Origin of the sequence: Leisingera methylohalidivorans DSM 14336 (assembly GCF_000511355.1) — a bacterium.
GTDB lineage: Bacteria > Pseudomonadota > Alphaproteobacteria > Rhodobacterales > Rhodobacteraceae > Leisingera > Leisingera methylohalidivorans.
In genome coordinates this window covers 3043545-3155967 of record NC_023135.1, presented here as the reverse complement: position 1 = coordinate 3155967, position 112423 = coordinate 3043545, and the positions used below count along the sequence as shown (strand labels likewise).

The 112423-nt window shown below is 62.3% G+C and carries 112 protein-coding genes, 1 tRNA gene and 3 pseudogenes (1 of these 116 running past the window's edge); 80 read left to right on the top strand and 36 right to left on the bottom strand.

Translation table 11 applies throughout. From position 1 onward, the window contains the following. Positions 1 to 45 precede the first annotated feature (45 nt). The 4 genes and pseudogenes from METH_RS15500 to METH_RS24500 all read right to left on the bottom strand — a co-directional run bounded on the left by METH_RS15500 (position 46) and on the right by METH_RS24500 (position 4183). The gene (locus tag METH_RS15500) at positions 46 to 1347 is read right to left on the bottom strand and encodes an ABC transporter substrate-binding protein (protein ID WP_024091428.1); all 1302 of its coding nucleotides are present in this window, start codon (positions 1345 to 1347) and stop codon (positions 46 to 48) included. Between the two features lie 113 nt (positions 1348 to 1460). Next, positions 1461 to 2492, bottom strand: coding sequence for a LacI family DNA-binding transcriptional regulator (locus METH_RS15495; protein ID WP_024091427.1), 1032 nt, complete (start codon positions 2490 to 2492; stop codon positions 1461 to 1463). A 533-nt stretch (positions 2493 to 3025) separates the two neighbouring features. Then, positions 3026 to 3976: pseudogene (locus METH_RS15490) on the bottom strand (transposase). Then, positions 3977 to 4183 carry a hypothetical protein gene (locus METH_RS24500; RefSeq protein ID WP_197538844.1) on the bottom strand — a complete coding sequence of 69 codons (207 nt, stop codon included), beginning with the start codon at positions 4181 to 4183 and terminating at the stop codon, positions 3977 to 3979. A 352-nt stretch (positions 4184 to 4535) separates the two neighbouring features. Here METH_RS24500 and METH_RS25185 point away from each other — a divergent pair, with 352 nt between their 5' ends. Together METH_RS25185 and METH_RS25385 are read left to right on the top strand one after the other, a co-directional pair. Further along, positions 4536 to 4877: a Hint domain-containing protein gene (locus tag METH_RS25185; RefSeq protein ID WP_052348721.1), complete on the top strand. Its 342-nt coding sequence runs from the start codon at positions 4536 to 4538 to the stop codon at positions 4875 to 4877. After that, positions 4870 to 5073 carry a hypothetical protein gene (locus tag METH_RS25385; protein ID WP_425412306.1) on the top strand — a complete coding sequence of 68 codons (204 nt, stop codon included), beginning with the start codon at positions 4870 to 4872 and terminating at the stop codon, positions 5071 to 5073. The genes METH_RS25185 and METH_RS25385 overlap by 8 nt, the downstream gene beginning before the upstream one ends. Before the next feature lie 206 nt (positions 5074 to 5279). Here METH_RS25385 and METH_RS15480 read toward each other — a convergent pair whose 3' ends face one another. Continuing rightward, on the bottom strand, positions 5280 to 5963 hold the full coding sequence (locus METH_RS15480; protein ID WP_052348720.1) for a histidine utilization transcriptional repressor HutC: 684 nt from the start codon (positions 5961 to 5963) through the stop codon (positions 5280 to 5282). 612 nt (positions 5964 to 6575) lie between these two features. Here METH_RS15480 and rpsA point away from each other — a divergent pair. Continuing rightward, a complete protein-coding gene (gene rpsA, locus METH_RS15475) occupies positions 6576 to 8255 on the top strand; it encodes a 30S ribosomal protein S1 (RefSeq protein ID WP_044008453.1) in 1680 nt (559 codons plus the stop codon). 420 nt (positions 8256 to 8675) lie between these two features. Here the strand turns inward: rpsA and METH_RS15470 are convergent, their stop codons facing one another. The 4 genes from METH_RS15470 to METH_RS24010 form a co-directional block, all read right to left on the bottom strand. Then, on the bottom strand, positions 8676 to 10172 hold the full coding sequence (locus METH_RS15470) for a calcium-binding protein (RefSeq protein WP_044008452.1): 1497 nt from the start codon (positions 10170 to 10172) through the stop codon (positions 8676 to 8678). A gap of 389 nt (positions 10173 to 10561) precedes the next feature. Beyond that, complete coding sequence (locus METH_RS15465; RefSeq protein ID WP_024091419.1) at positions 10562 to 10759, bottom strand: hypothetical protein; 198 nt, start codon at positions 10757 to 10759, stop codon at positions 10562 to 10564. 112 nt (positions 10760 to 10871) lie between these two features. Further along, positions 10872 to 12233, bottom strand: a complete 1362-nt coding sequence (locus tag METH_RS15460) for an ammonium transporter family protein (protein ID WP_245602902.1) — start codon at positions 12231 to 12233, stop codon at positions 10872 to 10874. 14 nt (positions 12234 to 12247) lie between these two features. Further along, positions 12248 to 12457 (bottom strand): hypothetical protein, encoded by a 210-nt coding sequence (locus METH_RS24010; RefSeq protein WP_156927502.1) that lies wholly within the window; start codon positions 12455 to 12457, stop codon positions 12248 to 12250. Between the two features lie 412 nt (positions 12458 to 12869). On the opposite strand from METH_RS24010, the gene ihfB reads away from it, so the two are divergent. The 4 genes from ihfB (at position 12870) to trpB (ending at position 15926) form a co-directional block, all read left to right on the top strand. Beyond that, complete coding sequence (gene ihfB, locus METH_RS15450; protein ID WP_024091416.1) at positions 12870 to 13154, top strand: integration host factor subunit beta; 285 nt, start codon at positions 12870 to 12872, stop codon at positions 13152 to 13154. Further along, entirely contained in the window at positions 13154 to 13504 is a 351-nt protein-coding gene (locus METH_RS15445; RefSeq protein ID WP_024091415.1) for a LapA family protein, read from the top strand. Before ihfB ends, METH_RS15445 begins: the two co-directional genes overlap by 1 nt. Positions 13505 to 13511: 7 nt before the next feature. Continuing rightward, positions 13512 to 14165 (top strand): phosphoribosylanthranilate isomerase, encoded by a 654-nt coding sequence (locus METH_RS15440; RefSeq protein WP_024091414.1) that lies wholly within the window; start codon positions 13512 to 13514, stop codon positions 14163 to 14165. 501 nt (positions 14166 to 14666) lie between these two features. Then, a complete protein-coding gene (gene trpB, locus METH_RS15435) occupies positions 14667 to 15926 on the top strand; it encodes a tryptophan synthase subunit beta (protein ID WP_024091413.1) in 1260 nt (419 codons plus the stop codon). A 73-nt stretch (positions 15927 to 15999) separates the two neighbouring features. On the opposite strand, the gene METH_RS15430 is transcribed toward trpB, so the two are convergent. Together METH_RS15430 and ychF are read right to left on the bottom strand one after the other, a co-directional pair. After that, on the bottom strand, positions 16000 to 16377 hold the full coding sequence (locus METH_RS15430) for a DUF2237 family protein (protein WP_024091412.1): 378 nt from the start codon (positions 16375 to 16377) through the stop codon (positions 16000 to 16002). Between the two features lie 174 nt (positions 16378 to 16551). Continuing rightward, positions 16552 to 17649, bottom strand: coding sequence for a redox-regulated ATPase YchF (gene ychF, locus METH_RS15425; RefSeq protein ID WP_024091411.1), 1098 nt, complete (start codon positions 17647 to 17649; stop codon positions 16552 to 16554). A gap of 204 nt (positions 17650 to 17853) precedes the next feature. On the opposite strand from ychF, the gene METH_RS15420 reads away from it, so the two are divergent. From METH_RS15420 to METH_RS15390, 7 genes are all read left to right on the top strand, one after another. Then, on the top strand, positions 17854 to 18351 hold the full coding sequence (locus tag METH_RS15420) for an acyloxyacyl hydrolase (RefSeq protein WP_024091410.1): 498 nt from the start codon (positions 17854 to 17856) through the stop codon (positions 18349 to 18351). A gap of 94 nt (positions 18352 to 18445) precedes the next feature. Beyond that, the gene (trpA, locus tag METH_RS15415; RefSeq protein ID WP_024091409.1) at positions 18446 to 19237 is read left to right on the top strand and encodes a tryptophan synthase subunit alpha; all 792 of its coding nucleotides are present in this window, start codon (positions 18446 to 18448) and stop codon (positions 19235 to 19237) included. A gap of 224 nt (positions 19238 to 19461) precedes the next feature. Beyond that, complete coding sequence (locus tag METH_RS15410) at positions 19462 to 20628, top strand: alpha-hydroxy acid oxidase (protein WP_024091408.1); 1167 nt, start codon at positions 19462 to 19464, stop codon at positions 20626 to 20628. 126 nt (positions 20629 to 20754) lie between these two features. After that, entirely contained in the window at positions 20755 to 21396 is a 642-nt protein-coding gene (locus METH_RS15405) for a 50S ribosomal protein L25/general stress protein Ctc (RefSeq protein ID WP_024091407.1), read from the top strand. Between the two features lie 134 nt (positions 21397 to 21530). Next, complete coding sequence (locus METH_RS15400) at positions 21531 to 22772, top strand: NAD(P)/FAD-dependent oxidoreductase (RefSeq protein WP_024091406.1); 1242 nt, start codon at positions 21531 to 21533, stop codon at positions 22770 to 22772. A gap of 75 nt (positions 22773 to 22847) precedes the next feature. Continuing rightward, positions 22848 to 23525 (top strand): aminoacyl-tRNA hydrolase, encoded by a 678-nt coding sequence (gene pth / locus METH_RS15395; RefSeq protein WP_024091405.1) that lies wholly within the window; start codon positions 22848 to 22850, stop codon positions 23523 to 23525. A gap of 16 nt (positions 23526 to 23541) precedes the next feature. Then, positions 23542 to 24462: a nucleoside hydrolase gene (locus METH_RS15390; RefSeq protein WP_024091404.1), complete on the top strand. Its 921-nt coding sequence runs from the start codon at positions 23542 to 23544 to the stop codon at positions 24460 to 24462. A gap of 23 nt (positions 24463 to 24485) precedes the next feature. On the opposite strand, the gene METH_RS15385 is transcribed toward METH_RS15390, so the two are convergent. Next, entirely contained in the window at positions 24486 to 25346 is an 861-nt protein-coding gene (locus METH_RS15385; protein ID WP_024091403.1) for a DMT family transporter, read from the bottom strand. Between the two features lie 118 nt (positions 25347 to 25464). On the opposite strand from METH_RS15385, the gene METH_RS15380 reads away from it, so the two are divergent. The 3 genes from METH_RS15380 (at position 25465) to METH_RS15375 (ending at position 27219) form a co-directional block, all read left to right on the top strand. Next, positions 25465 to 26883: an aminotransferase-like domain-containing protein gene (locus METH_RS15380; RefSeq protein ID WP_024091402.1), complete on the top strand. Its 1419-nt coding sequence runs from the start codon at positions 25465 to 25467 to the stop codon at positions 26881 to 26883. 27 nt (positions 26884 to 26910) lie between these two features. Beyond that, on the top strand, positions 26911 to 27168 hold the full coding sequence (locus METH_RS23220) for a hypothetical protein (protein ID WP_084013806.1): 258 nt from the start codon (positions 26911 to 26913) through the stop codon (positions 27166 to 27168). Beyond that, a tRNA-Ser gene (locus METH_RS15375) sits at positions 27130 to 27219 on the top strand. The genes METH_RS23220 and METH_RS15375 overlap by 39 nt, the downstream gene beginning before the upstream one ends. A 279-nt stretch (positions 27220 to 27498) precedes the next feature. On the opposite strand, the gene METH_RS15370 is transcribed toward METH_RS15375, so the two are convergent. The 10 genes from METH_RS15370 to METH_RS15325 all read right to left on the bottom strand — a co-directional run bounded on the left by METH_RS15370 (position 27499) and on the right by METH_RS15325 (position 38914). Next, positions 27499 to 30924 (bottom strand): type I restriction endonuclease subunit R, encoded by a 3426-nt coding sequence (locus tag METH_RS15370; RefSeq protein WP_024091400.1) that lies wholly within the window; start codon positions 30922 to 30924, stop codon positions 27499 to 27501. Positions 30925 to 30942: 18 nt separating this feature from the next. Beyond that, positions 30943 to 31737 (bottom strand): hypothetical protein, encoded by a 795-nt coding sequence (locus METH_RS15365; RefSeq protein ID WP_024091399.1) that lies wholly within the window; start codon positions 31735 to 31737, stop codon positions 30943 to 30945. Then, on the bottom strand, positions 31734 to 32945 hold the full coding sequence (locus METH_RS15360) for a restriction endonuclease subunit S (protein WP_084013805.1): 1212 nt from the start codon (positions 32943 to 32945) through the stop codon (positions 31734 to 31736). Before METH_RS15360 ends, METH_RS15365 begins: the two co-directional genes overlap by 4 nt. Beyond that, the gene (locus METH_RS15355; protein WP_024091396.1) at positions 32942 to 35056 is read right to left on the bottom strand and encodes a class I SAM-dependent DNA methyltransferase; all 2115 of its coding nucleotides are present in this window, start codon (positions 35054 to 35056) and stop codon (positions 32942 to 32944) included. The genes METH_RS15360 and METH_RS15355 overlap by 4 nt, the downstream gene beginning before the upstream one ends. Continuing rightward, on the bottom strand, positions 35053 to 35256 hold the full coding sequence (locus tag METH_RS15350; RefSeq protein WP_024091395.1) for a type II toxin-antitoxin system Phd/YefM family antitoxin: 204 nt from the start codon (positions 35254 to 35256) through the stop codon (positions 35053 to 35055). The genes METH_RS15355 and METH_RS15350 overlap by 4 nt, the downstream gene beginning before the upstream one ends. Before the next feature lie 203 nt (positions 35257 to 35459). Further along, on the bottom strand, positions 35460 to 36224 hold the full coding sequence (locus METH_RS15345) for a hypothetical protein (RefSeq protein WP_245602901.1): 765 nt from the start codon (positions 36222 to 36224) through the stop codon (positions 35460 to 35462). Continuing rightward, a complete protein-coding gene (locus tag METH_RS23215; protein ID WP_084013804.1) occupies positions 36163 to 36678 on the bottom strand; it encodes a DUF488 domain-containing protein in 516 nt (171 codons plus the stop codon). Before METH_RS23215 ends, METH_RS15345 begins: the two co-directional genes overlap by 62 nt. 72 nt (positions 36679 to 36750) lie before the next feature. After that, complete coding sequence (locus METH_RS15335) at positions 36751 to 37158, bottom strand: hypothetical protein (protein WP_024091392.1); 408 nt, start codon at positions 37156 to 37158, stop codon at positions 36751 to 36753. Next, positions 37155 to 38465 carry a recombinase family protein gene (locus METH_RS15330; RefSeq protein ID WP_024091391.1) on the bottom strand — a complete coding sequence of 437 codons (1311 nt, stop codon included), beginning with the start codon at positions 38463 to 38465 and terminating at the stop codon, positions 37155 to 37157. The genes METH_RS15335 and METH_RS15330 overlap by 4 nt, the downstream gene beginning before the upstream one ends. Then, positions 38462 to 38914, bottom strand: a complete 453-nt coding sequence (locus tag METH_RS15325) for a DUF2924 domain-containing protein (protein WP_024091390.1) — start codon at positions 38912 to 38914, stop codon at positions 38462 to 38464. Before METH_RS15325 ends, METH_RS15330 begins: the two co-directional genes overlap by 4 nt. Before the next feature lie 338 nt (positions 38915 to 39252). On the opposite strand from METH_RS15325, the gene METH_RS15320 reads away from it, so the two are divergent. The 17 genes from METH_RS15320 (at position 39253) to METH_RS15245 (ending at position 54720) form a co-directional block, all read left to right on the top strand. Beyond that, on the top strand, positions 39253 to 40494 hold the full coding sequence (locus METH_RS15320; RefSeq protein ID WP_024091389.1) for a hypothetical protein: 1242 nt from the start codon (positions 39253 to 39255) through the stop codon (positions 40492 to 40494). Beyond that, positions 40454 to 41404, top strand: coding sequence for a hypothetical protein (locus METH_RS15315; protein WP_024091388.1), 951 nt, complete (start codon positions 40454 to 40456; stop codon positions 41402 to 41404). Before METH_RS15320 ends, METH_RS15315 begins: the two co-directional genes overlap by 41 nt. A gap of 131 nt (positions 41405 to 41535) precedes the next feature. Continuing rightward, on the top strand, positions 41536 to 43191 hold the full coding sequence (locus METH_RS15310) for a DUF262 domain-containing protein (RefSeq protein WP_024091387.1): 1656 nt from the start codon (positions 41536 to 41538) through the stop codon (positions 43189 to 43191). Between the two features lie 153 nt (positions 43192 to 43344). Continuing rightward, complete coding sequence (locus METH_RS15305; protein ID WP_024091386.1) at positions 43345 to 43941, top strand: sigma factor; 597 nt, start codon at positions 43345 to 43347, stop codon at positions 43939 to 43941. 28 nt (positions 43942 to 43969) lie between these two features. Continuing rightward, complete coding sequence (locus METH_RS15300; protein WP_052348781.1) at positions 43970 to 44317, top strand: hypothetical protein; 348 nt, start codon at positions 43970 to 43972, stop codon at positions 44315 to 44317. After that, a complete protein-coding gene (locus METH_RS15295) occupies positions 44317 to 44850 on the top strand; it encodes a hypothetical protein (RefSeq protein WP_197538807.1) in 534 nt (177 codons plus the stop codon). The genes METH_RS15300 and METH_RS15295 overlap by 1 nt, the downstream gene beginning before the upstream one ends. Beyond that, positions 44847 to 45722 carry an ATP-binding protein gene (locus tag METH_RS15290; protein WP_024091383.1) on the top strand — a complete coding sequence of 292 codons (876 nt, stop codon included), beginning with the start codon at positions 44847 to 44849 and terminating at the stop codon, positions 45720 to 45722. Before METH_RS15295 ends, METH_RS15290 begins: the two co-directional genes overlap by 4 nt. A 20-nt stretch (positions 45723 to 45742) precedes the next feature. After that, complete coding sequence (locus tag METH_RS15285; RefSeq protein ID WP_024091382.1) at positions 45743 to 46351, top strand: hypothetical protein; 609 nt, start codon at positions 45743 to 45745, stop codon at positions 46349 to 46351. A 12-nt stretch (positions 46352 to 46363) separates the two neighbouring features. After that, positions 46364 to 48046 (top strand): DEAD/DEAH box helicase, encoded by a 1683-nt coding sequence (locus METH_RS15280; RefSeq protein WP_024091381.1) that lies wholly within the window; start codon positions 46364 to 46366, stop codon positions 48044 to 48046. Continuing rightward, positions 48043 to 48261, top strand: coding sequence for a hypothetical protein (locus METH_RS24005; protein WP_156927501.1), 219 nt, complete (start codon positions 48043 to 48045; stop codon positions 48259 to 48261). The genes METH_RS15280 and METH_RS24005 overlap by 4 nt, the downstream gene beginning before the upstream one ends. Further along, on the top strand, positions 48254 to 48460 hold the full coding sequence (locus tag METH_RS15275; protein ID WP_024091380.1) for a DUF6511 domain-containing protein: 207 nt from the start codon (positions 48254 to 48256) through the stop codon (positions 48458 to 48460). The genes METH_RS24005 and METH_RS15275 overlap by 8 nt, the downstream gene beginning before the upstream one ends. Beyond that, on the top strand, positions 48460 to 49218 hold the full coding sequence (locus METH_RS15270; RefSeq protein ID WP_024091379.1) for a hypothetical protein: 759 nt from the start codon (positions 48460 to 48462) through the stop codon (positions 49216 to 49218). Before METH_RS15275 ends, METH_RS15270 begins: the two co-directional genes overlap by 1 nt. Continuing rightward, a complete protein-coding gene (locus METH_RS15265) occupies positions 49215 to 51572 on the top strand; it encodes an AAA family ATPase (protein WP_024091378.1) in 2358 nt (785 codons plus the stop codon). Before METH_RS15270 ends, METH_RS15265 begins: the two co-directional genes overlap by 4 nt. A 322-nt stretch (positions 51573 to 51894) precedes the next feature. Further along, positions 51895 to 52413 (top strand): hypothetical protein, encoded by a 519-nt coding sequence (locus tag METH_RS15260; RefSeq protein WP_052348779.1) that lies wholly within the window; start codon positions 51895 to 51897, stop codon positions 52411 to 52413. Next, complete coding sequence (locus METH_RS15255; protein WP_425412305.1) at positions 52410 to 52613, top strand: hypothetical protein; 204 nt, start codon at positions 52410 to 52412, stop codon at positions 52611 to 52613. The genes METH_RS15260 and METH_RS15255 overlap by 4 nt, the downstream gene beginning before the upstream one ends. Then, the gene (locus METH_RS15250) at positions 52606 to 53052 is read left to right on the top strand and encodes a DUF6362 family protein (RefSeq protein WP_024091375.1); all 447 of its coding nucleotides are present in this window, start codon (positions 52606 to 52608) and stop codon (positions 53050 to 53052) included. The genes METH_RS15255 and METH_RS15250 overlap by 8 nt, the downstream gene beginning before the upstream one ends. A gap of 396 nt (positions 53053 to 53448) precedes the next feature. Beyond that, positions 53449 to 54720 carry a site-specific DNA-methyltransferase gene (locus METH_RS15245; RefSeq protein WP_024091374.1) on the top strand — a complete coding sequence of 424 codons (1272 nt, stop codon included), beginning with the start codon at positions 53449 to 53451 and terminating at the stop codon, positions 54718 to 54720. Between the two features lie 38 nt (positions 54721 to 54758). Here METH_RS15245 and METH_RS15240 read toward each other — a convergent pair whose 3' ends face one another. The 5 genes from METH_RS15240 to METH_RS15225 all read right to left on the bottom strand — a co-directional run bounded on the left by METH_RS15240 (position 54759) and on the right by METH_RS15225 (position 57436). Next, positions 54759 to 55472: a hypothetical protein gene (locus METH_RS15240; protein WP_024091373.1), complete on the bottom strand. Its 714-nt coding sequence runs from the start codon at positions 55470 to 55472 to the stop codon at positions 54759 to 54761. 436 nt (positions 55473 to 55908) lie between these two features. Continuing rightward, complete coding sequence (locus METH_RS24000; RefSeq protein ID WP_156927500.1) at positions 55909 to 56196, bottom strand: hypothetical protein; 288 nt, start codon at positions 56194 to 56196, stop codon at positions 55909 to 55911. A 164-nt stretch (positions 56197 to 56360) separates the two neighbouring features. Continuing rightward, positions 56361 to 56882: a DUF3489 domain-containing protein gene (locus METH_RS15235; RefSeq protein ID WP_024091371.1), complete on the bottom strand. Its 522-nt coding sequence runs from the start codon at positions 56880 to 56882 to the stop codon at positions 56361 to 56363. A gap of 90 nt (positions 56883 to 56972) precedes the next feature. Then, positions 56973 to 57161 carry a hypothetical protein gene (locus tag METH_RS15230; protein WP_024091370.1) on the bottom strand — a complete coding sequence of 63 codons (189 nt, stop codon included), beginning with the start codon at positions 57159 to 57161 and terminating at the stop codon, positions 56973 to 56975. A gap of 5 nt (positions 57162 to 57166) precedes the next feature. Then, positions 57167 to 57436 carry a hypothetical protein gene (locus METH_RS15225; RefSeq protein ID WP_024091369.1) on the bottom strand — a complete coding sequence of 90 codons (270 nt, stop codon included), beginning with the start codon at positions 57434 to 57436 and terminating at the stop codon, positions 57167 to 57169. A gap of 111 nt (positions 57437 to 57547) precedes the next feature. Here METH_RS15225 and METH_RS15220 point away from each other — a divergent pair, with 111 nt between their 5' ends. From METH_RS15220 to METH_RS15180, 9 genes are all read left to right on the top strand, one after another. Then, positions 57548 to 58108, top strand: coding sequence for a hypothetical protein (locus METH_RS15220; RefSeq protein WP_024091368.1), 561 nt, complete (start codon positions 57548 to 57550; stop codon positions 58106 to 58108). Next, on the top strand, positions 58056 to 60059 hold the full coding sequence (locus tag METH_RS15215) for a phage terminase large subunit family protein (protein WP_052348718.1): 2004 nt from the start codon (positions 58056 to 58058) through the stop codon (positions 60057 to 60059). Before METH_RS15220 ends, METH_RS15215 begins: the two co-directional genes overlap by 53 nt. A gap of 2 nt (positions 60060 to 60061) precedes the next feature. Then, entirely contained in the window at positions 60062 to 60271 is a 210-nt protein-coding gene (locus METH_RS15210; RefSeq protein ID WP_024091366.1) for a phage head-tail joining protein, read from the top strand. Beyond that, complete coding sequence (locus METH_RS15205) at positions 60271 to 61833, top strand: phage portal protein (RefSeq protein WP_024091365.1); 1563 nt, start codon at positions 60271 to 60273, stop codon at positions 61831 to 61833. Before METH_RS15210 ends, METH_RS15205 begins: the two co-directional genes overlap by 1 nt. A gap of 14 nt (positions 61834 to 61847) precedes the next feature. Next, on the top strand, positions 61848 to 63911 hold the full coding sequence (locus tag METH_RS15200; RefSeq protein ID WP_024091364.1) for a prohead protease/major capsid protein fusion protein: 2064 nt from the start codon (positions 61848 to 61850) through the stop codon (positions 63909 to 63911). 77 nt (positions 63912 to 63988) lie between these two features. Next, on the top strand, positions 63989 to 64324 hold the full coding sequence (locus METH_RS15195) for a DUF2190 family protein (RefSeq protein WP_024091363.1): 336 nt from the start codon (positions 63989 to 63991) through the stop codon (positions 64322 to 64324). Then, positions 64324 to 64635 (top strand): head-tail joining protein, encoded by a 312-nt coding sequence (locus tag METH_RS15190; protein ID WP_024091362.1) that lies wholly within the window; start codon positions 64324 to 64326, stop codon positions 64633 to 64635. The genes METH_RS15195 and METH_RS15190 overlap by 1 nt, the downstream gene beginning before the upstream one ends. Further along, positions 64632 to 65261, top strand: coding sequence for a DUF6441 family protein (locus tag METH_RS15185; RefSeq protein WP_024091361.1), 630 nt, complete (start codon positions 64632 to 64634; stop codon positions 65259 to 65261). Before METH_RS15190 ends, METH_RS15185 begins: the two co-directional genes overlap by 4 nt. 143 nt (positions 65262 to 65404) lie before the next feature. Further along, positions 65405 to 66106, top strand: a complete 702-nt coding sequence (locus METH_RS15180; protein ID WP_024091360.1) for a hypothetical protein — start codon at positions 65405 to 65407, stop codon at positions 66104 to 66106. Here METH_RS15180 and METH_RS23200 read toward each other — a convergent pair. Continuing rightward, a protein-coding gene (locus tag METH_RS23200) for an IS5 family transposase (protein WP_156927531.1) occupies positions 66094 to 66851 on the bottom strand; the annotation gives its coding sequence in 2 pieces (ribosomal slippage) (positions 66094 to 66527 and positions 66527 to 66851; 759 coding nt in all). The genes METH_RS15180 and METH_RS23200 overlap by 13 nt on opposite strands. Positions 66852 to 66877: 26 nt before the next feature. Between METH_RS23200 and METH_RS15165 the strand changes: the two genes are divergently transcribed. The 14 genes from METH_RS15165 to METH_RS15105 all read left to right on the top strand — a co-directional run bounded on the left by METH_RS15165 (position 66878) and on the right by METH_RS15105 (position 80204). After that, positions 66878 to 67360, top strand: a complete 483-nt coding sequence (locus METH_RS15165; protein WP_342667100.1) for an NYN domain-containing protein — start codon at positions 66878 to 66880, stop codon at positions 67358 to 67360. A gap of 58 nt (positions 67361 to 67418) precedes the next feature. Beyond that, positions 67419 to 67838 (top strand): hypothetical protein, encoded by a 420-nt coding sequence (locus METH_RS15160; RefSeq protein WP_024091358.1) that lies wholly within the window; start codon positions 67419 to 67421, stop codon positions 67836 to 67838. 24 nt (positions 67839 to 67862) lie between these two features. Then, on the top strand, positions 67863 to 68801 hold the full coding sequence (locus tag METH_RS15155) for a phage tail tube protein (protein ID WP_024091357.1): 939 nt from the start codon (positions 67863 to 67865) through the stop codon (positions 68799 to 68801). Then, a complete protein-coding gene (locus tag METH_RS15150; protein WP_024091356.1) occupies positions 68801 to 69238 on the top strand; it encodes a hypothetical protein in 438 nt (145 codons plus the stop codon). The genes METH_RS15155 and METH_RS15150 overlap by 1 nt, the downstream gene beginning before the upstream one ends. 83 nt (positions 69239 to 69321) lie before the next feature. Beyond that, on the top strand, positions 69322 to 69465 hold the full coding sequence (locus METH_RS24865) for a DUF7697 family protein (protein ID WP_156927499.1): 144 nt from the start codon (positions 69322 to 69324) through the stop codon (positions 69463 to 69465). Then, the gene (locus tag METH_RS15145; protein ID WP_024091354.1) at positions 69458 to 71875 is read left to right on the top strand and encodes a phage tail tape measure C-terminal domain-containing protein; all 2418 of its coding nucleotides are present in this window, start codon (positions 69458 to 69460) and stop codon (positions 71873 to 71875) included. Before METH_RS24865 ends, METH_RS15145 begins: the two co-directional genes overlap by 8 nt. Continuing rightward, positions 71875 to 72501, top strand: coding sequence for a DUF2460 domain-containing protein (locus METH_RS15140; RefSeq protein ID WP_024091353.1), 627 nt, complete (start codon positions 71875 to 71877; stop codon positions 72499 to 72501). Before METH_RS15145 ends, METH_RS15140 begins: the two co-directional genes overlap by 1 nt. Then, a complete protein-coding gene (locus METH_RS15135) occupies positions 72498 to 73382 on the top strand; it encodes a DUF2163 domain-containing protein (protein ID WP_024091352.1) in 885 nt (294 codons plus the stop codon). Before METH_RS15140 ends, METH_RS15135 begins: the two co-directional genes overlap by 4 nt. Beyond that, a complete protein-coding gene (locus tag METH_RS15130; protein WP_024091351.1) occupies positions 73379 to 73825 on the top strand; it encodes an NlpC/P60 family protein in 447 nt (148 codons plus the stop codon). The genes METH_RS15135 and METH_RS15130 overlap by 4 nt, the downstream gene beginning before the upstream one ends. A 9-nt stretch (positions 73826 to 73834) precedes the next feature. Beyond that, positions 73835 to 77803, top strand: a complete 3969-nt coding sequence (locus METH_RS15125) for a baseplate multidomain protein megatron (protein ID WP_024091350.1) — start codon at positions 73835 to 73837, stop codon at positions 77801 to 77803. Between the two features lie 10 nt (positions 77804 to 77813). Beyond that, the gene (locus tag METH_RS15120) at positions 77814 to 78890 is read left to right on the top strand and encodes a DUF2793 domain-containing protein (protein ID WP_024091349.1); all 1077 of its coding nucleotides are present in this window, start codon (positions 77814 to 77816) and stop codon (positions 78888 to 78890) included. A 19-nt stretch (positions 78891 to 78909) separates the two neighbouring features. Continuing rightward, the gene (locus METH_RS15115) at positions 78910 to 79200 is read left to right on the top strand and encodes a DUF6127 family protein (RefSeq protein ID WP_024091348.1); all 291 of its coding nucleotides are present in this window, start codon (positions 78910 to 78912) and stop codon (positions 79198 to 79200) included. A gap of 75 nt (positions 79201 to 79275) precedes the next feature. Continuing rightward, positions 79276 to 79950 (top strand): YcbK family protein, encoded by a 675-nt coding sequence (locus METH_RS15110; RefSeq protein WP_024091347.1) that lies wholly within the window; start codon positions 79276 to 79278, stop codon positions 79948 to 79950. Then, positions 79947 to 80204, top strand: coding sequence for a hypothetical protein (locus METH_RS15105; RefSeq protein ID WP_024091346.1), 258 nt, complete (start codon positions 79947 to 79949; stop codon positions 80202 to 80204). Before METH_RS15110 ends, METH_RS15105 begins: the two co-directional genes overlap by 4 nt. 194 nt (positions 80205 to 80398) lie before the next feature. Here the strand turns inward: METH_RS15105 and METH_RS15095 are convergent, their stop codons facing one another. Both METH_RS15095 and METH_RS15090 read right to left on the bottom strand, forming a co-directional pair. Further along, positions 80399 to 81064, bottom strand: coding sequence for a HEPN domain-containing protein (locus METH_RS15095; RefSeq protein WP_024091345.1), 666 nt, complete (start codon positions 81062 to 81064; stop codon positions 80399 to 80401). A gap of 22 nt (positions 81065 to 81086) precedes the next feature. Beyond that, the gene (locus tag METH_RS15090; RefSeq protein ID WP_024091344.1) at positions 81087 to 82070 is read right to left on the bottom strand and encodes a helix-turn-helix transcriptional regulator; all 984 of its coding nucleotides are present in this window, start codon (positions 82068 to 82070) and stop codon (positions 81087 to 81089) included. A gap of 105 nt (positions 82071 to 82175) precedes the next feature. Between METH_RS15090 and METH_RS15085 the strand changes: the two genes are divergently transcribed. The 4 genes from METH_RS15085 to METH_RS15070 all read left to right on the top strand — a co-directional run bounded on the left by METH_RS15085 (position 82176) and on the right by METH_RS15070 (position 90840). Further along, positions 82176 to 85463 (top strand): TM0106 family RecB-like putative nuclease, encoded by a 3288-nt coding sequence (locus METH_RS15085; RefSeq protein ID WP_024091343.1) that lies wholly within the window; start codon positions 82176 to 82178, stop codon positions 85461 to 85463. Beyond that, entirely contained in the window at positions 85460 to 86890 is a 1431-nt protein-coding gene (locus METH_RS15080) for a hypothetical protein (RefSeq protein ID WP_024091342.1), read from the top strand. Before METH_RS15085 ends, METH_RS15080 begins: the two co-directional genes overlap by 4 nt. A 28-nt stretch (positions 86891 to 86918) precedes the next feature. Further along, entirely contained in the window at positions 86919 to 89711 is a 2793-nt protein-coding gene (locus METH_RS15075; RefSeq protein ID WP_052348717.1) for a DEAD/DEAH box helicase, read from the top strand. 313 nt (positions 89712 to 90024) lie between these two features. Beyond that, complete coding sequence (locus METH_RS15070; RefSeq protein WP_024091340.1) at positions 90025 to 90840, top strand: IclR family transcriptional regulator; 816 nt, start codon at positions 90025 to 90027, stop codon at positions 90838 to 90840. Between the two features lie 70 nt (positions 90841 to 90910). Here the strand turns inward: METH_RS15070 and METH_RS15065 are convergent, their stop codons facing one another. After that, positions 90911 to 91852 (bottom strand): cupin domain-containing protein, encoded by a 942-nt coding sequence (locus tag METH_RS15065; RefSeq protein WP_197538806.1) that lies wholly within the window; start codon positions 91850 to 91852, stop codon positions 90911 to 90913. Between the two features lie 105 nt (positions 91853 to 91957). Here METH_RS15065 and METH_RS15060 point away from each other — a divergent pair, with 105 nt between their 5' ends. Further along, on the top strand, positions 91958 to 92746 hold the full coding sequence (locus tag METH_RS15060; protein ID WP_024091338.1) for an IclR family transcriptional regulator: 789 nt from the start codon (positions 91958 to 91960) through the stop codon (positions 92744 to 92746). A gap of 45 nt (positions 92747 to 92791) precedes the next feature. Here the strand turns inward: METH_RS15060 and METH_RS15055 are convergent, their stop codons facing one another. Continuing rightward, positions 92792 to 93928 carry an FAD-dependent monooxygenase gene (locus METH_RS15055; RefSeq protein WP_044008449.1) on the bottom strand — a complete coding sequence of 379 codons (1137 nt, stop codon included), beginning with the start codon at positions 93926 to 93928 and terminating at the stop codon, positions 92792 to 92794. Between the two features lie 275 nt (positions 93929 to 94203). Here METH_RS15055 and METH_RS15050 point away from each other — a divergent pair, with 275 nt between their 5' ends. The 15 genes from METH_RS15050 to METH_RS14980 all read left to right on the top strand — a co-directional run bounded on the left by METH_RS15050 (position 94204) and on the right by METH_RS14980 (position 107819). Continuing rightward, complete coding sequence (locus tag METH_RS15050; RefSeq protein WP_024091336.1) at positions 94204 to 94971, top strand: ABC transporter ATP-binding protein; 768 nt, start codon at positions 94204 to 94206, stop codon at positions 94969 to 94971. Between the two features lie 25 nt (positions 94972 to 94996). After that, entirely contained in the window at positions 94997 to 95971 is a 975-nt protein-coding gene (locus tag METH_RS15045) for an ABC transporter substrate-binding protein (RefSeq protein ID WP_024091335.1), read from the top strand. 68 nt (positions 95972 to 96039) lie between these two features. Next, positions 96040 to 96807 (top strand): ABC transporter permease, encoded by a 768-nt coding sequence (locus tag METH_RS15040; RefSeq protein WP_044008448.1) that lies wholly within the window; start codon positions 96040 to 96042, stop codon positions 96805 to 96807. Then, complete coding sequence (locus METH_RS15035; protein WP_024091333.1) at positions 96807 to 97544, top strand: SDR family oxidoreductase; 738 nt, start codon at positions 96807 to 96809, stop codon at positions 97542 to 97544. The genes METH_RS15040 and METH_RS15035 overlap by 1 nt, the downstream gene beginning before the upstream one ends. Beyond that, complete coding sequence (locus tag METH_RS15030) at positions 97544 to 98383, top strand: alpha/beta fold hydrolase (RefSeq protein ID WP_052348716.1); 840 nt, start codon at positions 97544 to 97546, stop codon at positions 98381 to 98383. Before METH_RS15035 ends, METH_RS15030 begins: the two co-directional genes overlap by 1 nt. Then, on the top strand, positions 98380 to 99306 hold the full coding sequence (locus tag METH_RS15025; protein ID WP_024091331.1) for a VOC family protein: 927 nt from the start codon (positions 98380 to 98382) through the stop codon (positions 99304 to 99306). Before METH_RS15030 ends, METH_RS15025 begins: the two co-directional genes overlap by 4 nt. Continuing rightward, complete coding sequence (locus METH_RS15020) at positions 99306 to 100094, top strand: SDR family oxidoreductase (protein ID WP_024091330.1); 789 nt, start codon at positions 99306 to 99308, stop codon at positions 100092 to 100094. The genes METH_RS15025 and METH_RS15020 overlap by 1 nt, the downstream gene beginning before the upstream one ends. A 16-nt stretch (positions 100095 to 100110) precedes the next feature. Then, on the top strand, positions 100111 to 101778 hold the full coding sequence (locus tag METH_RS15015) for a thiamine pyrophosphate-binding protein (RefSeq protein WP_197538805.1): 1668 nt from the start codon (positions 100111 to 100113) through the stop codon (positions 101776 to 101778). A 4-nt stretch (positions 101779 to 101782) separates the two neighbouring features. Next, complete coding sequence (locus tag METH_RS15010) at positions 101783 to 102607, top strand: aspartate dehydrogenase (RefSeq protein ID WP_052348715.1); 825 nt, start codon at positions 101783 to 101785, stop codon at positions 102605 to 102607. 11 nt (positions 102608 to 102618) lie between these two features. Beyond that, complete coding sequence (locus METH_RS15005; RefSeq protein ID WP_044008447.1) at positions 102619 to 104127, top strand: aldehyde dehydrogenase; 1509 nt, start codon at positions 102619 to 102621, stop codon at positions 104125 to 104127. Next, entirely contained in the window at positions 104124 to 105362 is a 1239-nt protein-coding gene (locus tag METH_RS15000; protein ID WP_044008446.1) for an FAD-dependent oxidoreductase, read from the top strand. Before METH_RS15005 ends, METH_RS15000 begins: the two co-directional genes overlap by 4 nt. Continuing rightward, complete coding sequence (locus tag METH_RS14995) at positions 105362 to 105829, top strand: flavodoxin domain-containing protein (protein WP_024091325.1); 468 nt, start codon at positions 105362 to 105364, stop codon at positions 105827 to 105829. Before METH_RS15000 ends, METH_RS14995 begins: the two co-directional genes overlap by 1 nt. Positions 105830 to 105870: 41 nt before the next feature. Next, positions 105871 to 106134, top strand: coding sequence for a recombinase-like helix-turn-helix domain-containing protein (locus METH_RS14990; protein WP_024091324.1), 264 nt, complete (start codon positions 105871 to 105873; stop codon positions 106132 to 106134). A 12-nt stretch (positions 106135 to 106146) separates the two neighbouring features. Beyond that, positions 106147 to 107199 carry an aromatic ring-hydroxylating oxygenase subunit alpha gene (locus METH_RS14985; protein ID WP_024091323.1) on the top strand — a complete coding sequence of 351 codons (1053 nt, stop codon included), beginning with the start codon at positions 106147 to 106149 and terminating at the stop codon, positions 107197 to 107199. After that, positions 107196 to 107819, top strand: a complete 624-nt coding sequence (locus METH_RS14980) for a pentapeptide repeat-containing protein (RefSeq protein WP_024091322.1) — start codon at positions 107196 to 107198, stop codon at positions 107817 to 107819. Before METH_RS14985 ends, METH_RS14980 begins: the two co-directional genes overlap by 4 nt. Before the next feature lie 236 nt (positions 107820 to 108055). Here the strand turns inward: METH_RS14980 and METH_RS23195 are convergent. The 3 genes and pseudogenes from METH_RS23195 to METH_RS14970 all read right to left on the bottom strand — a co-directional run. Beyond that, positions 108056 to 108474 (bottom strand): annotated as a pseudogene (locus METH_RS23195) (integrase core domain-containing protein); the annotation flags it as partial. Positions 108475 to 108633: 159 nt separating this feature from the next. Beyond that, a complete protein-coding gene (locus METH_RS14975) occupies positions 108634 to 109653 on the bottom strand; it encodes a helix-turn-helix transcriptional regulator (protein WP_024091321.1) in 1020 nt (339 codons plus the stop codon). A gap of 121 nt (positions 109654 to 109774) precedes the next feature. Then, positions 109775 to 110352 (bottom strand): annotated as a pseudogene (locus tag METH_RS14970) (transposase); the annotation flags it as partial. A 42-nt stretch (positions 110353 to 110394) separates the two neighbouring features. On the opposite strand from METH_RS14970, the gene METH_RS14965 reads away from it, so the two are divergent. From METH_RS14965 to METH_RS14955, 3 genes are all read left to right on the top strand, one after another. Then, a complete protein-coding gene (locus tag METH_RS14965; protein WP_197538804.1) occupies positions 110395 to 110781 on the top strand; it encodes a hypothetical protein in 387 nt (128 codons plus the stop codon). A 51-nt stretch (positions 110782 to 110832) separates the two neighbouring features. Further along, positions 110833 to 111174 (top strand): hypothetical protein, encoded by a 342-nt coding sequence (locus tag METH_RS14960; protein ID WP_197538803.1) that lies wholly within the window; start codon positions 110833 to 110835, stop codon positions 111172 to 111174. A gap of 65 nt (positions 111175 to 111239) precedes the next feature. After that, complete coding sequence (locus tag METH_RS14955; protein ID WP_024091318.1) at positions 111240 to 111545, top strand: hypothetical protein; 306 nt, start codon at positions 111240 to 111242, stop codon at positions 111543 to 111545. Between the two features lie 26 nt (positions 111546 to 111571). Here the strand turns inward: METH_RS14955 and METH_RS14950 are convergent, their stop codons facing one another. Beyond that, positions 111572 to 112423 carry the 3' portion of an MFS transporter gene (locus METH_RS14950; RefSeq protein ID WP_024091317.1) on the bottom strand. It continues 327 nt past the right edge of the window, so only the last 852 of its 1179 coding nucleotides appear in the window; the start codon falls outside the window, past its right edge; it ends in the stop codon at positions 111572 to 111574.

Genomic DNA, 112423 nt, shown 5'->3' with positions numbered 1-112423 from the left:
CCAGAGGGCGGCGCGGGTCCGCCCTCCGGGTCGTTGTGCGGGCGATCAGTAGCCTGCGGCTTCCATCTCGTCGGCGGTCAGCGCCTGGGCTTTGGCCAGGGCTTCATCTACGCTCTGCTGTCCGGCCAGCGCGGCTGCGAATTCCTGGCCGACCTGACCGGCAATGCCGGCAAACTCGGGGATCGCGGCAAATTGCACGCCAACATAGGGCACCGGATCGACGGTGGGGTTCGTCGGATCAGCCGACTGGATGCTTTCCAGTGTCATCCGCGCAAAGGGAACTTCCTGATAGTTGGGGTTCTCATAAAGCGAGGTGCGCGCACCCGGCGGCACGTTGGCCCAGCCCTCTTTCTCGGCGACCAGTTCAATGTAGTCCTTGGATGTGGCCCACTGGATGAATTCCTTGGCGACGTCCGCTTTCTGGGTGCCGGCTGGAACCGCCAGAGCCCAAGCCCACAGCCAGTTGCCGCGCTTGCCCTTGCCGGTGTCCGGCGCCAAGGCAAATCCGACCTTGTCCGCGACGGTGGAGTCATCGGGGTTGGTCACGAAGGAGGCCGCCACGGTGGCGTCGATCCACATGCCGCATTTGCCCTGCTGGAACAGCGACAGGTTTTCGTTGAAACCGTTGTTCGACGCGCCCGGAGGGCCGGCATCGTTCAGCAGGTTCACATAGAACTCCAGGGTTTCCTTCCACTCCGGCTGATCGAACTGGGGCTGCCAGTTTTCATCGAACCAGCGCGCGCCAAAGGCATTGGCGGTGGCAGTCAGGAACGCCATGTTCTCGCCCCAGCCGGCTTTGCCACGCAGGCAGATGCCATAGATACCGGCATCTTTGTCGGTCATGGCACGGGCGGCTTCGGCGACGAAATCCCATGCCGGGGCATCGGGCATTTCCAGACCGGCCTGCTCCATCAGGTCGGTCCGGTACATGATCATCGAGCTTTCGCCGTAAAACGGTGCCGCATAAAGCGTACCGTCAACGCTGAGACCGCCGCGCATCGCGGGCAGAATATCTTCAGCGTCGTATTCGGCAGGCAGATCATCCAGCGGCAACAGCCAGCCGTTGCGACCCCAGATCGGGGTTTCGTACATGCCGATGGTCATGATGTCGAACTGGCCACCCTTGGTGGTGATGTCGGTGGTGACACGCTGACGAAGCACATTTTCTTCCAGCGTCACCCATTCGACCTCATGGCCGGTCTTTTCGGTGAAATCGTCGGTCAGACCCTGCATCCGGATCATGTCGCCGTTGTTCACAGTGGCGATGGTGATGGTCTCGGCAGAGGCACTGCCTGCTGCGATCAGTGAAATGGCCGTTGCCGCACCCAAAGCGTACTTAGCAAACATCCTCTACCTCCCTGTTGAGATGTCGCCTCCAAGACTACCGGTGGCGGCGTGCTGGCGTCAATTTATATTTTACGCGCGTAAAGTTTGTAATGCTTGCCCGAAATATCAGCAGCTTAGGCGGACCCCCGCATGACCAGCCGGCCATCAAAAAGGGTTTCCTCCCGCGAATCAGGCGGGCTTTCCGCCTCAATGAGGTTCATCAGGGTCTCGGCACTTTTGCGGGCGATGGCCTCGTAATCCTGCGAGACCGTCGTCAACGTCGGGCAGGTGTAGCGGGAGAACGGGTGGTCATCATGCCCGGCAACCCGCATGGTGCAGTCAGTGCCCAGACCAACCCGTATTCCGGCCTCATAGGCCGCCGACAGGAAGCCGATAGCCAGGCGGTCATTGCTGCACAGGATCGTATCGGTTGGCAGGTTTCTGTCACGGACCACCCGGGTTCCTTCCCGAAAGCCGATTTCTTCAAATTCCCAGCCTTCACCGGAGGCCTGGATCAAATGCGGTGTGTGGTTCAGCCGCTCCATGGCGGCGAGATAGGCGTGGCGCCGTTTATGGGCGTTAGGGTTCGTGGGCTCCTTCATCTCGAAGAATGCAGGCGGTTCGCCTGTCCTGCACAGGTAGTCTACAATAAGATCAATGCTTTGATCGTTGTCTGAACCTACAAACGCCAGACCCGCAGAGTCGACATTGGCGTCAAACAACACCGCCGGAACCTCTTCGCAAAAGGCGGCAATGCGTGCTTGGTCCGATGCCCGCCCCAATGGGGCAAGCAGTACACCAGCCGGTTTGAGAAGCCGCAGATTCTCGAGGTTTTCGATCTCCTGTTCGGTGGTGCCGTGGGAGCCCAGCAGCACCGGCCGGTACCCAGTTCTCAGAATGTGCTCCTCAATATTGCGGGCGATTTCAGCAAAGAAGGGGTCGGCTAGATTGGGGACGACGATGCCGATATTCTTGGTCAACCGACGGTTCTGATTGATTGCATAGAGGTTGGGCCGGTAATCGTAGCGGTCAAGCGCAGCTTCGATGCGCTGCCTGGTCGAAGCCCTCACACTGGACGGGTCGTTGAAGAACTTCGACAGAGTCGGACGTGAAATGCCACTGACCGCCGCGAATTCCTCCATGTTCCTTATCTTTTTATCATTCATGAAGGCGCCCGCTTTGTCTGCACAGGGTATGACAAGGCCAATGCGGCCGTGTCTGAAAGGTTTCTGCCATGATAATTGACGCGCGAAAAATTTCCCACCCTGTTTTGCAGGTTGCATCACTACTTCTGGTATGCACGGGCCGTAACACCGTATGGCCGCGTCTCTCGGCGGCAGGCGGTGCGCAGCAGACCGAAAGTCTGGTTAGAGGAAGCTGCACGGCAGACGACGCTAAGCTTCGGGCGGCAGCTCAGGGTCGTCCCTACCGTGTCTGGCAAGCTGTAACTTGGAAAGGCCGCATAAGGAGATTGACCGGTCTGACGGCAGGAAGTTGGGTTTTGGACATGAGAATTCCCCCGACCTTTCCTTCTTCTCCAGGCGTCGGCATCGTGCTGACTGGCAGATTTTGCCAAAGTACGGAAACCACTGGTCACGAGCCTGATTTCAGCGCGTTGATACTGCACCGCCGCATGGCGGCAGGGAGCCCATTTTGCGATATGCTGTACCAGGCGCGAGCCACATAGCCACTGATCGGGTTAGGTTTTGTTGCACAAATCTGGATGTGTCCATACTTCCCCATTCCCCGGACGGTTTCCCCCTGCGGGCTCGGCAACAGGTATGCCAAGAGCAGCATCGCGATTGAGGACGGCAATGCGGACCTGGATTTCCGCCACTTGGCAGTTGAAGCCCCGCGCCATGAGGCTTTGGCCGAGCAGTTTGATCGAGCAGTTTGATACAGTGCATCCAATCGCCGGAAAAATGAACCCCCGGATCACTTTCAGGCCCTCCTCATATCCCGGCGCGGCTCCGGCGCTGGTTTCCGCTCCATCGTCGCCATAGGGCACGGCCGGGATATCGTGAGGCATTAATTGTCTCGTTCCGGCCGATGGCCCCTGCGCTCGCAGGCTTCCAGGGTTTGGCGTTTTTGCGCGGAGGAATGACGGCATGCGCGCCACGCGCGGCAATCGCATCGCGGCACTTACGGGTGTCGCAGGCACCATTTGCGGTCACTGATCCGATGCCTTGATCGGGTGGAATTTGGTTGAGTAGTCCGGGCTGCATGGGCGCATCAGCGATGTTGCTGGTGGTGGCCTCGACCGTTCGAACCTCCAACGTTTCTGCGCCGATCCCGATGTGTATTTTGCGCCAGATGCGCCGCTTGGGGGCGCCGTGTTTGCGGGCGTTCCACGCACCTTCACCCTCCGCCTTGATGCCGGTGCCGCCCAGTCCAGCCCGGCCAGCCGCAACAAGCATTGCACGACGCCGGTGGTTTGCCGCAAAGGCATGCCAGACAGGACCTTCAGGGTAAGGCAGGTCTGGATTGCCGCATCAGTGAAACTTCGCAGCTGTCCGCGCCTGCCGCTCGGCGGCGGCGTCCAGGCCCTCTCGGGATCAAACCAGATCGGCAGCGATCCGCCTTGCTTCAGTGCTGTGTTGCAAGCCCCGCCAGCGCAGTTGGGATCCGGAGGAATTCGGCTGCGTTTCATTCACAGCAGATTTGAAAGCCGAACGAGTTTATGCTGATACCAGACTGGATCCTTGACCTTGCAGCTTCCGGAACCGGTACGGATGCCGCTGACGACATGGATGGCAGCACCGGCGGCGACACGATCGCAGCCGGCGATGGCGACGGCGTCCTGGATGGGGCCACTGCCGCGGACACCCTGACCGGCGGCGGGGCGGGAAACGACCACGATGCGGTCGATGTCCCATCGGTCACCGCCGGGTGTCGGTTGACGCGGGCGCGGGCGGCACCGGCACTGTCAGCGGCTTCAGCATCGCCGATGATGACAGCGACGTTTTTTCAATCGCCAGCTGGATGTTTCCGATCTGACCGGCGGTGTCGTACCCGGCGGAGCTGGCCGCAACAGCGATGTCTCCGTAACTGACGATGGATCCGGCAATGCGCTGCTCACGTTCCCGGGAGGTGAAAAGTTTGTTCCGCAGGGGGTGGCCCCGTTACAGATCAAAACCACTGCCCAGCTCATATCTGCAGGCATCCCCTGTTTCACACCGGGTGTTCTTTTCGCCACCAGGCGCGGCGCAATGCCCGCTGGCCGGATCCGGGTGGGAGACATGCTGCAAACTGCCGACAACGGGTTTCAGCCGGTGATTTGGGTTTCTAAACGCATTCCGGGCCCGGCAGAGCTGGCACTGCGCCCGCATCTGCGGCCTTATTGCCGCCGTTCTGGCGGCCTGCTGTCTTTGGAGCGGCCGATGCCGCTGTCACCTAAGCACCGCCTGCTGGCCGACCCCAGGGCCTTTGGGCAAGACACGCAGTTCGGTGAAAGGTTTCTCTTGGCAAAATTGCAGGCAGAGGTCTGGCCGGAATTGCACGCAACGGGCCGGGACGGCCAATCCGGCTGCTTATGTGCACCTCATGACTGAGCGGCATGAGGTGATTTTCGCAGAAGGTATCGCAACAGAGACTTTCTGGCCCTGCCCCGAAGCAGTCCGCGGATTGTGCGCTGCAGGCAGGCGGGAGCTGTTCGGCCTCTTTCCCGACCCGGCTTCAGCGCAATGTCACCGCCTGCCGGGCAGGGAAGCCGCCGGCCCGGCCCGGGGTGGGGAAGCTGCGCTATGAAGACCGGCCAATGCGGCCCGCCGTCAGGCAGTCGGCGGGCGAAAGCCGGGGTGAATTCAAGATCCTGTCGGCCTGCATCACCCGTGCGGGTCAAAATGCAGTCTGACGGCCTTAGGCAACAGGCTGCACACGCATCGCCCTTTCAAGCCCGCGCCGGGGACGCCCGGCGCCAGCACCGCAGGCGGCGCGGCGTGCCAACGCTGAACTCACAGATGCGTTGTCATTTTGTATCCGGGAGCGAAAAACAGCTTTGCCAGCGTTACAGGCTTGTTGCGCAGCCAGGTAATCCGTTCCGCGGTGAACACCGGGTCGCCTAAAGGGGCGTCCAGAAACTCGGACACCGTCTGATCGGCCTTTGTTGCCATGAAGCTCAGCTCAAGATTTGTGAAGGGGACTTTTTGCACCAGCCAGTCATTCGGGCCGGATTCAGTGAAATCCGCGTCCAGAACCTCGGGAATGCTCTCAGTTACAACCCAGCGCACTTCGTACTGGAACGGCGCATTGTCGGCATAATGCATGCATCTGAGGTGCAGAACCTCCTGCTTTTGAAGGATATCAAGCCGGGATGACAGCCACGCCGGGGCCGGCATGATACGGCTCTCCACTAGGGAATACCGGTAAGCGGCGCCGGTCTCGGCGATTTCATCCCGCACCAGGGGGATTGAAAACTGGGCTTTGCGGACTGGTGAATTCAAAACCCGTGTCCCGGCTTTCCGCTTGCGTTCCAGATAGCCTTCTTCAGCCAGTTCCCGCAGCGCCCGGTTCACGGTGGTGCGCGTGCTCGAGAACTCAACAGCCAGTTCAGTTTCGCTGGGCAGCAGGCTGTCCGGTGCCCAGATCCTGTTCTGGATCCGGTCCAGAACGACCTGCTTGATATCCCTGTAGCTCATGTTCGCGCGGGGGGCTGGCATCCGGGTTCCCAACTCAATTAAAGAATTTTAATGGCTATATATATACACATAACGCCAGAGCGGGAAAGCGCTATAACCCGCTTTGCAGCCGGTACGGCCGGATCCGCTGCCTGTTGCGATGGCGGGTGCACATACCGATGCGGGGGGGGCGCCGGACTTCTTCCGCCAATGGCCGCTGTGCGGCGGCACGGCCGACCGTTCAAATCGCCAACCCGCCATGCTCAGCGCGCACAGGCTGGACATATCACCGCTCAGTATTAATCCGGTGGCTCACGCCTTAGGGCGGAGAGCCCTGAGCCTGGGCATCCCCGGCGGCCCGCCCGGTTTTGGCTGACGGCCTAATGCAGACCGCCGCCATGCTCCGCAGGCCTTCCCCCTTGCACGCAACCGGGAATCCGCCTATACGCGCGCTGTCGGTACAAGGGCGGTCAACGTCCGGATGACACATCTGAGCAGGGCTGAGGCACACCTCGGCCCTTTGTGTTTGTTTGATCAGATGTGATCCGGGCCACGTCCAGTGCGGCTGAACCAAGACCGGCGGAGACAACCGCATGGCCAGAAAAACCATATGAAAAGGAAATCTGAGACCTCATGGCTCAAAACGTATCAATGGAGGACTTCGAAGCCCTCCTGAACGAAAGCTTCGAAATGGACACTCCGGACGAGGGTTCGGTTGTCAAAGGCAAAGTACTGGCAATCGAAGCCGGTCAGGCCATCATCGACGTCGGCTACAAAATGGAAGGCCGCGTTGATCTGAAAGAATTCGCAAATCCCGGCGAAGCTGCTGAAATCGCTGTCGGCGACGAAGTGGAAGTCTTCCTGCGCTCGGCTGAAAACGCCCGCGGCGAAGCCGTCATCTCGCGTGAGATGGCCCGCCGTGAAGAAGCCTGGGACCGCCTGGAAAAAGCATATGCCGACGACCAGCGCGTCGAAGGCGCGATCTTCGGCCGCGTCAAGGGCGGCTTCACCGTCGATCTGGGCGGCGCTGTTGCGTTCCTGCCCGGTTCGCAGGTTGACGTGCGCCCCGTGCGCGACGCCGGCCCGCTGATGGGTCTGAAGCAGCCGTTCCAGATCCTGAAAATGGACCGCCGCCGCGGCAACATCGTTGTCTCGCGCCGTGCCATCCTGGAAGAATCGCGTGCCGAACAGCGTGCCGAAGTCATCGGCAACCTGTCCGAAGGCCAAGCGGTCGACGGTGTGGTCAAGAACATCACCGAATACGGTGCGTTTGTTGACCTCGGCGGCGTTGACGGCCTGCTGCACGTCACCGACATGGCATGGCGCCGTGTGAACCACCCCTCCGAGATCCTGTCGATCGGCGAAACCGTCAAGGTTCAGGTCATCAAGATCAACAAAGAGACCCACCGTATCTCCCTCGGCATGAAGCAGCTGCAGGAAGATCCGTGGGATCTGGTTGGCGCCAAGTACCCGCTCTCCTCGGTCCACAAGGGCCGCGTCACCAACATCACCGATTACGGTGCATTTGTTGAGCTGGAGCCCGGTGTCGAAGGTCTGGTCCACGTCTCCGAGATGTCCTGGACCAAGAAAAACGTCCACCCGGGCAAGATCGTCTCCACCTCGCAGGAAGTCGACGTCATGGTTCTGGAAATCGACGGTGCCAAGCGCCGCGTTTCCCTGGGCCTCAAGCAGACCATGCGCAACCCGTGGGAAGTCTTCTCCGAAGCCAACCCGGAAGGCACCGAGGTCGAAGGCGAAGTCAAGAACATCACCGAATTCGGTCTGTTCATCGGCCTCGACGGCGACATCGACGGCATGGTTCACCTCTCCGACCTGTCCTGGGACGAGCGCGGCGAGGATGCGATCCAGAACTACCGCAAGGGCGACATGGTTTCGGCCGTTGTTTCCGAAGTGGACGTCGACAAAGAGCGTATCTCGCTGTCGATCAAAGCTCTGGGCGGCGACAAGTTCGCAGAAGCGGTTGGCGGCGTGAAGCGCGGCTCGATCGTGACCGTGAATGTGACCGCAATCGAAGACGGCGGCATCGAAGTGGAATATGAGGGCATGAAATCCTTCATCCGCCGCTCCGACCTGGCCCGCGACCGTGCCGACCAGCGCCCCGAGCGTTTCTCGGTTGGCGACAAGGTCGACGTCCGCGTCACCAACGTCGACTCCAAGACCCGCCGTCTGGGCCTGTCCATCAAGGCGCGTGAGATCGCAGAAGAAAAAGAAGCTGTGGAACAGTATGGCTCCTCGGACTCCGGCGCTTCGCTGGGCGACATCCTGGGCGCCGCGCTGAAGTCGGGCGACTAATCTCCCCGGCCTCACGGCAGAAAAACGAAAGCCCCGCAGGTTTCTGCGGGGCTTTTTTTGTTCCGCCGAGGGGCGGGTTTGAGCTCATGAATTGTGAACCGGTATGCAAAAGCCCCCCATTGTCGGGGTGATCGGCTTCCAAAGGGGGCTCACCTTATGAGGTGGTCCACCCTGCTTCCGGGGGTGTTCGGGAGCAAGCTTTGGGATGTTGGGTGTGGAAACGATTGCGAAGATCCGCCCGGCATATTTTCAGGATGGCAAATAGGTTCGGCAGATCTGGCGGGACTTGCGGGATTACCCGAACCGCACTCTTACACCACGGCCCGCACCGAAAATCCTTCACCATTCTGGACAACGGCTGCCATACCCACGTAGATAAACGACGCGGGTTCAATAGCGGTCGTTTTCGACAACTCGAATTCAAAACAGAAAGTCGGACGAACTCAACTCTTCTGCGGTTATTCCGATCAGAAAGATTGTAACGTCTTCTGTTCTTACCCGCACGCCTTCCACTTGGGTGCCGCCTAAAGTCTGAGACCCGTTTGCCAAGTTCGCCATAATCCTTGCTTCGGCATCGCCGCTATTAGCGTACTGATCCCTCAAATAGTCGGAGAGATCAATGAGGTCCCGGCCAACGTGGAAGTCCGAAATCGTAACTAGGCCAGAAGGATCAGCTCCAAATTCATCGGGCTCACCAAAGTGGAATACATCGCGCCCCGCACCCCCGGTCACGGTCAGGCCACCACCATTCTGGCCTGTTGTGTCTCCAATTTCACCGAGACTGTGCCCATAGAAATCGAAAACGTCGTCTCCCCGGCCTCCGAAGATGACGCCGGAGCCATTGCCTACGTTGATCTTATCGTTCCCATCTCCGCCCCTGACTGTATCAATTCCCGCCCCGGTAGTAATGGTGTCCCGGCCGCGGCCTCCTTCAAGCCTGTCGTTACCCAGGCCGCCATCCAGGAAATCACGGCCACCCTTGCCGGCGAGACGGTCGTCACCGCGTTCCCCGAACATCGCTTCCGCGCTGCGGCCGCCGATTCCGCGATCATCTCCGGCGCCCATGTACACAGCGCTGCCGGGTTGCCGGAAGGTTTCATCTGCACTTGATCCTAGCAATACCTGTGATCTGTGGCCCTCATGGCCAATGACCACGCGATCTTCGATTTGGAGTGGCTGGGCCTTAATCTTGAGCTGATCTTCGTTGAGGTGGCCGGAGAATAACTTTGAAACCCTGATCACTGACCCATTTTCGAGTGAGATTTCGACAGTCCGTTCACTTGTGTCTACAAAAGTGGAGCGGAGCAGCATGTCGTCGTAAGTCAGATCAATACCATGCAGTACGATTTTGTCTTCTAAACCGAAGTCGAAAAGCTTCACCGTTGTGGTATGGGGCGATATCAAATCGACGTGGCCGTCGATGTGGATGGTATCCCGCTTGCCGTCCCCTACGCCCAGGGTTCCAGAACGTGTATCGTTCACCCAGACATTTGCGTAGGTGCTCATGAGAAAAGCTGTGTCCCGCCCTGCGCCTAGTCTGGCATGTGCGGTCCCGGTTCCGACATCCCCTGCCAGGATCAGACGGTCACTCCCGGCTCCCATATCGACCGCCATTCCGAACGCCAGATCCCCGCCATTGAAGGTTGCGTCGCCATCATGCCGGTGAATCACGGCCGTGTCATTCCCATCCCCGAGAAACAAAAAACTCCCGTTTGCAGAATTGACATCGGCGGAGGAGGTGGCAAATGCGTAATAGCGGTCTCTTCCCTCATTCCCGTAGATTTGCCCGAAACCCGTAATCGTATCGGCCCCGCCATTAGCTTGAAGGACATCCCTTCCTCCGAGCCCCCGTATGAAGTCCCTGCCATCCGTACCGAAGATTGACTCTGAATCGGACGTGCCTTTTAACCGTACCATATCGCAACCATTTATATTTGAATTTACCCTGGGGGCAGGGTGGCAGCTCGGAATGCCTCTGGGAAGCTGAAAGTGGATGATATGGCTCGCCTCAGGGTGGTTTAATCTGCCGGGGGCGCAGCAGCTTTGATAGTGCCCGGTCACGACCTGAAAGCTCGGGGCTTGCTCATCCTGACCGGCCGCTTGTGGCTGGGGCGGCGAAGGCCCGGACGCCCGCGGCGAGCGGCCATAGTGGCCGTGGCGGTCAATCTGGAGGGCCGCCGCGAGGGTCAGCCAATGATGCGCCCTTGGTTCAAGCACAATGGCGAACGGCATCGCCCGTCAGCCCGGCGAGGCGGAGGTCTTCCGGGGCGCGTTCCTGCGCGGCGCCCAGCCTTTCGGCTCCGCCCCTAGTTCGGCCGCACCGCCACCAGCAGGACCCCCAGTTCCTCTTCCAGCTGCTGCAGTTTCTTCAGCTGCTCGTCCGGCAGGGCGGCGGAATCCGCGTTGACGCCGGCCAGCGCAACCACCGGGCTGCCGATGTCCCTCTCAAGGCTCTTGATCGCCCTCAGTTTCTCAGCCTCAAGCGTGGCAAGCGGGTACAGCATGCTGGTCTCCTCTCTGTTGATGCGGCCGAGTATAGCAGATTCCGCCGTGTTCAGGACCGCGAACGAAAAAGGCCCCGGCAGATGCCGGGGCCTTTCACATTTGCAAAGAGGATCAGGCGCGTTGCGCGCTGTCCGCGTGGGTGACGACATCGGGCTCCAGATCCCAGTTCTTGCTGTCCAGCCCGTCGATCTGGTCGTCCTCGGAGACCCGCAGGCCCACGGTCCGCTCCAGGACAAAGGACAGCACCAGCGCGGTGACAACACCGGCGCCGATGCAGACCGCGGTGCCCGCCAGCTGCATCACCAGCGAGATTTCCCCGTGCTGGAACGCATAGGCGCCGTCCTCGATCCCGAAATAGCCGCCGCGCGGGGTGCCGGCCTTGAACAGGCCGAGCATGACCAGGCCGAAGATGCCGGAGCCCAGGAACAGCGGGAACAGCTTGTGCTCGTCGATGCCGCGCTTCAGCGTGAACTCATAGACCGCATAGGCGGCAAAGGGCGCCACCAGCCCGACAACAAAGGCCTGCCAGGGCAGGTAGACATCAAAGCCGGACGCGCCTGCAACATAGCCCGCCAGCGGTCCTAACAGGGTATAGGCGTATTTGCCGGTGGTATAGGCGATCAGCAGGCCGGTGACCGCGCCGCCCGCCCAGACCAGGGCGTAGTTGTTGATCGCGATGCCGACACTGGTATCGGCCATGGTGATGCTGACGGCCAGCGCTTCAGGGTCAAAGAAGAACAGGCAGGACAGGATCACCATCGGCAGACCTGCAAAGATCAGCAGCAGGCCGGGGGCGCACAGGCCGATGCTGGGGGCGAGATAGGCCGAGATCCGCGGATGCGGCGCCATCATGCCGGGGCGCGCACCCAGTTTCGGGGTGAACACCAGCGCCATGCCTGCGGGGAAAAGATAAACAAAGCCGACGCCGAAGAAGTCATGGAACCCGGCATTGGTCAGCGGTCCGACCGACCCCCAGGTGGCCCAGCTCAAGCCCGAAGACACCACTGTCGCGACAATGCAGGTGATGAAATAGGCCGAGGCCTTCATCCGCTCCGACACCGCGAAATGCAGCAGGATGTTGATGATCCCGGCAAACACCGCCAGGAAGAAGATGAAAATCTGGAAGGTGTTCAGCCCCGGAAAGGTTCCTGGATCGGTATGATGCGCCATGGCATTGGTCAGGGCGCCGCCAAGCCACCAATCCTTGATGGAATCCATCATGGTTGCGCCTTCCATGATGTAATATTGCCCGGCCCACAGGCCAAAACCGATGATGTAGTAGGTCGCAAACCCCAGGAAGAACCCGAGCGTCTTTTCAATCGTCGAGTTGAAAAGATTTCTGCGCCGTGCAGTGCCTGCGTCGATCAGCAGCAGGCCCACGACGACCAGGATGGCTCCAACGATCCCTGAAGCGTACAGAATATTCTGTACCAGGGAATTCAGCGTAACTTGCTGTGCGTGTATCGTGCTCACGTCCAATAGCATTATTAGTTTTCTCCAAGTTGGTTTGTCTTTCTGCCGGTTGTTTGCCACCAGCTTTGACAGGCCGGCTTATGCTGCCGCCAAAGGGCAGAGCATGCCGGTTCGAAACGCACCAGGCCGATCGGTTTTTCGGTCGCACCCGGTTCCAGGAAAGGATGACGGATACGAAGCGCTTTACAATAAAAATATTTCACCTCGTGGAAATAAAGTTTCATATGCGGCGTATGCGGCGGCCAAATGCCGCATCCCGCGTTGCCGGGCCGGGGAACGGCGTGGTTTCCAGCCGGCCAGGGGGACGGAATCAACTGGCCCCAGCAGGTGCCGCGGCGCAGGAAAGGCCGCACCGGCGCGGCTTTCGCACTGCTTGCTCCGGCCCGGCTGCCTGTGTGCTCCGGCGGCTGTTTGCCGGCCCGAATCAAACCGGGGCGGCGCGCCTGGCAGCGGGGAATGCTGCGCCGCGGCGGCTGTCTGCCGCTCCGAAATGGCAGCCTCAAAGGGGAAATTCCGGTGAACTCCCGCCGATTTACCCGTCATGCACGCGGCATTTTGTTCCCTCTTGCAAGAATTTTTCCTATACTCTCAGAATAATAGCCAGAACATACCAGGCAGCCTGGGAGGGAAGAAAACATGATCCGCTCTGAGTTGATTCAGATGATTGCAGACGAAAACCCGCACCTGTATCAGCGGGATGTGGAGAGGATCGTGAACACGGTGTTCGAGGAAGTGACCGATGCGATGTCGCGCGGCGACCGGGTTGAACTGCGCGGCTTCGGCGCCTTTTCGGTCAAGAAGCGGGACTCGCGGACCGGCCGCAATCCCCGCACCGGTGAAACGGTCCATGTCGAGGAAAAACATGTGCCGTTCTTCAAGACTGGCAAGCTCTTGAGGGACCGCCTGAACGGGAAAGCCTGATGCGTTATATTCGCTACGCGGTTCTGGGGGCTCTGGCCATCGTGCTGGTGTCGGTTGCCGTTGCAAACCGCTCTTTTGTCGAGCTGAAGCTGATGCCCGCGGCACTGGCTGAGCTTTTCGGGTTTAACTACACCGTTGCGCTGCCGCTGTTTGCGGTGGTGCTGGGCGGGGTTGTCGCCGGGCTGGTGATCGGCTTCCTGTGGGAATGGCTGCGCGAGCACAAGCACCGCAGCGAAGCGGCGCAGAAGGCGCGCGAGGCGCGCAGGCTGAACCGCGAAGTGAGCAGGCTGAAAAAGCAGAAGAACGAAGGCAAAGACGAAGTCCTGGCGCTTCTGGAAGACGCAGGCTGACACCGCCATGACAGAAATCCGGGTCAAGATCTGCGGGCTCAGCGCACCGCAGGATATTGCTGCCGTGGCCGGGGCAGGGGCGGTTTATGCCGGTTTTGTGTTTTTCCCCAAGTCCCCGCGCAACGTCAGCATCGAACAGGCCGCAGCTCTGGCTGTCGAGGCCCCCGCCGGCCTGTGCAAGGTGGCGCTGACCGTCAATGCTTCGGATGCCGAGCTTGATGCGCTCACAGCTGCCGTGCCGCTTGATATGCTGCAGCTCCACGGCAGGGAAAGCCCGCAACGGGTCGCAGACGTGCGCGCGCGCTACGGCCTGCCGGTGATGAAGGCGGTGGGCATCGCCGAGGCCGCCGACATTCCGCAGATTGCGCTCTATGAACAGGTGGCGGATCAGCTGCTGATCGACGCCAAGCCCCCCAAGGAGGCGGCGCTGCCGGGCGGCAATGGCCTGGCGTTTGACTGGCGCCTGCTGGCGGGGCGCAAATACTGGCAGAAACCCTGGATGCTGGCCGGCGGGCTCACCCCGGACAACGTCGCCGAGGCGATCCGCATGACCGGCGCCCGCCAGGTGGATGTCTCCTCCGGCGTCGAAACCGCGCCGGGACAAAAGGATGCCGCGCTGATCGAATGTTTCACCAGGGCCGCATTGGCCGCCCGCGGCTGACCTTCCCGCGCCGCCGCCCCTTGTCCCGAGGGGCGGGCGGCGGATTCCGAGTGTTCGGGGAAGGAGGAAGGCGGATTGGCCGGCAGTTTCATCTTTCCTGAAATACGCACTGCGCGGCACCGGCCTGCGGAGGCTCTGCCCGGGTGTTGCGCCGGCAGCGAACGCTGCCCTCATCCCCTTTTAAACCGGCTCTGCCATAGTGGTGCCTGATCGCGGTCGCCGCCGGGCCTGACACCCCCGGCATCCAGGAACAGGGCCCTGACAATTGGGGCCGTGCAGAGACAACGTTTAGCACGCGGGCGGATGCGCCCGCCCGCCTCCGCCTATTGGCGGCGCCGCCAACTTTATCCTCCTGATGGTCAGGACCGGCAGCAAGCAGCAGCAATCAGAATTTCCGGCAGGGCAGCGGCCTTCGCCGGATGGACCCGCTTGCCAAAGTCCTCTTTACCCGGCCTGCGGTGCGCTATAGTCATTGCGGGCGCTGCGAGAGAGGGAAGAACCATGGCCGACGATCTTTTCAACAGCTTCATGAACGGTCCGGATGAACAGGGGCGTTTCGGCATCTTTGGCGGGCGCTTCGTCTCGGAGACCCTGATGCCGCTGATCCTGAGCCTGGAAGAGGAATACAACCGGGCCAAGGATGATCCGGCCTTCTGGGCAGAGATGAAGGATCTGTGGACGCATTACGTCGGCCGCCCCAGCCCGCTGTACCACGCCGAGCGCCTCAGCACCGAGCTGGGCGGCGCCAAGATCTATATGAAGCGCGACGAGCTGAACCACACCGGCGCGCATAAGGTGAACAACGTGCTGGGCCAGATCCTGCTGGCGCGCCGCATGGGCAAGACCCGGATCATTGCCGAAACCGGCGCCGGCCAGCATGGCGTGGCCACAGCCACCGTCTGCGCCAAGTTCGGCCTCAAATGCATCGTCTACATGGGCGCCCATGACGTGAAGCGGCAGGCGCCGAACGTGTTCCGCATGCGCCTGCTGGGCGCTGAAGTGATCCCGGTCACCTCGGGCCGCGGCACCCTGAAGGATGCGATGAACGACGCGCTGCGCGACTGGGTGACCAATGTGCGCGACACCTTCTATTGCATCGGCACCGCCGCCGGCCCGCACCCGTACCCGGCGATGGTGCGCGATTTCCAGTCGATCATCGGCAAGGAGGTCCGCTGGCAGCTGGCCGAGCAGGAAGGCGAAGGCCGCCTGCCGGACACCGTGATCGCCGCGATCGGCGGCGGCTCCAACGCGATCGGCCTGTTCCACCCCTTCCTGGATGACCCCTCGGTGAAAATCATCGGGGTCGAGGCCGGCGGCAAGGGTGTGGATGACCGGATCCAGCATTGCGCCTCCCTCACTGGCGGGCGTCCGGGCGTATTGCACGGCAACCGCACCTATCTGCTGCAGGACGACGACGGCCAGATCCAGGAAGGCTATTCGATCTCCGCAGGCCTCGATTACCCCGGCATCGGCCCCGAACATTCCTGGCTGCATGAATCGGGGCGCGCCGAATATGTCTCGATCACCGACAAGGAAGCGCTGGAGGCCTTCCAGGTCAGCTGCCGCACCGAAGGAATCATCCCGGCTCTGGAGCCGTCGCACGCGCTGGCGCATGTGATGAAGATCGCGCCCAAGCTGCCGTCGGACCACATCATTGTGATGAACATGTGCGGCCGCGGCGACAAGGACGTGTTCACCGTTGCCAAGCATCTTGGGTTCGATATGTCCGACACCGAAGAAGGCCGCAGCTTCGAGGAGTGAGACCGGACAGCCCGGTAAAATAAAACAGGCGCCCTGCGGGGCGCCTTTCTTGTTGTTGGCGCTTCAGGCCGCTTCAGGCGGGGTCGGCGGCATAGCTTTGCAGAATGCCAAGCGGCACAATCTCCAGCGCCCGCTGATGGGTGGCCTCAAGATGCACCTTGGGGGCGCAGCCCTCATCCGCCGCCTGCAGGAACCGCGCCGCGCACAGGCACCAGCGGTCGCCGGGCTGCAGGCCGGCAAAGCCGAACTCGGCCCGCGGGGTGGACAGGTCGTTGCCAACATATTTCGAGAACGCCAGAAACTCTGCGGTGGTCACAACGCACACCGTGTGGCTGCCGTGATCCTCGGTGCAGGTGTTGCAATGCCCATCGCGGAAGAAGCCGGTCACCGGCGCGGTGGAGCAGGGCGCCAGCGGGCCGCCCAGAACATTGATGCTGTTATCTTTTTCCATGCTGCACCTTGTCCATATCGCATGCGGGTTAATGGTAGCGCGATTGCGCTGCCGGTCCCGGTAATTCCGGCGTGAAGTGTCCGGCGCGCATAGGATTGCCCCGGCAGGCCGCAAAATGCAATCCGCCCGCCAGATGATCTGACGGGCGGATGAAAATCAGGCTGGCAACCCGGCTCAGGTGTTGAACAGGAAGTGCAGCACGTCGCCGTCTTTCACGACATAGCTTTTGCCTTCGGCGCGCATCTTGCCGGCTTCCTTGGCGCCTTGTTCGCCGTTGCAGGCGATGAAGTCGTCATAGGCGATGGTCTCGGCGCGGATGAAACCCTTCTCGAAATCGCCATGGATCACCCCGGCCGCCTGCGGCGCCGCGGTGCCGGTGCGGATGGTCCAGGCGCGGGCCTCTTTCGGGCCGACGGTGAAATAGGTCTCCAGATGCAGCAGTTCATAACCGGCACGGATCAGCCGGTCCAAACCTGCCTCTTCCAGCCCCATCTCCTCCAGGAACATCTGGGCTTCTTCCGCTTCCAGCTGGCTGATCTCTTCCTCGATCTGGGCGGAGATGATCACATGGGAATTGCCCTGCGCTGCAGCCATTTCGGCCACTTTGGCGGAATGCGCATTGCCTTCGACCGATTCCGATTCACCCACATTGCAGACATAAAGCACCGGCTTGGTGGTCAGCAGCTGCAGCAGCTTCCAGGCCTTGGCGTCCTCGGCGTCCACCTCGACCAGACGGGCGGGCCTGCCGTCCTCCAGCATCGCCTGGGCGGCGGCCAGCAGGCGGTCCTGCTGCTGGGCTTCCTTGTCGTTACCCTTCAGCTTGCGCACCAGATTGGCGCGGCGTTTTTCGATGCTTTCCAGGTCCGACAGCATCAGCTCGGTCTCGATCACCTCGGCGTCCGCGACCGGGTCGACACGGCCGTCCACATGGGTCACGTCGCCGTCCTCAAAACAGCGCAGCACATGGGCAATCGCGTCGGTTTCACGGATGTTGGCCAGGAACTGGTTGCCCAGGCCCTCGCCCTGCGACGCGCCTTTGACCAGGCCGGCGATGTCGACAAATGTCATCCGGGTCGGGATGATCTGCTTGGAGCCGGCAATCGCTGCCAGCTTGTCCAGACGCGCGTCCGGCACCCCCACTTCGCCCACATTGGGCTCAATCGTGCAGAACGGAAAATTGGCCGCCTGCGCCGAGGCGGTTTTGGTGAGCGCATTGAACAGCGTCGATTTGCCAACATTCGGCAGGCCGACGATTCCCATCTTAAAGCCCATACCGGCCTCCTGATACCACTTGGGAGCCGCTTCTAGGCAGCATTGGGCTTGCGCGCAAGGCAAGGATGGCTGACAGATGTGCCGCAATCGCCCTCTGTGCGGAGCCGCACAGGAGGCCCGCAAGTTGCTTTTTTGTGAGGTGACTAGGAAAACCAGCCGATTTAAATATCTTAGGTAAAGAAAAAAATTTGCGAGGGGCAAGAAATGAAACAGACAGCTTTGCTGGCAGCAGCGTTCTGTGCTGCCACTGCCATGCCTGCCGCGGCCCAGGAAGTGACGCTGGGGCTGGGCTATTCCAATTACTCCCGTGCGGGGTCCGAGGACAGCGCGCTGTTTGCGGCCGAGTATCTGCATGCGCCGTTCCACGAGGGGCGGCTGCTGACGGCGCGGTTCGGTGCCGCGCTGGAGGTGCAGGAGGCCGGCGATGTGTTTGCCGGTGTCGGCATCAGCGGCGTGATCGGCCTGAACAACGACTGGTTCATCGAGACCAGCGTGATGCCCGGCGCCTATCACGAAAGCTCGCGCGGCAATGATCTGGGTTCCGCCTTTGAAATCCGCAGCCTGCTGGCGGTGGGCAAACGGTTTCACAATGGCAAGGCGGTGTCCTTGGCGCTCAGCCATAAATCCAACGCCTCGACCGCGGATCAGAACCCGGGCGTGAACTCGCTGACGCTGCGCTGGCACATTCCGCTGAGCCGCTGACCGGTGCATTCCCGGGCCTGCAGGCGGCCCGGGATTGATTTCCCGCCCAACATTCGGCACACCATGGCGGAAACCTGAATAAAAGGCCCGCCCCATGACCCGCATTGATGCCAAATTCGCCGACCTGAAAGCCGCCGGAAAGAAAGCCTTTGTCACTTATGTGATGGCGGGCGACCCGGACTATGAAACCTCGCTCGAGGTGGTGAAGGGATTGCCGGCCGCGGGTGTGGACATCATCGAGCTGGGCCTGCCGTTTACCGATCCGATGGCAGACGGGCCGACCATTCAGCTGGCCGGGCAGCGGGCGCTGGACGGCGGCATGACGCTGGAGCGGACGCTGCAGCTGGCCGCCGACTTCCGCAAGGACGACGACACCACCCCGATCGTGCTGATGGGCTATTACAACCCGATCTACAACCGCGGCGTGGACAAGTTTTTGGACGATGCCAAGGCCGCGGGCATCGACGGGCTGATCGTGGTGGACCTGCCGCCGGAAGAGGATGAAGAGCTGTGCATCCCTGCCCAGAAAGCGGGGCTGAACTTCATCCGCCTGGCCACCCCCACCACCGACGACGCGCGCCTGCCCAAGGTACTGCAGAACACCTCCGGCTTTGTCTATTACGTGTCGATCACCGGCATCACCGGCGCAGCCGAGGCCGAGGCCGGCGACGTCGGCCCCGAGGTGGCGCGGATCAAGGCGGCCACCGACCTGCCGATCATCGTGGGCTTTGGCATCAACACGCCGGAGAAGGCGGAGAAGATCGCCTCGGTCGCGGATGGCGCGGTGGTGGGCAGCGCGATTGTCAGCCAGATTGCCTCGGGGAAATCTCCGGCCGAGGTTCTGGCCTTTGTGAAATCGCTGGCCGACGGCGCGCACAAGGGCTGAGCCTCTGCTTCGTGCAGTCCTGGCATTGCTTCCAGTTGCGGAACGTTGAGGGCATCGCCTGCCCGCGGGCGGTGCGGAACTTCGAAATCTGCAGCACTAAAGGTCAGAAAACCGCGCCTTCGGGTGCGGTTTTTGCGTCTCAAGGGGTGCGGCATCGGTGCCGTTGCTTTTGCTGGGGTGGATTGGTAAAGAAACTTTACCAGATGAAAGCGGGAGAGACTCCGGTGCCGGTGATCACCAATATCGACGACCTGAAGCGCATCTACGAACGCCGCGTGCCGCGGATGTTTTTCGATTATGCCGAAAGCGGCAGCTGGACCGAGCAGACCTTCCGCGAGAATACCTCGGATTTCGAGCAGATCCGCCTGCGCCAGCGGGTGGCGGTGGATATGTCCGGCCGCACGACCGCCAGCCGGATGATCGGCCAGGACGTGGCGATGCCAGTGGCGCTGGCGCCGGTGGGGCTGACGGGGATGCAGCACGCCGATGGCGAGATCAAGGCGGCGCGGGCGGCCGAGGACTTCGGCGTGCCCTTCACGCTGTCGACTATGTCGATCAACTCGATCGAGGAGGTGGCGGAGGCGACCGGCAAGCCGTTCTGGTTTCAGCTTTATACCATGAAGGACGAGGATTATATCCGCCGCCTGATCCAGCGGGCCAAGGATGCGAAATGCTCGGCGCTGGTGATCACGCTGGACCTGCAGATCCTGGGGCAGCGCCACAAGGATCTGAAAAACGGTTTGTCCGCGCCGCCGAAGCTGACCCCGAAAACCATTGCCAACCTGATGACAAAATGGGCCTGGGGCCTGCAGATGCTGGGCGCCAAGCGGCGCAATTTCGGCAATATCGTCGGCCATGTGCAGGGCGTCTCGGATACCTCGCAGCTGGGCGTCTGGACGGCCGAGCAGTTCGATCCGTCACTGGACTGGGGCAAGATCGGAAAGCTGATGGAGATGTGGGGCGGCAAGGTGATCCTGAAGGGCATCCTGGACGCCGAGGATGCCCGCATGGCCGCCAAGCTTGGCGCCGACGCCATCGTCGTGTCGAACCATGGCGGGCGGCAGCTGGACGGGGCGCTGAGCTCGATCCGGATGCTGCCACAGATCATGGATGCGGTCGGCGGTGACGTCGAGGTGCATCTGGACAGCGGCATCCGCTCCGGCCAGGACGTGCTGAAGGCGCTGGCGCTGGGCGCCACCGGCACCATGATCGGCCGCGCCTTTGTCTATGGGCTGGGCGCGAGGGGCCAGAAAGGCGTCACCGAGGCGCTGGAGGTGATTCGCAAGGAACTGGACACCACCATGGCGCTGTGCGGTGAACGCTCGGTCGGGGCGCTGGGCCGCCATAATCTGCTGGTGCCGCAGGATTTCGGCGGCTGCTGGCAGGAATAACGCGGCCCCGCTAACGGGCAGGGGGCTTTGCCCCTTCCCATATTCCGGTTTCCGGTCTATAGGCACGGCTTCACGCGGGGTGACAGCCTTGGAGGCACCCCGCCCTAGATATATTGGAGAATAGACATGGCAAAAGAGATTCCTGATCTCGTCGCCGAAGTACGTGCGGGGACGGGCAAGGGCGCCGCTCGCGCTGCGCGCCGCGCAGGCATGGTACCGGGCGTTGTTTACGGTGGCGATTCGGATCCCGTTGCGATCCAGATCCCGTTCAACGTGCTACTGAAAAAGCTGAAAGCCGGCCAGTTCAAGGCCACCCTGTGGAACCTGAAGGTCGACGGCCATGACGACGTCCGCGTGATCTGCCGCGACGTTCAGCGCGATGTGGTGAAGGACCTGCCGACCCACCTCGACCTGATGCGTCTGCGCCGCACCTCGAAAGTCAACCTGTACATCCCGGTTGAGTTCATCAACGAGGAAGAAGCCCCCGGCGTCAAAAAAGGCGGCATGCTGAACGTGACCCGTCCCGAGGTTGAGCTGGTTGTGACCGCTGGCGACATCCCCGAGAAGCTGGTTGTCGATCTGGCAGGCCTGAACATCGGCGACGTTGTCACCATCTCGTCGATCGAGCTGCCGGCCGGCGCCAAGCCGACCATCGACCGCGACTTCGTGATCGCCAACATCGCCTCCCCGGGCGGCCTGACCGCGTCGGATGACGAAGACGGCGAAGGCGAAGAAGGCGAAGCCGAAGCAGTGGCTGCCGAAGAATAAGAACCGCACCCCTCCGGGTAAGGTTGGCGGGCTCCCATCGCGGGGGCCCGTTTGCGTTTGAACGGCGCAGCAAACACGATTGACTTTCCGCCGTGCCGGTGTCCCATTTCGGCCAAGAGGCAGGAGGGCGACGGATGGCGGATTATGATATTGCCGTTGCGGGCGCGGGCGCCGTGGGCGTTTGCACCGCGCTGTGGGCGCAGATGCGCGGGCACCGGGTGCTGCTGGCGGATCCGAACCCGCCGGGATCCGGCACCAGTTACGGCAACGCCTGCACACTGGCGACCTATGCCTGCCTGCCGGTGAATGACCCGTCAGTGCTGACCGCCCTGCCGCAGCTGATGTTTTCCAGGGACAGCCCGCTGTCGCTGTCGTATGCCCACGCGCTGCGCAATCCGCGCTGGATGCTGTCCTTCCTTGCCAATTGCCGCGCAGCACCGTCGCGCCGGATTTCCGCCCACCTGGCCGAATTGCTGTCCCATGCCGACGCCGGGATCAATCCGCTGATCGAGGCCGCAGGCGCCCAGGATCTGGTGGTGGAGCGCGGCCAGCTGTCGGTCTGGTCCACCGCAGCGGCGGCCGAGGCTGCAACCGCGGGGCTGGAGCGCCGCCGCAGCCTGGGGGTGCCCTGGCGCGAGCTGGCGCCGGATGAAGCGCTGGAAATGGAGCCGGGCCTGCGGCTGCCGGTCAAACGCGCGGTGCATTTCCATGCCGCCCGGCATCTGCGCGATCCGCTGGACTTCATCACCCGGATGCACCAGGCCTTCACGGCGCTGGGCGGTACAACGCTGACAGCGGCGGTCGAGGCGGTAAGCGCCTCGGACAGCGGGGTGGCGTTGCAGGCCGAGGGGCAGAGCCTCACTGCCGGTCATGCGGTGATTGCCAGCGGTGCCTTTTCCGGGCGGATCACGGGGGCGGGGACGGAGCAGCTCCCTCTGGGGACTGAGCGCGGCTATCACCTGATGTTCAGGGATGAGGCGCAGCGGGTGACCCGGCCGGTGGGCTGGTCCGAGGCGGGGTTTTACGCGGTTCCGCATGCGCAGGGGCTGCGGCTGACCGGGACGGTTGAAATTGCAGCGCTCGACGCGCCTGCAAATCCGCGGCGGCTGGCCTATCTCGCCCGCAAGGGGGCAGAGATGCTGGGGGCGCTGCCGGAACCGGACAGCGAATGGCTGGGGTTCCGTCCGACAATCCCGGACTCGCTGCCGGTGATCGGGCGCAGCCCGCAGTCGGACCGGGTGATCCATGCCTTTGGCCATCAGCACATCGGGCTGACCCTGGGCGGCATCACCGGGCGGCTGGTCGCGGATCTGGCGGAAGGGCGGCAGCCCAACATCGATCTGGCGCCATATGCTGCGGACCGGGCCTATGCCTGAGCGGGCAGGCAGCTCTGGATTCCGGGCACCGGATAGGGCATTACCCGGGTTTACAGCAACGCAGACGGGCATGTCATGAAACTCTTTGTGGGGCTGGGGAATCCCGGTCCGAAATACGAGCGCAACCGCCACAACATCGGCTTTATGGCGCTGGACCGGATCGCCGCGGACCACGGGTTCAGCCCTTGGAAGGCCAAGTTTCAGGCCATGATCTGCGAAGGAAGCCTCGGCGGTGAGAAGGTGCTGCTGCTGAAACCGCAGACCTTCATGAACCTGTCCGGCCAGTCGGTGGGCGAGGCGATGCGGTTTTACAAGCTGACACCGGCCGATGTGGTGGTGCTGCATGACGAGCTGGACCTGGCGCCGGGCAAGGCGCGCATCAAGCAGGGCGGCGGCCATGCCGGCCACAACGGTCTGCGCTCGATCCATTCGCATATCGGCGCCGACTACGCGCGGGTGCGGCTGGGGATCGGCCATCCGGGCCACAAGGACGCGGTGGCGGGCTATGTGCTGCGCGATTTCCCAAAGGCGGACGAGGGCTGGCTGGACGATGTGATGCGCGGCATTTCAGACGGGGCAGCGGAATTGGCCAAGGGCGATGGCGGCAAGTTCATGAATGCGGTTGCGCTGCGCGTCGCGCCGCCGCGCAGCTCTGCCGCCAAGCCGAAGGCGGAAGCGAAAAAGCCGGCCAAAGATGAACCGGCACCCGACACCCGTTCAGCGATGGAAAAGCTGATGGACAAGTTCAGATAATCCGGGAGACAGGCTGATGGTGAAACTGATTATCGACACCGATCCGGGCATTGATGACGCGATGGCGATCTTCTATGCCGCCGCGGCGCCGGATATTGAGTTGCTGGGGCTGACCACGATCTTCGGCAATGTGACCACCGCCACCGCCACCCGCAACGCGTTGCGGCTGCTGGAGGCCGCCGGGCTGGATGTGCCGGTTGCCGCTGGCGCCACCACGCCGCTGGTGCTGCCGCCCTTCAAACCTTCGGCCCATGTGCATGGCGAGGAAGGCTTTGGCGATATCCCGGCGGCGGACCCCAAAGGCACGGCGCTGGACGAGAGCGCCGCGGATTTCCTGTGCCGGATGGCGCGCGAACACAAGGGCGCGCTGGTGGTCTGCCCGATCGGCCCGCTGACCAATATCGCGCTGGCAATGCAGCGCGACCCGGAGTTCATTAGCAATGTGAAATCCATCGTGGTGATGGGCGGCTCGCTGGAAGAGGGCGGCAACATCACCCCCCACGCCGAGGCCAATATCTATCACGACCCGCATGCCGCCGACGTGGTCTGCCAGGGCGGGTCCAAGGTGGTGTTCGTGGGGCTGGACGTCACCCATCGCATTCTCTGCCTGCCGGAGGATTTCAAAGCGATTGCGGCCAAGTCGCCGGAGCTGGGCGGCATGCTGCAGGAGATGTCGCATTTCTACCTCAAGTTCTATCTGGAGGCCGCGGGCAAGAACGGCTGTTCGCTGCATGACCCGGCGGCAGTGATCGCCTGCACCCATCCGGAGCTGTTCGGGATGCGCGATGTGCCGCTTGCGGTGTCCTGCGAGGGCGAAACCTCCGGCGCCACCCTGGCTGCTGCGGACAGCGGCCGGGCACCGGTCAAGGTCTGCATGACGGTGAAGGCGGACGAGGTGAAATCGCTGTTTCTGCGGCGCTTGGCCCTGTTGCCGTGACCTGCTTGGCGGCCTGCGGGCCGTCACGCATAGCGCTTGGCCCCGGCGACGCAGAGCACCACAAATGCCGTGGCGCCCAGCATGGCGGGGGCAATGGGCTCTGACAGCAGTACTGCGGCGAGGATCAGGCCGAAGAACGGCTGCAGCAGCTGCAGCTGGCCGACGCCCGCGGTGCCGCCAAGCGCCAGGCCGCGATACCAGAACACAAAGCCGATCAGCATCGAGAACATCGAGACATAGCCGAGGCTGATCCAGACCGGCAGGGTCAGGTCCGCGAGGGTTCCGGGCCGGAACGCAAGCGCGGTGAGCGCCATGACCGGCAGCGCCAGCGCCAGCGCCCAGCAGATCACCTGCCAGCCGCCAAGCCGCCGCGACAGCTGCGCGCCCTCGGCATAGCCCAGCCCGCATAAGATGATGGCCGCCAGCATCAGCGCGTCGCCGGTCAGCGACACATCCGCGTTCTGCGACAGGGCAAAGCCAGCCACCGCCAGGCTTCCGAGAATCGAAAACAGCCAGAACAGCGGGCCGGGGCGCTCGCCGCCGCGGAGCACCCCGAAGAGGGCGGTTGCCAGCGGCAGAAGGCCGATGAAAACCGTCGAATGGGCGGCGGTGATGTGCTGCAGCGCCATCGCGGACAGCAGCGGAAAGCCGATCACAACCCCCGCTGCGATCACTGCGATCGAGGGCAGGTCCTGCCGTCGCGGCAGGGGCTGGCGCAGCAGCAGCAGCAGCGCGGCGCCGAGCAGGGCGGCAATGGCGGCACGGGCCGAAGTCAGGAACAGCGGGTCCAGCATGCCCACCGCAACGCGGGTTGCAGGCAGCGATCCGCTGAAGATCACAACACCCAGCAGCCCGCTACCCCAGCCCGAAAACGATGCCTGCATAGTCTCTCTCCTGTGCTTTTGGGGGTTTCTAGGGGGGCAGGGATGTAATAGACAGATACAGAACCATACAGTTTTACCAAACTGTACTGGCGCGCGGAGCAATACAGCGAGGTACCCCATGGCGCAGCCCTCCCGCCGTGCGCTGGTCATCAATGATATCCGGCGGCGTATCACGTCGCGGGCGCTGGTGGCGGGCGACAGACTGCCGTCGGTCCGGGGCTGCGCGGCCAGGCTGGGCGTGTCGCCGTCAACCGTGGCCGACGCCTATGATGTTCTGGCGGCCGAAGGGGTGATCCAGGCCCGGCGGGGGGCGGGGTTCTATGTGGCCGCAAAGCCGCAGCCCTTCGCGGTGTCGGACACCGGGCCGCAGCTGGAACGCGAAGTGGACCCCCTGTGGGTGGCGCGGCAGTCGCTCGATTCCGGCACGGATGCGCCAAAGCCCGGATGCGGCTGGCTGCCGGAAGACTGGATGCCGGTTGCCTCCCTGCGCCGGGCGATCCGGGCGCTGGCTGCGGCGCCGGATGCGGTTCTGACCGACTACGGCAGCGCCAAGGGCGGGGCCGGGCTGCGGCGCCATATCAGCCGCCAGCTGTTCGACCAGGGGCTGGCCTGCCCGCCGGACCGGGTGCTGCTGACCGGATCCGGTTCACAGGCGCTGGACCTGGTCTGCCGGATGCTGCTGCGCCCGGGCGACACCGTGCTGGTCGATGATCCTTGCTATTTCAATTTCCAGGCGCTGCTTCGGGCGCATCAGATCCGCATCATCGGCGTGCCCTACACATCGGAGGGTCCGGATTTGGATCGTTTCGAAGCGGTCTTGGGGGAACAGCATCCGCGGCTCTACCTGACCAACTCGGCGCTGCACAATCCGACCGGTGCCACGATTTCGGCGCCTGTCGCGCACCGGGTCTTGTCGCTGGCCGCGCAGCATGACCTGATCGTCGTTGAAGATGACATCTTCGCCGGGTTCGAGCCGGAGCTGTCTCCGCGGCTGGCCACGCTGGACGGGCTGGAGCGGGTGGTGCGGACAGGCAGCTTTTCCAAGACCCTTTCGGCCTCGCTGCGCTGCGGTTACATCGCTGCCCGCGGCGATTGGATCGAGGCGCTGACCGATTTGCAGGTTGCGGTGAACTTCAGCGGTCCCAGCCCGATGGTGGCAGATCTGCTGCATGCGGTGCTGACAGACGGCGGTTACCGCAAGCACCTGGAGGCCCTGCGCAACCGGCTGAGCCGCTGCCGGGCTGAGGCGCAGGCGCGGCTTGCGGACCTCGGAATCCGGCCCTGGGTGCAGCCGCGCGGCGGTTTCTACCTGTGGTGCGAACTGCCGGGCGGGGCGGATGCGGCGGTCCTCGCCCGCGCCGCGCTGCAGGAGGGGCTGGTGCTGGCGCCGGGCAATGTGTTCAGTGTGTCGCAGAGCATGGCGCCGTTCATGCGGTTCAACGTGAGCCAGATGCAGGACAGCGCCTGCTGCCGGATCCTTGCGGAGCTGCTGGAAGCCGGGGCTGGCATGGCTGCCGGCAGCCAAGACGCGGTTTAGGCGCCTGGATGCGCCGGTGATTTCCGGATGCCCGCCCCAATCGACCAGCCGGTGTTTGCGCTGACGCCGTTGTTACGGGCGGGTGCGGTGAAATCCCGGTTTCTCAAGCGCTTGACGCTGCTGCTGCATGGCTTTGACATCGCTTGGCGCCAAGCGCCGCGCCTTGCCGATGCGGTTCAAGAATTTTCTGTGGATAAGGCATTTTGCGCTTGTTCTCCGCTCCCAAGCGCAGATATACGGGTCAGCGGAGACGTGGCCGAGTGGTCGAAGGCGCTCCCCTGCTAAGGGAGTAGGCCCGGAAGGGTCTCGAGGGTTCGAATCCCTTCGTCTCCGCCACTTGACCCCGCGAAAGCGTTCTCCCGATCCGGCTGCGGCCGGATTTTCTTTTTGTTTTCGAAGGTTATGCGGGAGGGGCTTTTCACCGGCCCCGGTGCAAAGAGGCGTAAAGGTGTTCTCTCAGGGCCGATATTCTCTGGACCTGTTAACCGCGCGCAGTCCGGTTCAGAGCGCCATCCCACTGAAATAAAGCAGAATATTTTGGGTTTGCGCTCGGCGTGGTTCGCAGGTCCGTTCGCCTACCTGATGGACCCTAAATCGAACGATCAGCGAAAAGCCTTATGCCGCCTGTGCGAAGCCACCATTCACGGCCTGTTGCCACACATGTGCGTAGACGCTTGCAGCAAGGGCTTTCTTTTCGTCGGGCGTGAACGGCGGTGACGGTAGGTTTGCGAAGACCTCGTCCAAGATGAAGACCTCGACATCAGCCTTGGTCTGCTCCTTCTCCCAGAAGCGATCGAGTTCGGCCAAGCGCGCTTTTATAGACGCCAAGAGGTCGCGGCTCGCTTGCTTCACCCGCTCACGAGACGTTTTTTCCAAATTATCCTTGAGCAGCAGGTCGAAGAGCGCGAGCTCATCCTCGCCAAGCCCTTCCTTCGTTGCGCGTTTCTGTTCCTCGTCCAGACTGTTGACGAGCTCGACCAGTCGGCGGAACGTTTCTTCTATGGTGGTGCGGTCTTTCTCCCGATTGTAGTCGGCGATGATCGCTTCGTACTTCACCTGATAGTCCATCCTAGCGGGATTTCGCGCCAGCATTTCGGCGAGTTTCTGTTCGACGATGTCGCGGATGTCCTGAAGCGCAGTCGCTTTGCGTCTGACCTTCTTTGCAAATTCATCGCGCAGCTTCTCAAGATCAATCTGGCTCAGGTCGAAGGTCAGCCCCTCGGCTTGATCGTCCCCTGGTGCCTGCGTTCGGATGGCTTCATTGACGATCCGGTGCAGCTCCTTCAACAGCTCTGTAACATCAGCCGTGTCGCGCCGCTCGGTCAGTTTTTTGTAGATTGCTTCAATGTTGTCGTGTCGTTCGGCGTGTGCCCACGCACTGGGCTCCATAAGCAGCGCCTTGAAGCGGATAAACACCTGTCGTGCAAGAATCTCGAAGCGGCGCTTTGCCTCGTCCGTCGAATAGACGGCTTCCACGGCGTCCTTGAGGCCCTTGATGCGCACAAAGCCCTTCGAGCCAAGCAGTACACTTGGATCGAAGGCGAGGCTGCGCAAATGCGCCTCGGTCGCCTCGATAGCTTCTAGCAGAGCCTGTACGCGCTCCTCAATGGGCGCAATGATTTCTTCACCGCCCGTGCCATCATCGCCTAGCGCATACTGGGCGAGCGCGGCACGCAAGCTTGCTAGCATCCCGTTGTAGTCGACGATCAGGCCGAAGTCCTTGCCAGGATACACCCTGTTTGCCCGCGCTATGGCCTGCATCAGCGTGTGCGCCTTCATCGGCTTGTCGATATAGAGCGTCGACAAGCATTCCACGTCAAAACCAGTCAGCCACATCGCGCAGACGATTGCGACGCGGAACGGGTGCTCGGGGTTCTTGAAAGCCGTCTCAGCATCAATCCGCTCTCCATTCCCTGTATTGAAGCCCTGCTTCATCAAGGCGCGGTGCGGGATGATGTCGAACCCCCATTTCTTGAAGTCCGCGACCTCGTTCTGCGCCTCGCTGATGATGATCTCAACGATGGTTTCCTCGAGCCACATTGCCTGCGCAGCCAGTTCTTGCGCTTGCTCCGCGAGTACAAGGCGAAGGGTTTCATCAGCAGCGGCATCTGCTTCGGCTTGCTTGGCGTCGGCGGCCGCCCTGACTTCTGCAGCCTTCGCCCGCCAGCGTGGGACGATCATTTGGTGCATCCGGGCGCAGGTGATCTTGTCGATGCACACGAATAGGGATTTTCCGGACTCCCACCTCGTCGCGCAGTGCTCCACGAAATCGGCCGCGATCTTGTCGAGCCGCTCATCCGCGGTGATGACCTCGTAGTCCTTTCCAAGCAGCTTATCGAGGAGCGCCGCCTGATCTGGGTCGAGCTCCGCTTCTTCGATCTTCTCGGCGATCCGATCGTTCAGGTTCGTCTTGGCGACCCCTAACTTCTCGCCCCGGTTCTCATAGACTAGCTTGACGGTCGCGCCATCCTCCTCGGAGCGTTTGAAGTCGTAGCGCGAGACATAATCTCCGAAGATGCGCTTAGTGATCTGGTCCTGTTTGAATAAGGGCGTGCCAGTGAAGCCGATGAAGGCAGCGTTGGGCAGCGCCAGGCGCATATTACGAGCGAGCCGCCCCGCTTGCGTGCGGTGGGCTTCGTCAGAAATCACTATAATGTCGTCGCGCTCGCTGTAGGGTTTCTTGGGGTCCACGTCCTTGTTGAACTTGTGGATCAGGCTGAAAACGTACTGGTTGTTTTCCTTCAGGATCCGTTCAAGATCATCGCCGGATGCCGCGCGCGGGGTGTCGTTTCCCGCGACGCCGCAGCCAACAAAGGTCTTGTAGATTTGGCTGTCGAGATCATTCCGGTCGGTCATCAGCAGGAATGTGAAATTACCCGGCACCTTGCGCCGCACCTTCTCGGCGAAGAACGCCATCGAGTAGGACTTGCCACTGCCCTGCGTGTGCCAGAACACTCCCAGACGACCTAAATCGGGATGCGCCCGTTCGATAATGTCGACGGGACCTTCGGGAACGAAGGACGGAAGTGAAGGTTCTGCCGCTAGAAGCGCTTGATCACCCCTCTTGCGCTTGGCTGGTGTCTTTCGCTCCAGCGGCAACTCCACCACGCGGTGGCGCAGGCGCTCACCGGGCGGGATCTCGGCCTTGATCGCCTCTTGCCTCGCGACGGAGGCTACCGCACGGTTCACGCCCAAAACCTGGTGATTTCTGGCAACCACCTTCCGTGCCGTACCCGCCTTGCTTTCGTCGAACAGGATGAAGTTTTCGACCAGATCGAGCAATCGATCATGAGCAAGCATGCCATTCAACAGCCGCTCCGCATCCACGCTGCCTTCGTCCGCCTCATCTAGCCGCTTCCACTCGTTGAAATGCTCCCAAGTGCTCGTAATCGAGCCATATCGGGCGCCATCACCGTTCGAGACAATTAGGAAGGCGTTATGATGGAAGGCGTGCGCGATGACGTTTTCGTCCATGTAGTCGCGCAGGTTGCCATCAAACCCGGCTCGGATGTTCTTGTAGACGGCCTTCAGCTCGATGAAGACCAGCGGCAGGCCGTTGACGAAGCAGACCAGATCAGCGCGACGGTTGTAGTTGGGCGTCCGCATACCGGTCAATTTCAACTCGCGCACGGTAAGGAAGCGATTAGCGCCGAGCGCGTTGTCGAAGTCGATCACCTTGGCACGAGCGGATTTCTGTCGGCCCTTAGCATCGCGATACGTGACGGGTACGCCGCCGCGCAGCATACGATAGAAATCGCGGTTGTGCTGAACCATCGACCGGCTGACGTCATAGACGGTAAGGCTTCGGATTGCGTCCTCAATTGCCGGAGCAGGCAAATCTGGGTTGAGACGGTGCAGCGCCGCACGAAGGTCACGGAGCAGAACGGCCTCGGTCGTATCCTTCCGCCCAAGCGTGCCGTCCGGACCGAAGGTCTCTTGGTTCCAGGCATATACGCTGTCCCAACCCAGCTCTGTTTCCAAGTGCTCGGCGAAGGTGGTCTGGACCAGCCTGTCCTCGCTATTGATCCCGGTAACCGCCATGCAATGCCTTTCGTAAAATCACGCCTCGCGCTCCTTCAAATAGCGGCCAACGCCGTCAATAACGGCGTCGATGAGTTCAACGCAGTGGGAACAGAAGTCAGGTGACATGTAATAGAGCCAAGGTTGGCCATCCCGATCTGCACCCGTGAACCAGTCTTCAGGCCACTTCTCGGACGCTATACGGTTCGAGAACTTTTTGATCGCGTCGGCGGGCCATTCGAAACCATTGTGCAACATGTTGTTGCGATACGCGAAAAGGGCTGACAGCGTCTTCCGATAGTCGGCGGGAAGATATGGCTTCAGCCCGCAGCTTTCCGCCAGCTGATCTATGCCGGCGACAAGATCGTCTCTTGGCCCCTCGCTTCGGAACACGATCTGCGGGTTCCAGAACTGATCGTCGGCGCGTTGATGGCGTGTGTCTTCCGCTGCCGCGCCGTGCCGTTTCCTAAGTCCTTCGAATATAGCGACAAACAGAGACTCGATGAACGGTGCCAGCATTCCGACCGCCGACATGCTGTGCGCTGAGTCCATGAACACCGATTGCCAAAACCTATGATCGTAGGTCCATTCCAAGCCCACATCGTCGGGGTTCGCCTCAATCTCAGCCTTGGTTTCCTTCAGTTTGATGCTCGTTGCAGCCGAAGCTTGCTCGTTTCGGTGCATCAGGCTCTTGATGGCATCCAACTGCGTGCCGGGCATTGTTTGTCGGAGCATCCAACCGGCATGCATACTCGGCGAAATGGAATCGACGAAGCGCTGCCAAGAGGCGGCCGCTTCTTCGTCGAAAGGTGGAGTGGAGCTGTCCTGCGTCACACCGCGATCTCCCCGTTCATCAGGCGCGGCAAGAGGAGGTCGCGGGCTTGGGAGAGTTTCTGGTTCTGTTGGTCGAGATTGCCGACCTGATCAAACATTTCGCCTACAGCTTCATCGAAAAGTTTTGCCAACAACTCAGGCGGCACTGCGACGAAGTAACGGTCAAAGCAGTTTGGCTGGACCCGCTGTCTTCCCGATGAACCTATCATGCTTCGAATGGCGTTTTCGCGGAAGTCGTGCTGGCGGGCGGTCAAATAGACATAGTAGCTGCTGACACGGCGTTGCCGCAGAACGATGAACTCTGTCGAGCCGCAGGCGATCTCGCCGTCTTCGAGCATCTGGACGTAGCCAGTCTTGCCATTCTCAAGGCAGGGCGTAATGCGCGCGAGCAGCGTGTCGCCATTTCGGAAACGGACACTGGTTGATTTCTCCCTTTCCTCCATTGGGCCGCGGCCGATCACCATGCCGGTCTCCGATAGCGCCGCCATTGGGAAATACCGGATGATGCCTTCGTCATTGCGGGGTGTCTTCGGATTGACCTCAAAGGCTTCGGATGCTGGCAGGCGTTCCCAGCCTTCGGGCGCACCTTCGGTGATCTTGACGTGTTCGTGGCCGGGGAAGCGGAAGTGGACGAACCACTCGCGGTAAAGCAGCCGCGCCGCCTCCTCCAACAGTGCAATCCGCCGCCGGTTGTTCTCGATCAGGTCGTCGTAAGCGGAAAGGATACCACCGATTTTCGTCTGTACCTTCAAAGGAGGAACAGGGATCGGGATCTTATGGAAGTCCCCGACACGGGCGTGTTCAACGGTTGCGCCCATTCCAGTACCTCTGATCCAACCTTGAACCCGTGGGCTCTGCAACACATAGGCTAGGAAACCGGAGTCCAGCACTTTCGGATCGGCGCGATAGTGGAAGAGGCGCTGCCCCAAAAACACTCGGTCATCGGATGTAAGGCGACCGACATCGCCGAGTGGGGCTTCACGGGTGAGAATTACGTCACCGGCCTGGGGTAGTAGCCTGCGGGTCCAACGTTCGTAGGTTTCTAAAGTTACATAGCGAACGTTCGTTGTATCAATGAAGCCCCCTTTAACGTTAGTTGTGCGGATCATTTTGTAAGGGGTTGGTTCTTCGACCACGGGTGCGGTTCGGTTCACGCAATCAACCGAGTGAAGGCATAGATCGCTGATGGGTTGGACCTTCCAACTCAAATGCCCAACTCCTCAAAGTTCCGAGCGATCCGTGTCGCCAAGTCCTCTGCTTCCTCATTCAGCCCCTTAAGGTCGATGTGGATTGACCGCAGCGCCTCTTCGAAGTCGAAATCCTCGTCCACCTCCTCGGGCGCGACGCCGACATAGCGGCCGGGCGTCAGGCTCCAGTCATGCTCTGCGATCTCGGTCCGATCCACCAGCTTCACCAGACCCTCGACATCCGCCAATGCAGCATCCGGGAAGCGCTCCTGCAACCAGTCCGCTTGTTTCACAAAATAACGCGCTCCCCGCAGCGCCTCCACCGCGTCAGCACGGATGCTTTCCAGTGCCTTGCGGGCCTTGTTCACCTCCACGTTGGCCCAGAGGTCCGAGTCCCGCGCCTCCAGTTCCTTGATCGCCAAATCAACCGCGCGGCCCGCCAGCTTCGCCGCCAGGTCGATCTGCTTGGTCAGATCCCGGCACCGCTCTGCCATTCCGCGCAATCCTTCGCGCGCCGCATGGAGCGTGGCGTTGCCCCGGCCTTCTCCATTTGCGCTTTCGGTCCAGGCCTTCGCCCGAACGGCAACTTCTGCCGCGAACCCTGCAATGTCGTCGTTGAGCGTGGCCTGCACAGCGGTCAGTTCCGCCCATGTCTCTGCCAGCGGGTCCGGGTCGCGCGCCTCTTTCGCAAAGGGGGCCATAAGGTCGATCAGCTTGGCGAGCGCTTTGTTGAACCCGGTCAGCGGTTCGGCCGTCGCCTGTCCATGTGCGATGGCTTCCGAAAGGTAGGATGTGACCAGGTCGAGGTATCGGTCGGACTGTCCGCGATAGAGCCAGATGATTGCCGCGATATTCTTCTGCTGCTCGGGCGAGAAGTCGAAGATGGCGCGCGAAACTTTCCGATAGATATTGCGCGCGTCGAGCATCAGGACGTGATCGGCGCGTTCGGGGTCACGCTCCTTTGCCCGGTCAAAGAACCAGAGCTGGCAAGGCACGGTGCGGGTGTAGAAGAAATTGCCGCGGATATCGATCATCACGTCCACGGCACCGGTCTCGACCAGTTTCTGGCGCACCTTCGCCTCATCCCGTCCCGCGCTGGACGCCTGGGAGGACATGACGACACCGGCACGGCCATTATCGTTCAGATAGCTGTAGAAATAGGACATCCACAGGTAGTTGGCGTTGGAGACCTTCTTGCCCTTGTTCACACTGGGCAGGCCGAAGGGCAGACGCGCGTCGCCTTTGACCTTGTCGGCGTCGACCTCGTCCACGTTGAACGGCGGATTTGCCATCACGAAGTCGCACTTGCCGACAAGTTCGTGCGGATCCTTGTAGTAGGTGATAGCCTCGTTCCCGGCCCGGATGGTGCCCTGCAGCCCGTGGACAGCAAGGTTGGTCTGGGCGAGCTTGGCGGTCGTCTCGTTCTTTTCGTGGCCGTAGAAGGTGACGCGCTTCATCGTGTCCTGCCCTTCTTCTTCGATGAAGTGGCTGGATTGCACGAACATGCCGCCCGAACCGCAGGCTGGATCGAAAACGATGCCGTGGTCGGGTTCGATGACGTTGACGATGGTCTGGACGATTGAGGGCGGTGTGAAGAACTCGCCGTTGTCGTGGGCGCCCTGTTTGGAAAACTCAGCGAGGAAGTACTCGTAGATGCGGCCGAACACGTCACCCGACGCATTGCGCAATGCCTCGGTGTCAAACTTGCGCATCATGCTTTCGAGCAGATCGTCGTCGAAGCGTTCGTAATCCTTGGGGAGTTGGCCTGCTAGCGGCGGGAAGTGTTCTTCCACTGCCTCCATGGCTGCAGTCAGCGCCTCACCAAGTTGTCCGCCTTTGGGCATGTCGAGGATCACATCGTAGCGCGCGGCCTCGGGCAGCATCATTGCGCGGCGACGCCGGAAGTCGGCGTCGACGAGGGGCCGGTCCGGCATTTTCCCGGTGGCTTTGTCGGCCTCAATGGCTTCCAGTGCCGCGTAATAGCGGTTTGTCGCCTGTCGCAGGAAAAGGAGCCCCATAATGGGCATGAAATACTCGTTCGATGCGAGCCCGGAGTTGGCCCGCAGATCGTCCGCCATCTTCCAAAGGTCTGCACCGAACTGCTCAATTCCGGTCAGGTGGTCTGCAATCATTCGTTTGTATTCTTTCCTACGCTATGGCGCTTGGGAGCGGTGATACCTTCGTCCAGCGCCTTCAACCGCTCGTATTCCTCGACTGACATCACGACGACGACAGTGCGCCCATGCTTGGCTACCGCGACCGGCTCAGCTCGGGCGAGATCGATCAGCCTCCCGAAACCGTACTTCGCGTCTTTCGCAGTCAAGATCTGCATCTGACTCTCCGCTTGTGTACTGCATACTTTGGCCAAAATGGCTAAAAAACACAAGCCAGCGATCGAGCCGACTCTGATCGTCAGCAACGTTCAAAGTCGCAGCAATGTACGCTGCCTGCCTGAATGTCACCCGTAGAGGATGGTCACGTACAATCCCGGGGCATTTTTGAAAGCCGGGCCGGTTGCCGACGTCAGGCGGATCCTCAGAACAACGCAGGCTGGGCTGTAGCGTCAACTCGAAGAACGCCGAGCAACTGCCATGTCTGTGGGCGCTTGGCCATGTTGCCAACGCAGAATAGCATTCCCCGTTTTGCGTACTCTTCGTTGAAGGTCGCGCTCATCCAGTCGAGTGTCGCCTTGTCCGATCCTTCGCGCTTCCGCCCGTTGAAAAACATGGCATGAGCTTCCCAGTCCCCATTCGCGTAATCATGCGGACCTGTGCCATCCTCAAACTTGAAACGAAACTCATAGGGGCTTGGCTCAAGTGCCGCCAGTTGCTTGTCAAAAAAGGATCCCTGGCTGGCGGCTTGCTCGTATATTTTTCGTTCGGCGTTGAGTTCCGATTCTGCCTTGGCCTTGTAGTAAAAGCGGGTATTCATGGGTCGGATCAACGCAAGAGATTTGCCCGCAGCAGCTGCGTCCGCCACCGAATTTGAAACAAGCGGATTGAGGAATGCAGAACGGTCTTTTGTCGGCATGAACCCATCCACATTGATGGAGTCTTCCATCACGTGGCAGCTTTCGGCCCGCCGGTCGTTTGTTGGTGTGCGATATTTGAAATCCACCCAGTCCCATCGCTTAAAGGCAGCACCTTCTCCCAAATGTCGAAACCGGACCGGAAACAGCCGTTTGAAATCGCCGTAGGGCGTTACCCCGGCGCAGCAAACTGTTTCCCCATGTGTAGCGCTACGCTGCGGTAAAGCTTTCACTAGGATGGAAACGCGGCAATTTTGAAGCGTGACGGACATAGCGCTCCGGATCGTCAGCAAAAAGGTTGAAAATATTGAAGCCCAGTTGATCGGTTACTTCACGAGCAACGATCGTTCGATGGCAAGTTTCTGGGTCTCGCTCGAAACAGAGCAAGCACGTGGCCGCAGTGCTGACGGTATCCTTCAGATCCTGAAGCGCGTCCTGCGCGGCATCTGTTTCGATATGGTCGCCATAGATCGAGCGGAAGAGATCAAATTTGCCAGCTCGGGCCGCTTCCCTACCAGGTTTTGGATCTCCAAGTGCGACGAAATGAATATATTCAATGCCTTCTTCGGCGAGGCGTTGGGCAAGCTTTTTCTTGGAGAAACCGGGTTTGCGTGAAACCGCAACCGCGCGCACGTCAGCAAGCTGCCGGACTCCGGCTGCCTTCAGAGTCCGCACGAACCTGTCAATATCTGTGCCTTCATAGCCGACCGTGAATAGAATGCTCATGCCTGTATCCTTTTCTTGAACTCTAACATGCTCGAATCTTCTCGTGAATCCCCTGAATCGCGCTGTTCTGACCTATCTGTCTTCGCGTCGGCAGAGGGATGCCAAGTGGCTGCCTTGTCTAGCCCATTCCGACGGAAGCGGTTTGCGAAGTGCCTCCAAAGTGAGATCGACCTGCTGACAACCATTGAGAATCGTCTCGACAATGTCAGGCGCGAGCTGCGCCAACCGCATCGTTCTGGTGAGATACGACGCTGCGATTCTCTCATGTGCAGCCAGTTCAGAAATCGTCGTAAATTCACCGGCCTCGAGCATTCTTTGCCAGCGAAAGGCCCGTGCCAGCGCCTTGATCAATGTGTTGTCTATCTTGCGCTGGCTGGATGCCCCGTCCGGCAGCTGCATCTCCTTGCGGCCGCCTCGTTTCACGAGGCGGAACGGGACGTGCACTGTCACCGTCTCCGGCACTGGCTTCGCTCGGATCATGCCGCCGCCTCGATGCCGCCTGCAACCATCTCGCTCGCAAGGCCATTGAGGCCGTCGACGCGCAGGCGGACGTTGAGCCCGTCCGTGCCAATATCAATCCGCTCGACCAGCAGCGCCGCAATGCGTGCCTGCTCAGCCGGGAAGAGTTCGTCCCAGAGCGGATCAAGGCGGATCAGCGCGTCACGGGCGTCGGCCTCGGTTATCTCGCCGCCCTGTACGCATGCCGCTTTCCATGTGCCCGCCACAATCTCAGGCTGGCGGAACACGGCGCGGAGCCGGTCGATGACGGTGGTCTCAATTTCGCCTGCCGGAACTCGGCCGACCGGACACGACCCCGCGCCGTGCTTCAAGACCGACTGGCTGACATAGTACCGATAGAGCTTGCCGCCCTTGCGCGTGTGGGTCGGCGAGAACGCCGCCCCGTCGGGGCCGTAGAGCAGCCCTTTCAGCAGCGCAGGCGTGTCTGCTCGGGTGCGGGCGGCTCGCTTGCGGGGGCTTTCGGTCAGGATGGCGTGGACCTTGTCCCAGATCGCGCGGTCGATGATGGCGTCATGCTCGCCGGGATAGCTGTCGCCCTTGTGGACGGCCTCACCGATGTAGGCGCGGTTGTTCAGCAGGCGATAAAGGTACTTCTTGTCGATCCGGTTGCCACGGCTGGTCTGGATGCCGCGCACCGCCAGTTCCCGGGCGAGTTCCGTGCCCGAGCCGATCTCGATGAAGCGGTCGAAGATCCAACGCACGTTGGCGGCATCGGTCTCCTTGATGACCAGCTTTCGGTCCTTCACTTCGTAGCCCAGCGGGGGCACACCGCCCATCCACATGCCCTTCTTGCGTGAGGCCGCGAATTTGTCCCGAATACGTTCCGCCGTCACCTCGCGCTCGAATTGGGCGAAGCTGAGCAGAATGTTCAGCGTCAGCCGCCCCATGGACGTGGTGGTGTTGAAGGACTGGGTGACGGACACGAAGGTGACGCCATTCCGGTCAAACACCTCGACCAGCTTGGAAAAATCCATCAGCGACCGCGACAAGCGGTCTATCTTGTACACGACCACCACGTCGACCAAGCCATCCTCGACGTCCGCGAGCAGCCTTTTCAGGCCGGGTCGTTCCAGCGTGCCGCCGGAAATGCCGCCATCATCATATTGATCGCGGACGAGCACCCAGCCTTCTGACCGCTGGCTGGCGATGTATGCCTCGCAGGCCTCGCGCTGGGCATGGAGGCTGTTGAATTCCTGCTCCAGCCCTTCCTCGGAGGATTTCCGAGTGTATACCGCGCAGCGCAACTTCCTGACGATTGGTTTGGTCATGCGCCCCTCCGGTGGTTTTTCAGGCCGAAGAACACCCAGCCGTTCCAGCGCGTGCCGGTGATGGCGCGGGCAATGGCCGACAGCGACTTGTAGGGTCGTCCCTGCCATTCGAACCCGTCGGCAGTGACGGTGACGAGATGTTCGACGCCCTGCCATTCACGGATCAAACGTGTGCCGACGATAGGTGTCAGGTCAGCGCGGATGCGGCTCTTCTTGCGGTCGCCGCCGTCCAGTTGTTCGCCGAGGGCTTCCAGCCGCTTCACAGTTTCCGGTTTCAGGCCGCCATAGGCGAGTTCCTGGATGCGGTACGCGAGGCGGCTCTCGAGGTAGCGACGATTGAACGGCGGCGGCTCGCTGTCGAACAGATCGCGCCATTGCTGCTTCAGGTCGGGCGTCGACGTGGTCTTGAGCGCGGCCAGGCGGGCGGGAATGGGATCTTGTTTGGTCATGCGTTTCTCCTGTGAGTTGGAGTTGCATGACGCCATTCGTCGGCCGGATAGTGTAGGCAACTTTCTCCAATATCGTCAGATACTTCCGCCTGGTCCCGTATGCGCAACCGGACCAGCCCAAGGACCAGCAACCCGCACAACTCGGCACGACGTTCCGCTGGCGTCATCTGGTCGGGCGGGAGCGGGTTGGGTCGTTTCATGCAAGCCTCGGGACGGTTGTCTCCCTTGGCTTCTACTCATCGGCCACGGAATCCGTCCCAACTGTTCGCCCAACGGTTGCGGCTATATGGGTGAGAACATATTATGAACATTCATTTCATGGGAAAAGGGGATTCGCGATGGCCGGAAATTTGAAAAAGTTCGTGAACCCCCGGTTCATCAAGACAATTGATCTGATCCTTATGAAGGCATTGCTGGCCCGTCACGAAGGCGAATTCACCAGTTTCTCCGTCGATCTGCTTGATCAGGAAGACGATGCGGCGCGCGATGCGCTGCACGATCTCCTGACGGGAGCCGAGGACAGTTATCCGGAAGGTCTGCGGGCGGATCTCCATCGGATTGCTGAACTGGGCGACAGGCGGGGCCTCGAAGTCATCCAGACCCAGGCCGACCGTCAGGGCATCAATCTGTTTCCGGACATGAAGACCGGTGATGAGGATGCACCCAACAAGGCACACGATCCGAAACACATCGCCGTCCGGGTATTTCTTGAACATCCAGACCTGTTCGACGCCGCCGCCGATCACATGGCGATGCTCGCCGCTGATCGGCTGCACGAATACGCCGGACGGGAACGGGGTGTCACGATCGATCTGACGAAGGAGAAGGTTGAGGCGTTCGGAACGGCTGTCTCTGAACTTTTCCGCGACGCGTTCCTGGGAGATTACTGCCGGGTCGGCGATTACGCCGATGGCGATGAGATCAACCTCGTGGTCAGTCACGGCTCCATGGTCTCGACCATGCCGGTCGTCGAAGGCCTGCAGGAGCGGGTCATCAGCGTTCGGCAGATTGCCCATGCCGTGCTGCGCTATTCCGAGAATACCGGCATGCTCCGGCTCGCCCGTATCAGAAAAGCCCACCAACCGGAGATCGCCGAACTCTTCGCCGCGATTGTCCTGGAGCGGCCGGGGTTTTTCGACGGCGATGATGCGCAGGATCTTTACACGCTGCGACCGGTTGAGCTCGGCGGCCCCGATTTCGCATTTGATCATGCTTACGATCCAAAGATCGACCGTGTCATGATCATCGAGGCGGCGGCAGACCTGATGGTGCCTGGCAAGAAGGGATATCCGCGCGTCGCGCGTACACTGCGGTCACGTGACCTAGGCGGCGATGCACTTCGGCATTTCGGTGGGACGCCAGTGTCGTTTGCAGGATCATGGCACCTTGGTGAAATCGTCTTTCGGATCCTGTTCAAGGGCGATGGAAAGCGCCAACCCCAGGTGACAGTCAAACTGCGCCCGCCCGGCGTCGTGCAGTTCCGGCGTACCCAGCATGAGGCGCGGGTGATGACCTTAATCGAACGGAACGGGCTGACGAATGACCGAGACGATTTTGCAGTTATTGACGCGGCTGAGTGAGGCGGGCGACGACGCCGTTCTTTCGGGGACTGTCGCTGAATCGCATTACGGATCCGAGTTTGACAGACTTTTGCGCAAGCGCGTCTTGGTCGAAGCCGCACCTGTAAGCGATTGGGATGTGTGCGATCGTTGTGAGTGCGGAATGATCTCCCGGCCAATTCGACAAAACGGTGATCAATACCAAGCCGATTGCCCGCTCGATCCTCGAGAAGACGTGGTTCTGAGTGCCGAGGACATCCGGTCTTTTCGAATCAATCTCCACGGTCTTGCCGGAGAGATTTCCACCAAGGCTGCGTTGCGAGGTCACGCTGAAGCTGTCGCGGGAGGTCTCTGGAAATTGGGTGAAACAGAGGCTGGGAGACTTGTTTTCCTGATCTTTCAGACGTCTGTGCTGACACTGGATGGGCTTGTGCCGATTATTCGAAGGTTGTCTGGTTCAAGGCCTGCGACCCTTGTTGCGCCGCGACCACCGGCTGAGATAGCGGCCTATCTGATTGACGCCGGGCTCCATGTCATTGGATTTGAAACTGCCTTGGCCGCGCCGCTATCCGAGTATCCCGCCAGTCAAGGCAACTCTGTCCTCGATCCTCCATCGGAAGAAATGGAGTTGGTTGTGCGCGTGCAATCAGGCGCAATCGAATGGCGCAATTGCGTCATTTCCTTCCCCCATCAACTTTTTCCGTCGCTTCGGCGGCTGGTGGACAAAGCGCTTTCAAAGGACTCGCTTGCCTCGAAGGCTTACCTCGAGGACACAACCGGTCGGGTTGCATCAGATCTTGTCCGGGAGATGCGCGATAAGATCGTGGAAGGCGGCTTCTCTCAAGCGGAAGCCAAGGACTTGATCCGGACGGTGCACGGCAGAGGCTATCGACTGCAGATCGATCCGTCGCGGATTAGGGTAGTCGAGTAGCCGCAGGCTGCTGACGTGTCATGACCACCAACGGACTTGGGGGGCAAGCCCATCGCCGAAAAAAGCGGCTGTCCTTTTCATTGGCGGCTGTAGTAGCGTTCAGAAACAGGAATTTAACGTAGGAATTTCATATGGAAGCCCGCACGAAGACGGTCGAAGACTGGTTTGCAATGGTCCGCGAGGGGCTTCTGACGCTCCCGAGATTCCAGCGCTTCGAGGCGTGGCGACCAAACCAGATCGAAGGTGTTCTGGAGAATATCCTCCGTGTTCCGTCGCTGCCCATCGGGGCACTTCTGCTCCTGGAGGTGGGTGACAAGGAGCTTTTCCACTCTCGGCCGCTTTCCGGAGCCCCGAGCCCAAAAGGCATGCCGCAAATGAACCTGCTTGATGGGCAGCAGCGCATGACCGCTTTGTGGCGATCATTAATTGATGACTATGACGAGTTCACTGTTTTCGTATCTTTGGAAAACGAAGAGCGTCCCGAAATCGAAATCGTGAAGCGATACATTTCCAAGTCTGGCAAACGCATGCCGCTTTGGGCTGACATTCCGGCCGAGTGTCTGGAACGCAATTATTTCCCTGTTTCTATTCTTTGCCCAGGCTCCAAAGGCGAGCATGCGATGGACGAGTGGACCGAGGCAGCGGAGACGGACAAGGCGACTGACAAAGCCATCATGCGTTTGCGTCAAAGGCTCGCCTCCTATCCCATTCCGTTCTTATCGTTGCCCGTGACTACGGAACAGGAAACGGCGCTCGACGTCTTCATCAAGATGAACACGTCGGCATCCCCGCTGAAGGATTTCGACATCGTGGTTGCACAGCTCGAAGGTGCTGTCGGCGACTCGCTGCACGACATGATTGCCGAACTCAATGAAAAGGTCCCCGCCGCCGCCGACTATGGGAAGGTCGAAGACGCGGCTTTGGCGATTGGGGCGTTGCTGAACGGCAAGCCTCCATTGAAGCGCACCTACCTTGACCCTGCATTTGGTAGTGAGCTGGCCAATGTTTGGGATCAAGTTGTTGTTGGATTGAAGCGTGGCGTGTCGTTCCTGCGGGACGAAGCAATTTTCAATGAGCGTTTGCTGCCGACTGAAGTGATTGTCTATCTGACTGGTGCCCTGTGGGCGCATGTTCCGGTCGACGGTGCAGATCAGGAGGGGCGCGCGCGAACGCTGATCAGGAAAGCAATCTGGCGTGCAAGCTTCACGGATCGCTATCTCAAGACTGCAACCACCCGTGCCTTTGCGGACTACAAGGCCATTCAGGACATGATCGTAAATCCAGTTTCGAGCGCCGCGCCGGATCTGTTTGATGAGGCCCAAAATCCGTTACCTCCGGCCGCTGAACTCATTCGCGGCGGCTGGCCGAGCCGCAAGGACAGACTTGGGCGGGCAATCGTAGCGGTCTCACTCTACGGTGGAGGCTATGATTTCGCCGATGGCGCGAAAGCAACCGCAGACAATGTGCGCTTCCGCGAGTACCACCACGTCTATCCGCGTAGCCTTGTTCAAGATCAGTTCCCAGATCACGAGGTGAATTCTGCTCTTAATTGCGCGCTGATTTCCTGGAAGACCAACCGGAAGATCGCGGCCAAGAATCCCAAGCAGTATCTTGAAGAGCGCGGGCAGGATGCCAATGCCACAGAAGAACAGGTTCGGCATAGGCTCGAAAGTCATCGCGTGCCTTACGATGATCTGATCAACGGCGATTTCCGAAAGTTCATCGAAACCCGCGCCAATCTGATTCACACGTCCATGCAGAAACTCTGCGAGGGCTCCGTCCCGTGATTTGATGATGTGACTATCCGGTAGGGCGATAAATAGGTTGTCGCGCTTGCGGCTCCCAGAAACCCACAGAACTTCCCCAGATCGTTCCCACCAAAGCATCAGCTGCATCCGGCAGTTTCGGTTCATCAGAAACGATGACCGAGGCTTACAGCGATGCAGATCAAACTCTCCCCCGACGACATTGAAACCATCATCTCCGAGGCCAACACCGCGGCCCGGCGCCTGCGGCGGCGGCTGGGCTTGCCTGCCTGCGATCGCGAAGATCTGGGTCAGGATCTTCTGATCGATCTTCTGCGCCGCTTGCCAGCTTTCGATCCGACACGCGGCAGCCTCGGTGCATTCGCAGGTCTGGTCCTGCGCAATCAGTCCTCACGGATCGCGATCCGGATCATGCGTGAACGGAAGGCGCAGGGTGGCGGTTTACTGTCGCTCGATGCGCCTTCGGGTCCAGAGGACCAGCGTCCGCTCGCCGAGACAATCGGTGAGGACGAAGGTCTGTCGGCCTGGCACGGCCAAGTAACCACAGCGCATGCCACCACTGAACAGTATCAGGCCGTACAAACCGGGATTTCACGGTTGCCGCCGGAGGATCGTCGTCTGTGCGCAGCGCTGGCGCATCGCCCGATTTCGATGCTCGTCTCCGAAGGGTTCGGCAGCCGGTCCACGCTTTACCGCCGCCTTGCCGATCTCCGCCACGTCCTCACCGCCCACGGCCTCGGTCCCTCCTGGGACAATGTCGCGGCGGCCTGAGTAGAGGCGAAAGGAGGAGATCATGTTCATGGGAACCACACCCTTCATCACGGTCCGCGCCAGCCGACCGCTGTCCGAGATCGAGTTCTGCGCCTGGGTGGCGCAAGCCGTTCCCGGCGACCGTCTGGAATACCATCGCGGGTTTCTGGTGCTCGACATTTTCCCGGTGTTTTCAGGGCTGTCGGATGCCGCGCGTGCCGAATTGAGCAGGCTTGGATCGCGCGCCTTTTGGGCCGCCGAGCAGGATCTCGTGCATCTCGTGCAGGAGCGCGTGGGGCCCGACCAGTTCGCCTATATCGCCGTCGCCCGCCCCAAACCCAAAGCCGCCGCTGTCTCGCTGTCCGAGCTGTTGCTCGCCGAACAGGAGGCCGCGTGATGTCCGCCTTCCAATCCCTTTTCACCGATCACGGAGACCCGTTTATGCCATTCCCCGAGAACACCCCGACGCCGGATGATCTGCCGACCCTCAGCGCATCCGAAATCGCGGCCCTGCCGGTCGAGTTGCTGGCGATCCTTCAGCGCGAGATTGACGAGCGCCTGAAGCGCGACAAGGCGGCCAAGACCCGCTTCGATGCTGGGCTCGCTGTCCGCTATGCCACTCGCGCGGCCGAAGAACGCCAGGCCGCCGGCAAAGACACCGGCACCGTCCGGTTCGACGACGGTGACTTCACGGTGGTTGCCGACCTGCCGAAGCGGGTGGACTGGGACCAGGGTCGGCTGGCCGACATGGTTGCGCGGATCGAGGAGGCTGGAGACGACCCCGCCGAATACGTGGATCTGGCCTACAAGGTGCCAGAACGTAAATACGCGGCCTGGCCCGAGGCCATCCGTCATGGCTTCGAGCCCGCGCGCACCGTTCGGCCAGGCACGCTGAAGGTCGAGATCATCGCGCAGGGGGCTGACCAGTGAGCCTCCCCATCATCAGCGCCGACCAGCGGTTGGCCGAGCCGCGCGGCATCAAGGGCTGCATCTTCGGCAAGAGCGGAATTGGCAAAACGTCCCTCCTGTGGACACTTGACCCCGAGCGCACCCTGTTCATGGATCTCGAAGCGGGCGATCTCGCCATCGAAGGCTGGGCCGGTGACAGCATCCGGCCCCGGACCTGGACGGAATGCCGGGATTTCGCGGTGTTCATCGGCGGGCCCAACCCGGCGCTGCGCGATGAGCAGCCTTACAGCCCGGCGCACTATGCCGCCGTCTGCGACCGCTTCGGCGATCCTGCGGCACTCGATCGCTACGACACCATCTTCGTCGACTCGATCACTGTCGCCGGGCGGCTGTGTTTCGGGTGGTGCAAGGGCCAACCCGAGGCACTGTCGGAGAAGACCGGCAAGCCCGATGTGCGCGGGGCCTACGGGCTCCATGGCCGTGAGATGATCGGCTGGCTCACCCATCTGCAGCACACGCGGGCCAAGAACGTCTGGTTCGTCGGGATCCTCGACGAGAAACTCGACGACTTCAATCGCAAGGTGTTCCAGCCGCAGATCGACGGCTCCAAGACCGGCCTCGAGCTGCCGGGGATCGTCGACGAGGTGATCACCATGGCGGAGCTGAAGGCGGAGGGTGGCGATCCGTATCGTGCCTTCGTCTGCCAGACGATCAATCCCTGGGGTTTCCCGGCCAAGGACCGCTCGGGCCGCCTTGAACAGGTCGAAGAACCCCATCTCGGTCGCCTGATGGCGAAGATCCGGACGCCCGCAGCGCTGGCGACGGATCGCCTGACTTACGCCCCGCCGCCCGAAGATCCGGCGGCCGCCGACCAATCCCAACCACAAATCTGATCAGAAAAAGGAGGTTCCCCATGGGTTCCTGGAACGATTTCAACGACGCGCAGAGCAATACCAACCTCATCCCCAAAGGCACGCTGGCCAAGGTGCGCTTGACGATCCGTCCCGGCGGTTTCGACGATGCTTCGCAGGGCTGGACCGGCGGCTATGCCACGCGCGGCTCGAGCGGTGCCGTCTATCTCAATGGCGAGTTTACCGTCACCGAGGGCCAATACGCCCGGCGCAAGATCTTCACGCTGATTGGCCTCTATAGCCCGAAGGGGCCGGACTGGACCAACATGGGCCGCAGCCTCGTGCGTGGCATGCTGAACTCGGCGCGGGGGATTTCCGACAAGGACATGTCCCCCGAAGCGCAGGCGGCGCGGCGGATCAGCGGCTTTGCAGATCTGGACGGCATCGAGTTCGTGGCTCGCATCGACATCGGCACCGACGCCAGCGGCGACGACAAGAACGAGATCCGCAGCGCGGTGACGCCTGATCACCGTGACTATGCACAGATCATGGGCACGGCACCGCTTCAGTTCAGCGGCAATGCCACGCAGCAGAGTGCGCCCTCAGCGCCGTCGACCAATCCGCCAGCAGCCAACCCCGGTGCCCCCGGGCGGCCGAGCTGGGCACAGTAAGGGGGATCGGTCATGCGCCTTCGCCCCCGCCAGAAAACCTTTGTCGAGCGCAGTGTTGCTGCGCTCGGCCAACACGGCAACACGCTCGGCGTGGCACCCACCGGCGCGGGCAAGACCATCATGCTTTCGGCGGTCACCGGCGAGATGATTGGCGACGGTGCCAAGGCCTGCGTGTTGGCCCATCGCGACGAGTTGACGGAGCAGAACCGCACCAAATTCCAACGTGTGGTGCCTGAGGCGTCCACCTCGGTGATCGACGCCACTGAGAAATGCTGGGGCGGCGACGTCACCTTCGCCATGGTGCCCACACTGGCGCGGGCGCCGAACCTGGCCGACATGCCGCGCCTTGATTTGCTGGTGATCGACGAGGCGCATCACGCGGTGGCGGACAGCTACCGCCGCATCATCGACCGGGTGCGCGACGCCAATCCCGACGCGAGGGTGTTCGGGGTGACGGCAACGCCAACCCGGGGCGATCGCAAGGGGCTGCGTGAGGTCTTCGACAATGTCGCTGACCAGGTGGGTTTGGGCGAGTTGATCGCGTCTGGTCACCTCGTGCCGCCGCGCACCTTTGTCATCGATGTTGGCGTTCAGGAGGAATTGAAATCCGTCCGCAAGACCAGTGCGGATTTCGACATGACCGAGGTGGCGGACATCATGGACCGCGCTCCTGTCACCGACGAGGTGATCCGCCACTGGCGTGAGAAGGCAGGCGACCGGCAGACCGTCGTCTTCTGTTCCACCGTCGCCCACGCGGACCATGTGACCGAGGCGTTCAGCGCCGCAGGGATCACGGCCGCGCTGATCCACGGCGACTTGGCGACCGAGGCCCGCAAGGCCATCCTCGCCGACTACGCGGCAGGCGTCATCCGCGTCATCGTGAACGTCGCCGTGCTGACGGAGGGCTGGGATCACCCACCCACGTCTTGCGTCGTGCTGCTGCGGCCCAGTTCCTACAAATCCACCATGATCCAGATGGTCGGGCGCGGGTTGCGCACGGTCGATCCCGAGGAACACCCCGGCATCGTCAAGACCGACTGCGTTGTACTGGATTTCGGAACGTCGAGCCTTATCCACGGCACGCTGGAACAGGATGTCGATCTGGACGGCAAGATCGGCACCGGGGAAGCCCCGACCAAATCCTGTCCGGCCTGCGCGGCGGAGATCCCGCTGGCCGCCACCGAATGCCCGCTCTGCGGTGAGGTATTGCTGCAGGACGAAGGCGAAACTGGCGCGGACGCAGTGCCACTTTCGGGTTTTGTCATGACCGAAATCGACCTGCTAAAACGGTCCAGCTTCGCTTGGGTGGACCTCTTCGGCTCAGACGATGCGTTAATGGCCACGGGTTTTTCGGCCTGGGGCGGCATCTTCAGGATGGACGGGGTCTGGTACGCCATCGGCGGGGCCAAGAGCGCGCGGCCACGCTTGCTGGGCGTCGGCGAACGCACCGTCTGCCTCGCTCAGGCCGACGACTGGCTCAACACCCACGAGAGCGATGAAAGCGCCTTCAAGACCAAGTCGTGGCTGCGCCAGCCACCGACCGACAAGCAGCTGAAATACCTGCCGCCCGAGTGCCGGCACGACTTCGGCCTGACGCGCTATCGCGCTTCTGCCCTGATGACCTTCGGCTTCAACAAACGCGCCATCCAGGCCGCCGTGAACGCGGTGGCCGGGTCAGAACGGAGGGCGGCATGACCCATGACATCTTCAACCCCCAATACGGCCGAGGATCGGCGGCGTCTCTGGCATCCGCGTGGAACGCTTTGTGCTGTTTGCCGACAACCCACGCGTGGATTTGGCTGGCGCGATCCGGTTCGCTCGAAACAGCCCCGGCCATCGGTCTGGTTCTGCTCGATGCCCTGCCAAGGCTTCTGGACGGTTTTGGCGCGGGAGCGTTTTGCCATGGTTGATCTCACCGACGAAGAACGCGCCGCCATCACCGCCACCATGAAACGCATCGCACTGCTGATGGAGGAGATCGGCTGGCAGACCGCCTTCGCCGATCTGACCGAGGCGCAGGTGCGCGCCCTGATCGAGGAAGCCGTCGAGGGGTTCCGCGAGGCCATGGCCGACATCGCGCGGGCCCAGACACCGGAGGTGCCGTTCTGATGCTGGATTTTAATCACCGCCCCTCCTTGGCGGAGCGGATCAACACTCTGGTCGATGCAGCCCTCATCGCCGAACGGGAAGCCACACCGCGCCGGACCTATCTCGGCGCCTCCCGGCTGGGACATGCCTGTGAACGCGCGCTGCAGTTCGAGTTTGCCGGTGCGCCAAAGGATGAGGGGGCTGATTTCGGCGGCCAGACGCTGCGGATCTTCGCAATTGGTCATCAACTCGAGGATCTGGCGATCCGCTGGCTGCGCGCGGCCGGGATCGATCTGGTCACCCAAAAACGCGATGGCGGCCAGTTCGGCTTTTCTGTCGCCGGTGGGCGCATCCGGGGCCATGTCGACGGGATCGTTGCTGACGCTCCGGCCGCGCTCGGCATGCGCGTGCCCGCGCTGTGGGAATGCAAGACGATGAACGCGAAAAACTGGCGCGCCTGCGTCAAGGACGGGGTCACGGTTTCCAAGCCCGTCTATGCCGCCCAGATCGCGATCTATCAGGCCTATATGGAGCCCTCGGTGCCGGGGATTTCGGCCGCACCTGCGCTGTTCACGGCGATCAACAAGGACACGGCCGAGCTGCATCATGAGCTCGTTCCCTTCGATGCCGATCTCGCGCAGCGCATGTCTGACCGCGCCGTGCGGATCCTGCAGGCCACCGACGCGGGCGATTTGCTGCCCCGCATCGCCGCCAATCGGGATTTCTTCGAGTGCAGGTTCTGCGCCCATGCCGAGCGGTGCTGGGGGCTGGCTGCATGACCGACGAGCCCACCGACCCTGACCAGGACACAGCCATGCGCGACGACACAACGCCCGATGAGCCCAAGGAAAACATCGTCCACTTCAATCCATGGCGCGACTTCAACGACGCGGCTCCGCAAATTGATGTGTTCGGTGACGAGCCTGATTCCGAGCAGATCGCCCAGTTCATGCAAGTCGTCTTTGGATACTGCGACGGGCTGATCCCGGTCCGCAGTTTCATCGACAAGGGCCAGGGCATCGATGGCCGCCCGCACAACATCTGGCTGGAGGCGGATCAGGCCGCGCCCGAAAAGATGGCGACCTTCGCCACATGGGCGTCGCGGGAGGGCGCAGCTGTCTATGTGATCCCCGGCACCGTGGCCGCGCCCGGTCAGGCCAAGGCTGCGGAAATCCTGCAGATGCAGACCGTCGTGGTCGACCTGGACACCGGCGATATCGCGGCCAAGCGCGCCCATCTCGAGCGCCACCTCGGCGCGCCAACCATGGTGGTAGAGAGCGGTGGCGTGACACCCGAAGGGCAGCGGAAAGCGCACGTCTGGTGGGCGCTGACCGAGCCCGCCGAGGGCGATGACATTCGCCGTGTCTGCGGTCTGCGCGGTGACATCGCGGCCAAGGTTGGCGGCGACATGCATTTCCGCTCGGCGCACCAGCCGATCCGCGTGGCGGGTTCGGTCTATTACAAGAACAGCTTGAAAACGCAGGTGCGTATTGTCGAGCTGAACGCCGCCTACGAGCGTGATCTGGCCGAGTTCTTCGAGGCCGTGACCGACATGCCACCCGCTCCAGGCGTGTCCCTGCAGCCCGAATTCACCCATCCCGATAAGCCCGCCATGGACGATGTGCTGGTGACCCCGGTGCGCGAGGGGGCACAGGACGACTGGTCCCGTTTCGAGGGCGCATCCGCCGCGATCGGCCATTTCATCCGCATGGTCCACGAGGGCCGTATGACCAAGGACGAAGGCTGGGAAGGCATCTGCGGCTACAACGCCGCGATGCTGCGCCCACAGTGGCCGGTCGAACGGTTGAAGCGCGAGTCCGAACGGCTCTGGAACCGGCATGTCGAGAAATACGGCCCGCCGCTGATCCGGCTGGACACCGGCGCACCGGGACCGGTCGAGATGCCAGCCTTCACGTTGGGCGCGCTTTTGGACGATCAGAGCCCGATGCCGGAGGACATCATCGCACCGCGGGTGCTGACGCCAGGCGGGCTGCTGGTGCTGGGTGGTGCGCCGAAGGTCGGCAAGAGCGATCTTCTGATCTCCTGGCTCGTCCACATGGCGGCAGGCGTACCGTTCCTCGGCTTCACCCCGCCACGTCCGCTGCGGATCTTCTACCTGCAGGCCGAGATCCAGTATCACTACCTGCGGGAACGGCTGATGCAGATCGCCCTGCCGCCAGAGGTCCTAGCCGCCGCCCGCGACACCTTCGTCGCCACGCCCAAGCTGAAGATGCTGCTCGACAGCGAGGGCAGTGTGCGCGTGGCGCGCGCCGTTCAAACCGCCTTCCCGGATGCGCCAGTGGACATCCTCTGCGTCGACCCGATCCGGAACTTGTTCGACGGTGGGCCCGATGGCGGCGGCGAAAACGACAACACCGCGATGATGTTCTTCCTGAAGGAACGCATCGAAGTCCTGCGCGACCATATCGACCCTGACTGCGGGGTTATCCTGATCCACCACACCAAGAAGCTCAGCAAGCAGCAGGTGAAGGACGATCCCTTCCTGGCCCTCTCCGGCGCCAGCGCTCTGCGCGGCTTCTACACCTCCGGCCTGATCTTGCATCGCCCCGATGAGGATGCTCCGGAACGGAAGCTGGAAATCGAGCTTCGGAACGGACCCGCGCTGCCACCCAAGTTGATCGACAAGGTCGGCGGCCAATGGGTCGAGATCAACCCGATGAACGAACGCCTGGTTCGCAAAGAGGCAGGCGCGAAGCATGATGCCGAACGGGATCGCAAGCGCGATGTCATCCTGTCGATCCTGATCGACGAGGCTGCCGACGGCAAACTCTACACCTCGACCCAGTTCCGCGAAGCGTTTGAGAACCAGCGTGGACTTGGCAGCCAGTTCACAATTCGCGACCGCATCAATGTGCTGGCCACCAAAGGCCACATCCGCTTCCTGCGCGACGGCACACAATTCGGCCACTCCGTGGTCCGGTCGCGCTTCGGCTATCTCTGCGCTGAAGGCATGGTGTTCGGCCGCAAAGGCCGGATTGATCCGGAGACCGGGGAGGTCCTGGACAGCGTCATTCCGGTCGTCCCGAGCCACTACAAATCACCCTCCAACGGGCAGTGCATGGACCTCGCAGACCCTTCCGATTGGTCGATCCAGGAGGGTGAAAATGCCTGATTTCGGCTTGTACGTCCTCTGTTCGACCTCAGGACAAACATGTTTGACCTCCGCCGTTGTTCGTCCTCAATCCAATGAAAACAATCACTTAGGCCCAAAAGAGGTCGAACATGTTCGTCCTCTTGTACGACCTCTGTTCGTCTTCGAAAACCAAATGAATTCAGTGTCTTACGATGATTGGAGGACGAACAATGAAAGCCCCCATACTACGTATGGGGGGCCAACCAGCAGGTTTGGCCCCCATCCCATACGTCGCCGGGTATCCGCGCGTGGGCCGATGCGCCACGCAACCTTCACCTTTCGAGCAGCAATGGAGATGACAATGTCGAACAGGCAAATTGAACCCGTGTGCGAACACCAGCAGGCAGCTTTGCCGGGGACCATCCTCGCTCTGGATCTCGGGACCACAACGGGCTGGGCGCTGCGGACAACCGATGGTCTCATCACCAGTGGGACAGCGTCGTTCAAGCCGGGACGCTACGACGGCGGGGGCATGCGCTACCTGCGCTTCACCAATTGGCTTGGGGAGATCGAAAAGCTCTCTGGCCCAATCGCGGCGATCTGGTTCGAGGAAGTGCGCCGCCATGCCGGGACCGATGCAGCGCACGTCTATGGGGGTTTGATGGCCACGCTGACGTCCTGGTCCGAACTTCGTGGCGTGCCCTATGCGGGTGTGCCCGTGGGTACGATAAAGCGCCACGCCACCAGCAAGGGCAATGCCAACAAGGCCGCCATGATCGCGGCCGCTGAGGCCCGCGGCTTCAGCCCGGCGGACGATAACGAGGCTGATGCCATCGCAATTCTGCACTGGGCCATAGAGACCGAAGGAGGCTCAGCATGAACCGCATGAATTTCGCCCCGCGCGGCTTCGGCGGCACCCGGCGTAGCCCCGATGTCGTCAAACGCGATGGCTGGAAGGAACAAGGCGTTCTTGCGGTCTCGGTGGATGATGATCGCCTGACCTGGCCCGAACGAGAACTGGTTCGGCAGCTTGGCGAGCGTTTCTACGGCAAACGGGAACGGGAGGCGCGCCATGGGTGAATGGACAACCACACGCGTGGAGGACCGGCTGGAGAGTGCGGCCGACGTCTTCCACACCTTGCCCGGCGTCATGCCGCAGGGTTTCTTCAACGCCTGGCCCGAGTATTTCCACAGCTTCGCGGACAAGGTCGGTCAGGAGCCGCAGATGCGGCGGCCCCGGCCGGGTCCGCGCCAGATCACCGAAGCCGAGGAGGCGTTGCTCTGGCTGCGCTGGCTGGAGCGGGATGATGCCCGGATCGTCTGGTTGCGTGCCGAACGCACCGCGTGGAAGCCGATCTGCTGGGAGATGGGGCTGAGCCGGACCGCAGCGACCAAGCGCTGGCAATTCGGCCTCGCAGTGATCACTTGGCGGCTGCATGGGCGCGTGCCTCCGGCCCGGCGTTCGCAGCAGTTCGTCATCGAAAACGCCAATCGCCTGTCAAGAAAAATCGTCCTGTGAGGGAATTTTCCAGTGTACATCGCAAGGCCTTACACATTCCGAGAATGACGCTAGAAATTGGATATACTCGGGAGAGGCGCGTGCGGGATGACCTGCGGTGCTGGCTTCCCAGGAGCCAACCAAGGGTCCAGTTAGGGTCCAGGCGGCTAACCGACTGAATTCGCGGGTCCTTCCTGGCCCGAAACGTATACGGGCGGGCGAAGCGCGCAATATCGCTAGCGACAGGGCCGGTTTTTTGGGAAGCCACCCCTAGCAGGCATCCACCTGCGATCTGCTGAAAACCACAACAAAACAAACCTTTGGAATCGGACACACCCGGTGGCCGCTGGACCCCTCGTGGAGTCCAGGCTGGCTGCCGGTGTCCGGAGTCCACCCGATTGAGGCGAACCGACCCAAATGACTCTGAGCTTTGCCCCGGACGCGATCGAGATGTGGCCGCTGGCCAAGCTCCAGCCCTATGCGAAGAACGCGAAGGCGCATGGGGCGGACCAGGTGGCGAAGATCGCCGCCAGCATGGCAGAGTTCGGCTGGACCGTGCCGTGCCTCGTCGCCGACGACGGAGAATTGATCGCGGGCCATGGCCGGGTACTTGCTGCCACGCAACTGGGGCTGACCGAGGCTCCGGTGATCGTGCTGGGCCATCTGACCGAGGCGCAACGCCGGGCGTACCGGATCGCGGACAACAAGCTGACGGAACTCGGGACCTGGGATGAGGCGCTGCTGTCGGCCGAGCTGAACGACCTGCTGGCCGAGGACTACGATCTGTCGCTGATCGGTTTCGACGATGCCGAACTCGAAGCGCTGTTGGCCGGCGAGGTCGATCCGGAAACTGCCTTCCAAGAGGGCGAGAACGATGTTCAGGAGGCCCCCGAGACCCCGATCAGCCGTCCCGGCGATCTCTGGGTGCTCGGCAAGCATCGGTTGCTCTGCGGGGACGCGACGGTGGCAACAGACGTCGAGCGTCTGCTCGGCGATGTGACACCGCTGCTGATGGTGACCGATCCGCCCTATGGCGTCGAATACGATCCCGGTTGGCGCAACAAGGCGGGAGCGGCCGCGACCAAGCGCACCGGCAAGGTGCTGAATGACGACCGCGCGGATTGGCGCGAGGCCTGGACGCTATTCCCGGGCGACGTGGCCTATGTCTGGCACGGCGCGCTGCATGCGACGACGGTTGCGGAAAGCCTCGAGGCCTCCGGCTTCAACATCCGCTCCCAAATAATCTGGGCCAAGGATCGCCTGGTGCTGAGCCGTGGCGATTATCACTGGCAGCACGAACCCTGCCTTTATGCCGTGAAGAAAACCGGCAAGGGCCATTGGGCCGGCGACCGCAAGCAGACGACGCTCTGGCAGATATCCAACAAGGATCAGGACGCGGAAACCGTGCACGGGACCCAGAAGCCCGTCGAATGCATGCGCCGGCCGATCCTCAACAATTCCAGCCCGGGCCAGGCGGTCTACGAGCCCTTCATGGGATCGGGAACCACGCTGATCGCGGCGGAAACCACGAGCCGTGTGTGCCTCGGGATCGAGCTGAACCCTGCCTATGTCGATGTCGCGGTCCAGCGCTGGCAGCAATTCACCGGCCAGGCGGCCGTGCTGGACGGGACCGGCGAAAGCTTCGCGAAAGCTGAGGCCAAGCATCTGCCTGTGGCCCCGACTTCGTAGGGAACCGACGACGCAACTTGACCGAGTGAATGAAGAAATTAGGCTGGGTGGCCATCTGGACCGGGTGCAGCCCTTACCAGTAGAACCCTTTTCTTGCGACCCGTCCTGGTGACAAAGACAACTTCTTCGGATCCGTCTTTGTTGACCACGTATTTTAACCGGTTGAGCGAAAATAGCTGACCATCGACGGAAACTTCTTTGTGATCACTGGACAGGGAGACATTGTTTAATTCGGTGTCCAGTCGGGCAAGGATCGTTTCTAAAGACTGGGCCTCTAGAAGCCGTACTTCCTTTACAATTTGAGCCAGAGTGATCGGCTCCAGGCCACCTTTTTCACGCTCTTCATTGAGACGACGCATCGTCTTACGTGTGAAAAAGTACCCTAGTGTTGCGACAAGGGTCGCCGCCGTTCCGGCGGCAGCCCATCCGACGGGTGTGAGACCCAGGAAAGTTGCTGCTGGGGCAATTCCGAGCGTACTGGCAACTCCGCCGAGACCGACTGCCGTGAGAGCTGAACCTACTCCAAGAGCAGCGCTCGAGGAGAATGCTGCCAGCCCGCCCGTGGCGCCGAATATCCCGGCAGCCGATACCAGACCAAGACTGCCGAGCAAGGTGCTATTCCCGAGGACAAATGCCCCGATCCATGTACTAGATAACGTGCCTGCGATATATCCCGCCGCTCCCGTGGAGGCGATCCAAGCGCCGGATGAGTGAATGACTGGAATGGCAATAGCGAGAAAAGGTAAAGGCATTTGTTGGCTCCAAGGTCTGGCAATACGTTAAAGTTAGGTATCCTTAGAGTTGCGTTCAAGTATTCGTGTTCTAACCGGTCGAGCAGTAGGCACAAGACTCGATTAGGCGGCAATGGATGACGCCGAAGGCGCGCAATCACAAGGATGGCGCGACGACATTGGCGAGCACGCTGGCGAACGGCCTCTTTGGCCGCCAGTTCCTGGTAACGCCGACGGCTGGGAGTGATATCTGCTAACCGCGCCGGACACTGAACCCTGCATTTGTCGAGGCGCTGATGGGCTGGCCCACCGGGTGGACCGCCTTCGGCTCTGCTGCAACGGGGTGGTCTCACTGGTTGCCGCACATGCGCTGCGAACTCTCGCGGCTGAACTGCTGGCCGATCTCTGATCGATCCACCACAATCTCGACCGCGAGATTCATTTCGTATTGCGAAACCTAAGAAGCCCGATCTGTCAACCAGTTCCCAATGAAACGTGCTCCGAGACCGCCCCATGTTACCGTGGCTAAAATTATCGAAAGAGGAAGGTTTTCGGTGTTTGCTGCAGTAGACATCTTAATTGCCATTCCAGCACAGGCTACGAGCAGGATTCCAAAGAGTGCCCATCCTATTTTTGGAATTCGCATTTGGCGCATTGCTACTGCCAGCAAGAGCATGCCCGCGTTCAGTGCCCAAAAGGCTGGTTCCATGGCATCAAAGAATGCCGCCATTATTTCGTTGTTCACGATCTGCTAAACTCCTTGCAATTTAGGATCCGTGAGGTGTCAAATGCACTGGTCCCCAAGGTTGCTCAAGGGGTTAACGGCCCCGTTGGTGGAGTTTTCTGATACAAAGCAGGCGCATACTGGCTGATCTTGGAGCAGATTGCGGATTTGCAATGCGCCAGACATCAGGCAGCCGGAAGCCTGTATACCCTTCCGCGCCCCTCGACCTTCTCCGAGGTCACTTCGAGACCGAGCTTTTTCTTGAGTGCGCCGGACATCGCGCCGCGCACGGTGTGTGACTGCCATCCAGTCGCGGCCATGATCTCCGCGATGGTCGCGCCGTCTGGCGCGCGCAACATGGCGATGAGAGTGGCCTGCTTGGTGCCCTCGCGCGGCGTGCGGGTCTTGGGGGCTGCGTCCTTGGTCGGTTTGGCCTCCGCGCTGCCAGTCTCAATTCCAATGGCGGCGAGGCCTGCGTCGGTGGCGACCAGCGTGACGCCATGCCCGTCGCCGGTCTCGCGCCAGACGGCTTCGCCTTTGCGCATATCGGCCTCCACCTCTTCGATGAGGCCTTTTGCGAGCATAGCGCCGACCACCTTGGCGGCGGCCCCGCCGCGCAGGCTGTCGGGTAGCGGCAAGGCGATATGGCCGTCGCGTTGCGACGCGGCGCTGAGAATGATGGCTTGGGTGTCGGTGAGTTTGGTCATGTTTGCCTCCGTGGTTCAACCGCGCGGAATGCGTGGCTTCTACCGAGGCGCGCCCGCCGCTTGGGCGGGCCGGGACCGGCGCGCGATGGCTCAGTCGTCGCGCGCGATCAGGGCAAGGAGGACGGCCGCCAGGCCGCCGAGGTATTCGCTGCGGCGAAACACGATCTCGTCGACCTCGCTGGCGGTGTTGATCGCTGGGTCGACCTGAAGGTCGCTGCCCATGTGCGGCATCAGGCGAGTGGCCTCGCGGTTGTAGCGCTCTGCAAGGGTGCTGGTCATCGGGCTCACTCCGCGTATTCGCCTTCGCTGAAGGCGCTGTCGGTGATGCGCTTCAGGAGGCTGGCGTAGTGCTCGAGGCTGTCGACGGTGGCCCAGCCGATCTCGTCGGGGTGGTAGTTGAAATGCTCATCGCTGAGGCTCTGGAGCCGGGCGAGCATCTCGTCGATCTCGGCCTTCTTGCCGATGAAGGCGTTCACAGCCGCCTCTTTGTTGCGACGCGCTTTCTCGGCGAGCTGCTGGTAGCGGGGCGTTGTCTGGGGGTTCAGGCGGGTCATCTTGGCGGCTCCGTGGTGAGTTGCATCGTTTTCGTGAGACCACGTTCGCTCTGGCGCGGAGGCTTATCAACCATATAAGCACATGATTTTGAATGATAATCGGAGCGCGGCATGGAGGGTCTGAGCGAGCGCCAGTATGCCGTCCGCATCGGCCTCTCACGCGGGGCGGTCCAGAAGGCCAAGAGCACGGGACGGCTGGTGTTGCACAGGGATGGCAGCATCGACGCGGAGGCCAGCGATGCGTTGCGTGCGCAGGCGACCGATCCGTCGAAAACCCGCAAAGCGCCGAAGGCGAAGCTCAAACCCGTGTCGGAGGCCGCAGTCTCGGCCGTGGGCGAAACGCTGCGCGAGCAGGGAATGGCCGCACCGCAAGTCGGCAGCGGCAACACGTTCCTGCAGGCCAAGACGGCCAATGAGGTTCTGAAAGCGCAGGAACGCCGTCTGAGACTGCAAAAGCTGAAAGGCGAACTGATCGACCGGGCTCGCGCGCTGTCGCTGGTCTTCCGGCTGGCGCGGCAGGAGCGCGACGTCTGGGTCAACTGGCCCGCACGGGCGGCGGCGTTGATGGCGGCCGATCTGGGGGTGGAACCCGCCAAGATGCAAAAGGTTCTGGAGAAACATGTCCGTGCCCAACTCGACGACCTTGCCGAGGTCAAACCCGATCTCCGGTGATGCGGACGATATGATGGACTTCGACGGCGCGGCCGAGATCCTGCGCGCCTGGAGTGAAGGCCTCACGCCGGATCCGGACCTGACGGTTTCGCAATGGGCGGATCGGCACCGGATGCTCTCCGGACGGGCATCGGCCGAGCCGGGGCGGTATCGCACCGCCCGCACGCCCTACATGGGCGAGATCATGGACCGGCTGTCACCGGGAGATCCGACGCAGCGGATTGTGTTCATGAAGGCCGCTCAGGTCGGCGCGACCGAAGCGGGTAACAACTGGATCGGCTTCGCGATCCACCAGGCACCAGGGCCGATGCTCGCCGTCCAGCCCACGGTGGAACTGGCGAAACGGAACTCGCGGCAGCGGATCGATCCGCTGATCGACGAAAGCCCGGAACTGCGGGAGCGGGTCAAACCGGCGCGCTCGCGGGACGCGGGCAATACGATGCTGTCCAAGGAATTTGCAGGCGGCATCCTGATCATGACCGGGGCAAACTCGGCGGTCGGACTGCGCTCCACCCCGGCGCGCTACATCTTTCTGGATGAGGTCGACGCCTATCCGGCCTCGGCCGACGAGGAAGGCGATCCGGTCACGCTGGCCGAAGCGCGGTCGCTGACCTTCGCGCACCGGCGCAAGCTGTTTCTGGTCTCGACGCCGACCATACGGGGGATGAGCCGGATCGAACGGGACTATGAGGCCAGCGATCAACGCCGGTTCTTCGTGCCCTGTCCGCATTGCGGCGCGATGCAGTGGTTGAAATTCGAACGGCTTCGCTGGGAAAAGGGACAACCGGAAACGGCGGAATATCACTGCGAAGGCTGCGAAACGCCTATTGCGGAACATCACAAGACGGCAATGCTTGAGGCAGGCGAATGGCGGGCGACCGCCACGGCGGCGGATCCCAATACCGTCGGGTACCACCTCTCGGCGCTCTATTCGCCTATCGGCTGGCTCAGCTGGGAGCGGATCGTGCGGGCTTGGGACGCAGCACAAGGCTCGGACGAAGCAATCAAGGCCTTCCGGAACACGATCCTCGGCGAGACCTGGGTTGAAACCGGCGAAGCTCCGGACTGGCAGCGGCTCTATGATCAGCGGGAACGTTGGAAACCGGGCACTGTTCCCGCAGGCGGGTTGTTCCTGACCGGCGGGGCCGACGTGCAGAAGGATCGGATCGAGGTCGATGTCTGGGCATGGGGCCGTGGGCTCGAAAGCTGGCTCGTGGATCACATCGTGATTGAAGGCGGGCCCGACCGGCACGAGGCTTGGGGCGAGCTGACAGACCTGCTCGGTCGAACCTGGCCACATGAGCGTGGCGCACATCTGAACATCGCGCGGCTTGCCATCGACACGGGCTACGAGGCCCCAGCGGTCTACGGGTGGGCACGCGCTCAAGGGTTCGCACAGGTGTCGCCAGTAAAGGGCGTCGAAGGGTTCAATAGGGCGAGCCCGGTGTCTGGGCCGACTTATGTGGACGCGACCGAGGGCGGCAAACGTCTGCGCCGGGGCGCGCGCCTCTGGACCGTGGCGGTGTCGACCTTCAAGGCGGAGACCTATCGGTTCCTGCGGCTGGCGCGGCCGACCGATGAGGACATGGCCGCCGGGGCGGGGTTCTTGCCCGGCACGGTGCATCTGCCGCATTGGGTCGAGAACGAATGGCTCAAGCAGTTCGTGGCCGAACAGCTGGTGACGGTCCGCACGAAGCGCGGTTTTGCCCGGCTTGAATGGCAGAAGCTTCGCGAGCGCAACGAGGCGCTGGACTGCCGGGTCTATGCCCGCGCTGCCGCCTGGATCGCGGGCGCTGACCGCTGGACCGATGAGAAATGGCGCGATCTCGAGGATCAGCTTGGGGTCGCCGACGCCTCTGCGGATCCCGCAGGGCAGATCAACAGACAAGCACCGACATCGCAGGGCAAACGCAGATCTGACTGGCTCGGGCGGCGTGGAGGGTGGTTTTGAACATGACCGATTGGACGGAAACAGAGCTGTCGGCGCTGCGCCGCGCCTATGCCAGCGGCACGACCCGGGTCAGCTATGACGGCAAATCCGTCGATTACGGCTCGGCCGAGGATCTGCTCGCCCGCATCCGGACCATTGAGCGCGCTATCGCGGGGACGACACGGCCAATGCCGATCGCCGGTCTCGCGGGTTACTCGCGCGGAGATCGGTGATGGCCGCGAACTGGTTTGACCATGCGATTGCCGCCGTAGCACCGCGTGCGGCAGCCCGCCGGGTGCTTGCCAGGCAGGCGTTCGAGACCCTGACGCGTGGCTATGACGGCGCGGCCAAAGGGCGGCGGACCGAAGGCTGGCGCGCGCCGGGCACCTCGGCCGACACCGAGGTTGGCGTAGCCGGGGCGCTCTTGCGGGACCGCATGCGCGATCTGGTCCGCAACAATCCGCACGCTGCCAAGGCCGTGGCGGTGCTGGTGAACAATATCATCGGCGCGGGAATCATGCCGCGCGCCGCCAGCGGAAATGACACGCTGGATCGAAAGGTGGATGCGCTGTTTGCGCAATGGTCGGACACGGCTGATGCCGACGGCCAGCTCGACTTCTATGGTCTGCAAACCCTGATCTGCCGGGAAATGGTCGAAGCGGGAGAGGTGCTGGTACGTCGACGTTTGCGGCGCGCGAGCGACGGCTTGCCCGTTTCTCTGCAATTGCAGGTGCTGGAGGCCGACTTCCTCGACGCCACGAAATCCGGCGCACTCGGAACTGGTCGCCTCGTCCAGGGGATCGAGTTCGAACCGGTCGGGACGCGCCGGGCTTACTGGCTCCACGCCGAGCATCCGGGCGACGCATACGGCGCACTGCAGAATGGGCTGCAGAGCCGTCCAGTCCCTGCAAGCGAGATCGCCCATGTCTATGAAAAACAGCGCACGCAGGCGCGCGGCGTCCCCTGGGGCGCGCCGGTGATCCGGTCCTTGCGCGATCTCGACGATTACGAAGTGGCCGAACTGGTTCGCAAGAAGACCGAGGCCTGCGTCACGGCCATTGTCTTCGGCGATGACGAGGCGCAGCAAGGCATCGCGCCCTCTGTGGTCGACGCCGATGGCAACCGGGTGGAGCAGTTTGAGCCGGGGCTCATTGCCTATGCGCGCGGCGGCAAGGACATCCGCTTCAACCAGCCCTCAGCGACGGGCGGATATGCCGAATACAAGCGGGCAAGCCTGCACACGATCTCGGCCGGGTTCCGGGTGCCCTACGAGCTGCTGACCGGGGACCTGTCACAGGTCAACTATTCCTCGATCCGCGCCGGGCTGGTGGAGTTCCGCCGGATGATCGACGCGGTGCAGTGGCAGCTCTTCATCCCGATGTTCTGCGCGCCGGTCTGGCGGTGGTTCACCGAGGCCGCATGGGCGGCAGGCCAGATCCCGACGCCGGACGTGCCGGTCGAATGGTCGCCGCCAAAGTTCGAAGCGGTCGATCCGCAGAAAGACGCGATGGCGAACCTGCTGTCGATCAGGTCGGGCACCATGACGCTCGCGGAGGTGATCGCGCGGCAGGGCCGCAATCCCGACGCCGTGTTGGCTGAAATCGCTGCGACCAATGCCAAGCTCGATACCCTCGGGCTTGTCTTGGACAGCGACCCGCGACGCGTCACCAAAACCGGCAGCGCGCAGACAAGCGATATGGGTAACGACCCAGCCGACGACGACACAGCCAATGACCCGGCGAGCGATCCGGAAGACGACCCGGAAACGGGCACAGCACAGGCCGAGCCCGACTAACAGGACTGAGCAACATGGACACGATGATCGAAATCCCGGCCTTGCGCCGGATGGCGGAGCTTGCGCCGAACTCAGCTGATACCGACGCCCGCACTGTAGAAGTAATCTGGTCTGCGGGGGCTCGGGTCCGACGATCGACCCTCTTCGGGGAGCCCTATGACGAAGAGCTGAGCCTCGACCCGACCCATGTGCGGCTCGACCGTCTGAACGCCGGCGCGCCGTTCCTGAAAGTGCATGAGGTCGACACGCTGGATGCCGTAATCGGCTCCGTCGTCCCAGGCTCGGCGCGTATCGAAAACGGTCGCGGCATTGCGCAGGTCCGGATTTCTGAGCGCGCCGATGTCGAACCGATCTGGCGCGATATCCAGGCGGGCCACATCCGGGCGGTCTCTATCGGCTACCAGGTTCACCGCTTCGAGGTCTCCAAACCCGAGGCGGCCCGCGAGCTTTGGCGCGCGGTCGACTGGACGCCCTTCGAGGTGTCCGCCGTGCCCGTTGGCGCGGACCCCGCCGCGGGCTTTCGCGCGCAATCACCCCTTCATGACTGCGTCCTCCATCGCCGGGACGTCCCACCCCTAACCACAGGAGCCATCCCGATGACGGACAAATCCAATGATTCGGCGAGCGACGCCGAAACCCAAGCGCAAAAGCCGACCGAGCCGGTTGAAACCGAGGACACCACGATGACTGAACCGAAACCGGCAGCGACAGAACCGAAGGGTGCTGCAGTCGAAACCCGAACCCAGCCCAAGTCCCCTAAACCCGATGTCGCTCCCGCACCCGACACCGAAGCGGTCGCGACCCGCGCTCGCGAAACTGAACGCGACCGTGTTTCCACGATCTACGATCTGGCGGGTCGCCTGAACCTCGAGCGGAGCTTTGCCGAGGATCTGGTCAAACGAGGCACAGATGTCGATGAGGCACGCCGTTTGATCCTCGATCAAGTCGCCGCCAAATCCGAAGAAACGCGGACCTTCAGCCAAGTGTCGATCCCGCTGGGCGGCCGCGATGAACAGGTCACCCGCCGCGATGCCGTCGCAAATGCGCTATTGCACCGCTACAGCCCGACGCTGTTCCAGCTGGAAGACGCCGCGCGCCAGTATCGTGGCATGACGCTCTTGGAGCTGGCCCGGGAAAGCCTCGGCAATGCGGGCGTCAACACCCGAGGCCTGTCGCGCGACGAAGTGGCGACGCGTGCGCTGCATTCGACCTCCGACTTCCCCGAGATCTTGTCCGCGGTCACCAACAAGACCCTCCGGCAGGCCTATGAGGCCTATCCCCGGACCTTCATGCTGTTCTGCCGTCAGGTGCTGGCGACCGACTTCAAGGCGATGCACCGGGTCCAGCTCGGCGAAGCGCCGCAGCTGCTCGAGGTGAGTGAAAGCGGCGAGTTCAAGCGTGGGACGCTCGGCGAGAGCAAGGAGAGCTACAAGGTCAAGACCTATGGCCGGGTGGTCGCCATCACCCGCCAGACGCTGATCAACGACGATCTCGACGCCTTTACCCGCATCCCGGCCATGTACGGCAACTCCATAGCTCAGCTGGAGTCGGACGTGGTATGGGGCATCATCACCGCCAACCCGGCGATGGCCGACGGCAACGCGCTGTTCCACAACAGCCACAAGAACCTCGCGGGCACCGGCGCGGCGCTCGACGTGAGCAGCGTCGGCGCGGCACGGGCGGCGATGGCCAAGCAGACCGGTCTCGACAAGAAGACGGTGCTGAACGTCCGCCCGGCCTTCCTGATCGTGCCGGCCTCGCTGGAGCTGAAGGCCGAGCAGCTGGTTGCCCAGAACCTCGTGCCCGCGGCGACCTCCAGCGTTGTACCGCAATCGATCCGCACGCTCGCGCCGATCAGCGAGCCTCGGCTCGATGCTGCCAGCGAGACCGCCTGGTATCTGGCGGCCAGCCCGAACCAGATCGACACCATCGAGTATGCTTATCTCGAGGGTCAGCAGGGCGCCTATATCGAGACGCGCAACGGTTTCGACGTCGATGGCGTCGAGATCAAGTGCCGCCTCGACTTCGGCGCCAAGGCCATCGACTGGCGCGGCCTCTACAAGAACCCGGGCGCATAACCGGGGCATCCCTGACATCTCACTTCTGACGGGCGGTCCAATCGGGCCGCCCGTTCCCTTTTGCAAAGGATCCCGCAATGAAGAACTACGTCCAGCCCGGCAATACCATCACCCTGACCGCGCCCTACGCGGTGACCTCCGGAGACGGCCTGCTCGTTGGCTCCATCTTCGGCATCGCATCCGCGGACGCCGCTCTAAACGATCCTGTCGAGGCAGCACTCGTCGGCGTCTTTGACCTCACCAAGGTCGGCTCGCAGGCCTGGACAGTCGGCGCAAAGGTCTATTGGGACGACACCAACAAGCGCACCACGAGCGTGGCCACATCGAACAAGTTGATCGGCGTCGCAACCGAAGCCGTGGCGGGCGGAGCCGGTGACACCATCGGCCGGGTGCGCCTGAACGGTTCGTTCTGATGACGGCGTTTGCCGCCATCGTTGATGCGCTCTTCGCCGATCCGAACATCGGGCGGGAAGCGGTGTTCACCTCCGATGGCGGCGCGCCTGTGCTGGTGCGCGTTGTGGCCCGTCAGGCGGATGCAATCACCGACTTTGGCGACGCGCGGCTCTGGTCTGAAACAACCCGGATCGACCTTCGTTTGGCTGATGTCGCGAACCCGCGCCCCGGCGACCGCTTGGAAATCGACGGAGACGCGTTCCTTATCCAGGGGGAGCCCGTCCGCGACCGTGAGCGGCTCGTCTGGACTGTGGACCTGCGCCCGGCATGAAGATGAAACTCGACATCACGCCCGATCTCGTCGCCGCCATGGCCGCCGAGGTGAAGGCGGGCGAGAAAGCTGTCACGGCAGCCATGCGCGAGGCGGGTACCGGGTTAAAGTCTTCGTGGCGGACCCAGGTCACCGGCGCAGGGCTCGGGCCGCGGCTCGCCAACTCGATCCGCAATCAGACTTTTCCGCGCGCAGGCGAAAGCCTTGATGCAGCGGCGCTGGTCTGGTCCAAAGCCCCGGTCATCATCGGTGCGCACGATGCAGGCCCCCTGATCCGATCAAAAGATGGCTTCTACCTCGCGATCCCGACCGCCGCAGCAGGCCGAGGCCTGCGCGGTCGCCGCATCACCCCGGGCGAATGGGAGCGACGGCGCGGCCTGCGCCTGCGCTTCGTCTATCGCCGCCGAGGTCCGAGCCTGCTGGTAGCAGACCGTGCCCGCATCAACAAACGCGGTCAGGCTTTGGCATCTCGCTCGAAAACCGGCCGCAACCAGGTCACCGCGCCGATCTTCCTACTGGTCCCGCAGGTCAAGCTGGCTAAGCGCCTGGATCTCGACCGCGATGCCGAACGGGCGCTCGATAGAGTGCCTGGGCTGATCTTGGCAAATTGGGTGAAAGGAAGATGATCTCCCGTACAGTGCTCGGCGGCTAGGGTGCTGGGAACCACAACTGCTAAAATTCGCCCCTAGCACATTAACCAACGGTTGAAGATTCCCGTCATGGCGATACAGCTTCCGTAAAAGCTGTCTAGATAAAAGTGGAGTGAGAAATGATTGGCGACTTTGGTGACCGAAATGCAACGAACAGGGACATCAAAGTTGCCGACTATGCACCTGAAAAATGGAAAGAGTTCGCGTTCGCAAGAGAGGCATTTGCGACCAAGGCCATTGAGCAGGCTGGTGGAAAAGTCGAACCCCACAGGGTGCTCATTCTGGTTGATCTGAACGGGATGTACTTGCGCCTACATGAGTGGCTAACTGAGGTTGGCATGCCTATCCGGGGAGGACTGATCCTAAGCCGTTTTGCGTTTTTCCAAATATATGATGCGTTCGAGAGAATTAAGAAGAGTGTCATAGAGTTGTCTGACGGAGAGTTCGCGGATTTTGAGGACGTCACAGAGGACATTCGAACTACAGATGGTGAAGGTATTTGGGTGAATCCCCAAAAGACATACTTGAAATTCTCTCCACAGTTTGACCTTTTTTATGCTCCGGCACCTCACAAAGATATCGAATGGAAGCTAAGGAAAGAGGCTCGATCCGGCGATATGAATCTGAAACGTCTTGTCAAAATGGCAGAGAAAGGCGTGATTGAAGTCTTTGGAAAGGAACGTGACTACAATGCATACGATGATTTCATACGAAAATTGAGAGCCAATCCAGAGTACTCTCGGTCAGAACAGGGATTTTTTTGCTATAATGTTGGGTCGAAAGGTCTAGGCTCTGGACTCATTGAGTTTCAAAGCCAGTAGATAACGAGGGCTGCAAGCGCGATTGCTGACAGGAAGACTTTTGGGCATCTGTCGTATCGTGTCGCAACCCGCCGCCAGTCCTTCAGCCTGCCGAACATAATCTCAATGCGGTTGCGCCGCTTATATCGGCGTTTGTCGTATCTGATGGCTTTCTTGCGCTGCTTTCGGCCGGGGATGCAGGCGCGTATCCCTTTGTCTTTCAACGCTTCTCTAAACCAATCGGCATCATATCCGCGATCTCCGAGAAGCCACTGGACGTCAGGCAGGCCACTCAGCAGCGCCTTTGCACCGGTGTAATCACTGACCTGCCCGGCAGTCACGAACAGGTTCAGCGGACGGCCCTGGCTGTCACAGATTGCGTGCAGCTTGGTGTTCATGCCGCCCTTAGTGCGCCCGATCAGACGCCCACGCCCCCCTTTTTAACCCCAAGACTGGAGGCTGTACGGTGTGCTTTCAGGTAAGTTGCGTCGATCATCACGGTCTTTTCCTCACCGTGATCAGCAGCCAGACCGGCCATCATCTGGGCAAAGATGCCCTTGTCGCTCCACCGCTTCCAACGGTTGTACAAGGTCTTGTGCGGGCCGTAATCTTTGGGAGCATCACGCCAGCGCAAGCCATTGCGATTGATGAAGATAATTCCGCTCAGAACACGCCGGTCATCAACACGCGGCTTGCCGTGGGACTTCGGAAAATAAGGCTCAAGACGGGCCATCTGCGCGTCCGTCAGCCAGAAAAGATCAGACATATCACCGCTCATTTTTCGAACCGTGAATCACGCCACCCACCGGAAATCAATGGGTCCTGAGCCTAAGATACTTTGGCGAGAAGGAAGTTGATACTCGCATTGTGATGCGCGCGATGGATGTCCTTTACAATTATGAAGCTGACGTCATTTGCGTAGTTTCTTCCGACCAAGACTTCTTGCCGCTGAGCGATAAGTCGTCCGAATCTGGGGTCATGTTTTACCAAGCAGACCTCGCCAAGTTCGGTTTGCACAATAACGTTGGCCGAAAAATAAAGGAGTTAGGGTCGAAATTCTTGCCTGGTAGGATTGATCCAAGCTGGCCGTTAAGGGTGATTTGCGAAGCCGCCTCTTCCGAGGAGCATAATTCGCCTGCACTCTACGAGATAGATGAGGACGAGTTTAAATCGCTTTGTGAGATGCACAATGCAATGAACGAGTATAAAATCGCCCCAAACTTTCTATCCGACGGTAATGTTTCAGGTTTGATTTTGTCAAAGCCAGCTAAATAGAGAAGAATCCGCATTACCTTCATGAGTTGAAAATTGCAGGCTCGCAATATTTAGGAACATGCCCACCCCACGCGAAACTATCCTAGCAGCGCTGCACGTGCGACTCTCGGCGCTGCCCGCCACGGCCCTGCGCGGCGATGTGCTGCCCGAGCGCGTCCCGGCCGATGGCCTGCTGATCCTGCGCGACGGGGAGCCGGGGGAGCCCGAGGTGACGCTGTCACCGCTCACCTACCACTACCAACACCGCGCCGAGATCGAAGCTGTCGTGCAAGGCACTGACCGTGACGCCACCTTCGATGCGTTGACCGCCAGTATTGGGGCAGCAATTGCAGCCGACCGCACGCTGGGCGGTCTCTGCGACTGGGTCGAGGCCGAAGCTCCGCGACCGGTCGATCTGCCCGTCGAGGGCGCGGCGAGCCTGAAGGCGGCGGTGATCCCCGTCGTCCTGCATTACTCCACGGCCGACCCACTGGCCTGACCCAACCGACAACAGGAGAACACGATGGCACGAGCCCAAGGGGCGCGGGCGCAAATGGCGCTTGCGTTCGAGACGACCTATGGAACACCGCCGGTGGGCGGTTTCACCAAGATGCCCTTTGCCAGCAGCTCGCTGGGGGCACAACAACCACTGCTCAATTCCGAACTCCTGGGCTACGGCCGCGATCCGCTGGCGCCGATCAAGGATTCGGTGACGGCCGATGGTGATGTCGTCGTGCCGCTTGACGCCGAGGCCTTCGGGTTCTGGCTGAAGGCGGCTTTTGGTGACCCGACCACGACCGGGACTGGTCCTTGGACGCACGAGTTCCAGTCCGGGTCTTGGACGCTGCCCAGCATGTCCATCGAGACAGGCATGCCCGAAGTGCCCCGATTTGCGATGTATTCCGGATGCGTGCTCGACCAGATCAACTGGCAGATGCAACGATCTGGTCTGCTGACCGCAACGGCTCGGCTGGTTGCGCAGGGCGAGACGGTTGGAACGACGACCAGCGCAGGCACGCCTGTCGCTCTCGAATTGCAGCGCTTCGGCCATTTCAACGGGGCGATCACGCGCAACGGATCGGCACTCGGCAACGTGGTTTCGGCCGAGATCACCTACGCCAACAACCTCGACCGGATCGAGACGATCCGCAGCGACGGCCGCATCGACGGGGCAGATCCGTCCATCGCGGCGCTGACCGGCCGGATCGAGGTCCGCTTCGCCGATCAGACGCTGGTGACGCAGGCGATCAATGGCGAGGCCTGCGAGTTGGAATTCGCCTACGTCCTGCCCTCGGGCGAAAGCTTCACTTTCACCGTGCACGCCGTCTACCTGCCGCGCCCGCGCATCGAGATTTCCGGGCCGCAGGGGGTGCAGGCCACCTTCGACTGGCAGGCCGCCCGCGACAGCGTCGTCGGCCGGATGTGCACCGCCACTCTCGTGAATGATGTGGAGATCTACTGATGCTGACGCTCGACCTGACGAATGAACCGCGCTGGCACGACCTCACACCCGGCGTCCGGGTGCAGCTGCGCCCGCTCACCACGGCGCTGATGGTTGCCACGCGGAGCGATCCCGCCGTCGAGGTGGTGCCGGAGGACGCCTCCGACGAAGAGCGGGCGGTCGCATTCGCCAAGGCGCTTGCCCGCCGCGCGGTGCTCGCCTGGGAGGGCATTGGTGACGCTGACGGCAACGCGTTCGACCCGAGCCCCGAGGCCATCGACGCGCTGCTCGATGTCTGGCCGATCTTCGAGGCGTTCCAGCTGACCTACGTTTCGAAGGGGCTGCTGCTGGAACAGGAAAAAAACGTCTCCGCGCCCTTGCCGAGTGGTCCTTCGGCGGGGGCGACCGATACTGCCAAGCTTGCGCGGAAGCGTGCGAAGACTGCCCGGCAAGGCTGAACCGGCCCCTTACGCATGAGGGTTGGCAGGTCTGGGACCTTGTCGAACGTCTCAGCGGTCAGCTGCGTGTCCTGCCCGGCGCGGTGATCGGCTGGGATATGTCGGCGGCGCTGGCGCTTGGTGACGCGCTCGGCGTGCCGTCGCTTGCAACGGCCGAACTGCTGCCTGTCATCGAGGCGGTGATGGTCGCCAAACTCAACGAACAGATGGAACGTCCCGATGTCTGAAAAGCGTGTGTCCGTCCGCCTCGCCGCGGTCGGCGGGCGACAGGTGCGCGCCGAGCTGGAAGGTGTCGGTGAAGCTGGGGCGCGTGGCTTCGGACGGCTCGGCCGCGAGATGGAAGCGGCCAACGCCCGGCTTGCGGCCTTCTCGCGCCGGGTCCGGGTTGCGGCGGCCGCCGCCGTCGCTGCAGCCACCGCCGCTGGCGTGGCGATGATCCGGTCCGGCCTGCAGACTGTGGACGCGCAAGCGAAGCTGGCGCAGTCCCTTGGCACCACCGTCGCCTCGATCCAGACGCTGGAGCGCGCGGGTGAACTGGCGGGCGTGTCGATGTCCGGCATTGAGCAGGCGACGAAGGATCTGACACGACGGCTCAGCCAGGCGGCCGCCGGGACCGGACCCGCTGCCGATGCGCTGGACCGGCTGGGGCTTTCGGCCAACGATCTGATTTCGCTGCCGCTGGATCAGCGCGTCGGGGCCATCAACGCGGCGATCGAGGAATTTGTGCCGGTTGCCGAACGTGCGGCGGTCGCGGGACAGCTCTTCGGCGAGGAAGGCTCGATCGCCATGAGCCGGATCGACACTGCAACGCTGCGCCAGGCAACCGAAGACGTGCGTGCCTTCGGGGTCGTGGTTTCCGAGCAGGATGCCGATCAGATCGAGCGAACCAATGACGCGATCTCGCGTATTGGGTTGATCTGGCGGGGGCTGTCGAACCAGCTTGCGGTTGCTGCCGCGCCTGCGCTCGAAGCCGTCGCCGATGCCATGGCCGCGATCGCGAGCCGCACCGGTCCGCTTGGCATCGCCATTCGCGGTCTCTTCGACAACATCGGTCGGCTGATCACCTATGCCGCGACCTTCGCGGCGTTTCTTGCGGGGCGCTGGGTCGCTGGCGTGGCCGCCGCAACGCTGTCGGTGCGCGGGCTTGCCACGGCGCTGGTCTTGCTGCGTGGCGCCCTGATCCGCACCGGCATCGGCGCGCTCATCGTTGGCGCAGGCGAGCTTGTCTACCAGTTCACCCGCCTCGTGTCGGGAGCTGGCGGATTTGGTGAGGCAATGTCGCTCCTGAAGGACCTCGCCGTCGAGGTCTGGGAACGCATCAAGATGGGAGCTGCGGCGGCGGGCGCTGCCGCCACGGCGATGTTCTTCGATCTGAAGGCCGATGCCGCCTCTGGCATGCAGAGCGCCGTAGAGAGCGTCGTGGCTTTCGGCAACACGGCTGCGAACACGTTTGAGGGAGCCTATGAGGCGATCAAGGCGATCTGGGGCCTGCTGCCAGCCGCCATCGGCGATCTCGCGTTTCAGGCGGCCAACAGCCTGATCGACGGTGTTGAGGCGATGCTGAACGGCGTGGTCTCGCGCATCAATGGCTTCATCGGCGGCATCAACCAGGGGCTAGAAGCGCTCGGGTCCGAACGGCGCATCTCGATCATCCCCGATCTCGAGCTAGGCCAAATCGAGAACCGGTTTGAGGGCGCAGCAACTGCCGCGACCACCGCAGCGCAGACGGCCTTCGACCGGGCCTTCGAGGACAATCCGCTCACCGCGCCCGGTCTTGGGCTCACCCAGGCGGTCAATGCTGCACTGGCCACGGCCAACACGTATCGCGATGCCTCACGGGATTTGGCCGAAGGCGCGCGTGCGCCACTCGCTAGCTGGCAGGCCCTGCGAGACGCGGTGCAGGGAAGCAATGAGGGTAGCGCAGACGTGCTGACCGAGGCGACCGACGCCGCGGACCGGTTTGAGACAGCTCTTGGTGACGCCGGACGCGCCGCAGCCGGTGCGGGCGCAGCGGCCGGGTCTGCAGCGGCCGCTGTCGAACCAAATACCGAAGCTGCAGTTTCCGGCTGGCAGGCGGTCACGGCGGCACTCTCCGACTATGCCAGCAAGACGCGCGACATCGGCGGCGATATCGGCCAGAGCCTAGTCGGCGCTTTCCAGTCGGCGGAGAACGCGGTCGGTGAGTTCGTGAAAACCGGCAAGCTGAACTTCCGCGACCTCGTTACCTCGCTGCTGGCCGATCTCGCCAAGCTCGCGGCGCGACGCTTCATCATGGGACCGATTGCAAATGCGCTTTCGGGCGTCTTCGTCGGCGCGGGCGGCATCTCCGCCAACGTCCTGCATGCGGGCGGCATGGTCGGGTCCGCGGGGCCCTCGCGCATGGTCCCGGCCATGGCTTTCGCCGCCGCGCCACGGATGCATGGCGGTGGCATGGCCGGACTTCGCCACGACGAGGTGCCCGCAATCCTGCAGCGCGGCGAACGGGTGCTGTCGCGGCAGGAGGCGCAATCGTATGGCGGCGGCGGTGGGGTCAACATCACCATCATGGCCCGTAACGCCGAGAGCTTCCGGCAATCGAGGACGCAGGTCGCGGCGGACATCGCCCGCGCCGTATCGCTCGGGCGGAGGGGCATGTGATGGCATTTCATGAGGTCCGGTTTCCCGACAATATCAGCCGGGGCGCACGCGGCGGAGCGGAACGGCGGACGCAGATCGTCGAGCTCGCTTCGGGCGACGAGGAGCGCAACGCCACCTGGGCCAACTCGCGCCGTCGCTACGATGTGGCCTTCGGCATCCGACGCGCGGACGATCTCGCGGCCGTCGTCGCCTTCTTCGAGGCGCGGAACGGCCGCTTGCACGGCTTCCGATTCAAGGATTGGGGCGACCACAAATCCTGCCCGCCCTCCGGAACGCCAGCACCAAACGATCAGGCGATTGGCATCGGCGATGGCACGACCACCGCATTCGAGCTGGTGAAGCGCTATGTCTCCGGCGCGCAGTCCTGGACGCGCCCCATCGCCAAGCCGGTGGCGGGAACCGTGCGCATCGCGCTCGGCGGGGTGGAGCAGCCCTCCGGCTGGTCGGTCGACACCACCACCGGTGTCGTCACCTTCGACACTGCGCCCGCCGACGGCGTCGCCATCGCCGCGGGCTTCGCATTCGACGTGCCCGTCCGCTTCGACACCGACGCGCTCGACGTGACCCTCGACCTCGAACGCCTCGGCTCGATCACCTCCATCCCACTTCTGGAACTCCGCCGATGAAAAGCATCACCACCGACCTGCAGGCCCATCTCGACGACGGCACGACCACGCTCGCCTGGTGCTGGCGGATTACGCGGGCCGATGGCGTCACCTTCGGCTTCACCGATCACGACCGAACGCTCAGCTTCGACGGCACGGAGTTCGAGCCCGAGAGCGGGCTGACGGCGTCCGAGGCCCGCTCAGGCTCGGACCTGTCAGTGGACGCGCAGGACGCCGAAGGGGTGCTGACCTCGGACCGGATCACCGAGACCGACATTCTCGACGGCCGATGGGACAATGCGGAGGTCGAGGTCTGGCGGGTGAACTGGGCGGACAACGGCCAGCGCGTGCTGATGCGCCGGGGGGCCATAGGCCAGATCCGGCGCGGGCGGCTTGCCTTTGTGGCCGAGGTCCGCTCGCTCGCCCATGTGCTGGGCCAGACGGTCGGGCGGACTTTCCAGGCGACCTGCGATGCTGCGCTAGGCGACGCGCGCTGCGGTGTCGACCTGGAGAACACGGCCTTCAAGGGCACCGGGGTCGTGATCGATCTCCTGCGCGACCGGGCCTTCACAGCCTCGGGTCTCGGCGACTTCGAGGCCGGCTGGTTCACCTTCGGCACGGTCGAATGGACCAGTGGTGCGAGTGCCGGACGCAAAGCCGAGGTGCTGGGCCACGACGTGGCAGACGGCATCGCCGTGCTGACCCTGCTCGAAGCGCCTGTGCGCGCGATCGCCGAAGGCGACGCTTTCATCATCCGTTCGGGTTGCGACAAGCGCATGGCGACCTGCGGGGCGAAGTTCGCGAACACCGCCAATTTCCGGGGCTTTCCGCACATCCCCGGCCAGGACGCGGTGCTGCGCTATGCGACGAAGGATGGCGGCCACGAGGGAGGTGTGTTGTGACGCAACTCTTCGCATCGGCCGACCCCGCAAGCGTCGTCGCCGTCGCACGCTCCTGGCTCGGCACGCCGTATCATGATCAAGCCAGCCTGCGCGGCGTCGGCTGCGACTGCCTCGGGCTGGCGCAGGGCGTCTGGCGTGAAGTCGTCGGCCCCGAGCCGTTCCCGATCCCGCCCTACAGCCGCGACTGGGGCGAGACAGGGCCCCGAGAAGTGCTGGCGGACGGCGCACGGCGCATGATGATCGAGGTCTCGCCCGCCGAGGCCGGTCCTGGCGCGCTGGTTCTCTTCCGGATGATGCCCCGCGCGATTGCCAAGCATGTCGGGATCCTCACCGGGCCCGACAGTTTCCTCCACGCCTACGAGCGCCTCGGCGTCATCGAAGAACCGCTCACCTCATCCTGGCGGCGGCGCATCGCCTTCGCCTTTCTGTTCCCGCAACGCTGAGATCATCCCATGGCCACCCTCGTACTCGGTGCCGCAGGTGCCGCCATTGGCGGCAGTATCGGCGGCGCGATCCTCGGCGTCAGTGCGGCCACAATCGGCGGCTTCATCGGTTCCACCATTGGCTCGGTCGTCGATAGCTGGATCATCTCGTCGCTGGCGCCCACCCAGCGGATCGAAGGCGCGCGGATGGACAATCTGCACATCACTTCGGCCACGGAAGGTGCGGTGATCCCGCGCCTCTATGGCCGCATGCGGATCGGCGGCAACATCATTTGGGCGACGGATTTCCGCGAGGAGACCAAGACCACCACGCAGGGTGGCGGCAAGGGCGGCGGGGGTGGCGGCAAGGTCAAGACCACCGAATATCTCTACTATGCAAGCTTCGCCGTGGCGCTCTGCGAGGGCCCCATCACCGGCATCGGTCGGATTTGGGCTGACGGCAAGCTGCTGGACACCGCCGGGATAACCTGGCGCTGGTATCCAGGTGACGAGAGCCAGACGATCGATCCGTTTATGTCCGCGAAGATGGGCGCGGCGAACACGCCCGCTTATCGCGGCACGGCCTATGTCGTTTTCGTGGAGCTGCCGCTCGGTAATTACGGCAACCGCATCCCGCAACTGAGTTTCGAGGTGTTCCGCCCGCTGGCCGATCCGGACACGGCGGAGGGTCTTACGCAAGCGGTCACCATGATCCCGGCCTCAGGTGAGTTCGCCTATGCCACGCAGGGCATCCGGAAGGGCGGAGGCGGCTCGTCCGAGCCCGAGAACCTCAACGCACTGACCGACACCGCCGACATTGTGGTGGCGCTTGACCGTCTGCAGGCTATGGCCCCAAAGGTCGAAAGCGTTTCGCTGGTCGTGGCCTGGTTCGGAGACGATCTGCGCGCTGGGAACTGCAAGGTGCGGCCCGGCGTCGAGGTCACTGCCAAGACCACCTCGCCGTCGACATGGTCCGTCAATGGCGTCAGCCGGGCGAATGCCTTTCTGGTCAGCCGCGACGATCAGGATCGTCCGGTCTATGGCGGCACGCCCGCCGACTTTGCTGTCGTTCAGGCGATCCAGGAGATAAAGGCGCGCGGTCTGCGCGTGACCTTCTATCCCTTCATCCTGATGGACGTGCCGCCGGGAAACGCCCTGCCGAACCCGTATTCGGACAACGCCGTCGACACGGGTCAGCCCGCGTTCCCCTGGCGGGGGCGGATCACTTGCTCTCCGGCGGCCGGCTACGCGGGGACCGTGGACAAGACCGCTACGGCCGCAAGCCAGGTCGCATCGCTGTTCGGCGCGGCGACGCCCGCGAGCTTCAGCATCTCCGGCCAATCGGTTTCATGGATCGGCGCGCCCGGCGACTGTGGCCTGCGCCGCATGGTGCTGCACTACGCCCATCTCTGCGCGGCGGCGGGCGGTGTCGATGCGTTCCTGATCGGGACCGAGATGCCAGGGCTGACGACGATCCGCTCGGGTGCGGCCACTTATCCGGCCGTGCAGGCCTATCGGGATCTGCTCGCCGATGTCCGCTCGATCCTCGGGTCCGGAGCAAAGATTGGTTACGCCGCTGACTGGTCGGAGTATTTCGGGCACCAGCCGGGCGATGGCAGCGGCGACGTGTTCTTCCATCTCGACCCTCTTTGGGCCGACCCGGAGATCGATTTCGTCGGGATCGACAACTACATGCCACTGTCGGACTGGCGTGACGGGTTCGAGCATCTCGACGCAGCCGAGGGCTGGCCCGCGATCTACGACCGCGCCTATCTGCAGGCGAACATTGCGGGCGGCGAAGGCTTTGACTGGTTCTACGCTAGCGCCGCCGATCGGTCGGCACAGGTGCGGACCGCGATCACGGACGGCGCGGCGGCCAAGCCGTGGGTCTTCCGCTACAAGGATCTGCGCGCTTGGTGGTCGAACCCGCACTATGACCGCCCGGGCGGGGTGGAGAGCGGCATGCCGACGGCATGGGTGCCGCAGTCAAAGCCGATCTGGTTCACCGAGCTCGGCTGTCCCGCCATTGACCGCGGTACCAACCAGCCAAACGTCTTCTTCGATCCGAAGTCGTCGGAGAGTTTCACGCCGCATTTCTCGCGGGGCTGGCGCGACGACGCGATCCAGCGGGCCTATCTCGAGGCGACCTATCTCTGGTGGGGCGAGGCCGCGAACAACCCGACCTCGATGGTCTACGGCGGCCGGATGGTGCACATCCCCGAATGCGCCGCCTGGACCTGGGATGCGCGGCCGTATCCCTTCTTTCCGGCGTTGACCGATATTTGGACGGATGGGGCGAACTGGCGGCTCGGGCACTGGCTGACCGGGCGGCTCGGCGCGGTATCTCTGGCGGCGCTGGTCCGGCGCCTCTGCCTGCGCGCGGGCCTGCCCGAGGATCGCATCGACGTCACCGGCCTCTGGGGCGCGGTCGAGGGCTACGCCATCGGCGCGCTGGAGAGCCCGCGTGCCTCGATCACAACGCTGTCGCGGCATTTCGGCTTCGATGCCGTCGAGACCGAGGGGGTGATCCGCTTCGTCATGCGCGGCCGGGCGGCTGTGGCAAGCGTCGAACCGGACGATCTGGTCGCTGCCCGCGAAGGCGATGTCCTCGAACTCACCCGCGGCCAGGAGACCGAACTGCCACAGGCCCTGAAATGGCAGGTCGCGCGCGCCGACGAGGACTACGACGCCGCCCTCGTCGAGGCGCGGCGCATCACGGTGGACACGACGCGCATCGCGTCCGAGAGCTTTCCGATGGCGGTGCCGCCCGAGGAGGCCGAACGCCGCAGCCGCCGCGCGCTGATGGAGGCGTGGGTGGGCCGCGAGACGGCGGCGTTCCGTCTGCCGCCCTCGCGGCTCGCGCTGGATCCGGCCGATGCGATCCGGCTCGCACATGACGGGCGGCTGGTCGATCTGCGGCTCGTTTCCATCGCCGACGCCGAGGCGCGCGGCATGGAGGCGGTGCGCCAGGACCGGGCGACCTACGATCTGCCGCCCGGCGATCCCCGCGCGACGTCGCTGACGCGGGCCGTGGTGTTCGGCGCACCCGAGGCGGTGCTGATGGACCTGCCGCAGATCACCGAGGACCAGCCCGCGCATCGCCCCTTCGCCGCAGCCCATGCCGTCCCTTGGCCGGGCGAGATCGCGGTGTTTCGCAGCCCCTCGACCGATGGCTTCGAGCTGCTGACGACCTTCGGCAGCCGCGCCCGGATCGGGGCGCTCGTCTCGGACCTCTATGCGGGGCCCACGTCGCGCTTCGACCTCGGCAATGCGCTGGTGGTCGATCTGCTGACCGGCACGCTTGAAAGCGTCACCGACCTGACTCTGTTCGGCGGCGCCAATGCGCTGGCCATCGAGAGCGCGCCGGGTATCGGGGAGATCGTGCAGGCGGGCTCGGCCGAGCTGCTGGCGCCCGGCCGGTATCGGCTGACCCGGCTGTTGCGGGGCCAGCGTGGCACCGAGGCCGCCATGGGCAACCCGGCGCCTGCAGGCGCGCGTGTCGTCGTGCTGGACACTGCGCTGGCATCGCTGCCGATCGCCGAGGCCGACCTGGGCATCCCGTGGAACTGGCGCATCGGCCCCGCGAGCCGTCCTGTCAGCGACGAGACCTATGTGGCGCAGGTCTTCACGCCCGAGGGCGTCGGTCTGCGGCCGTTCTCGGGCGCCCATGTCGAGCAGCCATGGCGCAGACCGCGTGCGTCCGGCGATCTCACGATCCGCTGGACGCGCCGGTCCCGCGCACTCGCGGCCGACAGCTGGGGCGGGCTCGAGGTGTCGCTGGCCGAGGAGCTCGAAGCCTACGAGGTGGAGATCCTAGACGGCGCCACCGTGAAGCGGGTGCTGAGCACCGCCACCACGAGCGCGGTCTACACGGCCGCCCAGCAGACCGCCGATTGGGGCGCGCCGCTCGCCCCCGGTGACACGCTCGACATCCGCATCTTCCAGCTCTCCGCCCTCGTGGGGCGGGGCTCGCCCAAGACCGTCACGCTCACGTTCTGAAGGCCATCCCATGTCCGACGCCACGACCCATCTCCTGCTGCCCTACATCCTGGCGGCGCAGGCCCAGAAGCATGTCACCCACAACGAGGCGCTGCGGATCCTCGACGGGCTCGTCCATCTCTCGGTCCTCGACCGCGATCTGGCAGCACCCCCAGCGAGCCCCGCCGACGGCGACCGATACATCGTCGCTTCGGGCGCGACGGGCGACTGGGCGGGCTGGGACCTGAACGTCGCGCTCTGGACCGATGGCGCTTGGCTCCGCTTGCCACCCGGCACCGGCTGGCGGGCGTGGATCGAGGATGAGGGCCTGCTGCTGGTCTACGATGGCGCGGGCTGGGTCGGCACCACGCCCAGCGAGTTGCAGAATATGGCGCTGCTCGGGCTCGGCACAACGGCGGACGCCTCGAACCCGTTCTCGGCCAAGCTGAACGCCGCGCTCTGGACGGCGAAGACCGTGGCCGAGGGCGGCACCGGCGATCTGTTCTACACCTTGAACAAGGAGGCAGCGGGCGACGATCTCGGCCTGACCCTGCAGACCAACTTCGTGACCAAGGCGCTGGTCGGGCTCTTCGGCTCCGACCGCTTCCGCCTCGCGGTCTCGGCCGACGGCAGCACCTTCTTCGACGGCCTCAACGTCGACAACGCCACCGGCATCGTCGACCAGCCCCGGCTGCCGCGGTTCAAGGCTTACACGAACTACGACAACTATGTCGGCGTTGGGACCTGGACGAAGATCGGCCTCAACAACACCGACTATAACGATCAGGGTGCCTTTGATGCCAGTACCAACCTGTTCACCGCGCCCGTGGACGGCACTTACCTTTTTGGCGCGACGCTGCTCTACAAGGTCAATTCCAGCACGTCGGCGCGGATGCGCGGGCGGCTCCTGCTGAACGGCGCGACCGAAATCCGGGGCTCCTATGGTGAGATCAGCGGCGCGCATGTCTCGGAAGCCACGGCCCTCTGGTTGCAGACGATGGTGCCGCTGACGGCGGGCGATACGGTTGAGCTCCAGGGGTATTTTCGAGCGCAGGACGGATATTTCGCGGCGGATCAAACGTCCCTTTGGGGCTGCAAGATCGGCTGAGCGGCGGAAGGATTACCCCATGACACCACCTCGATCCGATCAGGGCTTCGTCCGCATACCCGACGCCGAGTTCGAGGCCATGCTAGCACGCGCCGCAGAAGAGGGCGCGAAACGCGCATTGGCCGATGTCGGCCTCGATGGTGAAGAGGCAGCGCTCGATATCCGCGACCTGCGGTCCTTGCTCGACTGCGTGCGGCTGGTGCGCCGCACCGCGATGCAGACCGCTGTCCGCATGATCACCACCGGCGTCATGTTGGCGCTGCTGGCGGGCATCGCAATCAAGCTGAAAATCTTCGGCGGCGGTCCATAGCTGCTCGCCACCCCAAACTGTCAGTCCAATCGACCCCCCTCCGAGGCGGGTCTTTTCGTTTCTGGAGGACCCCCAATGACCACGACTTTTTACGACCACTGGCGCGAGGTGCCCGAGAGTGCCTGGCGCTGGCCGAACTTCAGCCCGGCCGAGATCGCCTGCCGGGGCACCGGTAAGCTGCTCGTAAACGAACTGGCGCTCGACAAGCTTCAGGCGCTGCGTGACCGGCTGGACAAGCCGCTGATCGTCCGCTCGGCCTATCGCAGCCCCGAGCACAACCGCGCTGTCGGCGGCGCGACCCGGTCGAAGCACATGGATGGCGCCGCCTTCGACATCGCCATGGCGAACCACGACCCCGTGACCTTCGAGGCTGCGGCGCGCGAGGTCGGGTTCCTCGGCTTCGGGTTCTACCCGCGCTCCGGTTTTATGCATGTCGATCTCGGGCCCGCGCGGCAGTGGGGCGAGCGGTTCCTAGTCCGGGCGACGGCCTTTGCGTCGGAGACGCCGCCAGCGCGCGAGGTGCTGACTGACAGCCGCACAATGAAGGGTGGAGGCGCGGCCGGAGTGGCGACGCTGGGTGCCGCGGGTGTCGAGGTGGCGCAGAGCGTCCTGGCGGAGACCCAATCCTCGATCCTGCCGCTTGTGCCGTATCTCGATACGCTCCGCTGGCTGTTCATCGCAGTCGCGCTCGGGGGCATCGCGGTCACGATCTACGCCCGCCTCGACGATTGGAAGCGGGGGCGTCGGTGATCGGCGGACTCGTCGTCACGCTCGCCGGATCGGCATGGGCGCGCACAGCGCTCCGTTCCGCCGTCACAGCCTTCGCGATCCTTCTGTTCCTGCTGGCCCTGCGCCGTTCCGGCGAGCGCGTCGGTCGCTTGGCCGAGCAGCTCGAGACCATGGAGAAAACCAATGAGGTTCAGCGGAGGATGCTGGAGGCGGCGGCTCGCCGTCCTCGTAGTCGCGACGAGTTGGTTGACCGGCTGCGCGACGGCAGGTTTTGAAGCTGGCGGCGTGGCAGCGTGTCCGCCGGTCGTCGAATACAGCAGGGAGTTTCAGGCACAGGCTGCCGAGGAACTGGCGACGCTGCCAGACGGATCGGCTGTTGTCGAGATGATGGCGGACTATGCTGTTATGAGAGACCAAGCTCGGGCGTGCATATCCAATTGAAACGTGATGAGCATAGGCCGTTTCGAACCTATTCGACGACGGGATAAAATGGCTTACCCCAGTGTTCATTTGGGTTGTCCATCATGATGTCGATGAAAACAGGCATCAGAAAGCCAAGGATTTCAGCGCCGTCCCGAACCTGCGATCGGTTCACACCGCTGTTCCAGGTTGATCCTCCGTGGACGAGCTGATTTCGCAGGACGTACAACCGGTCGAAGACGAAGCTCAGGACTCGTGCGGTGTCTCCCGCTTGGAATGATGTCGCGAATGTTCGGGCTGATGTCTTGAAGCGTTCCTCCCAATCCTCAAACCCGTCAATCCCATTGTGATATTTCCAGAAGGGATTGAAGACATACCGGTTTTCCATGAGCATCCGAACAGGACCGGAAAACCGCTGCCACAGTGCCTTGTAGATGCGTTGGTCTTGATCAAGGGCGACCAGTCGATCGAAGTATTCCATGAAAGCAGCGCGTTCTCCCGGCGCTACCGCCTGAAACTCCTGCTCGTCGGCGTAGGCCGCGTTGAATGCGATCCAAAGGAAAATGAAACGCGCATCGTAGTCCTCGCCGCAGGCTTCTGCACGGCCGACCCAACTGATGGCGCGGTGAGCGCGCAGTCCCATGGTTTCGGGGAAGCCTTCGCGAACGGCGCGTTGTTTTGCTTTTAGAGCTGTATGGTCAAGGCCGTTTGTCATAGTAAATTCCTGTTCAATATTTTCATGGTAAAGCGTCGAAATCCGACCTCTGGTGGCCCGCAATCAATTCGCGCAATCCTGCTGGCGCCAATACGTCTACCTTGTCGCCCCATTGATAGAGGTGCCAAGCCATTTCCAACCAACCCGCTGCCTTGAACCTGACGATCAGGCTGCCATCGTCCTGAGGCTCGACAACTTGGGTGGGATGAAAACGGAATTCGGCGGCGCGCTCCGCGGCTTCAGGTGTGAAGCGCCACACGACTTCGCCGTATTGTTCGGGGTCTTGATAGACACCAAACGCCTGAGCGGCATAGGCCTCTAGAGAGAAACCCGAGGCCAGCTGAAAGCTCTCGTTCAGAACCTCCGCTTCATGAATCCGATCCATGCGGAAGTTCAGGATGTCTTCTCCACGCGCGGGTTGGCGTGCCACAAGATAGGTGCGGTGCCCCAGCAACATGCCATGCGGTTCGATCACACGCGGCGCAGCGCCCTGAGCGCCATAGCAGACGCGCAGCCTGAAGGGACCGCGGAGCGCTTCGATGACAGCATCCGTCACGGCAGGCTTCAGTGTGACGGTAGGGCCTGGGCGCGTGACTTGTCCCAATCCAGCCAGCACTGCCTCTGCATCGGCTTCCGACCGCAGCGCGTCCCTTGGATTCAATCGCGCCAGCAACCCGTCGCGGAGATCCTCCAGAGCGCGTGAGTGCCGTATTCGCCCTTCATCGCGCGCGGTGCGTGCCGCGATTTCCAGCGCCTCGATCGCCGTTTCCTGCCGGGGCTGCAGTCGGTCTGGCAAGGGTGCGTCCATCCGCCAGTATCGCCGTCGTTCGGCGTCGTCTACGGTCGAAACGTTCACGAAAGTTGCTTCGAGAGCCTCGGTCATCCGTTGAGCAGTGCGATGCGAAACATCGAACTCAGCGCAGATGTCCTCAAGGCTGACGCCTCCTCGGCGGGAAGCCGCCATCTGGGCAAGGCGAAGCAAGTCCTGCGCTTTTGCAAAAGACATTTGAACTCCATGCCAGAAATTGACACCCTTGCAAGATATTGATGAGCTTGCGGTCTGTCGAGGTGATTCCCTCGGAGGTTGATTTTTAAAGGTATTGGAGCAGCCATGAGGGATTTCGACGGTCGCATATTCTTGTCCGCTACGGATCTCATGCGCTTCACAGGCTGCGCACATGCGACCACCCTTGATCTGGCACATATGCGCGGAACGGGCCCGGAGCCGGGCGACGACAGCGAGGACGCAGCGCTTTTGCAAAAGCAGGGCGATGCGCATGAGGCGGCGCATCTTGCACATCTCAAGGAGGCCGGGCGCACGGTCATGGAAATCGAGCGCGGCAAACTTGGCGAAAACGCCGAAGCAACGCGCGCGGCGCTCGCTGAGGGTCCGGATGTGGTGTTTCAGGGCGCGTTTCTGTCGGGGAGCTGGGGCGGCTGGTCTGACTTCCTGGAGCGTGTCGAGACCCCCTCGGCGCTTGGATCGTTCAGCTATGAAGTGGCCGACACCAAGCTGAAACGTCGGGCTGATCCCAAACATGTGCTTCAGCTGGTTCTGTATTCCGATCTGTTGGCGGAAATTCAGGGGGTGGTGCCCGAGTTCGCGCATGTCGAATTGGGAGACGGCACCCGAGCGACGCTGCGCCTGGCAGACTACTCTTCCTATGCACGGATGGCGCGACAACGGTTGGAAGCCTTCGTCTCCGATCCGCAGCCAACACGCCCGGTGCCATGTGCGGATTGCGGTCTGTGCCGCTGGGTCGAACATTGCAACAGCGTCTGGCACGCCGAAGACAGCTTGTTCAATGTCGCCAACATCAGTCGTGGCCAGGTGAAAAAGCTAGAAGCAGCGGGTGTTCACACATTGGAGGCTCTCTCGACGCTGGATCACCCGGTGCGCGGAATGGCCGAAAACACCCTGGCCCGATTGGTCACTCAGGCCCGCCTGCAACAGGCCCGCAAAACCGGCGAGCCAGATTTCGAACTGCGGGCACTGGAGCCTGGCAAAGGTTTCGACCTCCTGCCGGAACCTCAGACGGGCGACCTGTTCTACGACATCGAAGGCGATCCTCACTATGAAGGCGGCCTCGAATATCTGCACGGCATCTGGTTCGACGGGCAGTTCCAGGCGTTCTGGGCCCATGACCACGACGCAGAAGCGCGGGCATTGTCGGACTTGCTGGCGTTCTTTCGCGCGCGGATTTCGCAATACCCCACTGCGCGCATTTATCACTACGCGCCATACGAGATCACCGCGCTGAAACGCCTGACCACGAAATATGGTATCGGTGAAGCTTTCCACGACCGGCTGCTCCGGGAACGGCGCTTCGTCGACTTGTTCGCCGTGGTCCGCGGCGGGCTGATCGGGTCGGAACCAAACTATTCCATCAAATCGATGGAGGCTTTTTACGACCGCAAGCGCGACGGTGAGGTCAAGACGGCGGGTGGCTCGGTCGTGGCATATGAGCGCTGGCGCGAAACGCAGGACCAGCAGATTCTGGACGAGATCGAGGATTACAACCGCGTCGACTGTATCTCGACCGAGGAATTGCGCGACTGGCTGGTTGGCATCCGGCCTGTCGGCCCTTGGCCGACACTTGCCCCGGATGCAGGTGATAAAGAGGTCGAAGAGGGCGCCGATACGCAATCATTGCGGAACATGCTGGCAGGGTCCGGCTTGCCCGAGGCGCGGCAGGATATGCTGTTTAACCTGGGCGTCTTTCACAGCCGCGAGGTTAAGCCCGCGCAATGGGCCGTATTCGATAGTGCTGCGAAGGACGAAGATGATCTGCTCGACGATCTCGATGCGCTTGGCGGGCTTGAGGCTTTGGGTCCTGTCGAACCCGTCAAAAGATCCTTCGCGCGCCGATACACCTACCCAGAACAGGAAACGAAACTGCGGAGCGGCAAGAAGGCGACGGTTCCAGTGTTCGACAGTCCCCCGACAACGGTCGGGATCGAGTCTATGGATCGCCGCGCTCGTCAGATCACCGTCAAAGCAGGTCCCGGCAAGGCCGATCTTCTGGCGGATCAACTGACGCTGCATCCGGACTGGCCGATCCAGACAGGTGTCATTGCCGGTGCTTTGCGTGACGTGATCGCCGATCAGTGCGGTGCGCGCCGGTACACGGCGGTGGATGACTTGCTGTCGCGTTCAGCGCCACACCTCCGCTCCGGCCCAAGGGATGATCTTCTGGGCGAGGCTGACCCCGTCGCGGGTACCATTGCCGTGGTGAATGACATGGATGGATCCGTCCTGCCGATCCAGGGACCACCCGGTACCGGCAAGACCTATGTGAGTGCACGCGCGATCCTGTCTTTGGTGCGCAAGGGCCATCGCGTCGGCGTCGCATCCAACAGCCACGAGGCTATCCGGAATGTGCTGATGGGCTGTCTTTCAGCGTTGGAAGACGAAGACCTGCCGATCAATCTCGAACTCGTGCACAAGGTTTCTGGTAGCGAGGATGGTTATCCCGAAGATTGCGATGTTCATCGCACGGCCGACAACGCAGAGGCCGCCAATGGCGGGCATGTCGTGGGCGGCACTGCGTGGTTCTTCTCGCGCGACGAAAATGTGCAGGCTTTTGATTGGCTGTTCGTGGACGAGGCCGGCCAGGTTGGACTTGCGAACATGGCTGCCATGGGTCGTGCCGCGCGAAACATCGTACTTGTGGGCGACCCGCGGCAGTTGCCGCAGGTCATCCAGGGGGCACATCCCGAGCCTGCGAACCTGTCGTGCCTGGATTGGATGCTCGGTGAGCATGCGACGGTTCCAGCCGAGCGGGGAATTTTCCTTCCCACATCCCGGCGTATGCATCCTGAAGTCTGTCGGTTCATCTCGGAGCAGGTCTATGAAGGCCGACTGACCAGCCATCCTGATACGTCTAGCCAGCGCGTGACAGGCACGGCGCTTCCCGAAGCCGGAGCTTTCTGGGTGCCGGTTCCGCATGAGGGCAATGCACAGATCGCACAGGAAGAAGTCGCCGCCATTGGCAAAACCGTCACTGACCTCCTTGACAGCAGCTGGACGGAGAAAGACGGCAGCACGCGGCCGATGCGCGAGACGGACATCATCGTTGTCGCCCCTTACAACGCACAGGTAAGCGCGCTCCGTGATGCCCTTCCATCGGGTGTCCGTGTCGGAACCGTGGACAAGTTTCAGGGGCAAGAGGCTCCGGTCTGTCTGGTTTCCATGACCGCATCTTCCGCCGAAGAAACCTCGCGCGGGATGGAGTTTCTGTTTTCCCTGAACCGCATCAATGTCGCGGTCTCCCGCGCCAAGGGACTCGCATTGGTATTTGGAGCCCCGCGATTGCGTGAGGCGAAGTGTAATACTGTTGAGCAAATGCAGCTGGTGAATACGCTGTGTGCTTTGGCTCTTGTACAAAGTGCTAAATGATGAAGGGTCTTTTTTCTAAATTTAGGCGAAAACTGGCTGGCTCCTCGGATGCGTCCGCGCATCCAGATTTGAAGCCACTGTCCAATTCTGATTTCCCCGATGCTGATTACTTGCCGGAAGCCACACAGGCTAAGGTCAGCTCGGTGCCTGACGAACCCGCGGCCGCTCCCCCGGATGTAATCGAGAGCAGTCTTCATCCGGACCTGCTTGTTTTCGAGCGTGAGTTTTTCGCGACGGATATTCCTGCCAATCCACGCGGCGAAGACCCAATGCGAGTGAATACTCCTGCTTCCGGGCAAAATCCTTCAACAACTGAGACATTCACAAAACTTGAAGTGGAGAATGAAGTTTCGGGTAAAGAGGAGTCCGATCCGGATCCCGGCTTGGCTCCACCAAGTCCCCTTCCGTCGAGCTTGAGTAGCGAAGTCGAGCTTGTGGAGGCGGATGACAAATATGATGAACTCATTGATGAAGACGATGAGTTCGCTGAACCGGCCGACGAGCTCTGGGAGGTTGCGCTTCCATACAAGTTCGGTGAGGAAATTGAAGGCGACAGCACCCATGACGCTTCGTTTGACGTTACTGATTTCAGAGCGTTTCCGGAGTTTGGTTCACGAGAGGTCGAGAAGGAAACCGAGAACGCCCAGTGGGAAGACCTTTTGGATCTGGATCTATTTGAGGAAGATCCAGATCTATCTTCTCAGATTGTTGAAGAAGAGACTATCACCGATAGTCACCTATTGGATGAATACGCCGCAAGGCTGGTCAGCCAGATGCGGATCATAAAGCTTGCCGAGCGTGCCCTGCTTCAAGGTCGCTGGAAAGCAGTCTTGGAGGAGTTCCCGTTCTCGTCAAGTTTCAGGGCGCTTTCGAGGCTGGTGCAAGCTGGCATCAGTCTCGGAGAGCTGGAAGATGCATGCGAACTGAAATGTCTTTGGCGGGAATCTCCTTGGCTTTGGTCTCACCGTAAGTTCAACAGAATGCAGCGTGCTTGGGAGATTGATGAACGATCGAGCTATCGCAGCGCTCTTTCTTGGAAACTTGCATTGGCATTGGTCCATCGTGTTGGCCGTGCAGAGGCCGAGCGAAAGATTTTCGATGATTGGCGAAACGAATGGCTTCAAATGCAGCCAGAGCAATTGAGCGACGGTGTTCGCATGGACGCACGGTTCTGGAGCTATCCTGCTTTCCTTAATCTCGATGCCGAATGCATTGAACTGGTTGATACTGAAACTTGGTATTATGAGGAGCCTATCGATATTCAACCGTCGAGTTCCTTCCGCCTCGAGGATAGCGAGGGCCAGATTTGGCGTTTCGAACCGAAAAATGGACGCTGGGACACTGGCTTTCTGTCATTGCTACCACACGCCAAACGGGTAGCAGCAAAAGAGGAAGCCGAGGCAAAAGAGGCAGGCAAGAATGCATAGATTGTTATTTCCATCAAAGGGCGCTCTCGTGAAATTGAAAGACGGCGCGCGTGGGGTGATCCATGATCTGAGGCCGAAAGCAGAGCCGAACGAGGCTCAAATCGCCATGGCTGGCAATCGCCGCGTATGGTTGGCGCTATCGGATCTGAAGCCCGCATATGCGCCTGGACAGCAAGTACAGCACAAGCCACCGCGAGGTCGCGGAGCTAGCCTTGGGACCGGGGTTGTACTTGCTACGCGCCCGCTGGGAGGCTTCGAGCAGGTTCTCGTTCAGTTTGCAGAGACTGGAGAAACCAGGTGGCTGGACTGGCGTGTTCTCGCACAGGCGATGCCTGTCGAGTTGCGGATCGCAAAACGACAAACTGGCCAGCATTTGGACCATGCGGAGCGCTTCCGGCTCCGTATTCTGTCCAAGGCACTTCAGATATGGAATTCGAACACCGGAGCATTCGGTCGTCTCGACATCGACCCTCTGCCGCATCAACTTGATGTGGCACGGAAGGTCGTAACTTCCCCTCAGGCACGTTGGCTGATCGCCGACGATGTTGGGCTTGGCAAGACCATTGAGGTTGGTCTAATTCTTCACGCCCTCTCGCAGCGTAACCGCTGCAGGCGCGTCTTAATCGTCTGTCCTTCTTCGCTGACCAAGCAGTGGAAGGATGAGATGCGCGCCAAGTTCGGGCGTGCCTTCGAGATCTATCAGCGCGACTTCCGCCCCGAATACGCGGACGAAATGCGCCTAAGGGAGAATGTCATAATCTCACTCGATCTCGCCAAACGCGACGAGCATTTGGCAAGGCTCATCGAAGCTGGCTTCTGGGATGTAATTGTGTTTGATGAGGCGCATCGGCTCGGGCGGTCTGAAACCGGCGAGCAGACGGAACGCTATGCGCTCGCTCACAAGCTTCGCGACCGGACCCACTCTTTGCTGTTGCTTACCGCAACGCCGCACCAAGGCAAAACCCGTCGCTTTGCGGCTCTATTGGAGTTGGTGCGCCCGGACCTCCTGCCCGAAATCCGAACACTGGAGATGAACCCAGAGGTGGTTGGAGATATCATCATTCGTAACCGGAAGACCCGCGTCACGGATGCTGAAGGCACGCTGATTTTTCGCGGCCACGACACGCTTCGCCACATGGTGATCCCGTCGCCCGAAATGCGCACTGCGGACAAGGCGCTTCGGAGGTATTTGAGCGAGGGGTATCGCGCCAGTGCAGACGCACAGGATAGAATGATCGGCCGCGCCATCGGGTTTGTCATGACGACGTATCGCAAGCTCGCTTCATCTTCCGTGGCGGCAATCGAGCGCGCGCTGGAACGTCGCTTAGAACGACTTCGAGATTTCGATGCCGCTTCGGCACTGGCGATACCTTCTGACGACCAGCTCGAAGGCGACGACAATCTTGCGGAAGCTGGGCCCATCGGTGAGGTCGGCGCCTTCTTCGCCGATGAAGCAAGCGAGGTTCAGGCCGTTCTGAAACTCATCCGCGTGGCTCGGCAATCGGATGCGAAACTGCAGACATTCCTTAATGACGTGGTTTCGCCGCTTCTAACGCAGGGCCAAAATCTGTTGGTGTTTACTGAGTACAGGGCTACACAGAGTTACCTAGCAGAGGCAATCGCAAACGCATGTCCGGGGGTCCAGGTCGCCGCGATCAACGGCTCAATGCCTCTGGATGAAAAAATGAGGAACGTCCGCGCTTTCAACCGCCGAGAGGCTCAGGTCATGGTTTCGACTGAAGCAGGCGGCGAAGGCTTAAACCTACAAGACGCCTGTCATATCATGGTAAATTACGATCTGCCATGGAACCCGGCACGCCTAGTGCAACGGATCGGCCGTTTGTACCGCTATGGTCAGACGCGACGCGTTCAAGTCATTAATTTGCAGTCGGATGACGGCTTCGACAACAGCGCCATCATCTTGTTGTTGGACCGTGTCAGCACGATTGCACAAGACATGGCCAGTGTTGCCGGCGAAATGAAGGACGCCTTGGCCGCGGAAGTGCTCGGTGAGCTGATGTCCTATATCGACATGGAAAGCATCCTGGAACGAGCGACGAGCATGAAGATGGACCAGACCGAAGAGGAGATCGCGGAAGCCATACGCGAAGCACAGAAGGCTAGGGCGGCCGAGGATGATATTTTGCAGTTCGCATCCGCACAACAGACACGCGTTTCGGGCGGCTTCGACTTTCGGCATATCGTCAGCTTCGTGAAAGGGATGGCGCCAATCGCCGGGTATAATGTGCGAGCCGAGATGCATGGCGGAAAGACGCTAGAGCTTGAGCTTGCCGAAGAGGATATCGGCCGTTGGCCGGAATTCGGCCGTCGTAGCATTGTGCGCCTGACCGCAGACCACACTAGGGCGACATCCGATCCCTCACTAATCCCAATGGACTTCGAAGCTGGCTTTGTGCGCGATCTGTCAGAGCTTGCCAACGATAGGCTGCTCTTCGATGGATTGTACGCAGAAGCGGAAACGAGAACCGACAATGACGAGGAAGACGACGTAGTTGCTGTCCATCAGATCCGCTGGCAGGGTCTATCCGGCGAGTTGCTAGAGGAAGAGCTGATTGCCCTTTCGGGCAAAAAGGACGGTGCCGCGGAGCTAGCGCATGACGAGTTTGCGGAACTGCTGCTGAGGCGGCTGGACAGTGTGCCGGCATCGATGGCCAGCGATGAGGACCGGTTGATCGCTAAAGCCTTTGCACCGACAGTTGAAAGTATTGTCACGCGCTCGGCCGAAGCCGACCGCATGCCCTCGTCCGTGTTCTTGGCTGCAGGTCTTAAAAGAAGGCGTCGGCGCACTCTGTCGGAGTAGGCCGAAAACAGTTGGGGCAGAGAAGGTTCGACGCTAGTCCCATCCCCTCCGCCACCCACACTTTACATTAGATTTTGCATTGCCGCTGGTTGTGGCTTTGAGCGGCTCTTGCTGCACAAATTTCGTAGGGGCCCAACGGCTCATGCACACCAGCTATCCCGCTGGATGCACACAGTGAATCCTTCTCGAAATTTGTGCGACAAAGCAGAAACCTACAGTTCACAGGATTGCCGCTCCCTAATTGTCCTTTGCCCCGGATCAAACTAAGGGTATTTGTTCAAATGCGACAGAAGTGTTCAAATCTGGAGGGCGCATGGTGGAAGAGTTGAGCGTGGAGAAGAGACCGGATTATTCGGTGCCGCCGGTCATTCGGGCCTTTGCTCTGCTGCGTCATATCGCTGCCGGAAACCGCTGCCGCAACATCAGCAAGACGTCCAAGGCGCTGGGAATAAACCGTACAACTTTGATCCGGCTGCTGGCAACGCTTGAAGCAGAGGGCATGATCGAGTCGGCGGGTGAGGGCAATGGCTACCGGCTGGGCACCGGCCTGATCGCGCTGGCCTCCGAAGCGCTGAATGAACGGTCGATCGTGCAGGTGGCGCGCCCCTACCTGCGAAAGCTGGTGGCGGAGCTGAACCTCTCCTCGCATCTTGGCGTGCTGGATGGCCGCGAGATTGTTTATCTGCTTCGTGAAACGCCGAACTCTCACCTCGCCAGCAACGTGCGTGAAGGGACCCGGCTGCCGGCCCATGCCACGACCATCGGCCGGATGCTGCTGTCACAGCTGCCTCAGGTGATGCTGCGGCAGCTCTACAAAGGGGCAACCCTCGACTCCTTTACCGAAAAGACCCGGACCAGCCTTCAGGAGCTGGAGCAACAGCTGGATCAGGACCGGATGCAGGGCATTGCCTGGAGCCAGGCGAATTTCGAGCCGGGGATCGGCTCGGCCGCAGTGATCGTCTATGATCACCTCGGCTCGCCGGCCGGGGCGGTGAACGTTACGGGTCACGCCAGCGACTTTGCCCTGGACAGCGGCAATCTGCTGCGCATTGAAACCGCGCTCAAGGCTGTTGCGCAGGAGATTTCCGAGGCGCTTGGCTATCGCGGCTGGGCCTCAGACCAGATGTGAGCGCAGCGCCTGGCGCAAAAAAAAGGCCCCCCGTGCGGGAGGGCCAGTTTCGGGGAGGTATCTTGAATGATCAGGCCTTTTCGTAGCTGACGCCATCATCTGCTGCGGTGCCAATCACGTGCCAGACGGCAGCGGGCGCGGCGGAGTTGTTGCGGAACCAATGGGCGCGGCCAGCCGGGGTTTTAACCAGATCCCGCGGCCCCAGTTCGACTTCGACCTGTTCGCCGTCCTGTTCCCAGCCCACGGTCAGCGACCCTTCAAGGACAAGGAAAGCATCTTCGACGGCGCGGGTGTAGGGTTTCACTGCGACACCGGCAGGAACGCCCCACATTTCCTTACGGCAGGTGTCGTAATCAATGCCACCTTCGCCGACATAGACCTTGCGGGTGAAGCCTGCGTCTTCCCAGATTGTGGGCAGATCGGCATGACGCACCACGTATTGCGACATGAGCTGCTGAAGCGGGTGATCGCCTTCCGGGTCAAAGGGCAGAGTCTTGCCCGGTTCCGCGCCAAAGCTGCGGGCGAGTTCCGGGGCGTGTTCCTTCGGGTGGTAGTGGTAGACTGGCGGCAGCGGCTTGCCGACGTCGACGGAAATCGACATCAGCACCGGCTCGACACCGTCGACGCGGAAACCATGGCCGATTTCGCGGGCGTTCAGGATCATGTCCTTAGGGCCGAGGTTCACTTCGACGACTTCACCGTCCTTTTCCCAGCCGACAACCAGCGCCCCATTGATGATGAGGAAGCTTTCCTCGATCTCGTGGCTGTGGCAGGCGGCGTATTTTCCCGGCTCCTTATAGATAAGGGAGACGGTGAAATTGTCCGGCTTCAGGGTTGTTGTGTCTCCCTCCTTGGGCGAGCCGCCAGATCCGATGTAGCGCATCTGGGCGCGTTCCAGTTCGGGAAAACCGCGATTGGACGGAAAGGCATCCCAGTCGAATTTCTTGTCGGTAAAGCGCCCGGTATGCGCTTTCAGCTCTTTTGCCAGGGCAGAGGCGGGAGTGGATTGCATGTTCATATTGTCCTCACAGGTCCGGGGGAGATGGCAGCAGTCTAGCCAAATCGCGTTTTGCATGGCACACATGGTTTTACATATAAAACGCATGAGAGGTTCACCATGTCCGAGGACCGCTATCTGGTGTCCGGCTTGATTCGAGGTTTGGATGTCCTGCAGGCCTTCACACCGGAACGGCCGGAACTGTCGCTGTCGGAAATTGCCGGGATACTGGGGATCAGCCGGTCGGCGGCCTTTCGCCCGGTCTATACGCTTGCCAGCCTGGGATTCCTGCTGCAGGACCGGAACAGCCAGCGCTACTCCCTCGGACCGGCGGTGCTGCGATTGGGTTATGGCTATCTGGCGACGCGCGAATTGGTCGAGATCGCTTTGCCCGTTCTTGAGACCCTGCGCGACCAGAGCGGCTGGTCAGCGCATCTCGGGGTGCGGGACGGGCGCACGGTCCTATACATGCTGCGGGTGCCGGCGCTCAGCGGCCTCGACAGTATCGTCCATGTGGGAAGCCGCCTGCCTGCATCGGCCACCACCATGGGGCGGGTGCTGCTCGCGGGGCTACGGGAGAGCGAGGTCATCTCGCTTTACCGGGACGAGGATTTCAGCCGGGCGCCGGGGCGCAGCCCGCGCAGCCAGGCCGCCCTGCTTGCCCAGTGGAACGGGGATCTGGGGGCCAAGGCAATTGTGCAGGTCGGAGAGTTTGAAGCCGGGATGGCCTCGATCGCGGCACCGGTGCGTGACATGACCGGAGATGTTGCCGCTGCGGTCAACCTGACCCGGACGTTTTCGGAACGGCCCGGCCCGGATCAGCTTTCCGGGATTGAAGCGCTGGTCACAGAAGCCGCGGCGCGGCTGTCGGGTTTGCTGGGCTGGCAGGAGGCGAAGAGGCAGATGTAAAAAGCTCCGGCCGGAACCGGAGCTTCTTTGCCGCCACTGCGGGCCTCAGGCGGCCTGCGCCTCCAGCCCGCGCCAGGCGTCATAGCCATAGACCCAATCCGCATTGCCGCCTTTCTTGAGCCAGTCGTTGGCAAGCGACCCTTCCTGAACGCGGGTGGTGCGGGGAATGCGGGCCTGCGCATAGCGCTCGAGCGCTTCGGGCAATGCGTCAAAGCCGACCCCTTCGACGGCACGGGCCAGAACGATCGCATCTTCCGATGCCATGCAGGCCCCCTGCGCCATAAAGGGGACCATCGGGTGTGCGGCATCGCCCAGCAGCACCACGCGGCCTTCGGACCAGCGCGCCATCGGCGCGCGCACATGCAGGGCAGAGCGGGTCACATTGGTGCAGGCGCTGAGCAGGGCACGGGCCTCCGGGTGGAAATCCTTGTAGATGGCGCGCAATTCTTCGATATCTCCCGGCAAGGTCCAGCCTTCTTCTGTCCAGTCTTTCTGGCCGGTGGTGGCAAAGACAAAGATCTCCCTGCCCTGATTGAGCGGGAAGGTGACGATCTGAAGCTCCGGCACCGGGCCCCACCATTTGGTAAAGCTGTCGAGGTTCGGCAGATCCGGAGCGGCGTCGCGCGGAAAGGTGCCGCGATAGGAGACAAGGCCGGTGAACTTTGGCGCATCGGCACCGTAAAGCGCATGGCGCACCGCCGAGTGTATCCCATCTGCACCGATCACCAGATCGGCGTTAAAGTCGCTGCCGTCTTCGAACTGCAGCGTTGCCCCGGTTTCATCCTGTCGCACTCCGCTCACGCGGGCGCCAAAGCGAAGCGTGTCCGGTTTCAGCGCCGCCTGCAGGGCATCGAGCAGATCAGCACGGTGAATGGTCAGCTGCGGGGCACCGTATTTCTTTTCAGCGGCGGCGCTCATCGGCAGTTTTGAGGTCACGTCACCGCTGTCCCACATACGGGAAATGCGGAATTCCGGCCGCGCCGCGGTACGCCGCAATGCGCCGCCCAGCCCCAGATGGTCCAGCGCATGGACCGCATTGGGGGTGAGATTCACGTCGGCGCCGATTCTTCCGTAGGCCCGCGCTTGCTCAAAAATGGTGACCGCGTGCCCCTGATTCTGCAGGGCGATCGCCACGGCCATGCCGCCAACTCCGCCCCCGGCCACTGCAACTTTCAATGCCATTATCTGCACTCCCGATTGTTCACAATATAACATAGTGTTCAAATAGTGACTTTGGCGAGGGGGTTGCGGCCTGTCAAGTGGGCTGTCTTTTAACGAACTCCCCGGGAGCTCCGCTAAGCCAGATTCAAAAAATGTTGACAGATCGGAGGAGTTTCGGCAGGCTGTTTTATGAACAGTTTGTTCCATATTGAACAATTGCTAGCGATGGGAGACGGAAATGAACATCATTGAACACGGGCATCGCCACACGGCCGGCTGCGGCCTGGAGGTCTGACATGACGCTTGAATTCCGATCCGTCACTAAGCAGTTCGCCACACCGACAGGCACCCTGACTGCAATCCGCGACCTGAATTTCCGGGTTGAAGAAGGTGAATTCGTCTCGGTTGTCGGCCCCTCGGGCTGCGGCAAGTCAACATTGCTCAGCATGACCGCGGGCCTGTATCAGCCGACCAGCGGTGAAGTTCTGGTCAGCAACCGCCCAGTGACCGGCCCCAACGCCGAAGTGGGCTTCATGCTGCAGAAGGACCTGCTGCTGCCCTGGCGGACGATCCTGTCCAACATCGAATTCGGTTTGGAGGCCCGCGGCGTTGCCAGGGCCGCGCGGCGCGAACGGGCGCTGCAGGAGCTGAAACACTGTCAGCTCGAAGGCTTTGGCGAACAGTACCCTTACCAGCTCTCCGGCGGCATGCGGCAGCGGGCGGCGCTTGCGCGCACATTGGCCATTGATCCGGAAATCATCCTGCTGGACGAACCGTTTTCGGCGCTGGACGCGCAGACCAAGCTGATCATCCAGGACAATTTTGCCGCCACCATCAAGGAAACCGCCAAGACCACGCTGCTGATAACCCACGACTTGGCGGAGGCGGTGCTGATGTCGGACCGCATTCTGGTGCTCTCAGAGCGCCCGGGGACCATCGTTGCCGAACTCAAGGTCGACCTGCCGCACCGCGAGTCGCCGCTCAAACGCCGGGTGTTGCCCGAGGTCGCGGATTATGCCGCGCAGATCTTCAAGCATCTGAAACTCGAAAACCAGGCCGCTTGAAGCGGCAGAACCACAGGGGAAAGACATGAAACGCAAACTTGCAAACGTTCTTGCCGCAGCCGTGATTGCCGTGACCGGGGGAATTGCCCATGCCGGTGAACAGGTGACCTACCTGTTTCCGGCACCAGATTTCCTGCCTGCCTTTGCGCCGTTCCAGCTGGCTAAGGCCAAGGGCTATTTCGAGGACGCCGGTCTCGACGTTACCTTCCGCGTCGGCAAGGGCGGCGCTGATGTGGCGACCCAGGTTGCGGTCGGCAACGCCGATCTCGGCGGCGGCATCGGCGACACTCCGATTGTGGTGCGCGCCAACGGGCTTGAGGTGCGCGGCGTCGCGCTGCTGGGCGGCCGCGGGCTGACCCAGATCGCCTGGCGCAGCGAAAGCGGCATTGCCGGCGCTGCGGACTTGAAGGGCAAGTCGATCGGCGTGCTCTCCTTTCAGGACACCACCTATTACAACCTCCTTGGCGTGCTCGCGTCAGCCGGCCTGACCAAGGCGGATGCCGACATCCAGGCGGTCGGCCCGGGCGGCATTATCCAGCTGTCGATCGCAGGCAAGCTTGATGCCATGTCCGGCGTGCCGGAATGGATCGCGGCCATCGAAGGCGCCGGCGTCGAGATGGGCCAGATGCCGGTGGACTCTGTGTTCCCAGCGATGGCGCAGGCCATTATCGCCTCGGATACGGTGATCGCAGAGCGGCCCGAGATGGTGCAGGGCTTTGTCACTGCGGTGCTGCGGGCGGTAAAGGATATCCAAACCGACCCGAAAGCCGCTGCCGCCGAATTCACCGCCGCAGTGCCGCAGCATGCGGGCAAGGAAGCGATGATCGAAGGCATCCTGCGCTCTTATGCCGAGCTGGTCTACCCGGAAGCACCGGATCAGCCGCTTGGCACCTTTGACCCTGTTCGGATCGAAAAGGTCCAATCCTTCTATGTCGATAACGGCCTCGTGCGCACTTCGGTGCCGGTCGAAGACCTCTACACCAATGACTTTGTGAAATGACCGATACAACGCAAACCCGCGAGGGGGGCACCCCCCCCGCATGCCCCGCCGAACCGAGGATCTCGCCGATGCGCGCCCTGAACCCAGTCACAATCACCAGCTTGGGCATCCTGACCCTGGTGCTGCTGGCATGGGAGTTCCTGCCGCCGGCGCTGGATGTTCCGAAATTCATTATTCCGACCCTGTCCGACTGCCTGGTTGAAGCCAAGCGCATGTGGGCACAGGAAGGGCTGCTGGGCCATACGCTGTCGACCGCACTCTACACCGTCCTGGGCTTTGCCGTGGGCAGCGCGCTGGGCGCGGTGATGGGCTATCTTCTTGGCATGTCGGCCTTCTGGGAAAAAGTGCTGTCGCCCTACATCCTGGCGCTGCAGATCGCGCCCAAGGTCGCCTTCGCGCCGCTGTTCATCATGTGGTTCGGCTACAACTCCATCCCCAAGCTGCTGGTGACGGTGCTGATCGTGTTCTTCCCGGTGCTGGTCAACGTGCTGCAGGCGATGCGCACCGTCGACCGCGACCTGGTGAACCTGGCCCGCGCCTATAGCCTGTCGCGCTTTGGAATCTTCCTGAAGGTCGAGATGCCTTCAACCCTGCCGAACCTGATGGCCGGGCTGCGTATTGCTTCGACCCTTGCGGTGATCGGCGTCACCGTCGGCGAACTGGTCGGCGGCAATACCGGGCTTGGCTTCCTGATCTCCTACGGCGGCGGCCAGGCCAATGCCGCGATGGTTTTCATCGCCATCGTGCTGCTGACGGTGATCGGTTTCCTGCTCTACACCGTGCTGGTGCGGATTGAAGACCGCGTGCTGCATTATCTTCCGAAGGCGGAAAGCTGATGCTGGACGGACGCAACATCATCGTGACCGGCGCCGCACGCGGTCTTGGCGCCGAGATTGCCAAAACTTTGGCGGAACAGGGTGCCCGGCTGATCCTCGCCGATATCCTCGAAGAGGAAGGCCGGGCGACCGCAGAGACCCTCGGTGCGGAGTTCCTGCCGGTCGATCTCGCAGAGCCGGCATCAATCGAAGCCATGGGCAAAGCTGCGGCGGAGCTGACCGGCGGCGTCCTGCACGGGCTGGTCAACAACGGCGCGATTGCCACCGGCATCGGCGGCATCCCCTTTGACGAGATCGCCATTGATAGCTGGGATCTGGTGCAGCGCGTCAATGTGCGCGGGACCTGGCTGATGATCAGAGCGATGACGCCACTGCTCAAAACCTCCGGCTCCGGGCGGATCGTGAACCTCGCCTCCGACACGGCGATCTGGGGCGCGCCGAACCTGATGTCCTACGTCGCCTCCAAGGGCGCGGTGATCTCGATGACCCGCTCGCTGGCCCGGGAACTGGGACCCTGCCACATCGGCGTGACCGCCGTGGCGCCCGGTATCCTGACCACCGAGTCGACGGAATATGTCCCGGTGGAGCGGCATGACCTTTATGCCGGCCGCAGCGCCGTACCCGGCCGTCAAGCGCCGGAGCAGGTGACAGGTGTGGTGGCGTTCCTGCTGAGCAGCGGGGCGCTGACCCTCACCGGGCAGGTGCTGCCGGTGAACAACGGTTTTGTGTTCGCGTGATGGACCGGATCGCAACATATCAGTCCGGCGGCATCGAATATGCCGAACGTGCGGGCACCGGGCCCTGCCTGCTGCTGCTGCACGGGATCGGGTCGAACGCCCATTCTTTTGCACCGCTGATCCCGCATCTGCCGCAGGACTGGCGGGTGATTGCCTGGAATGCACCGGGCTACGGGCAGTCAGCGCCGCTTCAGGGCGGTTGGCCGGTGGCCTTCGACTACGCCCAGGCGCTGCTGGATTTCATGGACCGCCTCGGTCTTGATCAGGTGATGCTGGCGGGCCATTCGCTGGGCGCGCTCACCGCGGGTGCCTTTGCGGCGAGCTTCCGGGACCGGGTGTCCCGGCTGCTGCTGGCCTCGCCCGCGCTGGGGCATGGCATGGCCCGCGGCGGCCCGCCCAGCCCGGCGGCCCGGACCCGGATCAGCGATCTGGAGGCTCTGGGGCCGGAAGCCTTTGCCGCTGCCCGGGCGGCCCGGCTGGTGCATCAGCCCGAAGCCAGCCCGGAACTGGTTGCGGCGGTGCAGCGCAATATGGCGCAAGTCCGCATGCCCGGCTACGGCCAGGCGGCGCGGATGCTCGCCTCCGGCCGGTTGCTGGATGATGCCCGGCGGATCGCCGTTCCAGTGGATGTCATCGTTGGCGCCTGTGACGCCGTGACACCGCCCGAAGGGGCAAGACGCGTCCATGCCGCGCTGCGGCCGGATTGGCGTGGAACCTACACCGTGCTGCCCGATGCGGGGCATGCGCTTTACCAGCAGGACCCCGCGGGCTTTGCCGCTGCTTTGGTGGCCCTTGCTGAACCCGGCCGCGCGAGCGGGAACAAGGAGGTTGTGAAATGACGGAAATAGTACGAGTCGGCAGTTTGCGCGGCATCGTTATGCGCGGCCCGGGCCTGACGGCCACGCTGCCCTTCTATGAAGACATGTGGGGCCTGAACCTTGCGCATAAGGAAGATGGCGCCGCCTATCTGCGCGGCACCGGCAATGAGGCCTTTCTTTATGGTCTGAAAGAGGGGCCGGTCTTTGGCATCGAATATGTGCATTTTTCCATGCCGGACCGCGCCTCGATGCAGGCGCTGCACGATCAGGTTAGCGCCAAGGGCGCCGATGTGGTGCGCCCCTTGGGTGAATTCAGCGACTATGCGGGCGGCTACGGCTTCGAGGTTCTCGACCCCGACAACCGCCGCCTGCGGTTCCGCTGCGATGCGCTGGAACTTGACGAGGCGCCGGAATGGGCCAAGCCCCGCAAGGTCAGCCATGTGGTGCTGAACACCCCCGACCTCGAATCCCGCGAGGCCTGGTATCAGGAGGTTCTGGGATTCCGGGTCTCGGATTACTCCGCCGACCAGATGGTGTTCCTGCGCTGCAATTCGGACCATCATTCGATTGCGCTGGTGCGCGGCAACTATGCTTCGGTGAACCACGTCGCCTTCGAGATGCCGTCGATCGACGAATTCATGCGCGGCATTGGCCGGATGAAACAGAAGGGCCATCTGCCAACCTGGGGGCCGGGCCGCCACGGGCCGGGCAACAACCCCTTTGCCTATTTCGTCTCGCCCTCGGGGTTTGTGATCGAGTTCACTTCAGAGCTGCAGCAGATCGACGAGTCCACCCACGAAGCCCAGGTCTGGCCGCGCGACGACCCGGAAAAGATGGACCAGTGGATGACCGCCGGCCCGCCGACGCCGGCGCAGCGCGCGGTGATGCAGGGCCGCCCGGATCCGGGCTTTCCGGAGTTCCGCAAACACGGGGGAACGAACTGATGGATCTGAAATACGCAAACCGCACTGCGGTGGTGACCGGCGGTTCTTCCGGGATTGGCCTGGCCACCGTGCGCAAGCTCCTGGAGGAAGGCGCAAATGTTGCCCTCTGCGCCCGCACCGAAGGCCGGTTGATGGATGTCGCGTCGGTGCTGAAGCGGGATTATGGCGACGGCCGGGTGCTGGCGCGTGCGCTGTCGGTGCTCGATCCAGAAGCGATGAATGCCTTTGCCGCCGAGGTGAAGCAGACCTTCGGCCGCTGCGATCTGCTGGTCAACAATGCGGGCCAGGGGCGGGTCTCGACCTTTGCCGATACAACGGACGACGACTGGCGTGCGGAATATGAGCTGAAGCTGTTCAGCCAGATCCACCCCCTCAGGGCCTTCCTGCCGATGCTGAATGAAGCCGAAGGCGCCGTGGTGGCGGTCAATTCGCTGCTCGCCCTGCAGCCCGAGCCGCATATGGTCTGCACCTCCTCGGCCCGGGCCGGTGTGCAGAACCTGCTGAAATCGCTCTCGGTGGAATTGGCGCCGGAGGTGCGGGTCAACTCGATCCTGCTGGGCATGGTCGGCTCCGGCCAATGGACCCGCCGTTTTGCCGAACGCGAGGATCAGAACCAGAGCCGCGAGGAATGGTACGGCAATCTGGCCCGTAAGAAGGGCATACCGCTGGGCCGCCTCGGCGACCCGGAAGAGGCCGCCGCGGCGATCACCTTCCTGGGCTCGCATGCGGCCAGCTACATCACGGGTGCGCAGCTGGAAGTCTCCGGCGGCCTGTCACGATCAATCTGAGGAAGAAGAGATGAAAATGGAACCTATTGCAGACGCGGGAACCGTCGGGGACTTTATCGCCCGCTACCTGGCCGACATCGGGGTGACCACCATCTTTGGCGTGATCTCGATCCACAACATGCCGATCCTCGACGCCGTGGCGCGCCAGGACCGGATCCGCTTTGTGCCTGCCCGCGGCGAGGCCGGCGCCATGAACATGGCCGATGCCTATGCCCGGGTGACTGGGCACCTGGGGGTCTGCATGACCTCCACCGGAACCGCCGCAGGCAACGCTGCCGGGGCGCAGGCAGAGGCGCTGACCGCAGGCTCGCCGGTACTGCATATCACCACCCAGGTGGACCGTGAATTCGCCGACCGCGACCGTGCCGCCATCCATGACGTGCCGCGCCAGCCAGAGATGCTGCGCGGGGTTTCCAAGGCGGTCTACCGCATGTGGGATGCTGGCGGCGCCATTGGCACGCTGACCGCGGCGGTGTCGTCGGCGATGTCCGCCCCCTCCGGCCCGGTGAGCCTTGAGATCCCTGTTGACGTTCAGCGCTCGCCCGCGCATCCGGCCACCCGTGTGCATGCGCCGGAAGTGCAGAAGCCGCGCGCCCCTGACAGCGTCATCGAGGAGATCGCCGAGCGCGTCAAAGCCGCCAAACGGCCGATGATCTGGCTGGGCGGCGGCGCCCGCGGCGCCGGCAAAGAGGCGACCGAACTGATGCGCCGGGGCTTTGGTGTTGTGACCTCCACCAATGGCCGCGCTGTGGTTTCGGAAGAGGAGAGCGGCTCGCTTGGGGCTTTCAACATGACGCCCGAAGCGGCGGCGCTTTATGACAGCTGCGACCTGATGATCGTTGCCGGCTCGCGCCTGCGCGGCAATGAGACCCGCAACAACAAGCTGCCGCTGCCGCGTCCGCTGATCCAGATCGACGCCGAAGCCAGCCAGGGCGGGCGCAACTACCCGGTTGAGGTCTTCGCCCATGGCGATGCCGCCGATACGCTGGCACGGCTTCTGGAGCTGCTGCCGGAAAAACTGGACACGGATCCGGAGCTGCCCTTCGATATCGCCCGCACCCGCGCCCAATCCGAAGGCCGGATGCGCGACATCCTCGGCCCCTACAGCGTGGTGGCCGATGTGCTGGCGGAAAAGGTCAGCAGCGGTGGCCACGCCTGGGTGCGCGATGTCACCATCTCGAACTCCACCTTCGGCAACCGTTATGTGCGGATTTCCGACCCCAAACTCGGTGTGCATGCGCTGGGGGGAGGCATCGGGCAGGGTGTGTCGATGGGGATTGGCGCGGCGCTTGCCTCTGACGGGCCGAAAGCAATCACCATTCTGGGCGATGGCGGCACCATGCTGGGGCTGGCCGAAATGATCACCGCCGTCGATGAGCACGCGCCGCTGGTCTACGTGCTGATGAATGATCAGGCTTACGGGGTGATCCAGAACATTCAGGACGCTCAATACGACAGCCGCCGTCACTACTCCCAGGTCGCGGTGCCGGATTTCGAAGCCTTTTGCGCCTCGATCGCCATGCCGCACCGGAAGGTCACCGACGTCGAAGATTTCGGGACCGCTCTTGAAGCTGCGCTGGCCGCCCGCGGTCCGCAGGTGATTGAGGTCGACATGTGCGCCATCGGCCCCTTCGCCGAAGCCTTTTCCGGTCCCCCTGCAGGTGCCGCAGGGAACAAGGAGTAACCTGATGGATCTCGCACTGATCGGATTCGGCAATATCGCCACCACGCTGCTGTTGCTGCTGAACGACACGCTTGATGCGCCGCTGGACAGCCTCACCGTCATGGTTCTGCCGGAGTTTGCCGAAGATACCGAAGCGCGGCTTGAGCGCGACTTCGCCGGGCTGGCCGCGGCCCGGCAGGTGGTCACATCCGTTCCCGCGCTGCTGGAGGCGCGGCCGGACCTGCTGATCGAATGTGCCGGTCATGCGGTGGTCAAAGCCCATCTGCCCGAGGTGCTGCGGTCCGGGGTGGACACCATCCTGGTCTCTATCGGCGCGCTGGCGGATGACGGGCTGCACGCGGATCTTCGCGCCGCCGCCCGGGAAGGCGATGCCCGGCTGATCCTGCCGGCCGGGGCCGTCGGCGGCATCGACCTGCTGTCGGCGCTTGGCGCGGCTGGCGGGCTGGAAGTGACTTATCGCGGCACCAAGCCGCCAAAGGCCTGGAGCGGCACCCCGGCGGAAGAAGCGCTTGATCTTGATCACCTTGGTGAACGGGCGATCTTCTTCACCGGCAACGCCCGTGAAGCGGCGACAGCCTATCCCAAGAATGCCAATGTCGCGGCAACGCTGGCCCTCGCGGGGGCCGGGTTCGAAGCCACCCGCGTCGAACTGGTCGCTGACCCTGCCGCGCCCGGCAATATGCATGAATACGAGGTCAGCTCGCCGCTCGCGCGCTATTCCATGCGGATCGAGAATCTGCCGTCGGCGGGCAACGCCAAGACCTCTGTCTCCACTGTCTATTCCGTCTTGCGGGAAATCCGCAACCGGATCGGCCCGTCTGCAATCTGAGGAGCTCTGCGATGAAAGATGCAAGTGATATCCCCCTGCCGGACGGCAAGCTGTTTGTCGGCGGCGAATGGGAAACCGGCACCGGTGCAGAGATCACCTCGATCTTCCCGGCCGACGGCACTGTCAACCGGGTGCTGAAAGGCGCCTCGCGCGAAGACGGGCTGCGGGCGATTGCCCGCGCCAAGGCAGCGCAGGCCGACCCTGCTTGGCGCAGCCTGAAACCGCATGAACGGGCCCGCTATCTCTCTGCCATCGCGGATGGCATCGAAGCCAACGCAGATCGCATCGCCCTCATCCAGAGCCGGGACACCGGCAAGACCCTGCGTGAAACCGGCGCGCTCGCGGGCTCGGCGGCTGCCACCTTCCGCTATTTCGCTGCGGTGCTGGAAACCACCGATGACAGCCTGACCGCTCAGCGCGGCACCGCGCTTACGATGTCGGTCCACGAACCTCTGGGTCTGGTGGCGGCCATCACGCCGTGGAATTCGCCCATCGCCTCTGATGCGCAGAAAGTGGCCCCGGCGCTGGCGGCGGGCAATGCGGTGCTTCTGAAACCTGCATCCTGGTCGCCGCTGGTGAGCCTCGAACTGGCCCGCATTGTCGAGGCGGCAGGGCTGCCCAAGGGGCTGTTCTCGGTGCTGCCCGGCGCCGGGCGCGAGATCGGCAATCTGCTGGTCGAACATCCCGATATCGCCAAGGTGAGCTTCACCGGCGGCACCTCGACGGGGCGGATGCTGGCAAAACAGGCGGCGGAAAAGCTGATGCCGGTCTCGCTGGAGCTGGGCGGCAAATCCCCGACCATCGTTTTTGCCGATGCGGATATCGATCAGGCCGTTGCCGGGGTAATGTTCGGCGTCTTCTCCTCCACCGGGCAAAGCTGCATCGCCGGCGCCCGGCTGTTTGTCGAAAAGCCGGTCTACGATGACTTTGTGGCCCGGCTGACCGAGGCGACGAAGCGGCTGAAGGTCGGTCATCCGTTTGAGGAGACCACGCAGGTGGCGCCGATGGTGCATCCGGATCACCGCGACAGCGTCGCCCGTTACGTCGAAATGGCGCGCAGCGAAGGGGCCGAGGTCCTGTGCGGCGGCAGTGCCCCAACAGGAGAGGGCTACGGCAAGGGCGCCTATTACCTGCCGACAATTCTTGCCGGGGTGCCCAATACCGCGCGGATCTGCCGCGAGGAGGTCTTTGGCCCGGTACTGGTCGTGCTGCCCTTCGAGGACGAGGCGGATGTGATCGCCCAGTCGAACGACAATGACTATGGTCTCGCGCTGGGTCTCTGGACCCGGGATTTCCCCAAGGCCTGGCGGGTCGGTCGGGCGATTTCTACCGGCACCGTCTGGGTCAATACCTACAAGCAGTTCTCGATCTCAACGCCCTTTGGCGGCGAGAAGGACAGCGGCATGGGCCGGGAAAAGGGCCGCGAGGGCATTCGCGCCTACATGGCCCAGAAATCGATCTATGTTGATCTGAGCGGTGCCCCCCATCCCTGGGCCGGTGCCGCGCTGGAGGCGTCATGACTGCACAGATTGCCATCGTGGGCGCAGGCCCGTCGGGCTGCTACCTGGCCCAGGCGCTGCTGAAGGCGCAGCCGGATCTGCAGGTCGATGTGATCGACAAGCTGCCGGTGCCCTACGGGCTGGTGCGCTACGGCGTGGCCCCCGACCATCAGGGCACCAAGGGGGTGATCCGCCAGTTTGCCCGGCTGTTCGAACGCCAGGGCGCGCGGTTCATCGGAAATCTGGCTGTGAACGAACAGATCTCGCTGGACGATCTGCGCGCCGCCTATGATGCGGTGGTGCTGGCGGCCGGTCTGCCGGGCGACCGCAGCCTGGGCATCCCCGGCGAGGATCTGGCCGGTGTCCATGCCTCGGGCCAGCTGACCCAGGCCATCAACGAGCATCCCGAGGCAGCGGATCTGCCGCGGCTGGGCAAGCATCCGGTGATCATGGGCAACGGCAATGTGGCCATTGACCTGCTGCGGCTGCTGGCCAAGACGCCGGAAGAGCTGGAAGGCTCCGACGCCGGGCCGGGTGTCAGCGCATGGCTCGCCGCCAGCGGTATTGAGAGCCTGCAGATCATTGGCCGCTCGCAGGCGGGGCAGGCCAAGTTCGATCCCGTCATGGTCAAGGAATTGGGCAAGCTGGCCGGTGTCACCATCCGCGTGGAAGGTGCCGGAGACAGCGATGATCCCGAAGCCGCCAAGAAACTCGCCGCCTTGGCCGTGATCGACGGCCACGGCACCGGCCGCCGCCTGGTCACCTTCCGTTTTGGCCTGACGCCGGTGGCGCTGGAAGGTCGTGACCGCGTCGAAACCGCCGTGTTCCGCACCGCGGATGGCGGCGAAGAGCGCATTTCCTGCACCGCGTTTCTGACCGCCATCGGGTTCCGGGCCGAAGGCGCGCTGGAACGGGACGCGCTGGTTGCGGGGGCCGAGGACGCCGAAGGCGGCAAGCTGGATGATGGCCTCTATGCCACCGGCTGGTTCCGCCGCGGCCCGCGCGGCACGATCCCGGAAAACCGCGCCGATGCCCAGGCGCTGGCAAAAACTATTCTGGCCGAAATCCCGGCAGAGGGCAGCGGCAAACCCGGCCGCGCCATCCTGGAGGGGCTGCCGGATCTGGTCAGCTACGAAGGCTGGCAGCGGATCGACGCCGCCGAAACCGCCGCCGCGCCCGAGGGGCGCTGCCGCGTCAAGATCTCAACCCGTGCCCGCATGCTGGCACTTTCCAAGGCAAGCGAGGAGTTGCGCTGATGAATATTACCCTGCTGTACGGAACCGAAACCGGCAACGCCGAAATGCTGGCCGAAGACATCCAGTCGGAGCTGGAAAGCGGCCACGAGGTGGATTGCCAGAATCTTGAAGATTTCGACCCCGGCGATTTCGACCGGGATGCCTTCTATCTGCTGGTCTGCTCGACCTATGGCGACGGAGAGCTGCCGGCTTCGGCACAGCCCTTTGCCGAGGCGATGGCGGCGGCGGCGCCTGATCTAAGCGGTGTGCATTTCGCCATCTTCGGGCTGGGCGACAGCGAATATGACGAAACCTTCAATCAGGGCAGCGGCAAGCTCGCGGAGCTCTTGGTCTCATATGGCGCCACGCAATTGGGCGAACGCATCGTGCATGACGCTTCCGGCGACGATCTTGCCGAGGATCTGGCCTTTCCCTGGGCCGAGGCCGCCGTGGCGATTGCCGCAGAAAAACTGAGCGAGGCGGCCTGACCGGCCCGCCTTTCCGAAACCCACCCTCAAAGGAGACCGCCATGCTGCAAGATCCCGCCCTGCGCACCCAATCCAAAGGCCGCCCGCTGACCGATGCGGAAACCCGGTTCGCTCAAGATCTGGAGCGCATCTATGAAACCGGCTGTCACGATTTTGAAAAAGTCGTGGACGAGCTGAACAGCCGCAAGATCACCCGTCCGTCGGGCGAGGCCGGCGCCTGGACCCTGGAGGTCTTTGAAGCCGAACTGAAACAGATCAACGCATCGCATGATGCAGCGCATGCCGAACACGGCATCGGCGCCTGAGGGGGAAAAGCCATGCAGAACAGTCAAAGCAATCGCAATCGTGTCGAGGAATACGTCTCTCAGGGGCTGCGCGGCTTCTGGATGCCGGTGGCCACCTCGGTGCAGCTGAAAGCGGGCAAGCCGCTGGCGCGCCGGGTCGCGGGTGAGAACCTCGTGATGTGGCGCGATGGCGCAGGCCATGTCCATTGCATCGAGGATTTCTGTCCGCACCGCGGCGCAAAACTGTCGCTGGGACGTGTTCATGGCGACCACATCGCCTGCTGGTACCACGGTGTAACAGTGGATGGCACCGGCACCGTGGTGCGGGTGCCCGCGATGCCGGAATGCGCCCTGGAAGGCCGCAAGGCGCTGACCTCGTACGAGACCGCAGAAGCAGGCGGCGCGGTGTTCATCTACCTGCCTTCCGCCGACCGGCCCGAAGCGCCCGAGTTCACCCCGCCGGAAGAGTTCGTCTCGGATGAATGGCAGGTCTTCCCCTGCATGACCCACTGGGACTGCAACTACCGCTTCAGCCTCGACAACGCAGCCGACCCGATGCACGCCTCCTATCTGCATGCGGACAGTTTCACCCTTGCCTACGGGTCGAAACAGGACACCATGAAGCTTGAAAAGCGCGAGAAGGGCTTCCAGATCGAGCGCGTCTCGCAACAGGGCGTGAACTTCGACTATACCGAGGTGGTGATAGATGAGGGCGTGATGTTCTTCCGCCTCGATATTCCTTACCCCGATGGCGCCGGTCCGGGCGGGCCGTTCCGGATCATCGGTTTCGCCACCCCCATCGACGAGCACACGCACCACAGCTTCTTCTGGCGTTGCCGCAAGGTGCAGGGTGTGGCGGCGGAGAGCTGGCGCTTCCTCTACCGGGCCAGCCTCGAAGACCGTCACTGGCATGTTCTGGAACAGGACCGCACCATGCTGGAATCGATCCCCGAAGACGCCCGCCGCCGCGAGATGCTCTACCAGCATGATATCGGTGTCTCCCGCCTGCGGCAGATGATGGTCAAACGCGCCAAAGAGCATTTCAAGGCGCTGGATGCCCAGGAGGCGGAGAAGGAAAGCGCATGACGCCGATGTCTCCGCAGGAACTGCGCGCGGCTCTGACCGCGCCCTTCGTTCCCGGCGAGGCCCTGGATCTCAGGGCCCGCCGCATCACTGGCGCGCTGGACCTGTCGGGGCAGTCCCTTTGCGGCTTTGACCTGACGGGATCGGTCTTTGAAGGGCGGGTGACTCTCGCCGGGGCAACCTGTCTTGGCCTGACATGGTTCCGCGATTGCGTCTTTGAACAGGGGCTGGACGGCGGCGGCGCCGTCTTCGGCCATGATCTGAGGTGCGACGGCGCAGAGTTTCGTGGCGATGCCTGCCTGAGAGGCGCGGAAATGCGCGGCACCTGCGTTCTGGACGCCGCGGTGCTGCGGCAGGAGACGGACCTTGCGGGCGCAGAGATCCTGTCAAGCTTCTCCTGTGCAGCGACCCGGTTTCATGGCCCGGTCGATCTGGCCGGCGCGACGCTGCTCGGCGGGCTTTGGGCTGAAGGAGCCATTTTCCAAAGCGGTGTCAATGCGTCTGACGCTGAGGTTTATGGCCGTACATGGCTGCGCCGCATCACCGGGGCAGATGACAGAGGAGGGAGTTGCCACGCGTCGCTCATGGAGCAGATCACGCCCTACGGGTACATGTGGACTTAGGCCATGTTGATGGCGTGGATGCCTCCCACCAGACGGCATCGTTCTTTGCCAATGTGATGCGTGTTGAAGCCATCTCAAAAGGAGGGGCATCCCTATCCGAAGTGGCCAGGCGTATAGTCCCAGGCGGGTGGTGGGTTGGATCGGCGATGTGACCTGAGCCCCAAGTTTCCTCCCCCTCGCGGAGAGACATTGGGGTTGGTTTGATGGCCCTACGCGGGCAGTTTGCCCATGTTTGTTTACTCTGCAAATTCTTTCGGTGTTAGATTTGCTAACGCCGAATGTGGTCTCTGGGTGTTGTAATCCTCCTGCCAGGTTTCCAGCGTATGGCGGGCATCAGCCAGTGAGCTGAAAAGCGTTTCATGCGAGAGTTCATCTCGCAGCTTACCATTGAAGTTTTCGATGAATGCGTTCTGGGTGGGCTTTCCTGGCGCAATGCAGTGCCAGCCGATGCCGGTTCCTGCCCCCCTCTGAGCACTGCCTGGCTGGTGAACTCGGTGCCGTTGCCGGAAACGATGGTGCCGGGTGTGCCTCGCTCTACAATCAGCCGATCCAGTTCCCGCGTGACCCGCAGGCCTGTCAGCGACGTATCGGCAATCCGCGCCAGATTCTCGCGGGTCAAGTCTTCCACCACGGTTAGGATGCGGAAGCGGCGGCCACCTGCGCAGCCATTGCAGGTTTTATTGATCAGTGTGCCCCCCCGTTACGGGGGCAAAATTCCGTGCCTGTTCGCAAAGAATTCCCCATTCAGCAAATCGTCATGCCGACCCGACCGTTCTGTGATCCTGAACAAGGCATTGCAGCGCAGGGCCTGCGTTCAGCTTTCTGATGTCCTGTAGGAACTGGGGGTTACGCCCGTCCACCGCCGGAAAGCGCGGTGGAAATTTGCGGGAGAGGAGAACCCGACATCCTGAGAGATTTCTTCGATGCTCTTATGTCCGGCTTGCAGGTCGCGAATGGCTATGTCCCGGCGCAGCCCGTCTTTGATCGCCTGGAAGGAGGTGCCTTCCGCGTCCAGCCGTCTCATCAGGGTTCTTGGGGTAACGTTCAGGGTGCGGGCGGCACCTGCCAGGTGGCCACCCTCCCAGCTTGTCCGATAAAGGAACTCCCGGACCCTCAGAGACTGCTTATGTTCTCTATACCCCGTGAATATCCAGTCGCGGGGGGCCCGGTTCAGAAACTCCTTCAGTTCCGCAGTGCTGCGTTTGTTTGCCGGCCCCAGTTTCGCCGCTTCAAAGGTAATTGCCGAACACGGAGCCTTGAAGCTGACCTGCGCCGGAAAGATCATTGAGTAATCGTCTGAAAACCCGGGGCGTTCAAAAGCAAATTGAACCGCCTGAACAGGCACTTCATATCCTGCAAGCCAGGACAGCAGACCATGTGCCAGTTTCAGCATCAGCATATGGCCAAACTGCTGACAGGGCCGCGTATCCCGCGGCACAAGCCGCAGACTGATACTGCCTTCTCCGGTTGCGAGTTCTAGCTGGTAGTCGTCCAGCAGAAGGTTCCAGAATGTAGAAAACCGGTGCAAGGCCGAGGGAAGTGAGCTGGCTTCGCGGACCGTCGTCAGGAGATGCTGCAGGGCTCTGGCCCGGATCGGGCGGCTCCAAAGCCCCATCATTTCATCTTTGGTTTCGATGGCGGCAATTTGGTAAAGCCGGACAATCTGATCCAAAGTAATGCGGTGGGCAAGGTGACCCCGGACCGTATGCATCCCCGCACGCTGCAGGAAGGATGCTAGCTGGGCATCCGTGCAACACTGCCTTAAGGCCATGATCCAATCCTCGGCGAACTGCGCCGAGACTGTGGCAAGGCTGGAAGGGTCCGAAGCTGTCATTTCCTTGGGTTCCAGCGCCGTTTGCCATTATTGGGAAACATGCCGTCTTTTCTGACCGTGAAACTGATGAGCTGCAATACGCATTCGGCGTGAGGGAACATTAGTCCACAATAACGGAAATGCGCGAAGGCGTCAGACCGGCCCAAGGACCAACTCGCTTCGAAGTGGAGAAGCGCGCCGGATCGTCCACGGTAGAACAGCAGATGAGCGTCATGACAGCCCCAATCCCGGGAATCGTCATCAGGCGGCGGCAAACAGGATCGTCCTGGGCGCGCTGGCGCACTTGCTTTTCGAGGGTGGCGGGATCCTGGCGCAGGGAAGCTCTGGCGCGCAGCATCGGCCCAGCCGCGGTTTCCAGCATGATGTTGCCGTCTGCCATTTTCCGAATGCGGCTTGCGAACCTGCCGTGAGAGATCGCGCCGACCATAAGGCCAAAGTTCCGCAGCAGTGCCCGCAGCGGCATTTGCAATGCGATCATGCCCTGTTGGGTGGCTTTCCGGGCACCAAGAACGGCGCGGACCTCCTGTGCTGTGGCAGACTTGCAGCAAACCGGGCGGAACCAGCCGAGGTGAAGCGGGTGTGCAATCCTCTCGGCATCCCGCCGGTCTGTTTTAATCGCTATGGCCTTCAGCGCATCTTTCACCCGGCGTGTTCCATGGGCACAGCATCCAGACCGGCTTCGGAGAGACCGCGGTACAGGACGTCGCGGAACTGCTCCATGACGGGTTCGGCGCTGCAGTCGTGGGTATTCAGCTGTCAGTTCCCGGGGTGCCCCCTGCCAGCTCTCCGATTGCTCTGGGGCAGGCCATCGCATTGGATTTCAATGACAGCTGGCGGGCGGCCTGGTGGCGCCGCACCGTCGGTTACAAGGCTTTTGCCGAACGTTTCCGCAGCCTGATCGCCGGGGAGACCGGAGATTTCATGACCCAGCTCAAGTTCGTGCAGACAGCAGATGCCGGCGCCGCAGTCCTGGCCCGGCTGCAGGGGGGAGACGATCAGCGCGACATCCTGTTGAGAATCTCGGACCACAGCCGCCGCGGCGGCGATGTGCGGGGGCTACTTGCCGATGGCAGCTGCAGGACACAGGCAGACCACGCCTTGAAAACGCTCAGGAGCTTCACCGAATGACACAGAAACCCGCCATACACACTCCTGTCTCCCCAGCAGCTGCCCACCCGCGTGACCGCTACCCGGTTGCCGCCGGTCTGGGTATCGCAAGGATCTGAAGGGGCCAGCATCACCAGCACCGGCGGCCGCGAAACTCCGCTGCCGCTCGACGACCATGCCACTGTGCCGATGGACACCATTGCGCTGATCCGCCTGACCCTCCCGGCAGAGGCGCCGGAGCTGTGCGGTCTCATTGATATGCCGGATAGTTCGGAGCCCAATATGCCGTCCAGTGCCTGGCAAAACCTGCTGCCCGAAGTTGACGGCGTTATCTGCTGCACCCATGCCCCCGAGGCAAAACGCAGCCACCGGCCGGCGCGTACCCGTACCGAAATCCATCCTGCTGATGAGTGACGCATGATGCCCAAAGGCCCCCCAGCAGATTGCACACCCGGCCTTACCGGGAACGGAGGCCACCCGTGACGCTGGCCCAGCAGCTGGATGCGCTGCGTCAATCCGCCAAGGGCCGCCGTTTGACCGTCTTTGGCGATCTCGGCGCCAGTATTGTTCTGCACTGCAGCAGCACCGCCCTCGCGGCCAAGGGCGCCTGTCCGTCCGCGGCCAGAATGCCTGCGCCCAAGCCGGAATGCCTGTTTCTGCCGGTCTCACCTCAGAGGCGCATCATCGTGGTTTCTGTCTGCGGCGAACGGCTGCTTTTGAGCCTGCGCGCTGACGCGGCAGATGCGGTGCTCGGTGTGTGGGCGGACCTTTTCCCCGGGTCTTGATCAGGGTCCGCGGTAACCAGGCCGGATCAGACGATACCCAATTCCTGTTCCGTGGCTGAGCGGGCCGGGTGCCGGCCTTTCCTCCAGAACAGGACGATGACCCATGTGGCGGACATCTGGGCAGCGGCAAAGAGGGCCATTGCAGCCAGCAGCCCAAAGGTGTCGGCCAATGCGCCGCTTGCAATGACAGGCAGCGAGAATCCGCAATAGGCATAGACGAAAAGGCCCGCCGTTGCCCGCGCCCTGTCATCAGGTGCGCGCAGTGAAACCTCTGCCAGGGAAGCGAGATAGGTAAAGCCATAGCTTGCCGTGCTGGTGATGCAGGTTCCGGCAAGGACCAGCACCAGTGATGTTTGCCAGACACCGGCCAGGAGCACGAGAAAACCCAGCGGTATCAGCACAAACCCGAGTGCCAGTGCTTGGCCGTTGGACATGCGCCGGGCGACGGGCTGGCAGAGAAACCCCGTGAAGATCGCCAGAAAGATGACAAGCCCGGTCCAGCCTCCAAGCGCATTGGCTGACAGTTGCAACGGCACGACGGCAATGGTCATGCCGGTTGTCGACCAGGCCAGCGCCATTGCCGCGCCGAACACCCAGGTGCCGGACGGAAAGACCGGCAGCCGCAGCAGTGTGACGGGTTTCGGGCAGTCCGCCTTGGGCAGGGCGAAAGCGGCTGCGGCCAGAACCGGAGCGGCTGCAAGCAGTGCCGCGTAGCTGAATGGCAGGAACGTCGGCCCTTGCAGGCTAAGGCTAAGACCCGTTGCCAGAGCGCCGCCGCCGAACCCAAGCGATGTTGCCGATGTCACAATCAAGGCCGCGTTGCGTGCCCGTCCGGCGCCCAGGATTTCGGCCATATACGCATTGCCCGCGGTGGTCGC

Bases quoted from the DNA above. Each gene is read 5' to 3' on its own strand.
- METH_RS15245 (WP_024091374.1), top strand. From the start codon at position 53,449: ATGACTCTGAGCTTTGCCCCGGACGCGATCGAGATGTGGCCGCTGGCC.
- METH_RS15035 (WP_024091333.1), top strand. From the start codon at position 96,807: ATGCTGGACGGACGCAACATCATCGTGACCGGCGCCGCACGCGGTCTT.
- METH_RS15430 (WP_024091412.1), bottom strand. From the start codon at position 16,377: ATGGAAAAAGATAACAGCATCAATGTTCTGGGCGGCCCGCTGGCGCCC.
- METH_RS15140 (WP_024091353.1), top strand. From the start codon at position 71,875: ATGGCATTTCATGAGGTCCGGTTTCCCGACAATATCAGCCGGGGCGCA.
- METH_RS23215 (WP_084013804.1), bottom strand. From the start codon at position 36,678: ATGAGCATTCTATTCACGGTCGGCTATGAAGGCACAGATATTGACAGG.
- METH_RS15240 (WP_024091373.1), bottom strand. From the start codon at position 55,472: ATGCCTTTACCTTTTCTCGCTATTGCCATTCCAGTCATTCACTCATCC.
- METH_RS15495 (WP_024091427.1), bottom strand. From the start codon at position 2,492: ATGAATGATAAAAAGATAAGGAACATGGAGGAATTCGCGGCGGTCAGT.
- METH_RS15280 (WP_024091381.1), top strand. From the start codon at position 46,364: ATGCGCCTTCGCCCCCGCCAGAAAACCTTTGTCGAGCGCAGTGTTGCT.
- METH_RS15440 (WP_024091414.1), top strand. From the start codon at position 13,512: ATGACAGAAATCCGGGTCAAGATCTGCGGGCTCAGCGCACCGCAGGAT.
- pth (WP_024091405.1), top strand. From the start codon at position 22,848: ATGAAACTCTTTGTGGGGCTGGGGAATCCCGGTCCGAAATACGAGCGC.
- METH_RS15040 (WP_044008448.1), top strand. From the start codon at position 96,040: ATGCGCGCCCTGAACCCAGTCACAATCACCAGCTTGGGCATCCTGACC.
- METH_RS15300 (WP_052348781.1), top strand. From the start codon at position 43,970: ATGGGAACCACACCCTTCATCACGGTCCGCGCCAGCCGACCGCTGTCC.
- ychF (WP_024091411.1), bottom strand. From the start codon at position 17,649: ATGGGCTTTAAGATGGGAATCGTCGGCCTGCCGAATGTTGGCAAATCG.
- ihfB (WP_024091416.1), top strand. From the start codon at position 12,870: ATGATCCGCTCTGAGTTGATTCAGATGATTGCAGACGAAAACCCGCAC.
- METH_RS15095 (WP_024091345.1), bottom strand. From the start codon at position 81,064: ATGACAAACGGCCTTGACCATACAGCTCTAAAAGCAAAACAACGCGCC.
- METH_RS15205 (WP_024091365.1), top strand. From the start codon at position 60,271: ATGGCCGCGAACTGGTTTGACCATGCGATTGCCGCCGTAGCACCGCGT.
- METH_RS15230 (WP_024091370.1), bottom strand. From the start codon at position 57,161: ATGACCAGCACCCTTGCAGAGCGCTACAACCGCGAGGCCACTCGCCTG.
- METH_RS15335 (WP_024091392.1), bottom strand. From the start codon at position 37,158: ATGATCCGAGCGAAGCCAGTGCCGGAGACGGTGACAGTGCACGTCCCG.
- METH_RS15060 (WP_024091338.1), top strand. From the start codon at position 91,958: ATGTCCGAGGACCGCTATCTGGTGTCCGGCTTGATTCGAGGTTTGGAT.
- METH_RS14975 (WP_024091321.1), bottom strand. From the start codon at position 109,653: ATGACAGCTTCGGACCCTTCCAGCCTTGCCACAGTCTCGGCGCAGTTC.
- METH_RS15320 (WP_024091389.1), top strand. From the start codon at position 39,253: ATGGCCGGAAATTTGAAAAAGTTCGTGAACCCCCGGTTCATCAAGACA.
- METH_RS15155 (WP_024091357.1), top strand. From the start codon at position 67,863: ATGGCACGAGCCCAAGGGGCGCGGGCGCAAATGGCGCTTGCGTTCGAG.
- METH_RS15250 (WP_024091375.1), top strand. From the start codon at position 52,606: ATGGGTGAATGGACAACCACACGCGTGGAGGACCGGCTGGAGAGTGCG.
- METH_RS15145 (WP_024091354.1), top strand. From the start codon at position 69,458: ATGTCTGAAAAGCGTGTGTCCGTCCGCCTCGCCGCGGTCGGCGGGCGA.
- METH_RS15185 (WP_024091361.1), top strand. From the start codon at position 64,632: ATGAAGATGAAACTCGACATCACGCCCGATCTCGTCGCCGCCATGGCC.
- METH_RS14985 (WP_024091323.1), top strand. From the start codon at position 106,147: ATGCAGAACAGTCAAAGCAATCGCAATCGTGTCGAGGAATACGTCTCT.
- METH_RS24005 (WP_156927501.1), top strand. From the start codon at position 48,043: ATGACCCATGACATCTTCAACCCCCAATACGGCCGAGGATCGGCGGCG.
- METH_RS15160 (WP_024091358.1), top strand. From the start codon at position 67,419: ATGCCCACCCCACGCGAAACTATCCTAGCAGCGCTGCACGTGCGACTC.
- METH_RS15135 (WP_024091352.1), top strand. From the start codon at position 72,498: ATGAAAAGCATCACCACCGACCTGCAGGCCCATCTCGACGACGGCACG.
- METH_RS15465 (WP_024091419.1), bottom strand. From the start codon at position 10,759: ATGCTGTACCCGCTTGCCACGCTTGAGGCTGAGAAACTGAGGGCGATC.
- METH_RS15010 (WP_052348715.1), top strand. From the start codon at position 101,783: ATGGATCTCGCACTGATCGGATTCGGCAATATCGCCACCACGCTGCTG.
- METH_RS15125 (WP_024091350.1), top strand. From the start codon at position 73,835: ATGGCCACCCTCGTACTCGGTGCCGCAGGTGCCGCCATTGGCGGCAGT.
- METH_RS15480 (WP_052348720.1), bottom strand. From the start codon at position 5,963: ATGAGCTACAGGGATATCAAGCAGGTCGTTCTGGACCGGATCCAGAAC.
- METH_RS15315 (WP_024091388.1), top strand. From the start codon at position 40,454: ATGACCGAGACGATTTTGCAGTTATTGACGCGGCTGAGTGAGGCGGGC.
- METH_RS15260 (WP_052348779.1), top strand. From the start codon at position 51,895: ATGTCGAACAGGCAAATTGAACCCGTGTGCGAACACCAGCAGGCAGCT.
- METH_RS15015 (WP_197538805.1), top strand. From the start codon at position 100,111: ATGGAACCTATTGCAGACGCGGGAACCGTCGGGGACTTTATCGCCCGC.
- METH_RS15115 (WP_024091348.1), top strand. From the start codon at position 78,910: ATGACACCACCTCGATCCGATCAGGGCTTCGTCCGCATACCCGACGCC.
- METH_RS15150 (WP_024091356.1), top strand. From the start codon at position 68,801: ATGCTGACGCTCGACCTGACGAATGAACCGCGCTGGCACGACCTCACA.
- METH_RS23220 (WP_084013806.1), top strand. From the start codon at position 26,911: ATGCCCGCCCCAATCGACCAGCCGGTGTTTGCGCTGACGCCGTTGTTA.
- METH_RS15235 (WP_024091371.1), bottom strand. From the start codon at position 56,882: ATGACCAAACTCACCGACACCCAAGCCATCATTCTCAGCGCCGCGTCG.
- METH_RS25385 (WP_425412306.1), top strand. From the start codon at position 4,870: ATGACTGAGCGGCATGAGGTGATTTTCGCAGAAGGTATCGCAACAGAG.
- METH_RS15225 (WP_024091369.1), bottom strand. From the start codon at position 57,436: ATGACCCGCCTGAACCCCCAGACAACGCCCCGCTACCAGCAGCTCGCC.
- METH_RS24010 (WP_156927502.1), bottom strand. From the start codon at position 12,457: ATGAAACTTTATTTCCACGAGGTGAAATATTTTTATTGTAAAGCGCTT.
- rpsA (WP_044008453.1), top strand. From the start codon at position 6,576: ATGGCTCAAAACGTATCAATGGAGGACTTCGAAGCCCTCCTGAACGAA.
- METH_RS15120 (WP_024091349.1), top strand. From the start codon at position 77,814: ATGTCCGACGCCACGACCCATCTCCTGCTGCCCTACATCCTGGCGGCG.
- METH_RS15050 (WP_024091336.1), top strand. From the start codon at position 94,204: ATGACGCTTGAATTCCGATCCGTCACTAAGCAGTTCGCCACACCGACA.
- METH_RS15220 (WP_024091368.1), top strand. From the start codon at position 57,548: ATGGAGGGTCTGAGCGAGCGCCAGTATGCCGTCCGCATCGGCCTCTCA.
- METH_RS15025 (WP_024091331.1), top strand. From the start codon at position 98,380: ATGACGGAAATAGTACGAGTCGGCAGTTTGCGCGGCATCGTTATGCGC.
- METH_RS15190 (WP_024091362.1), top strand. From the start codon at position 64,324: ATGACGGCGTTTGCCGCCATCGTTGATGCGCTCTTCGCCGATCCGAAC.
- METH_RS15345 (WP_245602901.1), bottom strand. From the start codon at position 36,224: ATGTCCGTCACGCTTCAAAATTGCCGCGTTTCCATCCTAGTGAAAGCT.
- METH_RS15400 (WP_024091406.1), top strand. From the start codon at position 21,531: ATGGCGGATTATGATATTGCCGTTGCGGGCGCGGGCGCCGTGGGCGTT.
- METH_RS15420 (WP_024091410.1), top strand. From the start codon at position 17,854: ATGAAACAGACAGCTTTGCTGGCAGCAGCGTTCTGTGCTGCCACTGCC.
- METH_RS15030 (WP_052348716.1), top strand. From the start codon at position 97,544: ATGGACCGGATCGCAACATATCAGTCCGGCGGCATCGAATATGCCGAA.
- METH_RS15195 (WP_024091363.1), top strand. From the start codon at position 63,989: ATGAAGAACTACGTCCAGCCCGGCAATACCATCACCCTGACCGCGCCC.
- trpB (WP_024091413.1), top strand. From the start codon at position 14,667: ATGGCCGACGATCTTTTCAACAGCTTCATGAACGGTCCGGATGAACAG.
- METH_RS15305 (WP_024091386.1), top strand. From the start codon at position 43,345: ATGCAGATCAAACTCTCCCCCGACGACATTGAAACCATCATCTCCGAG.
- METH_RS15285 (WP_024091382.1), top strand. From the start codon at position 45,743: ATGGGTTCCTGGAACGATTTCAACGACGCGCAGAGCAATACCAACCTC.
- METH_RS15070 (WP_024091340.1), top strand. From the start codon at position 90,025: ATGGTGGAAGAGTTGAGCGTGGAGAAGAGACCGGATTATTCGGTGCCG.
- METH_RS25185 (WP_052348721.1), top strand. From the start codon at position 4,536: ATGCCCGCTGGCCGGATCCGGGTGGGAGACATGCTGCAAACTGCCGAC.
- METH_RS15325 (WP_024091390.1), bottom strand. From the start codon at position 38,914: ATGACCAAACAAGATCCCATTCCCGCCCGCCTGGCCGCGCTCAAGACC.
- METH_RS15055 (WP_044008449.1), bottom strand. From the start codon at position 93,928: ATGGCATTGAAAGTTGCAGTGGCCGGGGGCGGAGTTGGCGGCATGGCC.
- METH_RS15380 (WP_024091402.1), top strand. From the start codon at position 25,465: ATGGCGCAGCCCTCCCGCCGTGCGCTGGTCATCAATGATATCCGGCGG.
- METH_RS15210 (WP_024091366.1), top strand. From the start codon at position 60,062: ATGACCGATTGGACGGAAACAGAGCTGTCGGCGCTGCGCCGCGCCTAT.
- METH_RS15090 (WP_024091344.1), bottom strand. From the start codon at position 82,070: ATGTCTTTTGCAAAAGCGCAGGACTTGCTTCGCCTTGCCCAGATGGCG.
- METH_RS15045 (WP_024091335.1), top strand. From the start codon at position 94,997: ATGAAACGCAAACTTGCAAACGTTCTTGCCGCAGCCGTGATTGCCGTG.
- METH_RS14980 (WP_024091322.1), top strand. From the start codon at position 107,196: ATGACGCCGATGTCTCCGCAGGAACTGCGCGCGGCTCTGACCGCGCCC.
- METH_RS15330 (WP_024091391.1), bottom strand. From the start codon at position 38,465: ATGACCAAACCAATCGTCAGGAAGTTGCGCTGCGCGGTATACACTCGG.
- METH_RS15445 (WP_024091415.1), top strand. From the start codon at position 13,154: ATGCGTTATATTCGCTACGCGGTTCTGGGGGCTCTGGCCATCGTGCTG.
- trpA (WP_024091409.1), top strand. From the start codon at position 18,446: ATGACCCGCATTGATGCCAAATTCGCCGACCTGAAAGCCGCCGGAAAG.
- METH_RS15065 (WP_197538806.1), bottom strand. From the start codon at position 91,852: ATGCAATCCACTCCCGCCTCTGCCCTGGCAAAAGAGCTGAAAGCGCAT.
- METH_RS15390 (WP_024091404.1), top strand. From the start codon at position 23,542: ATGGTGAAACTGATTATCGACACCGATCCGGGCATTGATGACGCGATG.
- METH_RS15255 (WP_425412305.1), top strand. From the start codon at position 52,410: ATGAACCGCATGAATTTCGCCCCGCGCGGCTTCGGCGGCACCCGGCGT.
- METH_RS15000 (WP_044008446.1), top strand. From the start codon at position 104,124: ATGACTGCACAGATTGCCATCGTGGGCGCAGGCCCGTCGGGCTGCTAC.
- METH_RS15020 (WP_024091330.1), top strand. From the start codon at position 99,306: ATGGATCTGAAATACGCAAACCGCACTGCGGTGGTGACCGGCGGTTCT.
- METH_RS15085 (WP_024091343.1), top strand. From the start codon at position 82,176: ATGAGGGATTTCGACGGTCGCATATTCTTGTCCGCTACGGATCTCATG.
- METH_RS15350 (WP_024091395.1), bottom strand. From the start codon at position 35,256: ATGCAGATCTTGACTGCGAAAGACGCGAAGTACGGTTTCGGGAGGCTG.
- METH_RS15355 (WP_024091396.1), bottom strand. From the start codon at position 35,056: ATGATTGCAGACCACCTGACCGGAATTGAGCAGTTCGGTGCAGACCTT.
- METH_RS15470 (WP_044008452.1), bottom strand. From the start codon at position 10,172: ATGGTACGGTTAAAAGGCACGTCCGATTCAGAGTCAATCTTCGGTACG.
- METH_RS15110 (WP_024091347.1), top strand. From the start codon at position 79,276: ATGACCACGACTTTTTACGACCACTGGCGCGAGGTGCCCGAGAGTGCC.
- METH_RS15080 (WP_024091342.1), top strand. From the start codon at position 85,460: ATGATGAAGGGTCTTTTTTCTAAATTTAGGCGAAAACTGGCTGGCTCC.
- METH_RS15215 (WP_052348718.1), top strand. From the start codon at position 58,056: ATGTCCGTGCCCAACTCGACGACCTTGCCGAGGTCAAACCCGATCTCC.
- METH_RS15180 (WP_024091360.1), top strand. From the start codon at position 65,405: ATGATTGGCGACTTTGGTGACCGAAATGCAACGAACAGGGACATCAAA.
- METH_RS15385 (WP_024091403.1), bottom strand. From the start codon at position 25,346: ATGCAGGCATCGTTTTCGGGCTGGGGTAGCGGGCTGCTGGGTGTTGTG.
- METH_RS14995 (WP_024091325.1), top strand. From the start codon at position 105,362: ATGAATATTACCCTGCTGTACGGAACCGAAACCGGCAACGCCGAAATG.
- METH_RS15405 (WP_024091407.1), top strand. From the start codon at position 20,755: ATGGCAAAAGAGATTCCTGATCTCGTCGCCGAAGTACGTGCGGGGACG.
- METH_RS15310 (WP_024091387.1), top strand. From the start codon at position 41,536: ATGGAAGCCCGCACGAAGACGGTCGAAGACTGGTTTGCAATGGTCCGC.
- METH_RS15275 (WP_024091380.1), top strand. From the start codon at position 48,254: ATGGTTGATCTCACCGACGAAGAACGCGCCGCCATCACCGCCACCATG.
- METH_RS15270 (WP_024091379.1), top strand. From the start codon at position 48,460: ATGCTGGATTTTAATCACCGCCCCTCCTTGGCGGAGCGGATCAACACT.
- METH_RS15265 (WP_024091378.1), top strand. From the start codon at position 49,215: ATGACCGACGAGCCCACCGACCCTGACCAGGACACAGCCATGCGCGAC.
- METH_RS15295 (WP_197538807.1), top strand. From the start codon at position 44,317: ATGTCCGCCTTCCAATCCCTTTTCACCGATCACGGAGACCCGTTTATG.
- METH_RS14990 (WP_024091324.1), top strand. From the start codon at position 105,871: ATGCTGCAAGATCCCGCCCTGCGCACCCAATCCAAAGGCCGCCCGCTG.
- METH_RS15200 (WP_024091364.1), top strand. From the start codon at position 61,848: ATGGACACGATGATCGAAATCCCGGCCTTGCGCCGGATGGCGGAGCTT.
- METH_RS15005 (WP_044008447.1), top strand. From the start codon at position 102,619: ATGAAAGATGCAAGTGATATCCCCCTGCCGGACGGCAAGCTGTTTGTC.
- METH_RS15370 (WP_024091400.1), bottom strand. From the start codon at position 30,924: ATGGCGGTTACCGGGATCAATAGCGAGGACAGGCTGGTCCAGACCACC.
- METH_RS15500 (WP_024091428.1), bottom strand. From the start codon at position 1,347: ATGTTTGCTAAGTACGCTTTGGGTGCGGCAACGGCCATTTCACTGATC.